Annotated in this window: 104 protein-coding genes and 1 pseudogene (2 of these 105 cut by a window edge); 65 read left to right on the forward strand and 40 right to left on the reverse strand. The window is 48.9% G+C overall.

Going from position 1 to position 115,343, the window contains the following annotated elements; translation table 11 throughout:
* The 12 genes from AC50X8_RS18550 to AC50X8_RS18605 all read left to right on the forward strand — a co-directional run.
* A protein-coding gene (locus tag AC50X8_RS18550) for a response regulator (RefSeq protein WP_056036313.1) crosses the window boundary here: on the forward strand, positions 1-910 show its 3' portion. The gene continues 227 nt to the left of window position 1, outside the view; 910 of the gene's 1,137 nt are visible here — the last part of the coding sequence; its start codon lies off the left edge, out of view; it ends in the stop codon at positions 908-910.
* A 138-nt stretch (positions 911-1,048) separates the two neighbouring features.
* Positions 1,049-1,948, forward strand: a complete 900-nt coding sequence (gene pyrF, locus AC50X8_RS18555; protein WP_056036314.1) for an orotidine-5'-phosphate decarboxylase — start codon at positions 1,049-1,051, stop codon at positions 1,946-1,948.
* 252 nt (positions 1,949-2,200) lie between these two features.
* Positions 2,201-2,854 carry a GTP cyclohydrolase II gene (locus tag AC50X8_RS18560; protein ID WP_494880819.1) on the forward strand — a complete coding sequence of 218 codons (654 nt, stop codon included), beginning with the start codon at positions 2,201-2,203 and terminating at the stop codon, positions 2,852-2,854.
* Complete coding sequence (locus tag AC50X8_RS18565) at positions 2,847-3,554, forward strand: SDR family NAD(P)-dependent oxidoreductase (protein ID WP_056036318.1); 708 nt, start codon at positions 2,847-2,849, stop codon at positions 3,552-3,554. The genes AC50X8_RS18560 and AC50X8_RS18565 overlap by 8 nt, the downstream gene beginning before the upstream one ends.
* A complete protein-coding gene (gene tmk / locus AC50X8_RS18570; RefSeq protein ID WP_056036321.1) occupies positions 3,551-4,174 on the forward strand; it encodes a dTMP kinase in 624 nt (207 codons plus the stop codon). The genes AC50X8_RS18565 and tmk overlap by 4 nt, the downstream gene beginning before the upstream one ends.
* Positions 4,161-4,784 (forward strand): hypothetical protein, encoded by a 624-nt coding sequence (locus AC50X8_RS18575; protein ID WP_494880823.1) that lies wholly within the window; start codon positions 4,161-4,163, stop codon positions 4,782-4,784. The genes tmk and AC50X8_RS18575 overlap by 14 nt, the downstream gene beginning before the upstream one ends.
* A 10-nt stretch (positions 4,785-4,794) precedes the next feature.
* Positions 4,795-6,378 carry a nucleotidyltransferase family protein gene (locus tag AC50X8_RS18580; protein ID WP_494880825.1) on the forward strand — a complete coding sequence of 528 codons (1,584 nt, stop codon included), beginning with the start codon at positions 4,795-4,797 and terminating at the stop codon, positions 6,376-6,378.
* A 26-nt stretch (positions 6,379-6,404) separates the two neighbouring features.
* A complete protein-coding gene (locus tag AC50X8_RS18585) occupies positions 6,405-7,412 on the forward strand; it encodes an ABC transporter ATP-binding protein (RefSeq protein ID WP_494880828.1) in 1,008 nt (335 codons plus the stop codon).
* 12 nt (positions 7,413-7,424) lie between these two features.
* Positions 7,425-8,213 (forward strand): ABC transporter permease, encoded by a 789-nt coding sequence (locus tag AC50X8_RS18590; RefSeq protein WP_494880831.1) that lies wholly within the window; start codon positions 7,425-7,427, stop codon positions 8,211-8,213.
* Positions 8,214-8,231: 18 nt separating this feature from the next.
* A complete protein-coding gene (locus AC50X8_RS18595) occupies positions 8,232-9,026 on the forward strand; it encodes an ABC transporter permease (RefSeq protein ID WP_494880833.1) in 795 nt (264 codons plus the stop codon).
* 247 nt (positions 9,027-9,273) lie between these two features.
* Entirely contained in the window at positions 9,274-12,672 is a 3,399-nt protein-coding gene (locus tag AC50X8_RS18600) for an RCC1 domain-containing protein (RefSeq protein WP_494880835.1), read from the forward strand.
* Between the two features lie 318 nt (positions 12,673-12,990).
* Entirely contained in the window at positions 12,991-16,158 is a 3,168-nt protein-coding gene (locus tag AC50X8_RS18605) for a hypothetical protein (RefSeq protein ID WP_056036333.1), read from the forward strand.
* Positions 16,159-16,266: 108 nt separating this feature from the next.
* On the opposite strand, the gene AC50X8_RS18610 is transcribed toward AC50X8_RS18605, so the two are convergent.
* Positions 16,267-17,010 carry a hypothetical protein gene (locus AC50X8_RS18610; RefSeq protein WP_494861333.1) on the reverse strand — a complete coding sequence of 248 codons (744 nt, stop codon included), beginning with the start codon at positions 17,008-17,010 and terminating at the stop codon, positions 16,267-16,269.
* 289 nt (positions 17,011-17,299) lie between these two features.
* On the opposite strand from AC50X8_RS18610, the pseudogene AC50X8_RS18615 reads away from it, so the two are divergent.
* From AC50X8_RS18615 to AC50X8_RS18640, 6 genes and pseudogenes are all read left to right on the forward strand, one after another.
* A pseudogene (locus AC50X8_RS18615) lies at positions 17,300-17,873 on the forward strand (alpha/beta fold hydrolase).
* A gap of 257 nt (positions 17,874-18,130) precedes the next feature.
* Positions 18,131-18,691 carry a signal peptidase I gene (gene lepB, locus AC50X8_RS18620; protein ID WP_056036337.1) on the forward strand — a complete coding sequence of 187 codons (561 nt, stop codon included), beginning with the start codon at positions 18,131-18,133 and terminating at the stop codon, positions 18,689-18,691.
* 171 nt (positions 18,692-18,862) lie between these two features.
* On the forward strand, positions 18,863-20,875 hold the full coding sequence (locus tag AC50X8_RS18625) for an S-layer homology domain-containing protein (RefSeq protein ID WP_494880837.1): 2,013 nt from the start codon (positions 18,863-18,865) through the stop codon (positions 20,873-20,875).
* A gap of 176 nt (positions 20,876-21,051) precedes the next feature.
* Positions 21,052-21,705, forward strand: coding sequence for an alpha/beta hydrolase (locus AC50X8_RS18630; RefSeq protein WP_494880839.1), 654 nt, complete (start codon positions 21,052-21,054; stop codon positions 21,703-21,705).
* The gene (locus AC50X8_RS18635) at positions 21,702-22,472 is read left to right on the forward strand and encodes a dioxygenase family protein (RefSeq protein ID WP_494880841.1); all 771 of its coding nucleotides are present in this window, start codon (positions 21,702-21,704) and stop codon (positions 22,470-22,472) included. Before AC50X8_RS18630 ends, AC50X8_RS18635 begins: the two co-directional genes overlap by 4 nt.
* Positions 22,473-22,502: 30 nt before the next feature.
* Complete coding sequence (locus AC50X8_RS18640; RefSeq protein WP_494880843.1) at positions 22,503-23,951, forward strand: hypothetical protein; 1,449 nt, start codon at positions 22,503-22,505, stop codon at positions 23,949-23,951.
* Between the two features lie 103 nt (positions 23,952-24,054).
* Here the strand turns inward: AC50X8_RS18640 and AC50X8_RS18645 are convergent, their stop codons facing one another.
* Complete coding sequence (locus tag AC50X8_RS18645) at positions 24,055-24,705, reverse strand: pentapeptide repeat-containing protein (RefSeq protein WP_494861324.1); 651 nt, start codon at positions 24,703-24,705, stop codon at positions 24,055-24,057.
* A gap of 49 nt (positions 24,706-24,754) precedes the next feature.
* The gene (locus AC50X8_RS18650) at positions 24,755-25,519 is read right to left on the reverse strand and encodes a helix-turn-helix transcriptional regulator (RefSeq protein WP_081418836.1); all 765 of its coding nucleotides are present in this window, start codon (positions 25,517-25,519) and stop codon (positions 24,755-24,757) included.
* A 133-nt stretch (positions 25,520-25,652) separates the two neighbouring features.
* Here AC50X8_RS18650 and AC50X8_RS18655 point away from each other — a divergent pair, with 133 nt between their 5' ends.
* Complete coding sequence (locus tag AC50X8_RS18655; RefSeq protein WP_494880845.1) at positions 25,653-27,959, forward strand: beta-L-arabinofuranosidase domain-containing protein; 2,307 nt, start codon at positions 25,653-25,655, stop codon at positions 27,957-27,959.
* Between the two features lie 419 nt (positions 27,960-28,378).
* On the forward strand, positions 28,379-29,392 hold the full coding sequence (locus tag AC50X8_RS18660) for an NADP-dependent oxidoreductase (protein WP_494880847.1): 1,014 nt from the start codon (positions 28,379-28,381) through the stop codon (positions 29,390-29,392).
* Positions 29,393-29,586: 194 nt separating this feature from the next.
* Here AC50X8_RS18660 and AC50X8_RS18665 read toward each other — a convergent pair whose 3' ends face one another.
* Positions 29,587-30,438: an aldo/keto reductase gene (locus AC50X8_RS18665; protein WP_056036353.1), complete on the reverse strand. Its 852-nt coding sequence runs from the start codon at positions 30,436-30,438 to the stop codon at positions 29,587-29,589.
* A gap of 172 nt (positions 30,439-30,610) precedes the next feature.
* Here AC50X8_RS18665 and AC50X8_RS18670 point away from each other — a divergent pair, with 172 nt between their 5' ends.
* Together AC50X8_RS18670 and AC50X8_RS18675 are read left to right on the forward strand one after the other, a co-directional pair.
* Positions 30,611-31,066 carry a MerR family transcriptional regulator gene (locus AC50X8_RS18670; RefSeq protein ID WP_056036355.1) on the forward strand — a complete coding sequence of 152 codons (456 nt, stop codon included), beginning with the start codon at positions 30,611-30,613 and terminating at the stop codon, positions 31,064-31,066.
* Between the two features lie 96 nt (positions 31,067-31,162).
* On the forward strand, positions 31,163-32,179 hold the full coding sequence (locus AC50X8_RS18675) for an SDR family oxidoreductase (protein WP_494880849.1): 1,017 nt from the start codon (positions 31,163-31,165) through the stop codon (positions 32,177-32,179).
* A 19-nt stretch (positions 32,180-32,198) separates the two neighbouring features.
* Here AC50X8_RS18675 and AC50X8_RS18680 read toward each other — a convergent pair whose 3' ends face one another.
* On the reverse strand, positions 32,199-33,248 hold the full coding sequence (locus AC50X8_RS18680) for a bifunctional transcriptional activator/DNA repair enzyme AdaA (RefSeq protein WP_494880854.1): 1,050 nt from the start codon (positions 33,246-33,248) through the stop codon (positions 32,199-32,201).
* A gap of 213 nt (positions 33,249-33,461) precedes the next feature.
* On the opposite strand from AC50X8_RS18680, the gene AC50X8_RS18685 reads away from it, so the two are divergent.
* Both AC50X8_RS18685 and AC50X8_RS18690 read left to right on the forward strand, forming a co-directional pair.
* Entirely contained in the window at positions 33,462-33,803 is a 342-nt protein-coding gene (locus tag AC50X8_RS18685) for a zinc ribbon domain-containing protein YjdM (RefSeq protein ID WP_056037031.1), read from the forward strand.
* Positions 33,804-33,827: 24 nt separating this feature from the next.
* Positions 33,828-34,892, forward strand: a complete 1,065-nt coding sequence (locus AC50X8_RS18690) for an LLM class flavin-dependent oxidoreductase (protein WP_056036360.1) — start codon at positions 33,828-33,830, stop codon at positions 34,890-34,892.
* A gap of 135 nt (positions 34,893-35,027) precedes the next feature.
* Here the strand turns inward: AC50X8_RS18690 and AC50X8_RS18695 are convergent, their stop codons facing one another.
* The gene (locus AC50X8_RS18695) at positions 35,028-36,101 is read right to left on the reverse strand and encodes an ABC transporter substrate-binding protein (RefSeq protein WP_056036362.1); all 1,074 of its coding nucleotides are present in this window, start codon (positions 36,099-36,101) and stop codon (positions 35,028-35,030) included.
* A 125-nt stretch (positions 36,102-36,226) separates the two neighbouring features.
* Here AC50X8_RS18695 and AC50X8_RS18700 point away from each other — a divergent pair, with 125 nt between their 5' ends.
* Together AC50X8_RS18700 and AC50X8_RS18705 are read left to right on the forward strand one after the other, a co-directional pair.
* A complete protein-coding gene (locus AC50X8_RS18700; RefSeq protein ID WP_056036364.1) occupies positions 36,227-37,330 on the forward strand; it encodes a FecCD family ABC transporter permease in 1,104 nt (367 codons plus the stop codon).
* Between the two features lie 2 nt (positions 37,331-37,332).
* Positions 37,333-38,097, forward strand: a complete 765-nt coding sequence (locus tag AC50X8_RS18705) for an ABC transporter ATP-binding protein (RefSeq protein WP_494880860.1) — start codon at positions 37,333-37,335, stop codon at positions 38,095-38,097.
* Positions 38,098-38,254: 157 nt separating this feature from the next.
* On the opposite strand, the gene AC50X8_RS18710 is transcribed toward AC50X8_RS18705, so the two are convergent.
* From AC50X8_RS18710 to AC50X8_RS18730, 5 genes are all read right to left on the reverse strand, one after another.
* Complete coding sequence (locus AC50X8_RS18710) at positions 38,255-39,118, reverse strand: hypothetical protein (RefSeq protein ID WP_494880862.1); 864 nt, start codon at positions 39,116-39,118, stop codon at positions 38,255-38,257.
* Positions 39,119-39,353: 235 nt separating this feature from the next.
* On the reverse strand, positions 39,354-41,018 hold the full coding sequence (locus AC50X8_RS18715; protein WP_494880867.1) for an MBOAT family O-acyltransferase: 1,665 nt from the start codon (positions 41,016-41,018) through the stop codon (positions 39,354-39,356).
* Positions 41,015-41,845, reverse strand: a complete 831-nt coding sequence (locus AC50X8_RS18720; protein ID WP_099517988.1) for a carbohydrate ABC transporter permease — start codon at positions 41,843-41,845, stop codon at positions 41,015-41,017. Before AC50X8_RS18720 ends, AC50X8_RS18715 begins: the two co-directional genes overlap by 4 nt.
* Positions 41,845-42,714: a carbohydrate ABC transporter permease gene (locus tag AC50X8_RS18725; RefSeq protein ID WP_056036369.1), complete on the reverse strand. Its 870-nt coding sequence runs from the start codon at positions 42,712-42,714 to the stop codon at positions 41,845-41,847. Before AC50X8_RS18725 ends, AC50X8_RS18720 begins: the two co-directional genes overlap by 1 nt.
* A 74-nt stretch (positions 42,715-42,788) precedes the next feature.
* Entirely contained in the window at positions 42,789-44,108 is a 1,320-nt protein-coding gene (locus AC50X8_RS18730) for an ABC transporter substrate-binding protein (protein ID WP_494880870.1), read from the reverse strand.
* A gap of 220 nt (positions 44,109-44,328) precedes the next feature.
* Here AC50X8_RS18730 and AC50X8_RS18735 point away from each other — a divergent pair, with 220 nt between their 5' ends.
* From AC50X8_RS18735 to AC50X8_RS18750, 4 genes are all read left to right on the forward strand, one after another.
* Positions 44,329-46,104 carry a sensor histidine kinase gene (locus tag AC50X8_RS18735; protein ID WP_056036373.1) on the forward strand — a complete coding sequence of 592 codons (1,776 nt, stop codon included), beginning with the start codon at positions 44,329-44,331 and terminating at the stop codon, positions 46,102-46,104.
* A gap of 16 nt (positions 46,105-46,120) precedes the next feature.
* Complete coding sequence (locus tag AC50X8_RS18740) at positions 46,121-47,629, forward strand: response regulator (protein ID WP_494880872.1); 1,509 nt, start codon at positions 46,121-46,123, stop codon at positions 47,627-47,629.
* A 97-nt stretch (positions 47,630-47,726) separates the two neighbouring features.
* Positions 47,727-48,674, forward strand: a complete 948-nt coding sequence (locus tag AC50X8_RS18745; protein ID WP_056036377.1) for a helix-turn-helix transcriptional regulator — start codon at positions 47,727-47,729, stop codon at positions 48,672-48,674.
* 77 nt (positions 48,675-48,751) lie between these two features.
* Positions 48,752-49,318, forward strand: coding sequence for a DinB family protein (locus tag AC50X8_RS18750; protein ID WP_056037032.1), 567 nt, complete (start codon positions 48,752-48,754; stop codon positions 49,316-49,318).
* A 3-nt stretch (positions 49,319-49,321) separates the two neighbouring features.
* Here AC50X8_RS18750 and AC50X8_RS18755 read toward each other — a convergent pair whose 3' ends face one another.
* Together AC50X8_RS18755 and AC50X8_RS18760 are read right to left on the reverse strand one after the other, a co-directional pair.
* Complete coding sequence (locus tag AC50X8_RS18755; protein ID WP_494861293.1) at positions 49,322-50,896, reverse strand: diguanylate cyclase domain-containing protein; 1,575 nt, start codon at positions 50,894-50,896, stop codon at positions 49,322-49,324.
* A 216-nt stretch (positions 50,897-51,112) separates the two neighbouring features.
* Complete coding sequence (locus AC50X8_RS18760; protein WP_056036381.1) at positions 51,113-51,958, reverse strand: aldo/keto reductase; 846 nt, start codon at positions 51,956-51,958, stop codon at positions 51,113-51,115.
* 278 nt (positions 51,959-52,236) lie between these two features.
* Here AC50X8_RS18760 and rlmN point away from each other — a divergent pair, with 278 nt between their 5' ends.
* From rlmN to speD, 6 genes are all read left to right on the forward strand, one after another.
* Entirely contained in the window at positions 52,237-53,328 is a 1,092-nt protein-coding gene (gene rlmN / locus AC50X8_RS18765) for a dual-specificity RNA methyltransferase RlmN (RefSeq protein ID WP_494861289.1), read from the forward strand.
* 257 nt (positions 53,329-53,585) lie between these two features.
* Entirely contained in the window at positions 53,586-54,068 is a 483-nt protein-coding gene (greA, locus tag AC50X8_RS18770) for a transcription elongation factor GreA (RefSeq protein WP_046232757.1), read from the forward strand.
* A 41-nt stretch (positions 54,069-54,109) separates the two neighbouring features.
* Positions 54,110-54,385 carry a hypothetical protein gene (locus AC50X8_RS18775; protein ID WP_099517995.1) on the forward strand — a complete coding sequence of 92 codons (276 nt, stop codon included), beginning with the start codon at positions 54,110-54,112 and terminating at the stop codon, positions 54,383-54,385.
* A gap of 282 nt (positions 54,386-54,667) precedes the next feature.
* The gene (locus tag AC50X8_RS18780; RefSeq protein WP_056036386.1) at positions 54,668-56,206 is read left to right on the forward strand and encodes a bifunctional GNAT family N-acetyltransferase/carbon-nitrogen hydrolase family protein; all 1,539 of its coding nucleotides are present in this window, start codon (positions 54,668-54,670) and stop codon (positions 56,204-56,206) included.
* 14 nt (positions 56,207-56,220) lie between these two features.
* The gene (locus tag AC50X8_RS18785) at positions 56,221-57,105 is read left to right on the forward strand and encodes a carbon-nitrogen hydrolase family protein (protein ID WP_494880876.1); all 885 of its coding nucleotides are present in this window, start codon (positions 56,221-56,223) and stop codon (positions 57,103-57,105) included.
* 2 nt (positions 57,106-57,107) lie between these two features.
* Positions 57,108-57,566 (forward strand): adenosylmethionine decarboxylase, encoded by a 459-nt coding sequence (gene speD / locus AC50X8_RS18790; RefSeq protein ID WP_494880878.1) that lies wholly within the window; start codon positions 57,108-57,110, stop codon positions 57,564-57,566.
* Between the two features lie 439 nt (positions 57,567-58,005).
* On the opposite strand, the gene AC50X8_RS18795 is transcribed toward speD, so the two are convergent.
* The gene (locus tag AC50X8_RS18795; RefSeq protein WP_494881094.1) at positions 58,006-59,994 is read right to left on the reverse strand and encodes a DUF2157 domain-containing protein; all 1,989 of its coding nucleotides are present in this window, start codon (positions 59,992-59,994) and stop codon (positions 58,006-58,008) included.
* A 176-nt stretch (positions 59,995-60,170) separates the two neighbouring features.
* Between AC50X8_RS18795 and AC50X8_RS18800 the strand changes: the two genes are divergently transcribed.
* Positions 60,171-60,749, forward strand: a complete 579-nt coding sequence (locus AC50X8_RS18800) for a prolipoprotein diacylglyceryl transferase (RefSeq protein ID WP_056036392.1) — start codon at positions 60,171-60,173, stop codon at positions 60,747-60,749.
* A gap of 121 nt (positions 60,750-60,870) precedes the next feature.
* Positions 60,871-62,592 (forward strand): family 10 glycosylhydrolase, encoded by a 1,722-nt coding sequence (locus AC50X8_RS18805; RefSeq protein WP_494861277.1) that lies wholly within the window; start codon positions 60,871-60,873, stop codon positions 62,590-62,592.
* A gap of 133 nt (positions 62,593-62,725) precedes the next feature.
* On the opposite strand, the gene AC50X8_RS18810 is transcribed toward AC50X8_RS18805, so the two are convergent.
* A complete protein-coding gene (locus AC50X8_RS18810) occupies positions 62,726-63,241 on the reverse strand; it encodes a nucleoside 2-deoxyribosyltransferase (RefSeq protein ID WP_494880880.1) in 516 nt (171 codons plus the stop codon).
* Positions 63,242-63,739: 498 nt separating this feature from the next.
* Here AC50X8_RS18810 and rsgA point away from each other — a divergent pair, with 498 nt between their 5' ends.
* Positions 63,740-64,939 carry a ribosome small subunit-dependent GTPase A gene (rsgA, locus tag AC50X8_RS18815; RefSeq protein ID WP_494881096.1) on the forward strand — a complete coding sequence of 400 codons (1,200 nt, stop codon included), beginning with the start codon at positions 63,740-63,742 and terminating at the stop codon, positions 64,937-64,939.
* A 172-nt stretch (positions 64,940-65,111) separates the two neighbouring features.
* On the opposite strand, the gene AC50X8_RS18820 is transcribed toward rsgA, so the two are convergent.
* The 5 genes from AC50X8_RS18820 to AC50X8_RS18840 form a co-directional block, all read right to left on the reverse strand.
* On the reverse strand, positions 65,112-66,650 hold the full coding sequence (locus AC50X8_RS18820) for a hypothetical protein (protein ID WP_494880882.1): 1,539 nt from the start codon (positions 66,648-66,650) through the stop codon (positions 65,112-65,114).
* 157 nt (positions 66,651-66,807) lie between these two features.
* On the reverse strand, positions 66,808-67,488 hold the full coding sequence (locus AC50X8_RS18825; RefSeq protein ID WP_056036399.1) for an ABC transporter ATP-binding protein: 681 nt from the start codon (positions 67,486-67,488) through the stop codon (positions 66,808-66,810).
* Entirely contained in the window at positions 67,485-68,609 is a 1,125-nt protein-coding gene (locus tag AC50X8_RS18830; RefSeq protein WP_494880884.1) for an ABC transporter permease, read from the reverse strand. The genes AC50X8_RS18825 and AC50X8_RS18830 overlap by 4 nt, the downstream gene beginning before the upstream one ends.
* Before the next feature lie 98 nt (positions 68,610-68,707).
* On the reverse strand, positions 68,708-70,135 hold the full coding sequence (locus tag AC50X8_RS18835; RefSeq protein WP_056036403.1) for a sensor histidine kinase: 1,428 nt from the start codon (positions 70,133-70,135) through the stop codon (positions 68,708-68,710).
* Entirely contained in the window at positions 70,132-70,809 is a 678-nt protein-coding gene (locus tag AC50X8_RS18840; protein WP_494861268.1) for a response regulator transcription factor, read from the reverse strand. Before AC50X8_RS18840 ends, AC50X8_RS18835 begins: the two co-directional genes overlap by 4 nt.
* A gap of 115 nt (positions 70,810-70,924) precedes the next feature.
* On the opposite strand from AC50X8_RS18840, the gene AC50X8_RS18845 reads away from it, so the two are divergent.
* The 3 genes from AC50X8_RS18845 (at position 70,925) to AC50X8_RS18855 (ending at position 73,197) form a co-directional block, all read left to right on the forward strand.
* The gene (locus AC50X8_RS18845; RefSeq protein WP_494880886.1) at positions 70,925-71,809 is read left to right on the forward strand and encodes an NAD-dependent epimerase/dehydratase family protein; all 885 of its coding nucleotides are present in this window, start codon (positions 70,925-70,927) and stop codon (positions 71,807-71,809) included.
* Positions 71,810-71,838: 29 nt separating this feature from the next.
* Positions 71,839-72,654: a GNAT family N-acetyltransferase gene (locus AC50X8_RS18850; protein WP_056036410.1), complete on the forward strand. Its 816-nt coding sequence runs from the start codon at positions 71,839-71,841 to the stop codon at positions 72,652-72,654.
* Between the two features lie 96 nt (positions 72,655-72,750).
* Positions 72,751-73,197, forward strand: coding sequence for a DUF1284 domain-containing protein (locus AC50X8_RS18855; protein ID WP_056036412.1), 447 nt, complete (start codon positions 72,751-72,753; stop codon positions 73,195-73,197).
* Positions 73,198-73,584: 387 nt separating this feature from the next.
* On the opposite strand, the gene AC50X8_RS18860 is transcribed toward AC50X8_RS18855, so the two are convergent.
* Positions 73,585-74,319 (reverse strand): MgtC/SapB family protein, encoded by a 735-nt coding sequence (locus AC50X8_RS18860; protein WP_056036414.1) that lies wholly within the window; start codon positions 74,317-74,319, stop codon positions 73,585-73,587.
* A 453-nt stretch (positions 74,320-74,772) separates the two neighbouring features.
* Here AC50X8_RS18860 and AC50X8_RS18865 point away from each other — a divergent pair, with 453 nt between their 5' ends.
* From AC50X8_RS18865 to AC50X8_RS18875, 3 genes are all read left to right on the forward strand, one after another.
* A complete protein-coding gene (locus tag AC50X8_RS18865; RefSeq protein WP_494880889.1) occupies positions 74,773-75,324 on the forward strand; it encodes an MOSC domain-containing protein in 552 nt (183 codons plus the stop codon).
* Positions 75,325-75,389: 65 nt separating this feature from the next.
* The gene (locus AC50X8_RS18870) at positions 75,390-75,653 is read left to right on the forward strand and encodes a DUF7667 family protein (RefSeq protein ID WP_235533177.1); all 264 of its coding nucleotides are present in this window, start codon (positions 75,390-75,392) and stop codon (positions 75,651-75,653) included.
* A gap of 274 nt (positions 75,654-75,927) precedes the next feature.
* On the forward strand, positions 75,928-76,899 hold the full coding sequence (locus tag AC50X8_RS18875) for an ankyrin repeat domain-containing protein (protein ID WP_494880891.1): 972 nt from the start codon (positions 75,928-75,930) through the stop codon (positions 76,897-76,899).
* Between the two features lie 132 nt (positions 76,900-77,031).
* On the opposite strand, the gene AC50X8_RS18880 is transcribed toward AC50X8_RS18875, so the two are convergent.
* Both AC50X8_RS18880 and AC50X8_RS18885 read right to left on the reverse strand, forming a co-directional pair.
* Positions 77,032-77,784: a CPBP family intramembrane glutamic endopeptidase gene (locus AC50X8_RS18880; protein ID WP_494880893.1), complete on the reverse strand. Its 753-nt coding sequence runs from the start codon at positions 77,782-77,784 to the stop codon at positions 77,032-77,034.
* Complete coding sequence (locus AC50X8_RS18885; RefSeq protein WP_494880895.1) at positions 77,750-78,310, reverse strand: helix-turn-helix transcriptional regulator; 561 nt, start codon at positions 78,308-78,310, stop codon at positions 77,750-77,752. The genes AC50X8_RS18880 and AC50X8_RS18885 overlap by 35 nt, the downstream gene beginning before the upstream one ends.
* 233 nt (positions 78,311-78,543) lie before the next feature.
* Between AC50X8_RS18885 and AC50X8_RS18890 the strand changes: the two genes are divergently transcribed.
* Both AC50X8_RS18890 and AC50X8_RS18895 read left to right on the forward strand, forming a co-directional pair.
* A complete protein-coding gene (locus AC50X8_RS18890; protein ID WP_056036420.1) occupies positions 78,544-78,762 on the forward strand; it encodes a helix-turn-helix transcriptional regulator in 219 nt (72 codons plus the stop codon).
* Positions 78,759-79,472: a DUF3169 family protein gene (locus AC50X8_RS18895; protein WP_056036422.1), complete on the forward strand. Its 714-nt coding sequence runs from the start codon at positions 78,759-78,761 to the stop codon at positions 79,470-79,472. The genes AC50X8_RS18890 and AC50X8_RS18895 overlap by 4 nt, the downstream gene beginning before the upstream one ends.
* On the opposite strand, the gene AC50X8_RS18900 is transcribed toward AC50X8_RS18895, so the two are convergent.
* Both AC50X8_RS18900 and AC50X8_RS18905 read right to left on the reverse strand, forming a co-directional pair.
* A complete protein-coding gene (locus tag AC50X8_RS18900) occupies positions 79,447-80,130 on the reverse strand; it encodes a hypothetical protein (protein ID WP_056036424.1) in 684 nt (227 codons plus the stop codon). The genes AC50X8_RS18895 and AC50X8_RS18900 overlap by 26 nt on opposite strands.
* A 16-nt stretch (positions 80,131-80,146) precedes the next feature.
* On the reverse strand, positions 80,147-80,566 hold the full coding sequence (locus AC50X8_RS18905) for a hypothetical protein (RefSeq protein WP_494861250.1): 420 nt from the start codon (positions 80,564-80,566) through the stop codon (positions 80,147-80,149).
* Positions 80,567-80,800: 234 nt separating this feature from the next.
* Here AC50X8_RS18905 and AC50X8_RS18910 point away from each other — a divergent pair, with 234 nt between their 5' ends.
* Together AC50X8_RS18910 and AC50X8_RS18915 are read left to right on the forward strand one after the other, a co-directional pair.
* Positions 80,801-81,142, forward strand: a complete 342-nt coding sequence (locus tag AC50X8_RS18910) for a sigma-70 RNA polymerase sigma factor region 4 domain-containing protein (protein WP_056036428.1) — start codon at positions 80,801-80,803, stop codon at positions 81,140-81,142.
* Positions 81,121-81,318, forward strand: coding sequence for a hypothetical protein (locus AC50X8_RS18915; protein ID WP_056036431.1), 198 nt, complete (start codon positions 81,121-81,123; stop codon positions 81,316-81,318). The genes AC50X8_RS18910 and AC50X8_RS18915 overlap by 22 nt, the downstream gene beginning before the upstream one ends.
* 51 nt (positions 81,319-81,369) lie before the next feature.
* On the opposite strand, the gene AC50X8_RS18920 is transcribed toward AC50X8_RS18915, so the two are convergent.
* Entirely contained in the window at positions 81,370-82,080 is a 711-nt protein-coding gene (locus AC50X8_RS18920; RefSeq protein WP_494880898.1) for a DUF1361 domain-containing protein, read from the reverse strand.
* 746 nt (positions 82,081-82,826) lie between these two features.
* Here AC50X8_RS18920 and AC50X8_RS18925 point away from each other — a divergent pair.
* Both AC50X8_RS18925 and AC50X8_RS18930 read left to right on the forward strand, forming a co-directional pair.
* Positions 82,827-83,114, forward strand: coding sequence for a putative quinol monooxygenase (locus tag AC50X8_RS18925; protein ID WP_494861241.1), 288 nt, complete (start codon positions 82,827-82,829; stop codon positions 83,112-83,114).
* Between the two features lie 14 nt (positions 83,115-83,128).
* The gene (locus AC50X8_RS18930; RefSeq protein ID WP_099518023.1) at positions 83,129-83,542 is read left to right on the forward strand and encodes an organic hydroperoxide resistance protein; all 414 of its coding nucleotides are present in this window, start codon (positions 83,129-83,131) and stop codon (positions 83,540-83,542) included.
* Between the two features lie 98 nt (positions 83,543-83,640).
* Here AC50X8_RS18930 and AC50X8_RS18935 read toward each other — a convergent pair whose 3' ends face one another.
* Complete coding sequence (locus AC50X8_RS18935; RefSeq protein WP_056036439.1) at positions 83,641-84,075, reverse strand: Lrp/AsnC family transcriptional regulator; 435 nt, start codon at positions 84,073-84,075, stop codon at positions 83,641-83,643.
* A 160-nt stretch (positions 84,076-84,235) separates the two neighbouring features.
* On the opposite strand from AC50X8_RS18935, the gene AC50X8_RS18940 reads away from it, so the two are divergent.
* Complete coding sequence (locus tag AC50X8_RS18940) at positions 84,236-84,721, forward strand: VOC family protein (RefSeq protein WP_056036440.1); 486 nt, start codon at positions 84,236-84,238, stop codon at positions 84,719-84,721.
* A gap of 135 nt (positions 84,722-84,856) precedes the next feature.
* Here the strand turns inward: AC50X8_RS18940 and AC50X8_RS18945 are convergent, their stop codons facing one another.
* The 3 genes from AC50X8_RS18945 to AC50X8_RS18955 all read right to left on the reverse strand — a co-directional run bounded on the left by AC50X8_RS18945 (position 84,857) and on the right by AC50X8_RS18955 (position 86,667).
* Positions 84,857-85,333: a hypothetical protein gene (locus AC50X8_RS18945; protein ID WP_494880900.1), complete on the reverse strand. Its 477-nt coding sequence runs from the start codon at positions 85,331-85,333 to the stop codon at positions 84,857-84,859.
* The gene (locus tag AC50X8_RS18950) at positions 85,323-85,748 is read right to left on the reverse strand and encodes a YkvA family protein (protein ID WP_081418841.1); all 426 of its coding nucleotides are present in this window, start codon (positions 85,746-85,748) and stop codon (positions 85,323-85,325) included. The genes AC50X8_RS18945 and AC50X8_RS18950 overlap by 11 nt, the downstream gene beginning before the upstream one ends.
* A 298-nt stretch (positions 85,749-86,046) precedes the next feature.
* A complete protein-coding gene (locus AC50X8_RS18955) occupies positions 86,047-86,667 on the reverse strand; it encodes an acetate uptake transporter (protein WP_056036441.1) in 621 nt (206 codons plus the stop codon).
* Between the two features lie 215 nt (positions 86,668-86,882).
* Between AC50X8_RS18955 and AC50X8_RS18960 the strand changes: the two genes are divergently transcribed.
* The 5 genes from AC50X8_RS18960 (at position 86,883) to AC50X8_RS18980 (ending at position 93,974) form a co-directional block, all read left to right on the forward strand.
* Positions 86,883-88,583 carry a methyl-accepting chemotaxis protein gene (locus AC50X8_RS18960; RefSeq protein ID WP_494880902.1) on the forward strand — a complete coding sequence of 567 codons (1,701 nt, stop codon included), beginning with the start codon at positions 86,883-86,885 and terminating at the stop codon, positions 88,581-88,583.
* A gap of 85 nt (positions 88,584-88,668) precedes the next feature.
* The gene (locus AC50X8_RS18965) at positions 88,669-88,959 is read left to right on the forward strand and encodes a hypothetical protein (protein ID WP_056036444.1); all 291 of its coding nucleotides are present in this window, start codon (positions 88,669-88,671) and stop codon (positions 88,957-88,959) included.
* Positions 88,960-89,144: 185 nt separating this feature from the next.
* Positions 89,145-90,155, forward strand: coding sequence for a DUF3829 domain-containing protein (locus tag AC50X8_RS18970; RefSeq protein WP_056036446.1), 1,011 nt, complete (start codon positions 89,145-89,147; stop codon positions 90,153-90,155).
* 153 nt (positions 90,156-90,308) lie between these two features.
* The gene (locus AC50X8_RS18975; RefSeq protein ID WP_494880904.1) at positions 90,309-92,846 is read left to right on the forward strand and encodes a glycoside hydrolase family 3 N-terminal domain-containing protein; all 2,538 of its coding nucleotides are present in this window, start codon (positions 90,309-90,311) and stop codon (positions 92,844-92,846) included.
* Positions 92,847-93,188: 342 nt separating this feature from the next.
* Positions 93,189-93,974, forward strand: coding sequence for an ankyrin repeat domain-containing protein (locus tag AC50X8_RS18980; RefSeq protein WP_494861227.1), 786 nt, complete (start codon positions 93,189-93,191; stop codon positions 93,972-93,974).
* A 191-nt stretch (positions 93,975-94,165) separates the two neighbouring features.
* On the opposite strand, the gene AC50X8_RS18985 is transcribed toward AC50X8_RS18980, so the two are convergent.
* Complete coding sequence (locus AC50X8_RS18985) at positions 94,166-94,885, reverse strand: 3-ketoacyl-ACP reductase (protein ID WP_494861543.1); 720 nt, start codon at positions 94,883-94,885, stop codon at positions 94,166-94,168.
* A gap of 125 nt (positions 94,886-95,010) precedes the next feature.
* Here AC50X8_RS18985 and AC50X8_RS18990 point away from each other — a divergent pair, with 125 nt between their 5' ends.
* The 3 genes from AC50X8_RS18990 to AC50X8_RS19000 all read left to right on the forward strand — a co-directional run bounded on the left by AC50X8_RS18990 (position 95,011) and on the right by AC50X8_RS19000 (position 98,518).
* Positions 95,011-95,943 carry a helix-turn-helix transcriptional regulator gene (locus AC50X8_RS18990; protein ID WP_494880906.1) on the forward strand — a complete coding sequence of 311 codons (933 nt, stop codon included), beginning with the start codon at positions 95,011-95,013 and terminating at the stop codon, positions 95,941-95,943.
* A gap of 117 nt (positions 95,944-96,060) precedes the next feature.
* Positions 96,061-96,576 (forward strand): GyrI-like domain-containing protein, encoded by a 516-nt coding sequence (locus AC50X8_RS18995; protein ID WP_494880908.1) that lies wholly within the window; start codon positions 96,061-96,063, stop codon positions 96,574-96,576.
* Between the two features lie 160 nt (positions 96,577-96,736).
* A complete protein-coding gene (locus AC50X8_RS19000; protein WP_494880910.1) occupies positions 96,737-98,518 on the forward strand; it encodes a WD40 repeat domain-containing protein in 1,782 nt (593 codons plus the stop codon).
* Between the two features lie 15 nt (positions 98,519-98,533).
* Here the strand turns inward: AC50X8_RS19000 and AC50X8_RS19005 are convergent, their stop codons facing one another.
* The 9 genes from AC50X8_RS19005 to AC50X8_RS19045 form a co-directional block, all read right to left on the reverse strand.
* The gene (locus tag AC50X8_RS19005) at positions 98,534-98,959 is read right to left on the reverse strand and encodes a DUF1878 family protein (RefSeq protein WP_494880912.1); all 426 of its coding nucleotides are present in this window, start codon (positions 98,957-98,959) and stop codon (positions 98,534-98,536) included.
* Positions 98,960-99,216: 257 nt separating this feature from the next.
* Positions 99,217-100,050: a carbohydrate ABC transporter permease gene (locus AC50X8_RS19010; RefSeq protein WP_056036461.1), complete on the reverse strand. Its 834-nt coding sequence runs from the start codon at positions 100,048-100,050 to the stop codon at positions 99,217-99,219.
* A 26-nt stretch (positions 100,051-100,076) separates the two neighbouring features.
* Entirely contained in the window at positions 100,077-100,952 is an 876-nt protein-coding gene (locus tag AC50X8_RS19015) for a carbohydrate ABC transporter permease (protein ID WP_056036462.1), read from the reverse strand.
* Between the two features lie 93 nt (positions 100,953-101,045).
* Positions 101,046-102,335, reverse strand: coding sequence for an ABC transporter substrate-binding protein (locus AC50X8_RS19020; RefSeq protein ID WP_056036464.1), 1,290 nt, complete (start codon positions 102,333-102,335; stop codon positions 101,046-101,048).
* A gap of 101 nt (positions 102,336-102,436) precedes the next feature.
* Complete coding sequence (locus AC50X8_RS19025; protein ID WP_494861214.1) at positions 102,437-103,918, reverse strand: DUF5605 domain-containing protein; 1,482 nt, start codon at positions 103,916-103,918, stop codon at positions 102,437-102,439.
* Positions 103,919-104,237: 319 nt separating this feature from the next.
* On the reverse strand, positions 104,238-105,470 hold the full coding sequence (locus tag AC50X8_RS19030) for an AraC family transcriptional regulator (protein ID WP_056036468.1): 1,233 nt from the start codon (positions 105,468-105,470) through the stop codon (positions 104,238-104,240).
* Entirely contained in the window at positions 105,448-107,271 is a 1,824-nt protein-coding gene (locus AC50X8_RS19035; RefSeq protein WP_494861212.1) for a cache domain-containing sensor histidine kinase, read from the reverse strand. Before AC50X8_RS19035 ends, AC50X8_RS19030 begins: the two co-directional genes overlap by 23 nt.
* 168 nt (positions 107,272-107,439) lie before the next feature.
* On the reverse strand, positions 107,440-108,273 hold the full coding sequence (locus AC50X8_RS19040) for a carbohydrate ABC transporter permease (RefSeq protein WP_494880914.1): 834 nt from the start codon (positions 108,271-108,273) through the stop codon (positions 107,440-107,442).
* Positions 108,273-109,163 (reverse strand): carbohydrate ABC transporter permease, encoded by an 891-nt coding sequence (locus tag AC50X8_RS19045; protein ID WP_056036473.1) that lies wholly within the window; start codon positions 109,161-109,163, stop codon positions 108,273-108,275. Before AC50X8_RS19045 ends, AC50X8_RS19040 begins: the two co-directional genes overlap by 1 nt.
* 197 nt (positions 109,164-109,360) lie before the next feature.
* Here AC50X8_RS19045 and AC50X8_RS19050 point away from each other — a divergent pair, with 197 nt between their 5' ends.
* From AC50X8_RS19050 to AC50X8_RS19070, 5 genes are all read left to right on the forward strand, one after another.
* Positions 109,361-111,226: a sensor histidine kinase gene (locus AC50X8_RS19050; protein ID WP_494880917.1), complete on the forward strand. Its 1,866-nt coding sequence runs from the start codon at positions 109,361-109,363 to the stop codon at positions 111,224-111,226.
* Complete coding sequence (locus AC50X8_RS19055; protein ID WP_494880919.1) at positions 111,223-112,872, forward strand: response regulator; 1,650 nt, start codon at positions 111,223-111,225, stop codon at positions 112,870-112,872. The genes AC50X8_RS19050 and AC50X8_RS19055 overlap by 4 nt, the downstream gene beginning before the upstream one ends.
* A 132-nt stretch (positions 112,873-113,004) precedes the next feature.
* The gene (locus AC50X8_RS19060; protein ID WP_494880921.1) at positions 113,005-114,342 is read left to right on the forward strand and encodes a type 2 periplasmic-binding domain-containing protein; all 1,338 of its coding nucleotides are present in this window, start codon (positions 113,005-113,007) and stop codon (positions 114,340-114,342) included.
* A 371-nt stretch (positions 114,343-114,713) separates the two neighbouring features.
* Positions 114,714-115,004 carry a hypothetical protein gene (locus AC50X8_RS19065; protein ID WP_494880923.1) on the forward strand — a complete coding sequence of 97 codons (291 nt, stop codon included), beginning with the start codon at positions 114,714-114,716 and terminating at the stop codon, positions 115,002-115,004.
* A 5-nt stretch (positions 115,005-115,009) separates the two neighbouring features.
* A protein-coding gene (locus AC50X8_RS19070) for a methyl-accepting chemotaxis protein (RefSeq protein WP_494880924.1) crosses the window boundary here: on the forward strand, positions 115,010-115,343 show its 5' end (the start). The gene runs 653 nt beyond the window's last position; only the first 334 of its 987 coding nucleotides appear in the window; its start codon is at positions 115,010-115,012; the stop codon falls past the right edge of the window.

The following is a 115,343-nucleotide window of genomic DNA, read 5'->3' on the forward strand; positions in this document are numbered from 1 at the left end:
GCTGGTGTTTGTAACCTCGCATAAGGAATATGCGCTGCCTGCGTTCGGCGTCTACGCTTACGACTATATGGTAAAGCCCGTCGTACAGGAAAGGCTTAGACAGACTATTCTCAAAGCGTTATCCGAAGGTACTCCCGCTATGCCGGCGGAGGAACAGAAGGCTGCCCCGACCAAAGTGCTGTTCAATTGTCTCGGTAGAATGGAAATCCGCAGTGCCCGTGATGAAATTATAAAATGGAAGACGAGCAAAAGCGCCGAGCTATTCGCCTATTTATCGCTGCAAAAAGGCCGTCTCGTTTCAAGGGCGCGGCTGATTGAGGATATTTTTGGCGGCATGCCCCGAAAAAATGCGGAAAGCTATTTAAACACAACTGCTTACCAGCTGCGCAAGCTTCTTGAAGCTAATGGACTTAAGGGCAGCCTGCACTCCGACGGTATTCATTATGGCCTGAATTTGAATGAGGCGCGCTTCGATATGTTCAGCTTTGAAGAGGGCTGCAAGCAAATGGCACTCGTTCTTGACGAGAATATCGGGCGGGCGCTTGAGCTGGAGCAGCTTTATGTCGGGGATTTGTTTGGAGATCGCGCCTATCCGTGGGCATGGAGCGAGATCGAACGGTTCTCGCAAATGTATATCGCTCTCTCCCAGAGGCTGTGCAGCGCCTTGCTGCTTAGAGGAGATACAGCAACAGCAATTCGACTGCTCGCTAAGCAGTCTGCTATAAACGAGCTGGATGAAGAGACCATAAAGCTGCTGATGCGCGCCCACGCTCTCCAGAAAAACAAAGAAGCGTTAGTCCAGCAATACATGAAATTTGTAGACATGCTGCATCATGAGATGGGTGTCGGTCCATCGCTTGAGATAACCGTACTCTATGAGCAGCTGCTGCGGGAACTGAATACTTACTGAAAGTAGAGCACAAAGAGGATATATAAAGATATAGATGAATTTTTGTATAGATTTGGAAGACAGTGTATTCATTGTGTGATACAATAAATCACTGAGCCGGCCAAATCTAACGGATTACTTATAAGAGGAGCATAGAATATGAAGAATTTCGCTGATGTGCTTATTGAAGAGATCCTACATAAAAACTCTGTATTAGTCGTAGGGTTAGATCCCGATTTACAATACTTCCCGGATTTTTTAGTGGATAACGATGAGATTAGCAACCAACAAGCTAGTGAAGCCATTTATCATTATAATCGAATTGTAATTGATGCAGTAGCCGAGCATGCAGTAGCTGTAAAGCCACAGCTGGCTTATTATGAGGTTTATGGCAGCGAGGGAATTCATGCATTAGAGAAAACGATTGCCTACGCCAAATCAAAAAATTTAATCGTCATCAATGATGCAAAACGTGGAGACATAGGCTCTACTTCAAGTGCATATGCAAAGGCATTCCTTGGGAATGGCTCTCTTGCAGGAGACATGGTTACCGTTAACCCCTTTCTGGGCAGCGATGGTTACCTCCCTTTCATCGAGGAAGCTGGAAGAAACGGTAAAGGTTTATTTTTACTAGTGAAAACCTCTAATCCCTCTTCACATGAAGTACAAGATGTTAAGCTGGAAAACGGAGAATTGCTTTATATTAAAATGGCTGATGATATCAACAAACTGGCGCAGCAAACATTGGGGGAAAATAATTACTCCTTTATTGGCGCCGTTGTTGGGGCAACCTACCCAATGGAAGCTGAGAAGGTGCGGAAAGTATTGCCAAGCTCTATTTTTCTAGTTCCGGGATTCGGCGCACAAGGCGGAACGGCTAATGATTTAAAGCCATTTTTTGATGCAAAAGGATTAGGTGCCTTGGTTTCCTCATCCAGAGGCATCATCTATAACGGTGCAAAGGAAGAGAAGAAAACAGAAGCTATTCTATATGAATTTATTGCGAAGGCTGCTAGAGAGTCTAAAGAAAAAATCAACGAGGTACGGCTTAGTAATTAATTTTTTAGATGTTTAATACATTTTATTATGAAATATTATTATGAAACTCAAATAGAAGGGCTTTATCTCGGAAGCGGAGATGAAGCCCTTTATTTTTTTTATCACAATACTCCATGGGACATTCTAAATAAGTGATCACTAATAACCGCATGAAAAATTAACCGATTGTAAAGGTATCGATTGACATCTTTTACGTTCTATACTATTTATATCTAATTGTTGGAAATATTTAAATAGAAGGGGTGAAGTATCGTGGTCAGTAATATAGTAATCAATCATGTGGTTAAAGGAAAGATTCATACGATCTTTGGAACGATGGACTTATATCGTTTTAGTATGACAGATCTTTTGCAAGCGCCTTCAGAAGCCGTTGAACACTTAGCAGTAGTAAAACGCAATGGAGTAGATTGGGAAGGTCCAGTATTATGTCGTTTTAATTCGGCTTGTATAACAAGCGAAGTGTTTAATTGCACTCGATGTGACTGTAAATGGCAGCTGGACAAGGCTATGGAGTTAATTAGTGCAGAGGGACAAGGGATTATTACCTATCATGCCTCCCATGAAGGACGAGGTTTTGGCCTGGCCACGAAGCTTCTTTCTTACAATATGATGGATGAAGGGCTTGATACGGTTGAGTCGTATTCCCAATTGGGGACGGGGATGGAGGATGCTAGAAATTACAGAGCTTCTATCGCCATACTCAATCATTTTAACATAACTCAAGTTAGGCTTATAGGAAATAATAAAAAGAAATATGAGGCTACACGTAACGCAGGTATTCATGTCGTTGATAGATTTGCTTTAGTTTATGACGGGACGGATCAGAAGGTTCTGAAATACTTGAGCAATAAATCGAAAGAGCCTGAGCAAGATTTATTAAGAGATAGAATGAAAATGAATGTATAAGGGTGATATATTGGACAAAATTTTAATAACGGGTTCTGGAGGAGGCATAGCTTCAGAGCTAATCAGGCAGTTAAAGGAGCGGGACGTTCAGGTCATCGGTATGGATTTGAAGACTAGCTGTGCAGCGGTGGACATTCCTATACAGTGCGATCTAAGTGACGAGCATCAAATAAGGAAAGCATTCGACTTATATAAAGATGATTTGAAAAATATAACGGGTATTGTTCATTTGGCTGGAATATATCCGAACCTCAGTCTATCGCAATACGATTTATCATTATGGCAGAAGGTTCACGCTGTAAATGTAACTTCTTTATTTATTATCGTGCAATTATTGCTAGAACAAGGCTGTGATTCTTTAAGCAGTATTATTTGCACCTCAAGTACAGCTGCTAAAGTTGGAAGTCGAGACCCTGCATATGCATCATCGAAGGCGGCACTTCTTGGGCTTTCAAGAAGTCTTAGTCTTTCATTGGCTCCGAAGGGAATAAGAGTTAACTCCATACTGCCGGGAATTATAGATACGGACATGTCCAAGGTGCAATCCTCAGAGCGCCGTGACTATCATCGAAAAAAAACGCTGTCAAACACCATTGGCAAACCTGAGGAGGTCGCTAATGTAATTGCTTTCCTACTCGGAGACCACTCCTCATATATATGGGGAGCTTCAATAGACATTAATGGAGGAATGACATTTTGAGTGGACTTTTAATTGCAATGTGCGGGTTGGATGGAGCAGGGAAGACTACACAAATCGGAATGCTTACCAAATGGTTTGAGCTTAATAATGTGCAATTATACAACACCAAGCAGCCAACTGATCAATATAGAAATGATCCGAGGGTACGATCCTATCTTGATGATGGACATGCCCCTGACATGAGAGTCATTGCGATGCTGTCTGCTGCTGATCGAATAACCCATATGTATGATTTGGAGCAGCGCTTGGAGTCGGGCGTTAACATTATATCTGATCGATATATTTACAGTTCATATGCCTATTTTAAAGTTCGGGGAATGGATATCAATGATATTAAAAATCTTTATGGCTCCATACGCAAACCAGATTTAACTGTTTTTTTAGATATTAAGCCCGAAATAACCATTAAGAGAATACAGGCCCGGGATGGGCACCTAAAATATGAAGAAAAAGACCCGTCTATCTTTATTAATGTAAGGGAAGCTTTTCGAACGGTATTGCCTGAAGATGCCTTAATCATGGATGGGGAAAGAGACCCCCAAGCTATTCATTCTGAAATTATATTACATTTAGAAACGATTATGAGCACAAAGGGAGGATATTCGTATGGTATTAAATAAATTTGTTGAAGTTATAGATCGTACATTTACCTTAGAAAGCAAAAAGGAATTAGAGCTGATGTGCGGCTTGCTAAAGGAACAGGTGAATCTACAGAAAGTTACAGAATGGCTTTCAGAATTGCGTCAAGAATCTGAAGATCAATTAGGTAATTTAGCGTCACTCATGGAAATTCATCCTTTGGGATTTGAAAAATATGTACTGTGGACCGGCGAAAATTCGGGAATTCGTGGTCGCTTGCATTACTGGCCGCAAAATAAATGGCCTTTTGAAAGCATACATGACCATAGGTTTAATTTTGCAGTTATCATGTTATGCGGTGAATATACCCATGAGGAATATAATGTCACGGAACTTGAGATGGATAAAGTAGAGGTTGAATTAACCCGCAGCTCTAAGGTAGTAGAGGGCGATACTTATTTTTTTGAAGCGGGCAGCTTCCATCGAGTCATTCCAAGCAATAAAATGACGCTCTCCTTAATTGTTAGAAGCAGGGCCATATTGCCTTATTCAAGGGTGATAAATCCAGAAGATTTAAAGATGAGAAAGGCTTTTGGCAATGTGAAAAAGTTTAAAGATAAGCTTCTAACCCTTGAAAACGCATTAATATGATGGAGGATTTATGAAATTGACGAGAGAGCAAGCGGCATTATTGGAAGTGTCAAAAAGTGTAATAAATAATCATCCATTAACGGCTGATGGTTTTCAGGATGTGGATTGGTCCATTTTAATGAATTTGCTGCAGCAGCATAAAATTTTTGCCTTAACCTATCAAAATATATCTCCTGTCCTGCCGGATAGCTTAAAAAAATCGTGTGAAACCCTATACCAAAACCATGTGGAAATTATTGATGAGAGAATACAAGAAATTAAATTATTATTTAATAAAGCAAAAGAAATGAATATAAATATTGTTTTAAACAAGGGAATTGCCTTATCCATCCTCATATATGAGGATGCTTATAAGAGGGATTCTCGGGATATAGATTTGCTCATTAATGAACATGAGATGGATCAAATTAATGAGTTGCTGCGTGTATGCGGCTTTCATAGTGCCATAGGAAATAAAAACACGTATCACATAGACAGGAAGGACCCAAACGATTTCTTTTATTTGGATAAGCCAATATTGAAAGCTCCAGATAGCCATGAATTTTTCGAATACTGGAAACATACCCATTCTGGAAGATACGTTGTACTTGAGACGGGAAGGCATCTGCATCAATCCATTAAAGAGATTACTTCCTTTCTGGAATCCACGCAATATATGAATATTCAGGGCAATGAAAATGTGAAAACCTTAGATCTCGAGCATAGCTGTATCGCCTTGCTTGAAAATGCATTCAATGATGCCGAGGGCTTCGATGAGCGAATTCCAGCACTTAAAAACTATATGGATATAGTCATGTTTTTTAAAAAATATGAGCAAATGGTAAATTGGGATAACGTAAATAAATGGATAGCTAAGTATGAATTGAACAGAGAGTTTGCTCTAGTTATAAAGCAAATTAAAGAGATATTTGCCGGCGTCGATCTTTCATTTCTAGATTATATAAGAGCAGACGAAGCTTTAAATCATAATCAATCATTTTATGAATGGGATATCAGCATAACAGAGAGATTGTTTCTTGATGGTGAGCAGCGTAAGAAAATGATCGCTTTAATGAGTAAAAAAGCAGCGTTTAGCGATCATAATATCAATTATTGCGGGCCCATAAAAACAAACGATAAGCAGTGGCGGAAGTTGTTAGTAAACGATGATAAATTTGATCTGCGCTATAACTTTGAATATGAGGCAAACCGCCTTGTACTCCGTTTGAACCTTTCCGAACCAACTTTAAATAACCTTACTGAAAATCAGGAAATAATGATTTTTCTGGTCGATCCGGATCTGGATTGCCCAGACTATTTCACACATCAAGTCATTATTCGTAAAGAAAACAATAGGCTCCAGCCAGTTGAAAGATCTAAATTTGCCCATGTGAGAGAAGAAGATGTCCTGCGAGGCTGTTCTCATTTTCAAAACGATAATGGAAACTTGATTATTTATTTGCCTTATGAAAACCTTGGAAGTGGCGACTATATTGGATATTTTATAGGGGTCATAGATAATTTGCTGGGCAGAATTCCACATTGGCAAACGGCGCCGCCGTATCATAAGGATTTTTGGACCAGTATGCCCGTCGTAGAGGTTAGGGATCATTAAGTGAAAAATGGGGGCGTCATAGTAGTATGGCTATTATTTCTGTAAATGATATCACCAAAACTTATCGACAGTATAGAAGATTCCCGGGGCTCATTGGTTCCGTTAGGAGTTTATTTACGCGTGAGTATATAGAAGAAATGGCCGTTCGTCATCTTAGCTTTTCCATTAAAGAAGGCGAAGCGGTAGGTTATTTGGGCCCTAACGGTGCGGGGAAATCAACAATGATTAAGATGATGACCGGAATTTTGGTGCCTACTGCTGGAGAACTGCGAGTACTTGGAAGCGTGCCTCATCAAGCGCGTAAAGTTAACTCCCGGCAAATTGGAGTGGTCTTCGGGCAGCGAAGTCAGCTATGGTGGGACCTTCCGGTTAAGGACTCCTTTGATCTGCATAAGTACATTTATAAGATACCTGCGGCAACTTTCGAGAACAATCTGGAATTTTGCGTGGAATTGCTATCCATCAAGGATTTTATTCAAAAGCCAGTAAGACAGTTAAGTCTAGGGCAGCGGATGCGCGTTGAAATTGCAATGGCGCTCTTGCATGAACCCAAAATTCTTTTTCTCGACGAGCCTACAATTGGTCTCGATGTGATCGCCAAGGACCAAATCCGGCAGTTTTTGCGTACGGTAAATCGTGATAAAAGAGTAACCATCGTTTTAACGACACACGATATGAAAGATATAGAGGAAATATGTCCGAGAATGATTGTGGTGAATAAGGGGAGCGTCGTTTACGACGGGTCTGTTGCAGAGCTCCGCAACAGACTAGGTAATGAACGCCAAGTTGTCATTGATTTTCGGGAAGAGCCAGGTTTAATCGATATGCCGGGAATAACCTTGCTTCAAGAGGAAGGGCTAAGAAGAACCTATTCTTTTGCAAAAAGTGATGCCAGCGTATTTGATCTTGTGAGTCGAATTGCAGCGAAGTATCCCGTTGATGACGCTTCAATTGAAAGTGCGGATATCGATTCCGTTATCCGGCAGCTATATCATCAACTAGCTGAAGCCGATTTAAAACGCCAAATTGGTTAAGGTGGGTTAGTAATGAGAATGTATCTTATGTTCGCAATGAAAGCTTTTTCTAACCAGTTAGCTTACCGTTCGGAAGTTTGGCTCCGTTTACTGGGCAACTTTGTCACGATCCTGATCCAGGTTGAAATCTGGCGAGCCGTTATTGGTAGCGGCAGTGTAGCGGGTATTAAGGCCGAACAAATGATTACATACAGCATTATCAATACACTGCTTTTTGCCCTGTTATTAAATGGGGTAAGCAGTAAAGTGGATGGAAGCTTGAAATCGGGTGGAATCGCCTCTGAATTAATCAAGCCGCTATCGTACCCGTTATATTTGCTTTTTGACGGGCTAGGCAACTCCCTCTATCAACTAGCCTTCACTGTTGCGCCGTCTCTCCTTATAGCAGGGCTGTTTTTCGGAATACTCCCACCTGCGACCTTAACAAACTTTCTCGCTTTTTTATTGGCACTGATGCTAGCTCTTATTATTTCTTTTCTTCTAGGTTATCTAATCTCATTACTAGCATTTTGGTTTATGAATCATTTTGCTCTTAGTTGGATGATGGGAGGCCTAATCACTATCTTCTCTGGCTCTTTTTTGCCACTTTGGTTTTTCCCCCCTTCATGGGCTTCTGTAGCGAAAATGCTGCCATTTCAATATATGGGTTATGTCCCGGCGGCCATATATCTAGGCAATATAACGGAAACTGAACTATGGCAGGTGCTTGCCATGGGGGTAGGGTGGATCGTGGGATTACTTGTCCTCGTTCAATGGCTTTGGACTAGAGCCGTGCGTCGCTTAGTTGTGCAGGGCGGATAAAGAGGAAGGCGGAAATTCATGACACTGCAGTTGTTTGGCAAGCTAGTTCGTTTATTATTAAAAGAAAGAATGGAGTATCGGGCTGATTTCATCCTTTCCGCTTTTGCTCAAATCATCGCATATGCCGGGGACTATATTATAATCTGGTTATTTATCCAAAGGTTTAACACGATAGCTGGTTGGACTTGGCCGGAAATAGCCCTTTTGTATAGCATCGGTCTCTTTACGTATGCACTAGGGGCATCCTTTTCTTTTGTACAGATGCGTGAATTGGAAAGCCAGGTTAAACAGGGCACGTTTGATATTTTGCTTATAAAGCCTGTAAATCCCTATTTATACTTAGTAAGCAGGGGCTTCAACTTAGGGTACATCGCCCATATTTTAATCTCTGGTTCTGTACTTATTTGGGCCATCTCGAAGCTGAATATGCAATGGAAGCTGAGCGAGTACATCTACTTAATCCTAGTCGTTGTCAGCGGTGCTATGATTTATGCCGGAATCCTCACCATTATCGGTGCTGTTTCTTTTATATGGATTAGAACTAATTTTATGTTTACCCTATTTTTCAGATTAAAGGATTTTATTGCGTACCCTTTGCCGATATTCGGAACGTTTATTCAGTTGTTGCTTACGGTTGCTGTACCACTCGCCTTTGTTAGTTTTTATCCAGCGGCATTCCTTTTATCTAATGATGCAACGCTTTTACCGCAGTGGGCAATGTGGATGGTGCCACTTGTCGGCCCTCTTTGTTATTGGGCAGGCTATAGGTTCTGGATGTATGGTGCGAACAAGTATCAAGGTGCTGGTGGCTGAGTTAATGAGAAGATAGACCTCATACGGGTCAAGCTATATCAATATATATCAAGAAGTATAGGAGCAGCTGTCCTCAACCGAGGAGGCTGCTTTTTCTCTTGCTACAAAAACGATCCGTATTTCTTCCAGAGTTTCATGCTCCTTGTCGGAGTTTGTCATTTTGCTGTCATTGAGTAGGGCTATACTTATTTAATTAGTAGGAATAAAGAACCAACTATAAAAAGCAATAATCATTAGGAGGACTATCGTGAAAAACAAACTGGTTAAAAAGCTCGTATCGTCAGCTGTTGCAGCATGTTTATTGTTGTCATCGTTTGGCATGGCATTTGGTGCCACTACGGCAGCAGCTGCTCCGGCGGATATTGAAGGGCATTGGGCACAAAGCCAAGTTTCGGAGTGGATCAGCAAGGGGCTGATTACGGGTTATGAGGACGGCAGCTTTAAGCCGGAAAATCAAATTACAAGAGCTGAATTTATAACACTGGTCAATCGTGCATTCGGCTTTACCGAGCAAACGGAAATTACGTTTAGCGATGTACCTTCTACAAACTGGGCTTATGCAGATATCGCGAAGGCGGTAAAAGCAGGCTACATTTCAGGCTATGCGGATGGAACAATCGGAGCCTTTAAGCCGATTAGCCGTCAAGAGGCTGCGGTCATTGTCATCCGTCTGCTGAAAATCAATCCGGCAGCCAGCACTACGGCAGCAGCCTTCGCAGATGCGAAGCAGTTTGCCAGCTGGAGCAAGGGCGCGATTGGCGCAGTTGTAGCTAAGGAAATTATGAAGGGCTACAGCGCAGATAATACGTTTAAACCGGCAGCCTTTATTACTCGCGCAGAAGCGGTAGTAACGCTGAACCGTGCAATGGAGTCGCAAGCGATCGTTTATGACGCGGCGGGAACTTATGGTCCAGCTGCTGGAGTTGAGACGGTTAATAAGAACGTCGTTGTTAGCGCAGCTGGCGTAACGCTGAAAAACATGGTCATTAATGGCGATCTGTTATTGGGCGAAGGCATCGGCAATGGCGATGCGTTCTTGAACAACGTCAAAGTAACGGGAACCGTAACCGTTCAAGGCGGCGGCGAGAACAGTATCCATTTTAACGACTCGGTGCTTATTGATATTGTGATCGACAAAAAATCAGGTACAGGAACTGTGCGTATCGTGTCGGAAGGCACAACAACGATTGCGCTTGTTATGGTTAACTCTCCTGCGATTATTCAAGAATCAGGCTCAGGAGCAGGCTTTGGCAATGTAAACTTAAATGCAGTACTGCCAGCAGGTGCGAAAGTAACCCTGCAAGGCTCATTCAACACGGTCAATGTCAGCGCTCAGCAAATTCAGGTTGACCTGCCGACAGGTACTGTCCAGCAGTTGAATGTCAACTCAGGGGCAACTGGCTCGACGGTGAATCTCAGCCAAGGCAGCAGAGTCAACACGCTTGTCCTAGATACGGTTGTGAAAATGTTAGGCCAAGGTACAATTGTACTGGCTACCATTAATACTGGAGGAGTGGGTACGACTTTTGAAAATCCGCCAGCTACTCCAGCTCCAACAGCAACTGTAACAACGGGATCATCAACACCAGCGCCGTCGACAGCAACGCCGACGCCAAGCGCAACGCCAACTGCAACACCAGAACCAACAGCAACGCCAGAGCCAAGCGCGACGGCAACGCCTGAACCGACGGTAACGCCGGAGCCAAGCGCAACAGCAACGCCGGAACCAACGCCAACACCAGTGCCACAGGCTCCAACGGCGTTTGATGTTTTTATTAGCGGGACAGCAACTGTTGGGGAAACGCTAACGGGCAACTACACCTACCAAGATGCAGATGGCGACTTGGAAGATGGAACAGCTTACGAATGGTATCGTTCGGATGATGAGAATGGATCAAACTATACGCAAATTGACGGAGCAAATGACTCAACCTATGTGCTCAGCGAGGAAGATGCGGGGTATTATATCACCTTCGAAGTTACACCTGTGAATGCGGCAGAGCCAACAATTGGAGATACTGTTAAAAGTGCAATTACGGGCGCAGTGAAAAACGCTCCGGTTGCTCCATACGTAGAAGGAGTTCAAGTGACAGGTGTACCTGCAGTAGGCCAAACGTTAACAGGGGATTATTACTATTGGGATACCGATGGGGATGCAGAAGAGGGAACAACCTATCAGTGGTATCGCTCGGATGACTACGAACAGACCATTAATTATACGGCAATTGATGGAGCGACAAGCCTAACTTATGTGCTTGGCAGCGAAGATGCTGGCAAATATATGACGTTTGAAGTGACACCGAAAAATACAGCGGCTCCTACAACAGGGCAGTCAGCGAAAGCGGTAAGTCAAGAAAGCGTCATGGGGCAGCCTGTCATTTCAGTAGACGGCTCGTATTCGAACCACTTGCCAATGATTACGATTGGCGAACTGACTGCTGGCAGCATGGTAACGGTTTACGACACAGATGGGACGACAATCTTGGCCTCAGGCACGGCAACAACGGATACTCTGACGCTTGCACTGAATGCTTTAGCATCGGGAACACATACGATAACCGCTCATGCAGCAGATTCCATGCGGGGGGCGAGTCTGGACTCTGAGGAACTGGAGTATGAAGTGAATGAAATTGCTATTTTGCCGCAAAATCATTTCTCATTAGGATCGAACCATGCTATAGTGCTGGACGCGATGGGCCAAGTGCTCACATGGGGTGCTAACTGGAATGCGCAAATTGGCGATGGGACGACGACAGCTTCCCCTAACCGATTTACAGTGCCTAACTTGCCAAGCGATATTATTGCGGTACAAGCTGGCTTTGGCCATTCCCTGATTCTGACCTCGAAAGGCGACGTATGGCAATGGGGCAGGGGTTCAAGCAATACGCCAGTTAAAGTGAACGGAATTGATCATGCGATTGCTATTTCAGCAGAAGGCGGCACGAACTCACTTGTGTTGAAAAGTGATGGAACGGTATGGACATGGGGAGATTATTCACCGCTTGTTCAAGTACCGGGCTTGGATCATGTGCTCGAAATCCAAGCTAGATACGCTTCCTCCTACGTTTTAAAAGCTGACGGAACCGTATGGGCTTGGGGCGACAATACAAATGGACAGCTTGGCAACGGGACGACAACAAGCAGCAATGTTCCGGTTCAAGTATCGGGACTAACTAATATCGTGTCCATGAAGATGGGCAACCAGCACGCTCTTGCTTTAAGCGTGACCGGAAGCGTATATGCTTGGGGCTTTAACCAAATGGGCCAAGTCGGCAATGGGACGAATGTTAATCAATTGCTTCCAGTTGAACTTGAAGATCTACCCAAAATCACGCTGCTTGGTGCAGGGAATTATCAATCTTTTGCACAGGATGAAGATGGAAATGTATTTGCTTGGGGCAGTAACCAGAGCGGCAAGTTAGGTTTCGGCCATACCAATGATACAAACACGCCAGGGATCATCAATGGTATATCTGATGTCCTCGTGATTAACGGGGGCGGCAGCAATACCACTTATGCTCTAAAAGCTGATGGCAGCTTATGGGCTTGGGGCGACGGTGCCGACGGCATGCTTGGTGAAGGCGGCAGCGGTGAGCGCTATACACCTGGAATCGTCAATAATTTGAATTTGCTGTTCACACCATAAAAAGTAAAAAGAAGATAAACAGCAGGCTGCCCCGTGGCAGCCTGTTTTGTTTTTTTATATCCTGTGATGGCCTTCGATACAAGCGTTATCATAGCAGTTCCCTCTTCGGCTTATGCTCGCCTTCATCTGGTGCGTTTGAAGTATTATCTTTCAGCAGATGGCTGACAGGGAGAATATGGTTCAATATCCGTTCAGAACGATTTGATATGATGAATTTAGTGAAAGCTTACAAGCTTTTACAGGAATATAGCCGATAGAAGAATGGAAGTAATCTGGTTTTTCGCTATTTAATGAGGAAAATACAGGGAGGCGAAGGGAATGCCAACGAAAGAAAATATGGTTGGTGACAATAGGCCTGCACAGCAGAATATGGAGCAGGAGTGGCTGGCTAATCAATTAAAGTATTCGAATGTTCAGCGAGGTAAGAAGGGCAATACGATTTATTTAACAGCTGCTGATTTGACTTTGACATATGAGGATTTAAGGGATACCACATGCAATTATGTCATTCATGCGGATACCGTTTGTCTAGCAGGCAAGCTTGAAACAAAGGGAAGAGATATAACAATTAATGCGCGTATTATCTCTTCAGAAGCAGAGGCTGTTATCGATGCGTCAGGTCCAACAGCTAATATCAATTTCACTACGGAAAATCGTGCTAAAACGGGTGTTGCGGGAGCCAAGCCGGGCGATAAGGGATTATCCGGTGCAAATGGGGAACGTGGTTCAAACGGCTATAATGGCGGCGCTATTACTTTGGCAGCGGAGCGTTTTGAGCTGAAAGGCGAGTTGAAGCTAATCGCTAACGGCGGACAAGGCGGGCGTGGACAGGAGGGCGGAGACGGGGGCAAAGGCGCGAACGGCATTGATGGAGTAGACTACAAATTCAACATTTTCTTTCCCGACGATCCAACGCCAGGCACCGACGGCGGCAATGGCGGAAACGGTGGAAATGCCGGAGAATCGGGAGATGGCGGCAACGGAGGGGATATCATTGTCGGATACGTAGTATCGGCCAATGAGCACTACATTAAGATGGAGAGCCGGGCGGGCAGGGCCGGTGAACAGGCAAAGCCGGGCAAGGGAGCAAGCGGCGGAACAGGCGGCAAAGGCGGCCGTTTTTATGATAAAGAGCCTGCACCGGCATGGATGGACAAAAATTATATTTATATTATTAGTGAGACAAACAGAGCGAAAAGCGGGACAGACGGAACAAATGGCAAGAATGGCGACTCTAAAGCTCCCGCAGCAGATGGCAGGCCGGGGCGTTGTGGAATTAATAGCGAGGGTAAACCTGCTCTTATTGAATATACCGATTTCTTCGGTAGCTTTGAAGTGATCCATAGGCAGGATGCTCCCAAGCTGCTTTACTTTGATCAGCGGTTAATGGGGTCTCTGGAACAGAAAAGCCTTACGCTGCATAAGGCCGGCATCGCTTATCTGGCCTCCAGCGAGGAGCGTCTGAATGAAGCGGCGATTTTGCTCGAATGGATGCTTAAAACAATGCCGGATGCAGATTGGTTTGAAGAGCTTCGCTACGCTGCGCTTCATGAGGTGCATGAGGATGAGGCGCATCGGTTTGAAGAATTCAAAAGCCGCATGCTGGAGGTTTCGCTTCAATGGCTTGCCCTGCGAAACAAAGCCGCCATTCTGATTGCCCAACTCAGCCAAGGACTTGATTATTTCGGGCATCCATGGAACTGGGTTCCGCTTATGCCGTTCGACCGCTATTTGGAGCTTGGCGGCAGCTTAATAACGGCCGCCCAGCAAGCGGAGGACTTATATAAAGATTATTTAAGCGTGCAGGCCAATCAGGACAGCCGGGTCGGGGTAATCAAGGAGGCCATGTCTCAATCTGCGGACAAAGCCGCAGAAATTACTAAACGCAGGGAATGGCTCATTAAAGAAAGAGACGAGCTTAAGCATAATATCGATGCGATGCTGAAGGATGTCCAAAGCAAAGGTGAGGAGCTGCAAAAGAAAGCGACCGCTTTTGTCGAGGCACTGAAAAACGAGCTTCGCATGGAATCGTTGAAAATAACGGTTGATTTAATTGTCACGGGCGTTTCATTGGCTACGGGTGTGGCTCCTGTAGTAGGAGCACTCAAAGTGGGCGGCGCTTTGCGATCGGCTATTAGCAATTTCACGTCTGAAGGCAAGACGATTATCATTGACGAAGCCTTCAAAAGCGATAAGTCGATTAAAAAGGAAAAGAAGGAGAAGGAGAAGGAGCTATCCAAATCACTGGATTCGGTCAAGAAGACCGCTGCTGCTGGCCGCGCGCTATGGGAGCAGGGCGGAGGCTTGGTTGACCTGACGAAGCAGATGAACAGGGCACAAGAACGGTTCGGTTATGGTTCGACGCTGATGACGATGACTAGGGAGGAATTTGAGGAGCTGCTGAAGCCGGTTTACAGCAAGGTTCCCGAAAAAGCGGGGGAATACCGCACGGTATTTTATGAATTCCTGAATGTTGTCGAGGATTATCAAAATAAGGCGTCGGCCTACAGCGCCTATTTTCTGGAGGATGAGAAGCTGGCGGCCGAGCTGATCGAGCTGCAAGCCAATGACGATCGTTTGCGCCAAAACCTGGGAGACGGTATGGATGCTAGCTTGCCGTTGTTCCATACTTATATTTTCGAACGCTTCAGTCAGGCTAGACTTGCCTTGATTGACTTCCTCTATCAGGAATATCAGGCATTCCGCTATATGACATTGGGCAATGAGCGTTTCCCAAAAATCAAAGACAGCCATGTCGCAGAGCTGAGCGGGATTCATGCCGATGTAATCGTCAAGCTGAAAAATATGCTTAATGCTTCGGATAGCGCTATTCAGCCGTTTGAAAATATCAAATTTATTTTTAAGGAGGAGACATTCCCAGAGCAGTTTGCAGCGATGCGCGCAGGCGACGCGGCTGTATTCTCTCTATCGCTTGACAACCTTCTCATCCGGAGCAAAATCGCCGGAAAAGCACATATGATGGTGAGCGGCTGCCGGGTTGTGCTGCCTGGAGCGCGTGAGACGGACGGGGAAGTGCATGTAGATTTTGCGCATTCCGGGTCTTCTACCTTCCTTGACCGAGAAGCGAAGCGCCATGATTTTATTCATAAAAGCAGCTTAGGCTTGTATCAATATGAAGTGAACCTTCAGCCTGATGGAGAGAAGCTCAGCTTTAAGGCAGGCGGCGTAGTAGGTGATGGTCGTACCCGAATTATGCCAGGATTGTTATCCGTCTGGTCCATTAAGGTTCCTACCGTTGATTTGGCGGGCATGTCCATTAACGAAGGTGTCGATTTGAACAACGTCAACAGAATAGAGATGATGGTTGAAGGCAAGGCAGAGGCTTACGCCGTGCGGCGGACAAATGAGAACTTGCAAAGCTATAAAGTGCCTGTCAAGCCTATTTGGGAGTCACCGGATCACGAGCTGCATGCGATGGCGCCAAATTCAGAGCAGGAAATTAAATATACGGTAATTGAGCTGTAAGCGGCATTTTCGAATGAAATACTGGAATAGATGACTTATAACTTATGATTTATAGTTGGAGCCAGCTCAGTAATGAGCGGGCTCTTTTTTTTCCTGTAAGGGACATACTCAAAAAAAGGGTAGCTCTAATATATTTCCCGTCAATCTGTTCACCGTGAATCGTTTTGTAATTTCTCCCTTGTCATCTAAACCGACTATAACCTTCAGCTCATCAGTGCCATACAGTTCTTCATTCCATTCCGCTGAATTATCATAAATGTAATTCAAGCGGTTAAGCCCATCTTTGTCTTTAACGTAGTCTGTCATTAGAGCGAGAGGGTCCAGATAAGTCAGTCCTTTATAGGGGTCTCTTACAAAGGTTCGCTCATCACTATAGGCCTCTAGAACGCCTTCTATATCGGTATCCATTTTTAAAGTTATAATAACGCGATCAGGTTCCAGCTTTATCGTGCCGGTTCCTTTTCCTGCATAATCTTCCAATAGAAAAGAGCCCTCATTGTCTGTAAGCTTGATTTCTGTGGACGAGTCCATCACACGATCAGGATTATATAAATAGAAAGACAAGCTGCCTGTATCGCTGTCTGTACTATAAATATCAATTCCACTAAAGCAATTATTACAGAGATACTGATTAAATACTGCATCTGTCCAACTGCCAGAGTAGTCGCTTAAAGAATGGTGATAAGTACTAGCTGTAGGGCTTATTGTGGAACTAATAAGAGGCTCGGCAATTGGGATTGCGCTGGGACGCTGCTCTTGCGGATTTTCCTGCTTGATTGAGCAGGCGCTAAGCAAAATGGACAGGATGATAAGACAACAAGAACACAACTTTACTGCTAGACTTTTATTCAATAATTAACCCCCATATACTTCTTGGTTACAAAAAGAACTAGTCTATTTTACTATAGGTTTGTAAAAATTTCACTTTTAATAATGGAGCAGTATGAAGAGGTTGTTTAAAAAGCTAACGCTTGCAGGACCCTCCTATTCCGCCTCTTCAATGTTTGGGAGGTCCTCTATCAGGGGAATAATATTGCAGCAATGGCTCGCAGCGTATGAAATCTGTCCTTTCTTCACCCGGTGTCAGGATGAATAGAGCTGCTTGCAAGGCTGTAACCCAAACTTGGAAGGGGTGCTTCACATGACAAAATTAACGGTTGGATCGGAAAATAATGCTCCTATTGAGCTTTTTTATGAGGATCGGGGTACAGGAAAACCGGTGGTGCTCATTCACGGCCGTCTTGGCGGCAGCTGTCCCGCCATACCTATATAAAACCGAGGGCAATCCTGATGGCGGCGTTGATGATGCCCTGATCAAGGAGTTCGAGGACGGGGTAAAGAAGGATCGTCTGGCCTTTCTTGATGGATTTACTAAGAACTTTTTTGCCGCTGGGGAAAAGTCGGATTTGGTAAGCGAGCCGGCTCGCTTGTATAACCGCGATATTGCCGCTTTTGCTTCACCGAAGGGGACGCTGGATTGCATCAAGGCGTTTGGGCGCACCGATTTTCGCGATGATTTAACAAAAATAAATGTACCGACGCTCATTATCCACGGCGATTCCGATGCTATTGTGCCATTCGAAGTAAGTGGAAAACGTTCGCACGAAGCCATTGCAGGCAGCAGGCTTGCTTTAATTAAAGGCGGTCCGCATGGCGTTAATGCGACGCATCCCGAGTCATTTAATAAAGCCTTAATTGCGTTTCTAAACGGGTAGAAAACGGTCTAACAAACAAGAACCGCTGAATGACCAAATTTGCAGCACATTAGCGTCTCCTGAGTCCGCAGCCTATTCCATAACCCGTCAATCTGTTGAAATAGAGTCTGCTGTGTCCGCCAAATCTATCTTTGTACAGGGAGCAGATTCACGAAACGAAAAGCATGAAGCTGCCCTGCCTGGCTTCAGGTTTTCATGTAGTAGAGTAAATGGTATAATTTAGGGAGTCTTTGAAAGAGGAGGATGACGTTATTAAGATGAAAGCCTTGAAGGAGATTGGCAGCTGGGTCAGCACTTTCGGCATTGCAGTTGTACTTTCATTAATTATTGGTGTATTTGTTATTCAGCCCTATAAGGTTGACGGTCATTCAATGGACCCGACTTTGCAGGATAAGGAACGAATTTACGTTTCGAAAATCTCGCACACGTTGTCCAAGCTTCCGGAATATGGCGATGTGGTCGTGATCGACAGCCGGGTGAGCAGAGAACGGGATTTGACAGATGATCTTTTGGAGCACCCGCTGCTTCAGCTTTTTATGAAAAATAATACGAATGACAACGCCGTGTTTTATGTGAAAAGAGTGCTAGGCAAACCTGGCGATGTGCTGGAGTTTAAGGATCATAAAACCTATCGCAACGGTGTGGCGCTGGACGAGCCTTATCTGAATGAAACGATGAATTTTGTTTCGGATCAGCAATGGAACGTTCCTGAAGGGCATATTTTCGTCATGGGCGACAATCGCAATCATAGCTCGGACAGCAGGGAAATCGGATATATTCCGCTCGATCATGTGATGGGCGTTAAAAAGTTTCCTTAACTTTTGGTTTAGCTCCTCTTCCTCATCGTATAGCATCCGTAACATAACCTAAGGGCCCTCAAAGTGAGGGTTCTTTGCGTTGTCCAAGACTTTGTCATTTTCCTGTCATTGGCAAGGGCTATACTAGTGCTAACGGGCATTTATTAAGACGATAAGGAATGAGGGAAAGCAATGAAAAAAAGTTCAACAATGAAATTGGGTTTGGTTTTAATTTTGACTCTCGCTTTGTTAAGCGGTTGTATCTCCTCGGGCAGCCTTGTAACAGTCTATTATAATGGTGGGTTGCCAGACGCTTCAGAACATGCATTTATACGGTATTCCGATGGAACGGTCACACAGGTTCCGGATGTTAACGCAGGGGAAACATCGGTAACCGTAAATACCTATGCTGATAAAACGATGATGGGCGGGTATGTAACGGATGGTCAGGTCAGCTGGATTCCCGGACGTTCTTATGGCGGCCAATCCGTATCATTATCCAACATTCAAACGTACAAACCGACAGAGGCTGTAGATTATGTTGCTTTGGCCGAGCTGCCACATACGGATGTCAATCATCCGGATTATACAAGTGTCACTTTTTCTGTTTATGATGCGGATGACGAGCTCGTGACGGGACGAACAGAAATATTTATTCATACGAGTAATCCGAATTTACTCTTTTATGATATGGATCCTGATTATATTTCGAATGCTTCAATATTCGGGGGGATGTCCTCCTATACGAATAGCGGACTCGTGACGTTTTTAATTAAAAATAACGATGTTAATGTTCCTGTGACTTTGGCACAATTAGCTGTATACTCTGGTCCGAAATTGATTACGGATAACTTTTTTCATGTCGTAACAGATATTCAGGTCAGTGGGTCTGGCGGTATCGATACGGTCGATGTAGGTCAATCTTTAGCGTTAAATGCAGCAGTGCTTCCAATCGATGCGGCTAATCCAGCGGTTGTCTGGTCTGTTGTGGACGGTACAGGCTCAGCGACGATTGATGCAAACGGGCTGTTGACGGCCGTATCGGCCGGAACAGTTACAGCGAAAGCAACTGCCGTTGACGGCACTGGTATTGTAGGGAGCAAGGACATAACGATAAATGTGCCTGCAACGCCAACACCAACACCAACACCAACACCAACACCAACACAAGAGCCGACGCCAACAGCGACACCTGTGTTGGTAAACTCCGTCTTGGTATCGGGGCAAGCCGCTGTTCAGACTGGCGGTACCATCCAATTGGCAGCAGAAATTGCACCTGTGGATGCAGCGGACAAATCGATCGTTTGGTCGGTTGAAAATGGTACAGGTGCCGCCTCCATTAATGCCAGCGGCTTATTGACGGGCGTGTCCGCAGGTACGGTTACTGTGAAAGCAACGGCGGCCGATGGTTCGGCTGTGTTTGCCTCCCATAGCGTTGTTGTTCAAGCGCCAGCTAGTGGTGGAAGCAATGGAGGCGGCTCTTCGACTACGCCTGTAGCGACAGCAACGCCTACAGCAACGCCAGCGCCGACACCGACATCGGTGCCAGCGCCCCAAATAAAGTTCAATGATAAAGTCGTCAAGATTGATGATGTGATCACAGGACTTGCGAAGCAAGTAGATGAAGCTAAAGCTAATCCAACAATCATCCCATTTACGGATACCGGCTCCCACTGGGCAAATAAGACGGTTGACGTCTTTGCTAAGCTCGGCATCGTTAATGGATATGAGAACAATGCCTTCCGTCCGAATGCAAGCATTACCCGCGCTGAATTCTCGGCCATCATTTCCAAGTTATTTGGCATATCCAGCCCTGCTGCAGGCGGCAGCGTGCTAAGTGATGTTTCGGGCCACTGGGCGGAAGCGGCGATTGGAAGCCTGCATGCAGCAGGCGTAATTTCAGGCTATAAGGACGGCACATTTAAGCCGAATCAGGAAATTAGCCGTACTGAAATAATCGCAATCCTTGCTAAAATTATTGATCTTGATAGTGTGAATGCAGCGAGTGTGCCTGCTTTCACCGACATTAATCAAGTGTGGAACAAGGGGCAAATTGAGAAAGCCGCGGCAGCTGGCATCGTCAGCGGAGCTGGCGACGGAACGTTCCAGCCGAATAACCAAGCGTCCCGTGCGGAGGCTTTAACAATGGTGCTGCATGTTCTGCAATTGAATCCTGAGCTTAAAGCGCTGCTGGAAACATTGTAGTTCGTTTATTAAATAAAGAAACCAAGCAGCGCGTGCCGATCCCCGATCAGCACGCGCTATTTGCATGTGTCAGAAGCGGGCGCAGCGATTTTCATGTTGACCAAAGCTATAGCTTCACTATATATTTGTAATACAGAACTTTAATTCTTATTACTAATATTTTGAGGAGGGCCACTATGAACCCCGCTTATCATTATGATGTTCACCTGCCAGCGCATGCGGAGGCAGGCCAAACCTATCCTGTTATTTTCACCCTTCATGGGAAAGGCTCGAATGAGGCAAATATGCATGGGCTTGTAGCGCCTTTAGAGGACAAGTTCATCATCATTAACATCCGAGGCGACCTTAGGCTGGGCGCCGGTTACCAATATTATGAGCTGAAGAGCCTCGGCAACCCGATTCGGGACATTTTTGACCGGGCTGTGCAGCAGCTTGAAGGTTTTATTGCTTATGCAACGGAAAAATACCCGATTGATGCGAGCCAGCGTTATTTGCTTGGCTTCAGCCAAGGTGCGATTTTATCGATGACGCTTGCCCTTACGATGGGGGACCAGTTGAAAGGCATTGTTGCGTTGAACGGCTATGTGCCAGAGTTCGTCAAACACGAATATGTTTTGCAATCACTGGAGAACGTATCCGTGTTTGTCTCGCATGGTGAATTTGATTCCGTATTTCCGATTCGAATTGGACACGAGACAGCGGATTATTTTCAAGCGCTGACGCCGCAATTGACCTTTAAGATTTATCCGACCGACCATGGCGTGTCCGAAGAAAATCAACGGGATTTTCTTGCATGGCTACTTGAGAACAAGGGGGAACAAGCACAATGATGCCAGCATACTTTTTTGCCCATGGCGCGCCGTCCATTGTATTGGAGAATAATGGTTATACGGCTCTATTGAAAAGCTTTAAGGAGCAGACGCCAAAGCCGAAAGCGATTGTCCTTTTTTCCGCCCATTGGGAGCAGACGGTTCAGACAGTGGGCGCTGCTCCAGCGTACAGCACGATTTATGATTTTTCGGGCTTTCAGGATGAGCTGTACCAGATGACGTATCCGGCGGAAGGCAAACGCCAGCTCAGTGAAGACATTCAAGCCTTGTTCGCTGAACATGGCATTCCAAGTGTGCTGGATGAGGAGAGAGGACTTGATCACGGCGCTTGGGCCGTACTCAAGCTGATTTATCCGGATGCGGATATTCCCGTCGTCGCGCTTTCGGTTAACCGTTATTTGACCAATGAGCAGCAGTATGAGATCGGCAAGGCATTAGCTGCGCTTAGGGAGCAGGATGTGCTGATTATTGGAAGCGGCGGAACCGTCCATAATCTCAGAAAGCTGAATTGGCAGTCTGAAGGCATTGACGAATGGGCGGAATCATTCGATAATTGGCTGCAGAGCAAGCTTGAGGCATGGGATCTCCCGGCACTATTCAATTATAGGGAGCTGGCTCCCTTTGCGCAGGAGGCAGTGCCGACGAGCGAGCATTTTATCCCGCTCCTGCTGGCTATGGGCTCGGGTGATAAGAACCGTCAAGCAACGTTGCTTCACCGCAGCTACCAGTACGGCAATTTAAGCTTAAGCTGTTGGAAGTTCAACTAGAGAGCGGAAGCAGAAGAGAAGGCGAAGGTCATGACAGTTGGGACAAAGGCAGTGATCGATAGAGCAGTTATTTTCGCTCTCGCTGCCGTTTTTATTTTACAGCAGTTTACGCAGTGGGGGCCGCTTGTTTATGTGCTGGGCGGACTTTCCTTTATGGCGGTGCTCCTGCTGCTGCCTAAGCTCAAAGGAATCGCGCTGTGGCTGAGTCTTTTTTTTATAGCTGGCGGGGTCGTCCTGATGCTGGCACAGCAAGCGGATGCCGCATATTGGTTTAAAGCCGCGAGTATGAATGCGACGTTGGTTACCTTATTCGTATTTGCTCCCTTGTTCGGCATTCCGGTACGGCTGCCGGATTATGTTGCTGCTCTGAAGCGGTTCTATGAAACGCGTATACGCAGCACGACAGCCCTGTTCATCGGTACGCAGCTTATGACGCATATAATGGGCGGGTTTATAAACGTCGGGTCTATTCCCGTCGTTTATCATTTGGTATTCGTTAAGCCCCGCTCCGGGCGCTTATCCGGGCTGCTGGCGAACGCCTTGAATCGCGGCTTTGGAGGCGCGATTTGCTGGTCGCCTTATTTTGCAGCAATGGCGCTTGTCACCTCGGCGCTTAAGCTGAATTGGTCAGCGCTGCTGCCCTATTTGATCGGGCTGTCGCTGATCAGCCTGTTGGTAAGCTTGGCTGTGGACTTTAAGCAGCTGCGTGCTAAGGATGAGGCAAGTGAGCTTGCAGCAGCGCAGACAGATGAGCTGGGCCAGGAAGCCATGGAAGTCACGACAGTCACGCGATCCACGAAAGCGATCGAGAATCAGCGAGGCCAAGGCATGGAGAAGGAACACGGAAGACGGGCCTCCTTTCCGATGGGACTCGCTATTTATTTGCTGTGTGCGACGGCGGCCATTTTGCTGCTGGAGCAGCTGATTGAGCTTCCGATGGTGCTGATTACTTGCATGGGGGCGGTTGTTTTTCCGCTGCTGTGGTGCCTTGCGAAGGGAGCACTCCCGACATTCCGGCAGGGACTGACGAATCATTTGACCGTTACGCTGCCCGCTTTGCAAAAGGAGATTACGCTGTTTTTAGCCGCAGGCTTTTTCAGCGGATCGATTAGCGCTACAGGTTTTGGGCACGTCATTCCCTCCCTGCTCGGGCACATACCTCTGCCTATTGCATTATCGTTTTCTATTTTCACAATCGTTATGATTGCTGCTACCTCATTAATTGGCCTTCATCCAATTGTATGGGTGACGATTCTCGCGACCAGCATTGATCCGGACGTCGTGCAGATCAGCCCGATTTATTTCGCCGTTTTGCTGCTCGGAAGCTGGGGGCTGTCCAACCCGATTTCTCCCGCTTCGGCGGTGAACAATTTGCTGGCGGGATTATTCAACAAGTCGGTTTTCGAGCTGGCAAGGCCGAATTATAGGTTTGCTGCCGTTATGGGACTGGCGCTCTTATTGTATTTAATGATGGTCTGAATGGAGAAAGGGCACCCTTCGGGGATGCCCTTTTTGATTTTATAATGGCAATCATAGTTAAAACCATGTTCAAAATAACGCTTCAAATAGCCTAGCAGAGCTGCTACTCCTTCAAAATCAACCCAAACAGCGCCACAAACACATACGCCTGCTCTCGCGAAATGACGCAATCCTTCAAATCCTCGGGGGCTACGGCAATCCCATTAAATTCGCAGGTGCTTAAATCAAGGCCAGCGAGCTTCGTATTTGAAAATTGGGCTTGGTCAATTTGGCATTGGAAAAGCTCGAGTTTTTGCAGCTTTGCAAAGCTGAAATCAACTTTGCCCATCGAGTTGTCCTGGAAGGATACCTGCTTCATATCAGACATTCTAAAATTGGCGTAATCGGCCAAATTGTCCTTCCAAACCATGTTTCGCAGCGTGGCTCCGGTCAAATTCATGCCAATCATTTTGCAGTTTTTGAACACAGTCCGGTGGATAATGGCATCGCTAAAATCGGCATTCGATAAATCACATTTGTCGAAAATCACATCCGTCAATTCGACCTCGTTCAGCGCAGTCTCGGTAAACGTGACATTTCTGAAAATAATTTTGTCGAAAATCACCTTGCGAGCCTGCTGTCCATCCCATACGCAATCCTGGATAATGCCCATTTCAAAAAAAGCATGAGATTGCAGCTCGGTCTGCTCCAGCACAGGAAGCTCAATCGGCAGGATCGGTGCCTCAATCGCCATCGTTTTCTTCTTTTTATTCAATACGATCATCTCCCAAACTTCTTCCAGCTCATTTGTCCGTATGCAACCTTTAAATATTGAGCGGTGTCGAGTATAAAATATTGCGATAATCACTCGGCGTCATGCCCTCATAATGCTTGAATGTTCGCAGAAACAGCTTATAATCGGAAAAACCGCATTCGCCAGCAATTTCCTTTACGCTCAAATTCGTGTTCAGAAGCTTCAGCTTCGCCCGGCTGATCCGCTGCGTCAAAATATAAGCTTTAATGCCCATCCCTTTCTCCCGCTTCACAACCTTCGAAATATAATCCTTATTAAAGTTGAACACCTCTGCAATTTTACGGACATTAATGTCCAGATGCAAATGGGCATCAATCCACCTGCAAATGTTGTCGACGATGGCGTGCGGGGCATGATTTTGCTGGTCAATCGTCCGCGTAAGCTCATTCAATAATAACAATAGAGCGGCATTTGCCTCCTCCGCCGAAAAAGAAGAAACATGCAGCAGCTGCTTAAACAGCTGATTAATCGTCGACGGACCATCAATCGGCACATGGGTCGGATAGCTCCGATATGGCTCCGCCTTCGTACCGTAATGTACCCAATAAAAGCTGACGGGCGACTCGCTATTCCGATAACCAAAATGAGTCATGCCGGGCTGCAGCAGCAGCATATCACCTGGGCGGACGACATATTCCCGCTCTTCCTCAGCGATATACATCTGTCCTTCCAGCATCATAATGATTTCATAATGCAGCGCATTTCGTTTCATGTGCGACCAGTTGCCTTCGGATATGAATTTACCGCATAAGTAATGGCTCAGCTTTTCATTCATGTAGACTGATTTATCCACCTTTTCTTTGATTATGAGTCTGATTATTTCAAATTTGATTTGATAAGATACTATCATGAATGGTAGCCACTGAATAGCAAATAGCTGATTTTAGGTCTAGGGAGGACTCATAAATATGGAAAAAATAAATCAAGGCTTCGTCAGCCAAAGCGACGTATTGCTACTGGACGGCCTCTTTAAAACGTCACAGGAAGTTGGCGAGCGTTATCTGCACGCGCTTGATATCGACCGTTTTCTTGCACCATGTTATGAGGCGCATGGCTTGGCTCCCAAGCAGCCGCGGTACGAAGGCTGGGAAGCCAGAACGATTAGCGGGCATTCGCTCGGGCATTATATGTCGGCACTTGCCGTCACCTATCAGGCAACGGGCCATGAGGCGCTAAAAGCGAAGCTGGATTATGCCGTATCGGAGCTTGCAGGCATTCAAGCAGCGACCGGCAGCGGATACGTTGGAGGCTTGGTCGAAACTCCTTTTATCGAAGCGTTTAAAGGCACGGACATTGGCGGTTTTAGCATGAACGGGTATTGGGTTCCGTGGTACAGCGTGCATAAAATTTATCAAGGCTTAATTGATGCTTACACGCTGACGGGAAATGAGGAGGCACTGCACGTTGTCAAAGCCTTTGCCGATTGGGCAGTAGATGGACTCTCGCAAATGTCGGAGGAGCAGACGCAGCATATGCTGGAATGCGAGCATGGCGGCATGAATGAAGTGTTTGCGCAGCTGTATGGCCTCACGGGACAAGCTGTCTATATGGAAGCAGCGGTTCAATTTACGCATAAAGCCATCATTTCGCCGCTGGAGCAGGAGCGGGATGAACTGCAGGGCAAGCATGCCAATACGCAAATACCGAAGGTCATTGGTGTGGCCGAAATGTATGAGCAGAACAAGGATTTTACAACCTATCGCACAGCTGCCGAGTTTTTCTGGCATACGGTGGTCGGCAGACGCTCTTATGTTTTTGGCGGAAGCAGCCTCTCGGAGCATTTTGAAGCGATGGATATGGAAAGCTTGGGCATTAAATCGGCAGAGTCGTGTTTTACACATAACATGCTTGTGCTGACCCAATATTTGTTTAGCTGGGAGCAAAACAGCGCGTATATGGATTATTATGAAAACGCCTTATACAATCACATCCTCGGTACACAGGACCCGCATACGGGCAATAAAACTTATTTTGCCTCGACGCTGCCGGGCCATTTCAAAATTTACGGCACCCGCGATTCCGCTTGGTGGTGCTGTACCGGAACGGGCATGGAAAACCCGGGCAAATATGCCGAGGCGATTTATTTTGAAAAGCAGGATGATCTGTATGTGAATTTATATATGGCCTCCGAGCTGGAATGGAAAGCCAAGGGGCTGGTCATCAGGCAGGAAACAAGCTTTCCGTATTCGGACACCGTGAAGCTTGTTATTGCCGAGGGAACGGCAGAGGCTAATCTTAAGCTGCGCGTCCCATCCTGGCTGCCTTGTGAGCTAGTGGCGGTCGTCAACGGCGAGCGCAAATATGTTGAAAAACAAGCCGGATACTTGACCATCAGCGGGATATGGAGCAAGGGTGATCATATTATTGTCACGCTGCCGCTGGCACTGAGAAAGTACACCGCCAAAGATAGCGCAAGCAAAATCGCCTTTCTTTATGGCCCAATCGTGCTTGCGGGAAGGTTTGGGGCTGATGGCCTTCCGGAGGATACGATCGTCGATGAGACCGCACTAAGCATGAAGACGGCGGATGTGCCTGTGCTTTGGACGGAAAGTGAGAACCTGTCTGACTTCATCAGGCTGAAGGACGCCGAAACGCTGACATTTGAAATAGCGAAGGAAGTGACCTCCGATGGGAAGGGGGCAGCACTCGTGCCTTTCTACGCGCTGCATCATGAGTTTTATACGCTGTATTGGAATTTGAATGACGAAGGCGATGCTTTTGAGAAGAAGCTGAATAAGGTGACCATCGATAGCGTACAGCCGGACGGGCAGCAGGATGAAATCGGTCATCAGCTTCAAGGCAACTGCTTAGCGAGTTTATATAACGGGTCGTTCACGGACAACCAGAACAAGCTGCATATGTGGAGAGAAGCATTTGGTGTCAGCGATGCATACTTCAGCTACCGGCTTGCAGTTGATGGATCAAGCAAAAATAATCTTTGCGTAGCTTATTGGGGTGGCGATCATTTCCGCTTCGAGCATGAAGGTACGGCATATAACCGAGAGTTTGAGGTGCTGGTCGATGACGAGCTCGTCGGAGAGCAGACGATTCATTGCAACAAAATCGGCCATATTTTTTATGTGACCTATGAGATAGCAGAGCCGCTCACACGAGGGAAGGATAGTGTCATTGTTAGCTTTAAGGCCAAGTCTCCTGCGAGCTGTGCGGGGCGTGTTGCGGGCGTTAGAACGACAAGTGCGATAGTCAGCCCATAGGGCTGCGGTACAAAAGAGCGACACAAAACCATGGTACAAAAGACCATGGTACAAAAAGATCAAAGTACAAAATCAAGCGAAGCGACCGGGGCCATAAGAGGCTCCGGTTGTTTTGGCATTTTCACCGATTGAATCACAGTTGCGAGCAAACAGTGAAAACGGTTCGATGAAAATCGAACATTGAAACTTCATCCCCAGTATGTTATTTTCTTAAAATATAGGAAAGACATGATTTCGCCAACCTTTCTCTATATTTCTCGGACTGAAACGCGCTGCGCCGCCAGAGGACGACGAATTCGTTTTTGCTTGAATACAACGATAGCTGTACTTTGAAAAATCTTTATTGTGGCTCGGGCCCCAGAATGCCGCCCGGTAAAATGGATATATTAGTTTAAAACAAGGAAGAAGGTTTTGGAATCATGAACGAAACTTTAAATAATCGGATGATTGTGTTGGCAGCACGGCCTGAGGGCATGCCGACAGAGCAGCATTTCGCGATGAAGGACGCTAAGGTAGAGCAACCGGCGGAAGGGCAGGTAGTCGTCCGCAGCCTGTATTTATCGGTTGATCCATATATGCGGGGACGGATGAATGACAGCAAGTCATATATTCCTCCATTTGCTTTAGACGAGCCGATTGTCGGCGGTGTTGTTGGCGAGATTGTCGAATCGAAATCCGAGCAGTTTGCAGTTGGAGACAAGGTGCTCGGCATGCTGGGCTGGAAGCTGTACAATGTCGTGGATGCTGCCAGCGTTCGCAAGGTAGATGATCAAATGGCGCCATTGCCCGCTTATTTGAGCGTTTTGGGCCTTACAGGGCTGACTGCTTATTTCGGCTTGCTGGATATTGGACAGCCTAAGGCAGGGGAAACCGTCGTCGTATCTGGCGCAGCAGGCGCGGTCGGCATGATTGTCGGGCAAATTGCGAAGCTCAAGGGCGCTCGAGTCGTTGGCATCGCAGGAACGGATGAGAAAACCAGCTATTTGAAGCAGGAGCTCGGCTTCGATGAGACGATTAACTACAAGACGGTCGGTGATCTGGGCAAAGCGCTGGAAGCGGCATGTCCGAATGGAGTCGACGTTTATTTCGACAATGTCGGCGGCGACATTTCCGATCAGGTGATGCAACTGCTGAACACGCATGCGCGCATTCCGCTATGTGGAGCTATTTCCTCATACAATAGCAAATCAGGCGACATCGGTCCCCGGATACAGACTCAGCTGATCAAGACGCGTTCGCTTATTAAAGGCTTTGTGCTGGGCGACTATGCCGACCGTACGGCTGAAGGCATTCAGGCGCTAGGACAGTGGCTCGGAGAAGGCAAGCTGAAATACGAGGAGACGATTGTCGAAGGCTTCGACAAAGTGCCTCAAGCGTTCCTGCAGCTGTTTGAAGGCAAAAATATGGGGAAAATGCTGGTTAAGATTCCTTAGAAAAAGGCATCGACAGAAATGTCGGTGCCTTTTTCTAAGTTTTTTTCTTCGTTACGGTCTCTTAAAGGTAAGGCTGGTATGATTATTGTAAGTATAAATTGACACAAAGAAAGGACAGGTGCGCTGCCCTGTCCTTTCTTAATAGATATGAGGATAAATGCGTGATGAGTTTACGGTTCGAGCAAGGTTACAGGCTACAGATCGACTCTCAAGGTGCCCAGCATCTTGGCGAATTTCGGATCGTGGTACGATAAAAAAAGACTTTCCCGCGTATCGAGGGCGGAAATTTGCTCGATATCGTCAGCGCTCAACTCAAAATCGAAAATGTCGAAGTTTTCGACGATCCGCTCTTTGCGCACCGATTTTGGAATAGCTACGATTTCACGCTGAACAAGCCAGCGCAACACAACCTGGGCGACGGACTTGTTGTGTTGCGCTGCAATCGAGGTCAGCACTTCGTTGCCGAACATGTTGCCCAGTCCTTCAGCGAACGGCGCCCACGACTGGTGCTGTACTCCCTGCTCTTTCATAAAAGCGGCGCTCTCGAGCTGCTGGTAGAACGGATGCGTTTCAACCTGGTTGACAGCAGGCACGATTTCGTTATGCACGATGAGGTCCATTAGACGGTCGGGCAGGAAGTTGCTGACACCAATCGCCTTGATTTTGCCTTCGCGGTACAGGTCTTCCATCGCGCGCCAAGCGCCGTAGTAATCGCCGAACGGCTGGTGAATAAGGTACAGATCAAGATAGTCGAGCTGAAGCTTATTCAAGGATTTGGAAAACGCCAGCTTGGCACTCTCGTAGCCGGCATCTTGAATCCAGAGCTTGGTCGTGATGAACAGCTCTTCACGCGGAACGCCGCTGCGCTTGATCGCGCGTCCGACCGCTTCCTCATTCAGATAACCGGCGGCGGTGTCGATCAGGCGGTAACCGGCTAGCAGCGCTTCATATACCGCGTTCTCGCATTCTTCAGCATCGGGAATTTGGTAGACACCGAAGCCGATGATTGGCATTTTCACACCGTTGTTCAAGGTTACAGTTTGCATTGTAATTCCTCCTATTGTTCAAATGTAATAGGGCAAACGGCCGTGAATCCCGGGAATCGTGCACCGCAGCGGCTGATTTCGTGAACGGCCGATTTGCATTATAATAAGCTTATCGCCTTCGTGTTACACGAAGTCAAGTGGTCTTATCATTTTTTTCCAAGGAGGATTACTCATGCATACGGTCAAAGAAGCCGCCCTGTTAACGGGACTTACCGAGCACGCTGTACGCTTTTACACCGATAAAGGGTTGGTGCCAAGCCTACAGCGCAATGAGAATAATATCCGGCTGTTCGACGCAGAATCCATCAACTGGCTGTATGGCGTCAAATGCCTCAAGCAATCAGGGATGCCGATTGAAATCATCAAAATGTACGTCGATCTCTGTATCGAAGGGGATTCGACCATTCCGCAACGCTGCGAAATCATGATGGAGCATAGAGAAGCGGCGCTCGTTCAGCTCGAAGAAGCCAAACAGCGCGTCGCCCATTTGGAAGAGAAAACCGCCCTATATCAGGCCATTATGGAACATCGTACTCCAGACACGACCAATCCCGGCAACTGGGAAAAATTCCGGCATATCCATGCTGACGTATTTTATTCGCCCTCTGTTCCACGAGGAGGCGAATAATGAACGCTTAGTCGTAGTATTCACACGAGCCCCATGCTATCATTAAGAAGAAAAGAAGCAGCTTTTACAGCAATACCATACTAACGGAGGTGTTTTATGAAAGCGCTATTTATTGGAGGAACGGGAACGATTAGTTCTGCCATTACGAAGCAGTTAGTAGAGAGTGGATGCGAGCTTTATCTTTTGAACCGGGGAACTAGAAATGCTGATTTGCCAGCAGGTGTACATAGCATTAAAGCCGATATTAATAATGAGGAGCAGGTGGCGGCGCTTATCGCCGATCTGTCATTTAATGTAGTAGCGGATTTTATCGCCTTCAAGCCAGAGCAGCTCGAGCGCGATTACCGCTTATTCAAGGGGAAAACCAAGCAGTTTATGTTCATCAGCTCGGCCTCAGCCTACCAGACGCCGCTGTCGGATTATCGCATTACCGAAGGAACGCCATTATCCAATCCATATTGGGAATATTCCCGCAACAAAATTGCTTGTGAAGAGTATTTGACTAAGCAGTATCGCGAGCAAGGCTTCCCCATCACGATTGTAAGGCCAAGCCATACGTATGACGAGCGCTCGATTCCGCTGGGCGTGCACGGCAATAACGGAAGCTGGCAGGTAGCAAGGCGTATGCTTGAAAATAAACCGGTCATCATCCATGGCGACGGCACGTCCCTCTGGACGATGACGCATAACAGCGATTTTGCCAAAGGCTTCATCGGCCTAATGGGCAACATCCATGCGATTGGCGAATCCGTGCATATCACGTCGGATGAGTCGGTGACCTGGAATCAGATTTATGAAATTATTGCGGATGCGCTTGGCGTAAAGCTGAATGCGGTGCATGTATCCTCTGATTTTCTCGCTGCGGGCAGCAAATATGATTTCCGGGGCGGCTTGCTGGGCGACAAGGCGAACTCCGTCGTCTTTGACAATGCGAAGCTGAAAAAGCTTGTTCCTGAGTTTGTAGCTACGACGCGGCTTGATCAAGGCATCAAGCAGACGGTTGCCCACATTTTGGCCAATCCTGAGCATCAGAAGGAAGACGAGGAATTCGATCTCTGGTGCGATAAAGTAGTGAATGCTCTGGCTGCTGCCGAAAAAGCTTTAGCCGAATAGCTCGTTTGAAGCGGCTGCTTCAGCATGATGCTTGTCTCTCATGCCGGAGCAGCCAATTTTTTCGGGATAATCCGCCTCCATAGCCGCCCAATTCGCCGTTTGAATTAATAACGCGATGGCAGGGGATGATGATAGCCAGCTGATTGGCTCCATTGGCCTGGGCGACTGCGCGAAAGGCTGTAGGCTTTCCAAGTGCTGCCGCAATGTCGGAATAAGAACGAGTTTCGCCCGGCGGTATTTTCACCAGCTGTGCCCACACGCTTTGCTGAAACGACGAGCCTAATAAAAATAGCGGCGTCTTAAATTCCGTCAATTTCCCGTCAAAATAAAGCGCCAGCTCCCGTTCAATGGACTGAATGGATGCTGTTGTGCCGGGAATGATCGCGGATTTGGTCCTTTTGCGCAGCCGCTCGACCTCGCGCTCCAGACCCCTCCGATCTACAAACTCCAACAAATACAAGTGCTGCTCATTGCCAATCGCCATCATCGGCCCAAGCCGAGTATCAATCCATGACGCCTTCAGCACTTTGTCATCTTCCAATAGAGTAGGAGCCGCCCCCATAATACGGGAGAAAGCATCGCGAAACCCGCTGCTGGATTCATAGCCGGTTGTGAGCTGTGTATCCATAACCGATTGGCCAGCTCTAATGTTTTTCAAGGCGATGCCCATACGGCGGGCACGGGCATATTCGACGAAGGTCATGCCGAAGCGCTGCTTAAATTGGCGGCGAGCCGTTGATTCATCGACGGATAGATTTTTGAAATCCTGGCCCTTCCAGCGTTTTTCCGGGTTTTGCTCTACCGCTTCGACGAGCAGGCGAACGACCTCTGACACTTGATTGGGATGGGAAAGCGGCTGGCAGCGCTGGCAAGGGCGGAAAGACGCAAGCAAAGCCTGCTGCGCCGTTTCATAAAACTCGCAGTTTTCAAATTTGGGCTTGCGAGCGGGGCAGGTTGGCCGGCAAAATACGCCCGTCGTTTTGACTCCAACGTAAAAAACGCCCTCATATTCGGTATTTTTCTCTACTAAGGCCTTATAGCATTCGGGATAACGTTCGGCAGGTATCATGGCGTGCGCCCCTTACTTTTTCTGATGGATTTTATTATATCGATTCCTGCCTGCCGTTGCAGCCGAAAATCAGGCATTGATTTTTCCGCGAAACGGCAGCTTTACCGCCGGAGGACGGCTTCAGCCGTTTACGCTTGCTATTTTACCGTTTATAATGAAACTTCCAAGCAAAGTCGTAACGATTATAGTAACAGGAATGGAGGGCATGAATACATGTCTAGCTTGCCAAATTGTCCACAGTGCCAGTCGCCATATACATACGAGGATGGGCTGATGCTTGTTTGCCCGGAGTGCGCGCATGAATGGAATGCAAATGCACAGGATAATGCCAATGAAGATGAGAAGGTTGTAAAGGATTCGAACGGCAATGTGCTGAGCGACGGTGATTCCGTCACGGTCATTAAAGATTTGAAGGTCAAAGGCAGCTCGCTCGTCGTCAAAATTGGCACCAAGGTCAAAAACATCCGGCTCGTCGATGGCGATCATGATATTGATTGCAAAATTGACGGTTTTGGCGCTATGAAGCTGAAATCGGAGTTTGTTAAAAAAATATAGAGTGGAAGCAGGAGGGATTGTACGGTGGAAATAGGAATTAGTACGTTTGTCGAAACCTCGCCCGATGTAGAAACAGGAGAGGTTATGAGCCATGCCCAGCGTATTCGCGAAGTCGTTGAAGAAATTGTGCTTGCGGATCAGGTCGGGCTGGACGTTTATGGAGTAGGCGAGCATCATCGCGAGGATTATGCGGCCTCCTCTCCAGTCGTTATTTTGGCGGCTGCTGCCGCACAAACGAAGCAGATTCGATTGACGAGCGCTGTTACGGTGCTGTCCTCGGCTGATCCTGTGCGCGTGTTTCAGGATTTTGCTACGCTGGATGGCATCTCAAACGGGCGTGCGGAAATTATGGCAGGGCGGGGCTCCTTCATTGAATCGTTTCCGCTGTTCGGCTATGATCTGGACCACTATAATGAGCTGTTTGATGAAAAGCTGGCGCTGCTGTTGAAAATTCGCGAATCTGAAAAAGTAACGTGGGCAGGCGGCCATCGCCCAGCCATTAACAATCTGGGCGTTTATCCACGCCCTGTTCAGAACCCTTTGCCGGTATGGATCGGCAGCGGCGGCAACCAAGAATCGGTTGTCCGCGCGGGCCTGCTCGGCCTGCCGCTTGTGCTCGCCATTATCGGGGGCAGTCCGATGAATTTTGCACCGCTGGTGCAGCTGTACAAGAGAGCCGCAGCCCATGCGGGGCATGATGCCTCGAAGCTGCCCATCGCTTCGCACTCGCACGGTTTTATTGCAGAGACGACGCAGCTCGCAGCAGACAAGTTTTTCCCTTCGACGCAAGCGGTTATGAATGTGCTCGGCAAAGAGCGGGGCTGGGGGCATTATGACCGTTCCAGCTTTGACGCTGCCCGCAGCATTGAAGGTGCGCTTTATGTCGGCGATCCCGAAACGGTTGCCCGTAAAATCATTAACCTGCGCAAGCATGTCGGCATTACGAGATTTTTGCTCCATACGCCGCTCGGCACGATGCCGCATGAGGACGTAATGAACGCAATCAAGCTGCTTGGCACGGAGGTTGCACCGCGAGTGCGCGAGGAAATTGCCAAGTGGGAAGCGGAAAACGAAGGAAAGACGAACTAAAATAGTGTGATGCCATAAAAAAGCGCCTCTTGCTTGCGGACCAGCTCTGATAATGAACTGGACCCGTAAAGGAAGAGGCGCTTTGTCGTTTCTGTTGGTGCATGGCTGAAGACGGCCAATAGATAGCTGCAAGATTTAAGAGGTTTTGGACAAGTTGTCTCCCAGCTTCTCGACACCGTCAAAGATGTGGTAGCCGTAGCCCCAGAAATCATTGAAATCGATAATGAATACTTTTTTGTTTTGGATAGCGGACATGCTTTGCAGAGCTGGATTTTCATAAATATTTTTCACGGATTCATTGATGTCCGGTCCGCCTTTATAATCCGAGATGACAAGGAAATCAGGGTTTTTCGCAACGAGCTGCTCCGCGCTGATTTCACCGGAAACGTCGGCGAAGCTGTTGGTCACCTTCAACAGGCTAAGCGCCTCGGCTTGGAAGGTATCATTATTTGCGCTGTAGACGGCAATGGAATCCGGCGTGCTGCTTCCAATAAAAGCAAAGCTCTGCTCCTGATTGCCGGCAAACCGAGTCTCGATATCCTTGGCGCGCTGCTGCAAGCTTTGGACAAGCTCCTGCGCCTTATCCTGTACGTCGAAAATTTGGCCCATTTGCTCAATGTCTTTATAAAGATCACTGAGTACAGCACCCGGACGGGAGTTGTTTTGAATAAAAGTAGCAATATTAAGCTCGTTCAGCGAGTCAACCGTTCCGACGCCCCAATCTGCATCTGCAAACAGGTCGCCACGGCCGAGGACGATATCCGGCTTCGCTCCGACGACAAGCTCCTTGCCGACATATGTCTCGGATAAGACAGGGATTTTGGCGAATGGCTCGGCAATGTCAGCCTCCACATCGCCGTAAAGGGCGGCGACGCCAACGACTTTATCCGTCAAACCAAGTCGGATCAAAATTTCCGCAGCGGACTGCGTATTGGCGACGATGCGCTCCGGTGCTTTCTCGAACGTTTGCGTTTTCGGCTGGAAGGAGCCGCTTTCTGCCGACAAATTGAAATTTTCAAGGGTGAGCGGATAAGCGGTTTTGCCGCCGGGGCTCGGAGAAGCCTCTACTACTGCTGCTGAAGCCGTCGCTTCGGCGGAAGGGCTCGGGGAACTGCTTGGCGAATTGGTCGAAGCGGAAGAACAGCCAGCGGTTACTGCCAGAGCAAGGGGAAGTGCAAAAAACGTCATTTTACGCAAAAAACGAAACATATCCTACTAACCTCATTTCATATATTGTCTTTAATTGACGAAGAGAATCATTATCAATTATACTTAAAAACAGTCAGTTGTAAACTAAAATCGGAACAATGAATGAAAAGGCAGGGTAAATCGGGATGGCAGAGGTTAGTGTAAGCAGGCAGGAAGAGAAAGAAGCTCTCATTCGAAAAAAGTCGCTGTTTTTAACTTTAATGCTCGTACTCGCGGCTGTTATCGTGGTGTCGATTGGCGTTGCCGTATCAATCGGGCAGGTAAAGATTCCGTTAGGGGATTCTTATCGGATTTTGCTCTACAAGTTATTAGGAATCCAGCTAGGCGACGGGAGCGCGATGGAGACAAGCTCGTTTGTCGATATTTTATGGCAAATTCGGTTTCCACGTGTATTAATGGCATTGTTTATCGGGGCCGGGCTTACGATGTGCGGCACGGTCATGCAGGCGGCGGTGCAAAATCCGCTGGCAGACCCGTATATTTTGGGCATTTCCTCGGGCGCATCGCTCGGTGCGACGTTTGCAATTTTAATTGGCTTTGGCGCGGGCGGTCTGCTCGGGCAGACGGGGGTTGCCTTCTGGGCATTTACAGGCGCTTTGGGCGCATCGCTGCTCGTCTTTATATTAGCAGGCATTGGTGGCAAAATGACGTCGGTTAAGCTGGTTTTGTCGGGGATGGTCATCAATGCTTTATGTACGGCTTTCGCCAATTTTATTATTTATATCGCAAACAATGCCGTTGGCATTAAGACCGTCACGTTCTGGACAATGGGCAGCCTGGCTTCGGCAAAATGGGACAAGCTCCCGCTCATATCGCTCGTCGTTGTTGGGGCTGCGCTGTTCTTCCTTTTTCAGTCGCGGATATTAAATACCATGCTGCTTGGCGATGATACGGCGGTGACGCTGGGCGTTGATCTGGCGGTGTTCCGCAAAATTTATTTGCTGCTGGCTGCGCTTATTACAGGCGTCATTGTGGCGAGCTGCGGTATGATCGGGTTCGTCGGGCTTATTATTCCTCACATGGTGAGGGGACTGGTCGGCTCGGATCATAGAAGGCTGATGCCGGCCTCCATTTTGGTTGGCGCCATTTTTCTCATCTGGACCGACGTCATTGCCCGGACGATCATTCCAAGCGTGGAGCTGCCCATCGGCATAATTACGGCGATGATTGGCGCGCCGCTGTTCATGTACATGCTGGTCAAAAAAGGCTACGCCTTTGGAGGGAAATAACGATGAAGCTGACGGTGGATCATATTTCGGTATCGTTTGCGAGTACGGATATTGTGAAGGATATATCGCTCAAGGTAGACAACAAGCAATTTGTAGGCCTTATTGGCCCTAATGGCTGCGGCAAATCAACCTTGCTCAAAAGCATTTATAAAGTCATTAAGCCCAAGCAGGGACAGGTATTTCTAAGCAGCACCGATGTATTAAAATCCAAGCCAAAGGTGGTATCACAGCAGCTTGGCGTTGTCGGACAGTTCAATGAAATGAGCTTTGATTTCAATGTGCGGGAGATGGTCATGATGGGCCGGACACCCCATAAGGGAATGCTGGAGACGGACAATCAGCGGGATGAGGAGATTGTGGAAGAGGCGCTGAGCAAGGTGAATTTGTCCCATTATGCGGAACGAAGCTACATGTCGCTCTCAGGCGGGGAAAAACAGCGCGTCGTGCTGGCGAGGGTGCTTGCACAGCAGCCAAAGTTTATGATTTTGGATGAGCCGACGAATCATTTGGACATTAAATACCAGCTGCAAATTTTGAGCATCGTCAAAGGGCTGGGCATCGGCATTTTAGCCGCCCTTCATGATTTGACGCTGGCAGCAGAGTATTGCGATTATTTGTATATCATTAAGCAGGGGCAAATTTACGCGAGCGGAACGCCAGAAGAAGTACTGACGAAAGAGATGATCGGCGACGTATACGACGTCAATTGCGAAATTTATAAAAATCCGGTAACGGGCGGACTTGGCATTGCATACTTGAATTTGTAGGAAATAATTGGAAGTGCCCGGGTCGCATAACGCAGAGAGAAGGAATTCAGGGAAGCCTGGGTTTCTTTTTTCTGCCTTATGATTTTGTCGGGTAAGGTGGCAGGCGCTGCTATCCTCTTGATGGGGCTGGAATCATCGGGATAGGTGTCTACGCTTATTAATAACTGACCACTACGTCAGCCATGTTTTTTTCTTTCTCCGGCCAGCGTTCTCTGTTTTGCCGCAGCTTCGTTAAATGTTCTTCTACATTATCTGGGGCAAGAAGAACTCCGAAATAGGAGGGTACCTGCTCGTCATGAAGGTTCAGCATGCGTTCCAACATGAGGTTGCCTATTTTTTTTGAATAATGAGAAAGGTCATTGTAGTTTTCCCCTGTTTGCAGCGAGCTGGTCGAAATATTGTGATAGCCAGAGAAATCCCATATGGGGGCGATTTGGACCAGTTGTCGTTTCCACTCCTCATATTGTGGCCACAGGCCATTTTGCCAATAGGTTTCTAAAACAATCGCATGAACCGGGCTGATGTACAGGAAGAGCTGCAAGTGATTTTGCTCGCACAGTTGGACTATTTGTTTTATATCATTCAGGCTGTTTGCTGTCAGCTCCAGTGTAGTAGGGAGGATTTTTAATGTGCCTTCATTGATATGCTCAGGATAAACATATTCCTCATCAAAGCTGCCATCCTTCAAATAGCGGGTTTCCGTATAGACGGAGGTGTTATTATGGTTATCTGACCATATTTTCCAACTCTCTTTAAGAGCCGGCTCGGTTAGTAAGGTAGAGAAGTAGTCCTTTAAATAAAAGGGGCTAGTTAAGCGCTCCTCGACGTAGCTGGCATGATTGGATAGCTGAGGATCAAAGACTTCAAAATCTAAGCCAAAGTAAACGGTGTTTAGCTGTGGGTCAACCTTAAGCATAAAGTTAAGATATTGATAGCTTGTATAAGAAGTGGCAGCAGGCAGGCCTAAGTTATAGGTACGCTCTCCAGTGAGCGATTGAATGAAAGTAGGGTCGAGCCTCATTGCTCTTGACGTTCCTAGAACAATAGCCTGAGGCTGCATTCGCTTGCTGAGATAGGTTTTAAATTGATAGGGGTCCCGATTTATGCTTTTGCGGTAATTATAGCTTTCCCCTGTAAAATGGTATAGCCCATACGGATCAATCCAATAATTGATGAAGGCTGCTAGAAGCAGCAGCAGGGCGGTTGCGGTCAAAGTGGATAACGTCCATCGTCTATTATTTTTCATAGCATTCACCTTAAAATTTGAAGTATAGGAATTCAGATATTTTGGTTAGATTTAATAGAGCATATACGAGAATTAGGATGAAGAAGAGAGCATGAAAAAAATTAGGCTTAAAGGCTGCCATTTTCTCTGAGCTATTTTTAAAGCATAATACAATTATAAAGCCTGCCCCGATCAAGGCTGCATATTTCCAATCCTGATTGATAGGGGTAGGAACAAACCGAATCCCGTAGGAAGCAAGAGGAGATAGCAGATCTGGCAGTTTAATCGGTAACGTGAAGCCCTGAAAACCAAATAAGGCTTTGAAGAGCTGCCGGGCTTGCTGAAAGTTCTCCAGTTTAAAGAAAACTAAAGTCAGGTTTAAATAGCCGAAGGTAAGCAGCCAAGCGAGAAAAGTTGGAAGTTTAATCTTAAATTTGCTCCATGTTCGATAGATGACGATTCCAAGTCCTACAAGCAGCCCCCATACGACGAAGTTCCAACCCGCCCCATGCCAAATGCCGCTCAACAAGAACAAAATCAATAAGCTAAGATTGACTTGCGTAGTCGAGGAGAGCCGAATCCCCCATCTAGGTATTACTTTTCTAGTAAAGTAACGGTTCATTGGAGAGTACACATATTCATAAAGAAAACGGGTTAAGGTAATATGCCAGCGAGAGGCCATGTCTTGAAATTGGGTCGCTTTATATGGCGAATCGAAATTGATGGGCAGCTTAATGTTGAAAAGCAGGGCCAACCCAATTGCCATATCCGAATAGCCGCTAAAGTCAAAGTACAGCTGGAACGTGAAGGATAAAATGAAGGCCCACGCATCGAAAAAGTCAATGGTATCGAGGTAGCCCATGCCGCTGCCTACCGTTGTTGCAAATTGATCCGCTAATATGACCTTTTTGAATAAGCCAATAGAGAAGATAAACAGACCTCGGGAAATATTTTCGTAATTTATTTTGTGATTGTGTTCGTTTTGGAACTGGGGCATCATGATTTTATGATGGACGATGGGACCCGCAATTAGATGCGGAAAAAACGTGACGAATAAAGCGTAATTCATAATGCTGTAATTTTTCACCTTGTTTTTATAACAATCAACAATAAAGGTGATTTGCTGAAAGGTGAAGAAGCTGATAGCCAGAGGCAAAGCGACATCAAGCAGCGTTAAATTGGAAGAGAAGGCGAGATTAATATTGGAAAGTAGAAAATTGGCGTATTTGAAATAGGCTAGCAAGCCTAGATTAAAGAGAATACCAAGGATGAGGACGGGCTTGCTTTTATGAGTAGTTAAAAATTTACCTAGAAAAAAATTGACCAGCATCGAGAGAAATAGAATAGGCAGGTATCCAGGATTCCACCAGCCGTAGAAGAAGATCGAGCAGACTGCTAACCATGACCTTGAGATGGAGGGGGAAGCAATCGATGAGAAAAAGAAGTAGCTTCCAAACACGAGAGGCAAAAAACCGAAAATAAAAACGGGTGAATTAAAAAGCATGAGGTGCACATCCTGTTGCAATCTATTTGGGGTCAATAGAACGTGGAGAGACGCAATATTGTTTCCCAAATTATAAGTTAAATCAATTAAGTAAGATAGTATTATTATTGTATTATTATTTTTTAGTGAAAAAAGCCCCCGCGCAGGAGATGGCAATCCGGCGCGAGGGCTTGGGGGGAGTGTGGCGGTCAACCTTTGACCGCGCCAGCTGTAAGGCCGCTGACGATGTATTTCTGTGCGAACAGGTAAAGCACAAGCACAGGGAGCGAAGTCATAACGAGATCGGCGAAGATCAGGTTCCAGTCCCGGCTGTATTTGCCGTAGAAATTGTAAACGGATAGCGGCATCGTCCAGTCGGAGCTGTCGGTGAGGAAATAAAGCGGAATCGTAATATCATTCCATACCGACATAAACACCATAATCGCCACAGTCGCGTTCACCGGAACGATGAGGGGTGTAATAATGCGGAAGAATACAGCAAGCATGCTCGCGCCTTCCAGGAAAGCTACTTCATCGAGAGCTCTCGGTATCGATTTGATAAAGCCGCTATACAGGAACACGCTGAACGCGACGTTCAAAGCGGCGTAAATGAAAATAACACTCGTAATGCTGCCATAGAAGCCCAGCCATTGTACGACACGAATCGTCGTAATAATCGACATCGGAGCAATAAGTCCCATAAAGAAAAACATATACAGGAAGCTCGACAGCTTTGATTCTCTTCGCACCAGAATGAAAGCAGCGGCTGAAGAGGTAATAATGTTGACGATGGAAGATACGCCAGTAATCAGCAGGCCATTCAGGAAGGCACGGCCGAGGCCGCCTTCTTTAAAAACCTGCGTATAGTTGGAGAACATCCACTTGTCCGGAAGCGCGAGCTTAAAGCGCAGCACCTCGGAGCTGGTCATGAAGGAACCGAAAATCATCATGAGCAACGGCACAATAATGATCAGGGAAGCGATCAGCAGAAAAATTTCGACAATATAGTTGCGAAGCGCAAGTTTGCGTGTGTAGCTCATTATTCAGCAACCTCCTTACGACGCATGAAGATCAGCAGTGGAATGGAAATAACGGTAACCGCCGCGAACAGCAGCGTATTGATCGCTGTACCCATGCCCCAGTTGCCTTCTCCGAAGGCGCGGAGAATAATCGTTCCGACAACCTGGGAAGCGTTCCCCGGTCCGCCGCCTGTAAGGACGAATACTTCAGAAAATACCTTCAAGCCGCCAATGAGCGTCAGCATGAGATTGATATTGATAGCGGGCAGCAATAACGGGAGCGTAATTTTGCTGAACGTGCTCCACACGCCTGCTCCGTCAATCGTCGCTGCTTCATAATATTCTTTGGAAATAGACTGGAGTCCGGCCAAATAAATCGCCATCTGGAAGCCGGTATGCTGCCAGATCGACACCAGGGCAACGGTCCAGATTACAATGGATGGATTGGTCAGCCACGATTGGCCAAAGACACCTAGGCCGATGGCTTCCAGAAATTTATTGATGGTGCCATCTGTACGCAGCATTGGCGTGAACACAATACTGATAACGAGAACGCTCAAAATCGACGGCGAATAAAAAATCGCGCGCAGCAGATTTTTGGATTTCAGTCGCATGTTGAGGCCAATGGCTAAGGCGATACCAAGCACGTTTTTTCCGATAACCGTAACAATCGCGAAAATAAAAGTATTTTTCAGGGCTAAAATAAGCGTCTTGTCGGAAAAAATCTGTTTGAAATTGTCCCAACCGATAAATTTAAGCGTTTCGCGGTCAAGCCGCCAGTCCGTAAAGGAGTAAAACAAGCCGATGAGGGCAGGCAATACGAAAAATACACAATAAACGAGCAGGGCCGGCCATATTAGATAATAAGGATACAAGCTTTTTGTCTTCATCTGTAATCACGCTCCATAACAGCTTGGGCAGAATAAAGCCCTGAAGGACCTTATTCTGCCTAGTGTTCTATCAATTAAAATCCGGCAACGCCTTTATCTTTCATCAATTGTGCAAACTTGTCGTTCCAAGCAGACAATACTTCTTCCGGTGTTTTGGCACCAGCAAACTGATCCTGCAGGTTTCTGTACAGCTCACTGCGGTCTACCAGCATATGCGCATCTGTAGTCAGAACGGTTTTCTTCGGTGTAATGTAGTTATCTACGATTTCCTGCTTGTAGTCAGGCAGCTTAGGAGTCGTCACATCGTTGAAGTTGGAAACATAGCCCTGTGAATCAACAATTTTTTGTGCCTGCTCTTTGGAAGCGATGAACTCAAGGAATTTTTTAGCTTCAGCCATATGCTTCGCTTTTTTAGGAATGAACAGCTGTCCACCAAGCGGGCTTGCGCCAAGGCTTGCATCTTTGGAAGAAGGAATCGCGAACAGTCCAAGGTGGATGCTAGGATCTTTTTCCGCTACGTTCTCGATCAGCCAGTCGCCCATGAACATCATAGCCACTTCTTTGTCCAGAAATTTACCAACGGCCATATCGTAGCTGTCGCTCAAAATATCAGGATTCGTGTAGCCTTTTTTGAATACTTGGTACTGCTGGTCCAGCAAAGTTGCGAACTCAGGGATGTCTGTCCATTTTTTCTTATTGCTGTTCAGATCATCGAACAACGTTGGGTCATTTTTCGCTGCATAATCTGCGAATGCGGCTGCTGGCCAGATGTTGGCTGCCCAATTATCCTTGAACGGCATGAATACCGGTGTTACGCCGCTTGCTTTAATCGCTTCGCATACCGCAAGGAATTCCTCGAAGGTTGTCGGAATCGACAGGTTCAGCTCCTTGAACATATCCTTGTTGTACACAACGCCTTGCATGCCTGTGTCTTGGCTGACATGGAAGCTGTATACATGATCATTAGCGGACAGCACATCTTTGTTCAACAGACGGCCAACCCATGGCTCGCTATCCAAAATTTCAAAGTTGCGCTCCAAGTTCAGGTCGGTTACGGCGCTTGCCAGGTTGTACTGGATAATATCTGGAGTTTCATCAACCGCCAGCTTCGTTTGCAGCACGGTTGCTGTCTGCTCAGCTGGAAGCAGTTGAAGATTAACTTTAATGTTTGTCTCTTTTTCAAAAGCATCAAGAAGGTCTTGCGCTACAAAAGCGGAGTCCTGCGAGCTCTTGGAGATGGCTAGCTCCAGCGTTACTTTACCGCCGCTGCTGCCGCTTCCTCCGTTGGTTGCTGTACCTGCTGGGCTATTGCTGTTTGATCCGCATGCCGCCAGTGACAAAGCCAGTAAGCTTGCGATGACGCCCGTTGCAGCTTTTTTCATCTTGTGATTCATTTTTATATCCCCCCGTATTGAAATGTATGTGAATCATTCTGAATGCGGTTACAGGTTCGATTATAGACTTTAGAGCCAGATAGGTACATGTTTGGCATTTACCTTTCATGTGTAATATTCTGAACCGTCCACTCTGAGCCATTCACCGCTTGTCCGTCGATATCTGCAAATGGTACAGTAGGAGCATTAAAAGGTTCAAGGAGGAATAGGGCTGGCTATCATGAATCGCAAGTTCGGTAAAAACCAATTCCAGGCGAGTCTACAGACCAAGTTTTTTCTAACGTTCGTTGTGCTGCTGCTTATCGTGCTTGGCAGCTTTCTGGTCTATGTCAACCTCGTCGTTATACAACCGCTTAAAGAGAAGACCGAAAATGAAAAGCTGATGTCAGCAGAGAAGGTCAGCGATCAGCTCGATATTTATATCGATAGCCAAAATCAGCTATCCCAACGTATTTTGTCCAATAAAGATGTTTATATTTTGCTGGCCGATGACGCCGCTTCCCAAACGTTTGAAGGATTGTCCCGCAGCCGCAAGCTGAAGGATATTATGTTTCAGGCGATTGGGCCAAGCTTGAACATTCAGGATATGATTATTTACAACCTCGAAGGCTCTGCATTGGTCTCCTATATAGGCTACGACCGAACGCCGCCTTCTTTAAAGCCGCTGCTGGCAGACAGCGAAACTTCAGCGATTTGGAGCAGAAGCGGCTATTTGCTCAATCGGGAGGAGGCAGGAAAAGTCTCGTTTATTCGCCCGATTATCAATCAAAATGGTGAAATTTTCGGTTATTTGTCGATCCAGCTGGATCAAGCTTATTTGCAAATGCCGGCGGAGGGGCTGGCAGACAGCGAGGTATTTGTTTTGGCGCAGGACGGTCAGCTCATCTCAAGCTCGCAAAATGCAGAGGTCGACAAACTGCTGTCTACGCTGGAGCCGCGGTCGGGAGCAAGCGGCATGTATATGGATCATCAACAAAACTACATTACGTATTACAAATCCAGCAGCTCCGATTGGACGACCTATATTGTCACGCCAAAACAAGCGGTGCTCGGCCCCGTCAGCTCGATCAGCAACATTTCCATCCTGCTCATTACTTCGCTGATGCTGTTTTCCTTTTTTTACATTTATTTTTCCGCCAAAAATTTATTGCTGCCGATTCGCAAGCTGCGCAATCAAATTTTGCGTGTCAATTACAGCAATATGAATGTGAAGGTGGACAGCCGCTCGCATAATAATGAGCTGATTTTGCTCAATGAGTCGTTTCAGGAGCTGCTGGAGCGGCTGCAGCAATCGATTGAGCGCGAGAAGCTGGCGCTGCATGAGGAAATTAAAGCGCGCAATTCCGCGCTGCAAGCGCAAATCGCGCCTCATTTTATCCATAATGTGCTGTATTTGATTAGTATTGCTGCCCAGGAGGGCAAGGATCAGGTCGTTCAGGATATGTGCAAGCAGCTGTCGGACAGCCTGCGTTATGTTGTATCCTCTCCCTATCAGCATGTATCGCTGTCGGACGAGCTGGCATATACGCGCAATTATTTATCGCTCGTCCAGCAGAAATACGAGGATGATTTGGAGTGGGACATTGAAGCTGATGATGATTTGACGGGCTTGATCCAGCTTCCGCGGCTCGTCATTCAGCCGTTTGTTGAAAACTGCATTGAGCATGCATTCGAAAATACAGACCCGCCTTGGCGAATATCGATTCGCTTCAAGCTGTATAACGGATTGTGGGCGATTGAGATTAGCGATAATGGCGAAGGGCTCGCCGACGATAAAATCAAAGAAATACTCGGGAACATTGATGATTCCGATTCGGGAGCGCTTGAGCTGAAAATGAACAGCACGGGCATTGGCAATATGGGCATGGTGAATACGGTCAACCGGCTCAAGCTGATGTACAAAAACCGCCTTTTTTTCAATGTTTACAACAATGCAGAAACGGGCAAAGGCGCAACGATTCAAATTATTGCATCACTGACGAAGGATTTTTACTGATGAGGAGGGATAAGCGATGTACCAGGCTTTAATTGCAGAAGACAGCAAGCCGATCCTTCGCAATATTAAAGCGCTGCTGCAAGCAACCGAGCTGCCCATTCATATTGCCGCAACAGCGGCGAATGGCGAGGAAGCGCTGGCAGCTATGCGGCAGCATCGCATCGACATATTGCTTACGGACATTCGGATGCCGAAAATGGATGGGCTGGCGCTTATCGAGCAGGCGAAGCTGCTTCATCCGCAGCTCAAGGTTGTGCTGATCAGCGGCTACAACGATTTTGAATATACGCGCAAAGCGCTGAATTTGCAGGTGTTCGACTACTTGCTCAAGCCTGTTGAGCGCCATCAGCTGCAAGAGGTTATGGAGCGGATCATTGTCCAACTGAAAGAGCAGCAATCGGGGGAGGCCGGGAGCTTCAAAGATATCGTTGATCCCGATTTTCATGCAGAGCTTAGGCTGGGTCCGGAATTTCGGGAACAGACGAAAGCGCCTTTTCTCATCCATAAGCAGCCCTTCTCGCCGAATAAGGAGCAATGGAAGCTGAGCGTGCTGCAAGCCGGCTTGACGGAGGTTTTTGCTCCGCATGACTGTTGGGTTTTTCCAACGCAGCAGCCCTATCAGTTTTTTGTCCTCGTTAATCTTTCGGTAAAGGATAAATACCCTTCCGCTTATGAATGCATGGAGGCGGCGCGCAGCGGCTTGCTGAAGGAAGGCTTATATGCCTCGCTATGCGGCCAACTGCAAGCAATCCCAGACGGCCGCTTGGCGGAGTTTTATCAGCAAATGTCGCGGCTTATGAAGGAACAGCTATCTATCACGGGCCCGCTGCTGCTGGATAAAGGCTATTCGGCGCTGCCGCTTGGCGCTGATTCTGCGATGACGGAGCTGCTCTCGAACAGCTTCGTGGACATGATTCGCCAGCGCCAGAAGGAGCGCTTCGCCTTAAAGCTGGCAGAGCAGCTGCAAAAGTGGCAGAGCAGCAACGTTCGGCTGGCTGAGCTGGAGCGCTTTCTGGTGCTGCTGACCGAGGCTTTCGGCAGCTCCCTCTCTGAGCAGGACCCGTGGAATAGGCTCAAGCTGACGGAACAGGCGAATAAGCTGCTGGAGTTGGACAGCTTTGCACACTTTACCGAGCAGCTGCTGCTCTGGACCGAGCAATGCTTTGAGCAGCTGCAAAATCAAAATCGCAAAAGCGGCTCCGAGCTGTTTCAGCAAATTGACGAGTACGTGCAGATGAACATGTATTCGCATGTGTCCATTGCCGATCTTGCGCAGCGATTTCATGTCAGTCCCTCCTATATCAGCCGAATTATGAAGAAATATGCGGAGAAAACCTTCGTCCACTACTACTTGAATTTGAAAATCAAGGAGGCGTGCCGGCTGCTGGAAACGAAGCCGGAGATGAAAATTAAAGAGCTGTCCGATGTGCTATCGTTCAGCGACCAGCACTATTTTTCCAAAGTGTTCAAGGAATATGCAGGATGCAGCCCGACGGAGTATAAAGAGCAGCTCAAGAGCTTATAAAGAGCTTTTAATAGACTTGTAAAGAGCGTATAAAATCGGCAACTGGTTTCGTCCAATATGAAAATAGGAGGGTCTACGATGAGGACAAGCTGGCTTTATGAATAAAACAGAGCGATTGTTAGCGATTTTACTGGAGCTCCAGCGTAAAGGCATGATGCGCGCCGAGGATTTGGCTGCGGTATTTGAGACGAGCGTTCGCACGATTTATCGAGATATGCAGGCGCTCAGTGAATCCGGTGTCCCGATTATCGGAGAGCCGGGTGTCGGCTATTCGCTCATGGAGGGTTATTTTCTGCCGCCTATTAGCTTTACCGTGGAGGAAGCCGTGACCTTATTGATTGGTACGGTTTTTGTCGAGCAGCAGTTCGATGAGGGATATACGTCGAAGGCGAGAGTCGCTCGCGGGAAGATCGAGGCTATATTGCCGGAGCGTGTCCGTGAGGAAGCGGACCGCACCAGTGCAGCCATCAAGCTGCTGGCACCCTATGATCCGCTTGCGGGCGGATTGGATAAACAGAAAATCAATCTTTTGCGCACCGCAATACTAGAACAGCGTAAAATACGTCTCCATTATAAGAAAATATATGCTGATGAGGACGGAACCCGGCATAGCACTCGGACAGTCTCGCCATATGGACTCGTGCTTTCGCAGGGCAATTGGCTGCTGCTGGCCCATTGCGAGCTAAGGGCATCGCTGCGCCATTTCCGCTTGTCGCGCATGGAGCAGCTTGCTTTGCTGGATGAGCGCTTCAGACGGCCACAGGACTTTGATCTGCATGCTTATGTACCCGAAAATGACCGCAAGCTGCCTGTGCGTATACGGGTAAATCCCTCTATAGCGGATAAAGTGAAGGAACAAAATAACTTTTATATGGAATCATTTGAGGAGAACGAGGACGGCTTGTACGTGAATTTTCTTGTTCGTGTGCAGGAGGAGCTGCTGCATTGGATACTTGGCTGGGGTTCAGGCGTCGTTGTGCTGGAGCCGGAATCACTGCGCCATCAGGTTCGGGAGGAAGCTGCTAAAATCTTGGAAAGCTACTGAAAAAGCTACTGACATACTGATGTCAGTAGCTTTTTCTTATACTGGGGCTATCTTACTTAAAGGGGCTGTGCAAATTGATAAATACGCTGCAATCTTTGAAGCAATTTGAACCATTGAAGGAGCAATATGAACGGGAGCTGGACTTGTTCACGCTCGAACAGCTGCAGAAAAAGCCGGCTGAAGCTGAATGGTCGATCGGTCAAGTTTATGTCCATCTAATCAACAGTGCGCTATACATGCAGCTTAGTTCTGCTGAGCAATGCTTGAGCGGGGAGTCGCCAGCTTCCGATAGCCCTGGTGATTCAACTAGTGAAATGAAGGAAATAAAGGAAATGAAGGAAAGGAAAAACGCCATTTATGCCGAAGGCAGCTTGCCGCCAATTCGCGTTCACGTTGATCCTTTTCCGGGATATACACCCATTCAGCCTAGCAGCAAAGAAGAGCTGATCCAAGGAATGGCAGAGGTGCTTCACCGCATGAAGGAGCTGGAGCCAGCGGTTGCACAGGCACCTGAGCATCAGACGGTTCCGCATCCGGGTTTTGGCGAGATGAACGCTAAGGAATGGTTCTTGCTCGTAGAAATGCATTTCCGCCATCATCTGCGCCAGCTGGAGCGCTTGAAGCCCTTCGTTGCTTCGATTTAACAGCTAAAGAGTCGACTGCGACTGCGGGAGCTGGTCCATATTGTGCTTCCGCAGCTTGCGTTCGCGCTTAAGCTTGTACATTGCTTTATCTGCACGGTTCAGCAAGGAATCCCCATCTAGTCCGTCCTGCGGATAAATACTGATCCCCATACTGAGCTTCGCGAACAACTGCTCATTGCCATAGCTCAGCGCTCGGCTTGCAAAACGTTCCTCTATTTCAGGAATAATCTCGTGGACGCAATCGGTGGCAGGGAGCGGGCTGATAAATAGGACGAATTCGTCGCCTCCCAGCCTAGCTGCCATGCCTTGACCACCGACACTTTCTTTAATGAGCCCAGCCGTATGCCGCAGCAAAGCATCGCCTGCATCATGCCCGAAGCGGTCATTCGTTTCTTTAAATTCATCCAGGTCAATCAGCACGACAGCGAGCTGATGCTCCTTCCGCGCAGCTTCCGCAATAGCTGCCGCCAGCCTTTCATAGAAGAAGCGGCGGTTTGGCAATTCGGTCAGCGCATCATGGTAGGCGAGAAAGGCAATCTGCTCCTGATGCTCCTTGATCAGCGTAATATTGCGGAAAATAAGAATGACATGCGGTTCATTATCTACCGTTATATAATCCCCATCAATCAGCACCGTGAGTTCTCTTTCTCCATTATGAATTTTCGTCTCCAGCTCTTTAATTTCCAGCTGGCTTCTGAGCCGTTTTTTCAGCTCGGCACTAGCTAGCGCATCCAGTCCAGTATGCTCCAGCTGCAAATGGTCAAACAGCTGCTTTGCACTTGGATTGGCTTCCTTAATGTTACCGGAGCTCTCAACGAGCAAAATCGCGGCTGGATTTAAATTGAATAGTCGCTCATATCGCTGTTTATTGCAATTGAGAAACTCAAACCTCTGCATAGCGAGCCGCAGCATAAAGCACCAGACAAGACCGCCGTATAAATAAGAGTAAGGGGGCAGTGTATTTTCGAATTGGAAATAGCCAAAGAAACCAACCCAAAGCATCGTAATAATGGTGCCGGCAATCATAAGCCGATAAATAGGCTCACGTTCGCGATCCTGAGAAGCTCTAACCCGGGCTTGACCAAGCAATAGAAAAACCAGATAGACAATGGCAATCAGAATGCTGCCCGTCATGGCGGCGAAATAAGGGAAATTGTATACGGGATATTTCCAAATGCCAACTTGAACGAAATCTTGGGAGGAAATGTATTTTTGGCTACTAAAAATGTTGAAGGGAATAATCAGCAGTGGGATGTAGAAAATATAGGGATAAATCCAACGCGGAAGCCGCTTGTCCATGCCGGAAAATTTGGAGATGAAATGTACGCCAATTCCAGGTATGGCGATGCCAACGTTAGAAAACCACAACGCTGTAAGAGCTGGGCTGTATTCAATGGGAAGCAGAAACCGAACATACTCCTCCATAAACAAAATAAAATAACAAGCGATAATAAGGCTGACGAGCTGATGCTCGATCTTCTTCGGGTTGCGGTACAGCACATCCAGACCCATATAGAAAAATAAAAGCATCGGGAGCAAGTAAGCACCCAGTGAAACTAATACTTCCGACAGACTCAAGGCCTCTCTGCCCCTTCCGGATTCATCTGATCTGCATGCGCTGCAAACATCTAACCTCATTTTAGACAGTTCGTCGCTATTTGTCGATTTGAAATATATTTTCGTTTTCATTGGAAAATAGGGGCAGCAAAAAAGGAGGGGACTATTCCCCTCCTTAATGGCCCAAAGGCAGCTCGCACCGCCTCGCGCGGTCATCTATACCATTTTTTAAGTAGATTAGAAATTGAAGTTGTCTGGATCTGAACCTACGCGCACATTTTGATTCAAGCCGTCGATTTGTGCCATTTCTTCTGCGGAAAGCTCGAAGTCGAAGATGGCGGCATTTTCGATAATCCGATTTTCTTTAATCGATTTAGGGATGGTGATGATGCCATTTTGTAAATCCCAACGCAAAATGACTTGAGCCGTCGATTTGCCATGCTTGTCCGCAATGGCTTTCAGCACAGGCTCATCGAGCAATTTTCCCTGCATGAGCGGTGACCAAGCTTCAATAACGATACCGTGCTCGCTTGCGAAGCTTCTGATCTCTTGCTGCGTCAGGCGGGGGTGAAGCTCAATCTGATTGACCATCGGCACAATTTCTGCGCCATCCAGCACATCTTGCAGATGATGGACATGGAAGTTGCTGACGCCGATTGCTTTCACGCGGCCTTCTTTATACAAGGTTTCGAGCGCACGCCAAGCTTCCTTATATCTGCCCGGCTTAGGCCAGTGGATTAAATAAAGGTCCAAATACGCTAGTCCAAGCTTTGCAAGGCTAGTCTCATATGCGGCAATTGCCGTCTCATAGCCAAGATCGGAATTCCATACTTTGGAAGTAATGAATAGTTCCTCACGGGCAACCCCGTACTGTTCCATCGCTTCTTTGATTGCTTGGCCCACGCCTTCCTCGTTCTGATATACGGCTGCGGTATCGATGCTGCGGTAGCCATTTTTGATCGCGGCTTTAACCGAACTGACGACTTCCTCGCCGTCTTCTACTTTAAATACGCCAAGTCCGAACCAAGGCATTTTGACGCCGTTATGAAGCGTGACCGTATCCTGCAAATGTTGTGCTGTCATGAATGAACTCTCCTCCTGAAAAATAAAATGTATACTTGAGCCGCAATGTCATTTGCAGCGTTTAGCTCGTTGCTGGCTGACAACTGTAATTATGCACCCTTACACCCGAAATAAACAGTACGTACTTTAAAGTACCCATATTACTATAAAGTAATCTTTACCTACGGCCGCCACGGAGCCATTTTCTCCATGCCCCTTGTGTTCGGGTAGTATTTTTGGGACAATAATGATAAAGAAGAACGGATCGGTCGTTCAATGCAGTGGAAAGAGGAACAATCATGATGAAACCATCCATTTATGGATTAACCTTTGAGCAGCTAACCGCCTGGCTGCTGGAGTTTGGACATAAGAAGTTCCGCACGACGCAGGTGTGGGAATATTTGTACCGGAAACGGGTCACGTCCTTCGAGGAAATGACGGACGTAAATCCGGAATGCTTGAAGGTGCTCGAAGAGCATTTTGCAATCCAGACGCTGGCAGAGCACACGCTTCAGGAGTCGGCTGATGGAACGCGCAAATTTCTGTTCAAGCTTAGCGACGGCAATCTGATTGAGACGGTGCTGATGCGGCATAAGTTTGGCTTATCCGTCTGTGTGACGACGCAGGTAGGCTGCAACATCGGCTGCAGCTTCTGTGCGAGCGGACTGCTGGCGAAGAGCCGCGACCTGACGAGCGGAGAAATCGTTGAGCAGGTGATGAAGGCGCAGCTGTATCTGGATAAGGAGCAGCAGGGCGACCGCGTCAGCCATCTGGTCGTAATGGGCATTGGCGAACCGTTCGACAACTATACGAATTTAGTCGATTTTCTGCAAGTGATCAAGGATCATAAGGGGCTGGCGATTGGCCCGCGGCATATTACCGTGTCGACAAGCGGTTTGACGAAGAAGATTATGGATTTCGCCGACAACGATCTTGGCGTTAATCTGGCGATTTCGCTGCATGCGCCGAATAATGAGCTGCGCACGCGCATTATGAAGATCAATCGCGCATTGCCGATTGAGAAGCTGATGGAAGCGATCGATTATTATTTGGCGAAGACGAAGCGGAGAATTACGCTCGAATATATTTTGCTCAAGGATATGAATGATCAGGTGGAGCATGCGCTTGAATTGGTCGAGCTGATTGCAGATAGAGGGTCACTTGTGAATGTAAACCTCATTCCGTACAATCCAGTCGATGAGCATAGCCAATATCAGCGCAGCGAGCCGGAGTCGATCCGGGCGTTCTATGATACGATTAAGAAAAATGGCCTTAGCTGCAGCGTGCGTCTGGAGCATGGCACGGATATTGACGCAGCCTGCGGACAGCTTCGCAGCAAGCAGATCAAGGCGTCCAAGGATCAAGTACCGCAGGAAAGCGCGGCGAGATAGAGCATAGCAGGCATACAGCAGCAAGGCATACGGGCATTTCCGACTGCTTTTTTACAGGCGGCAGGAAGTGCTTTTTCTAAAATATAGGCATTTATAAGTTTCACACTTATTCTAGGCTTATATTTCTCGGACTGAAACGCACCGCGCCACCAAAGGCTGGCGACAGCCGGAACCAGCGATAAATGAAAGGCAGTCTTCGCAACTTGACGCAAATTAGGTTAGAATGAACAATAGAATGCTGGACAGGAGCTGTTATGATGTCGAAAGATAGAGAAGAAATTATATTAACGCAAGAGGGGCTTGCCCAGTTGGAAGCGGAGCTTGACGATCTCAAATATGTGAAGCGCAAGGAGCTCGCAGCCCGGATCAAGCTGGCAATCAGCTACGGCGATTTGAAGGAAAACAGCGAATACCATTCAGCTAAAAACGACCAGTCTTTCATGGAAACCCGGATTATTATTTTGGAAAAAATGCTCAAGAAGGCCCGCGTCATTGATGTGGAAGCATTGGATACGAGCCGGGTCAACATTGGCTTCACCGTGATTTTGAACGATGTGGAGTTCGCGGAAAAGCTGGAATACAAAATCGTCGGCACAGAAGAGGCTGATGTTGCAAGCAATAAAATATCCTACGAAAGCCCGCTCGGCAAAGAGCTGATGGGCAAAGAAGTAGGCAGCATTATTAGCGTGAACGCGCCAATGGGCATCATTAAATACGAACTGCTCGAAATTAAGGCGTAACGCACCAACTTATTCGTGGTCAAATAGAGGAGAAATGAACAATGGCTAGAAAAAAAATCGTTCATACGACGGTAGAAGACAAGCTGAATCATAAACTAACGGTGCTGCTCAAGGAGTGGGCGGGACAGAGCGGCTTTTTTGGCTACAAGGATATGGATTTCGAGCAGGTGCTGGCTTTGGTGAACACAGCTGGCTGGAAGACGGAGCTGGATCATTCCGATCCGGCGGTGCGTTCCGTACGCATGGTCAAAGAGGATACAGTCAGAAAAGCGAAGTTTATTGTGGATGACAAGGGTCGCGTTATTAAAATCGACTAAGGGGTAAGGCGGCCGGACTGGAATCGACTGCCTAGCCTTCCATTACACCATACCGAGTTGCCGTGGCGAAAGCCCGGCGCGCAGAAAGCGTTCCCTTGTGGGGAAAGCAGCCTGTGCGTCGGGCTTTTTCTCATTTCACGGCCGATATTGAAACCAAGCTCCATATTTTCGAAAAAAACGGCAATGCTAATATTACGAAGTTTACAAAGCATTTACCGTACTCTAATACAGCTATAAACTTTCAAACGTATACTAAGGACAAATAATGAAATGAGGCGTTCTATGACAGCCGATCCGATTGCTCAATTTGAGAAGAAGATGATCATCCGCAATATAGAAACGGCAGATATCGACCAGATTATTGCTCTGCAGCTCATTTGCTTTCCTAATATGGCCCCATGGAAAAAAGTTCAGCTTGAAAGCCATCTTCGCATTTTTCCAGAAGGGCAAATTTGCGTGGAGCTGGATGGCGAAATTATTGGCTCCTGCTCCAGCCTCATCGTCAACTTTGATGACTATTTGGAGCAGCATACGTATTCGGAAATTACGGATAAAGGCTTTATCCGCAACCATAACGCGCGTGGCGAGAGCCTGTATGGGATGGAGGTTATGGTGCACCCCGAGTACCGGAGGATGAAAATCGGCAGACGGCTGTATGAAGCGCGCAAGCGGCTGGCCGAGAAGCTTAATTTAAAAAGCATTATCGTCGGGGGGCGTATTCCCGGCTATCACAAATACAGCGACAAGCTGACGCCGCGGGAATATGCGGAGGAAGTGCTGCAGCAGAACATTTATGATTCGGTGCTGACGTTCCAAATGATGAACGGCTTTACGCTCAAGCGGATTTTGACGAACTATTTGCCCGATGATGACGATTCGATGAGCTATGCCTCCTTGCTGGAATGGAACAATATCGACTACAAGCCGAGCAGCAGCAAAATCCATTATAAGCTCTCGTTTCCGGTGCGCATTTGCGTCGTGCAATATATGATGAAAAAAATCGACTCCTTCGAGGAGTTTGCGACACAGTGCGAGCATTACGTCGATGTAGCGGCCGATTACAAATCAGATTTTGTCGTGTTTCCTGAAAATGTGACGATGCAGCTGCTCTCTTTCCTCGATGATCGGTCGCCCAGCCTTGCGGTGCGCAAGCTGACGACATTCACAGCGGAATACGTGGAGCTGTTTACGGAGCTTGCCGTTAAATACAATGTAAATATTATCGGCGGCTCGCATTTTGTGGAGCGAAATAATCGCATATACAATGTGGGGCATTTATTCCGCCGCGATGGGACGATCGAGCAGCAGTACAAGCTGCATATTTCGCCAAATGAGCGCAAATGGTGGGGCATTAACGGCGGAGACCGGCTGGAGGTATTCGATACCGACTGCGGCAAAATTTCCATTCAGCTGAGCAGCGACATTGAATATCCCGAGCTGTCGCGCGCAGTGGCGGAAGCCGGTGCGCAGCTGATTTTTATCCCTTTCTGTGCGGAGGATCGCCAGACTTTCCTACGGGTTAAATATTGCGCGCAGGCGCGGGCGATCGAAAATCAGGTGTTTACAGTCACCTCGGGAACGGTCGGCAATTTGACGCATGTGGACAATGTCGATATTCAATATGCGCAGTCTGGTGTATATACGCCAGCTGATTCCTCATTCCCGCGCGACGGCATTGCCGGAGAGTGCAGTGAAAATACAGAGACGATTATCATGGTCGAAGTCGACATGGAAATTTTGCAGCGCTACCGCAAGTCCAAGGATGTGCTGACGTTCCGCGATCGCAGGACGGATATCTATTCCTTGCAAATTCATTCGTAGCATAGGAGGCGCTTATGAGGCCATTTTTGGTTGCAGCTGTGCAATATAGCTTGACGGGCATTACGGCCGAGGAAGCATTTTGGCAAAAAATCACGGCTACCATCCAAGAGGCCGCAGGACGGGGCGCGGATCTTATCGTGTTTCCCGAATACATGACCGCACATTTGCTGGGCTTTACGGAGGAAATGGATCATGAGGCAGCCTGCCGTTACTTAGACAGCTATACCGAGGATTATATGGCCTTGATGCAAAAAAACAGCCGCGAGCAGGGCTTGATGATTTTGGGCGGCACCCATATTTGCAAGGAAGACGGGAAGTTTTACAATAAAGCCTTCCTGTTCTTCCCGGATGGACGGATAGAGACGCAATGCAAGCTGCATCTCACGCCTGAGGAGCAGACACGCTGGCCGCTGGCGGCAGGGAACAGCCTCAATATTGTGGAAACAAGCTGGGGCAAGCTGGCGATGCTGACCTGCTACGATATCGAGTTTCCCGAGCTGGCTAGGCTTGCTGCCGATCAAGGCGCGGAGCTGCTGTTATGTCCGTCTTATACGGACACCTCCTTCGGCTATTACAGGGTGCGCCTTTGCGCGCAGGCGCGGGCGATTGAAAACCAGCTGTTCGTTGTGCTCAGCGGTATCGTTGGGGAGCTGGGCGAGGATCGTCCGCAGGTCGACCGCGGCTATTGCCAGGCGGGGCTGTTCACGCCCTGCGATGTTCCTTTTGCCGAGGATGGCATATTGGAGACGGGCGAGCTGAATCAGGACATGTTCGTGATGGCCGAGTTGGATTTTTCCATGCTGCGCACAAACCGGGAGCAGGGTATGGTCGCTCCTTTTTATGACCGACGTCCTGACCTTTATAAACACCAAGAAAATAGGCTGCTGAGGGAGTGCTGAAGATGGAATATTCAACGTATGGCCGCCATGTCGCAATGGACGCTTGGGGCATTGCATTCGAGCATTTGAACGCCGCTGATCTTTTGAGTCAGCAGATGGTACAAGCAGCAGAGGCGAGTGGCGCGACGATTTTATCCGTACAAGCGGAGCAGTTCGAGCCGCAGGGGGCGACAGTGCTCGTCATGCTGTCGGAAAGCCATATGTCGATCCATACGTATCCCGAGAAGGGCTTTGCTGCGCTTGACTGCTACACCTGTGGCGATACCGTCGATCCTCATGTTGCGATTCAGGCGATGCTCGTGTTTCTTCAACCAGAGGAAACCGCTGAGGTGAAAATAACGCGGGGCATGGGCGAGCTCGTTATTAACCGTTTCCCGCTTGCGAATCGCGTGGAGTGCGACGCATCCATGCCAGCTTCAGTCCTTGGGAGCGAGCAAGAGGAAGGGAAAATGAAGCCGTAGCCGAGCGGAGTCGCGGTACCAGTGTGCCACGAATGCGAATCCGAATGCGAATGCGAATCTGAATACGAATCCGAATGATTCTGTCGTATTCCCGCTGCTGGCGGACACCAGAGCCGTTATTTTCGGGAAAATAACGATTTTGGGATTTTCACGGACACCAATGACCTTATTTTGTTGTTTTCCTCTTCTTTATACGCCGTTTCGGTGAAATAACTGATTTGTAGTCCTCTCAAGCAGATTTTGTTCCACTTTTCTTCAAATAGTGGATCTCGTGTCCGATAGAATGAACAAGCGCCGGGTGTTCCGCCCTGTCTCCAGATAACCACGATCGCGTGGCAAATAAAGAAATAGCGCCAAGCCGGCAGGCTTGGCGCTATTTGTAATCGCATAGGCATAGAATTAAACTGCTTGCTGGAATTGCTAGCCGATGCGGCTATGATCAGCCAGCGTTGCTATCACTAGACCGTGCGGCGGAAATAGTGGCGGTGCCAACCGCATCGTTGGCCGGAGCGGCAAGGGCTGTCGCATCGTTATCAGCGCTAGGTATCCGCTCATTGGCAGCTGTCTCATAGCCGATGAAGCCTAGCTGTAGCAGCACGACTATGGCGATGAGCCAAACCCTTTTTCCAATGAAAAATCCGGGTTTATCGCTTCCCTCATAGTGGCCCCCACTCTTCAACAGGCGGCTGGCGAACCAATAGGACAGTCCGAGTGCGACAATGCCAAGCAGCGCAAGCGTGACCGATTTGTTCAGCAGCGTCCACAAATAATCGTAATATTTGATTGTGAGAAAGAGGAGCCAGAAGAAGAAGCTTCCCGCTGTTTCCAGCGTTTGCTCACGCTTGATGAACAGGAATACCGCAGCCGTCAGCAGAATGAAGGCCAACACATTGAACAGGACTACTGAATAAGCAAATACCGGGTCCAGCGATGTCATCCATAAGAGAAAAATATAGCTGAACAGCAGGCTGCCCTCCCTCATATGGGCGCGCCGCTCGCCACTCAAACCAGCGAATGAGCTGCCGTATACCACTGCATTTAGCACGGTCAAGGAAATGATAATGATCGAATAAGCATCGTGCATGTTTTGGAATAGCTGATAAAGCACAATCGCAGCGGCAATATTCATCAGCATATAGGTGATCAAATGCTGCATCCGTCCTTGGAGGCGAAGCCAGCTGATGACGGCAATAGCCAAGAAAATGACGCTCAGCGGCGCTTTCTCGATCCAGGCGATGGACACGAGTCCCATGGCGAAGCCAACCGTAAACACCGTGTAGCGAACGACCGCATTTACGCGTGGCAGCAATAGCATCGGTACGATGAACAGCAGCGATAAGGCATATAGGGCATATTGCGTCTTCAGCGGCCCGTTCTCATCCGTTAGCAGCACGACAAGGCCAATAACAGAAATGCTGCCGATGATGATGCCCACAATCGTAATAACTGTTGAGACGATGCTGCCCAGCAGATGGTGGTCAGTGGTCTTTTCTGCTGTAGTATTCACGGGCTGCTGAGCAGCTTCCGAAGCAGACTCTTTAACCCCCTCTGTCGTTCTCTCGGCAGTGGTTTTATTGCCTAACTTGTTCATATAGCGGAAAAACAGCACATTTGCCGTAAGCAGCACGATAACGAACAAGATGCCTAGCACGAAACGGAAGACGGACTCGGTTTCCAGCGAGAAACGGATGAATTTTGCTACCGTATAAGCGGATGCAGCGAGTGCGGTAAGAGTCAGCATCGTTTTATCAAGCCGTATGCGCATGAAGTAATAGAAGCAGGTCGCAATGACGGCGATATCCAAAACATTCATGAAGAGCGATAGGCCGGCATGGTCAAAGGCGCCAGCGAGGTTGAGCAGCGAAATATGCAGCATTACAAAGCTTGCCAGACGAACGATTTCAGAAGCAAGCCGCTTAGTCTGTGCCAGCAGGAACAGAGCTAGATTGAACGCCACAAAAGTGGAATCGGCCAGCAGGGTGTTCATCTCCACATTAGGAGTAAACAAACGATAATCGAATAAAAAATACAGCGTGAAATGCGCCAGTATATAAGTCAGCACATATAGCGGCTTGTATCGCGTTATCCAAGCGAGCAGCAGGCTCGGCAGAGTTGAAATGAGACAAATGACGTAAGGAGGCTGATGCAGATTATATATTTGGTCAGCAAGCGCTGCGGCTGCTCCAAAGGCGATGCAGCCTGCGATGAGGAGGATGCCGCTTAGAAAAGCGGACAAGCCAAGCGGAAGCTTGCTCCGGGAGAAGCCGAAAGACAGCACATAGAAAAATAAAACGAATCCGCCGGAGGTCAGCATTTTGTGAGAGCTGCTGAGTCCGCTCCAATTCGCAGCGAATAAATAGAAAATAGCCGCAAGCAGCAATGCAATGCCCATCAGGAAGCCCATTCTTATCATGTTTATACGCAGCATAGCGTTCACTTGCCTTTCTCTGGAAGTATACGCCTCATTATATTCTCCTATTTGCCAGCGAACTAGTACTCACTTTTTATAGTACCGAATCGCCTAACAGCAGCTCGAAACTATTTTCCTGATTTTGGCGTTTAGATCATAGGAGTAGATGGAATGAGAGAAGGGGTTGGTTTCTAATGGTTCTGAAAATAGTGCAGGCAGCAGCTGTTTGTATTCTGCTGCTCACAGGCTGCTCCGCAGCCGAGAATGCGCCGCAGTCCGATACAGCGGCATCCGCCAACACGGCATCACCTGAAGCTGAAGCGACGCAAGTGCCGGAAGCTGGTTCGGCGCTGGAGCCAGAGTCTTCCGCGGGTTCAAGCCCGAGTGAAACGGCTGATGCATCCGCCAACACGCTCGCCGATTTTGAACCGGGGATGGACATTGATTGGGAAGCGGCTCAATCCGAGCTGAAGGAGCAAGGGATGGCGGAAGCGCTGCACGCGAATTTGGAGGCGCTGCTGAAGCAGGATCAGAAGGCATTTAACAGCACCTTTCTTGATCAGGCGCATGCGGAGCCGTTTCAGTTTTATTTGAGCTATTACCAATATTATTTTACGGGAATCGGAGATGTCACTTACTTTGACTCTGGCAATATCAATGTAGTTGTAAAGGTCAATTTATGGTCGGAGGCAGGTTTCGAAGAGAACAGCGCAATGACCTACACCTTCCAAAAAAACAAAGAAGGCGGCTACAAAATCGCCGTTATCGATTAAGCGGTCTATACCGTCGGCTTGCTTTTTTACCGTAAAACGCAACTTCATCTTAGTAGGAAGCGTCTATATTTTCAGCATATCAGAGGAAAAAATGACTAAAAAATCTGGAGGTTTTAAGGAAATGAGATTCAAACGGGCGCTTCTGCTCCTCTTATTATTTATATTGATGATCCCGGCAGGCGTAGCGCCAGCTTCTGTACAAGCTGCGGCAGCGCCGACGATTCAAATTGTACTGGATGGCAAAGTGGTAAGCAGCGATGTCCCGCCGTATTTGCGGGAGGATTTGAACGTAACGATGGTGCCGCTGCGCGTCATTAGCGAAAGTCTGGGCGCACAGGTGAGATGGTCGCAGGCGGCTAAGCAAGTAACGATTAGTCAGGATGATACGATTATTACGATGGTTTCGGGGCAAAATAGCGCATTCGTGAACGGCAGCGTCATTACGCTCGATGCGACGGTTCAGACCGTGAGCGGCCGTGTCATGGTACCGCTTCGTTTTGTCAGCAATCAGCTGGGCGTTGCTGTGAGATGGGATAATGAAGCCAAGGTCGTTAATTTGTACAAGGATACCGTTAGTCCGGTACCAAGCACGCCAGCGAGCCCGGCCGCAACGCCTGCTCCAACACCCTCGGCTACCGCGAAGCCGAGTCCAACGGCGACTCCGATACCAACTTCTACACCGGCCCCAACTCCTGCTGCTACAACAGAGCCGATGCCGCCGGTAGTCGTACCGACTCCCGCTGCGGGCACCGAGCTAAGAGGAGTTTGGGTATCGACGATCTACAATTTGGACTTTCCTTCAACGGCTTCCTATGGAAAACAGGCTGTGCAAGAGAAGGAATTTAAAGCATTGCTCGATGATGTGCAGGCGATGGGGATGAATGCCGTATTCGTACAGGTTCGTCCATCGGCTGATGCGCTTTACCCATCATCGCTTGTCCCTTGGTCGAAGGTGCTTACGGGCAAGCAAGGAGTAGCGCCTACCTACGATCCGCTGCAATTTATGCTGGATGAGACGCATCGCCGCGGCATGACGTTCCATGCCTGGTTCAATCCATTCCGGGCGAATACGGATACAGATACGAGCAAGCTCGCTTCCAATCATGTAGCGGTGGAGCATCCCGACTGGGTGCTGACCTCCGGCTCGCAGCTGCTCATTAATCCGGGCGTTCCGGCCGCACGCCAGCATGTGATTGATGTCATTATGGAAGTTGTGAACAATTACGATATCGATGGCGTGCATTTGGACGATTATTTTTATCCGTCCAACATTACGCTGAGCGATGATGCCACATTCAAGGCCTATAACAGCAAGAAGCTGGCGACCAAGGCGGAATGGAGACGCAGCAACATTGATGAATTCGTAAGGCAGCTCGACGAGTCGATTCATAGCGTCAGGCCGACGGTTGATTTTGGCATCAGCCCATTCGGTGTATGGCGCAACAAATCGCAGGATGCGAACGGCTCCGATACGAATGCTGGAGTCACTGCCTACGACAGCATGTCGGCTGATGTGCGCAAATGGGTCAAGCAGGGCTGGATCGATTATGTCGCTCCTCAAGTGTATTGGAGCATGTCCCTCTCCGCAGCGCGTTACGATAAAGTGGTAGATTGGTGGGCAGCCCAAGTGGCGAACACGGGTGTCGATCTTTATATCGGCCATGCCGCCTACAAGCTGGGAACGAAAGAAACAGGGTGGCAAACCTCGGAGGAACTGATCAAGCAGCTGAAATACAATACGAAGCATCCTGAGGTGAAGGGCGATATTTATTTCAGTGCCAAAGACCTGCGCAAAAACCCGCTCGGCATAATTGAAGCTTTGAAAAGCTACTACGGGAAGTAAGATCGAACAGCGTCCAAACGCACTTCTATATTTATAAAATAAAGCCAAAACAGCCGCTGTCCCCTTTTTAAGGAAGGGAACAGCGGCTGTTTTTTATTAGCCTCCAAGCAGCAGCGTGCCTGAGCCGTTTGATTTACAAAAGGTCCTGACGTGCCTGCTTCAACGCATCCTCAAGCCCGCCTTCAACAATCGTAAGCGGGACGGACAGCATGAGGTTGGTTGGCAGCTCGAAGTTTTCTACCTGCATGCCATCCTGATACAGTCCGGTTTGCGAATTGATGCCCGGCAGCAGCTTCTCTGCCTGTGTGCGCTTATCGCTGACGAAGCCGTACAGCTTCTTATTCATCGCGTAGCCAAGCCCGCACTCAAATACAGTGCCGGAATCCGGCTCATGCCCGCGAAAAGGGTTCAAGTTGGCGATGATGACATCAGCCTTCTGCACAAGCTTGACGTTGCCAGCGAATATCGCCTGCGCCGTCTCCCATTTTGTCGGTGAAGGCTTAATATCTTTATCCAGTGGGAAAATGCCTTCAAAGCCGTATGCTTCGCACAGCTCCTTCATTTGCTTGCCCAGCTCCACAGCATCGGTGCGGAACACCTCAAAGCCCGCCATGTATACTTTTAGTTTCCCAGTTGTCGTCAAGTCCATTCCCATTCTCCTTCGTGCCTAAGGCACGTTTTTAAGCTTTATTCTACTACGTCTCTAATTAAAGTAGCAATAAAAAGGCAGCTGCCCGGCTTGACTGGCTGGTCATCCAAGTCTATACTGGAACTAATTTGAAGAAGGAGGCTGATGTTATATGAGCACAATGAGCAGAGGATTGGTTGTTATGGCGTCGGTCTCTACGGACTTAAGCTAAGAAGACGGATAGAGCATTAGGCTTATGCTGGGCAAGGCGCAGCAGGGCTGCTTTTGAAGCTTTTTTGTGTCCGCAGGAGACCAGGTTGGTGTCTTGCGGACTTTTTTTCATGCGAAAGGGGCTCTGGCCGCCGAAAGGTGGAGACAGACAGCCCTTTGCGCTTGTGCATACGGATGCTGCTCCCCAGCATCGCTGTGCGAGAAAAAGACCGCAGGATCATGCTGTGGTCTTTTTTTGTTGTACCTAAATAAATAATCATTCGACAAACGGAGGAATACGATTTGACATTGAAACCAGAAAATCAAGAAATCAAGCAACAACCGGATACACAGAAACAAAAAACGCTGCTGCAAGCCTATGGCTGGAATGAGCATTGGGAAGCGGAGCTGCAGCGTGCAAGAGCAAGGGCAGGAGCAGGAGCAGGAGCAGGAGCAGGGGCAGGAGCAGGAGGTGTACCGCTGGTGGCAGCACGTGTAGTAGCACAATTTTCGCATCAGTACCGAATTGTGACGGAGGCAGGCGAGCAGGCGGCCGTTGTCACCGGAAAGTTCGAGTTTGAAGCGGTCAATCGCGGTGATTTTCCAGCGGTAGGGGATTGGGTGCTGGTGCAGCCGCTTCCCGGTGAAGCGAGGGCCGTTATTCATGCGCTGCTGCCTCGCCGCTCAGCGATGGTGCGCAAGGAGGCGGGACAGCGGGTCGATGTGCAGGTGATCAGCGCCAATCTGGATTATGTTTTTATAACGAACGCCTTGAATCAGGATTTTAATTTGCGGAAAATAGAGCGTTACTTGCTCGCTGTCTGGGAAAGCGGGGCGAGGCCGGTTGTGCTGTTGACCAAGGCCGATCTTTGCGATGACCCGGATCATTATGCTGCACTGGTGGAGGGGGTAGCTCCCGGCGTTCCCGTCCATGCCGTGAGTGCTTTTGAAAATCAGGGGCGGGAGGCGCTATCCGAGTACTTGCTCCCCGGGCAGACGATTGCGATAACCGGCTCCTCCGGTGTTGGCAAATCAACGCTGCTTAACTGGCTGGCAGATGCCGAGAAGCAGCGCGTCCAGGACATTCGCGAAAGCGACGCCAGAGGGCGGCATACGACGACGCACCGCGAAATGTTTGTGACGCCGAGCGGCGCGATTATCGTTGACACGCCAGGTATGCGGGAGCTGCAATTATGGGAGTCGGATGAGGGGATGGATACTACCTTTTCCGATATTGGAGAGCTGGCTGCCAGCTGTCGTTTTCAAGATTGCCGTCATGAAAGGGAAGAGGGCTGTGCGGTCAAGCAGGCGATTGCGGATGGAACGCTGGAGCAGCGCCGCTTCGCCAACTTCAAGAAAATGGAGAAGGAGCTCGCTCATATGGCACGTAAAGAGGAATCTGTGAATAGGCGCACGAAAAAACAGGCCGAGAAGCGCGTATCCGCCAAATCGCGGGTAGGCAGACGAGCGGCTTCGGTCTATGCGGGCGATATAGGCGATGATGAATAAATAACTCAACAGCGACTTGAAATTTGCTGAAAACAGACTAAATACAGACTGAAAACAGACTAAATACTGGCTAAATACAGGCTCTGAAAATGCGAATAATGAAAAACCGCCCGCTCCCCGGAATCCCGGAGGCAGGCGGTTTTTCGTGTCCAGCATACGCTGGATCTGCGATTTAAAAATCCCGCTCAGCGTCAAAAATGTCGATCAGCTTGTCCAAATCCACCTTGATGCCGGATTCGGCGAGGTTCAGCTTCGTATTTTTCAACAGATCGTGCAGCACCTCGTAAATTTCCTCGCGCTCAATCGTCTCAATGAAGCCGCTGCGGCTGCCCATTTTATTGAGCGTAGCTGTAAAATCCGTCACGAGCGCCGCCAGAGCAGCGTGCACTTCCGCGGCATTCATGCCGGCAGCGGCTTGCTTCTCCAGCGTCCCAAGCTCGCCCAGCATTTTTTTATAGAGATTCATCGCTTTTTTGGCGTTGGTGCTCGTAATATGCTCGCGGCCGTCCCAGTCGCGAAACGGATTGGTCAAATTTTCAGCCATCCATTCGGGCTTGCGGGGCTTGGTGACGGATAGATCAAGACCATTGGCAGCCGCTTTTTTGTAGCGGGCTTTGATCGTCTTGGCGGCATCAGCCGGAAGACTGTCCAGCCATAGCATGCTGAGCTGCGGCAGCGTATCTGGCAGCGGAAACTCCTCGCCGGTGAAGCCGAATAGATCATAGGTTGTAAAGGTGTGCAGGCCTATCAGCTTGACGATTTTGCCCATGTTGGCAGCGTACCCTGGCGCTCCCCAAATCCGCAGCTCGTGCAAATGAGGAAACTGCCCGGCGAGCTCGGCCAAATCGATGTCCGCCACTCCGCGAATATTCAGTGCCCCTAACTGGCTCAGTCCGTAATGGCTTGTCGCTTGTTTATCCACCATGAGCAGAAGCTCCTTGCCATCATGCTCCGCGTAAATACGCAGCTTCTCGGAAACGGTGCCGACCAAGGAAAGCTGGCTCAGCCCTTTAGGAAGCGTTAGCGATTCTACATCATCAGCCTTTAAAATAAGGCGGTTTAAGCTCGTGCCTGTGAAATCCAGCTCTGTAGCGCGGGGATCGTCCAAGCTCAGCTCAGTTATAAACGGTGTGTCTCGCAAATAGTCGATCAGTTCCGGCTTATACGGGTGCGAGGTATGAATCGCAGTTAAGCAGGGCAGCTTATGCAGCTCCGACCAATCCTCCAGCTGCTCCAGCGCTCCTTGGCGTATCGTGCTTGTTGACAGCTTTGCCGGAAATCCGGCAATGTTCACCTGTTCGTCGGAGCCCGCTGCTGCTTTAAAACGGGCGCGAAGCTCAGCTGGAATCGCCTCCCACTGGAGCTGGCGATATAAGCTGCCTCCCGTCCTCCAGCTGGCATAGCTATTGCATTCCGCTTCAATAAGCGGAGGAATATTGCCGACCAAGCGATAATGCTTGGGCACATTGGCGTCCACAAAGCTGTAATCCCAGCGGTCGTTCCAAAAATAATAATTGCATACGAGTGGCTTTATATGCTGAAGCTCGTCCTCAGTCGGCAGCTGGTCGCTGTGCCAATCCAGTTCCAGGACGGCGGCCAAAACTTTGTGACGGCTCGAAGCTTGCTCTTTTATCCTAATAACCTGACAGGCGGCATATTGCTGAAGCCGCTCTTCATATACAACATAAATATCTCCAATCTTGGCGATCATCTTATCATCCTTTCGGTACGAAGCACAGCTATAAGAAAATTATACCAAAAAGGATAGGAGCAGCCGTCCGCCGGAGGGGCTGTTCTTGGGCAGGGCGGTTAGGGCTGCGGGCTTAAATCCAGCTCATACAGCGGTCATATGGTCATTATGCCACAGCTTAAGCGGTGACTAATACGCCATTTTTCAAATGTAAAATGCGGTCACATAAATGCAGTACACGCTCATCATGGGTAACCATAACGGCGGCTTTTCCATGTGTTTTCACCTCACGGGCGAGCATCGCCACAACATCTTGTCCACGGCTCGCATCCAGGCTCGCCGTCGGCTCATCGGCAAATAAAATAGCCGGGTCATTCATCCAGGCACGCGCAATGGCAACACGCTGTTTTTCTCCGCCAGAGAGCTGATTCGGATAGGCTGACCGCCGATGCAGCAATCCCAGACGCTCCAGCAGTATCGCTGATCGTACCTGAGCCCCTCGTTTATCCCTATCAGCCAGCTTGGCGACGAGCATAAGCTGCTCCTCCACCTTCAAATATGGAAGCAAATTAGCGCTTTGAAAAATAAAACCGATGTTATGCAGCCGCAGCTTGCTGAGCTGCTGCCCGTTTTTGCCGGCAAGCGATTCGCCGTCGATGAGCACCTCGCCGCTTGTCGGCGTCAGAAGCGCCCCTGCGATGGATAGAAAGGTGCTTTTGCCTGAGCCGGAAGGCCCCATAACCGCGACGAGCTCTCCCGCCTTTACTTCAAGCGATAGCTTATCCAGCACGGTCAGCTCGGTATCGCCATCATGATAAACCCGTGTAATTTCATTCAGCATAAGCTTTGTCGTTGTCATCCTGCAGCCCTCCCTATCGCATCAAGCGCATCGGTTCGCGTCACTTGAAGGACTGAAACAAGCGAGCCAAGCAGCGACATGGCGATAAACAGCAGGCAAGTATAGCCGATTGTCACTGGCGATAGCTGAAATGGCATGGAAGCAGGCAGCGCCGCCTGCATGACCGCGACCAGCATGCAGCTTACGGCTAAGCTTGCGACAGCGAGGACAAGTGCTTGAGTCACAACGCTGCGGGCTAAATAGATGGTTTTGGTGCCAATTGCTTTAAGGATGCCGAATTGGCCTGTCTTCTGAATGGTAATGACGTAGAAGAAGACGGCAAGCACGAAAGCGGAAATGACGAACAGGAAGCCGATCATCATCATTAGCGAGCCTTGCTCTTCCTTGTAGCCGGGAATGCTGGCTACCGCTTGTTTATTCGTAATCATTTCCGTACCTTCAAGCTGCTGTGAAAGCAGCTCCGCTTCTGCATCCGTTGCTTGAATGGCGATGGCGTTGAAGGGAGCGGCAAATGAGGGATCAGCCGCAGCCCGGCCTGCCATTTGCTGCTTCAGCTGCTGCCAGTCGCGCAGGTTCATAAATACGGCAGGCGTATGGCTGAACGACTGATTTTCCGTAAAGCCGCTAACGGTCCACGTGAGTCCCGTCGTTTGGTCATGCAGCAAGCTGCCGACGGTAATGCCTTCCTCCGCCAGCTTGCGGTCTACGACAACTTCCCCGGCTCCCGTGTTTGTGACGGCTGAGCCGGAGACGACCGTCGGAGCGAGCCAGCTGCCCATGTCCACACCAAATAACGTAATGTCTGTTTTCATCCCGTCTGTTCCGCCGGTTACCGTCGTCATCTGCACGCCAAGCCGCTGGGCATTCGCGTCGCCAACGACCGAACGGGCGGTGTTAAGCTCCTTCTCCCCAACGATGGAGCGGGCGAAGCGCTGGCTCGCGTCCTGCTGCATAAGGAAATGGGTAGCAGGCATATTTTCAACCGCAGAGGCATTCGCATAAGCGAGCCCGCCCGCAAGTCCGGTTACGAACAGGACCAGAAAGGAAACGAGCAGCATAATCGCCATAATGAGCAAATAACGGGTTTTGGCAAAACGCATTTCTCTAAGAGCCAAATACATTCTCATCCCTCCTACTTGTGATGCCACAAGTGTAGAAAGTGAAAATGAACGGCGTATGAACGGCAAATTACAAATGAGGATAACCATAAAACGATAAGTTAGGGTTGGGGAAGTGTCACGGTGAAGGTCGTGCCTAGACCGGGCTCGCTTGCAGCCTCAATCGTCCCGTTATGCAGGTGGACGATCTTTTGGGTAATGGCGAGCCCTAGCCCAGAGCCGCCCGAGTCGACCGAGTAATCTGGACGGTCGTGCGGGCCAGAGTCTCCACCGATCCCTCGTTCTCTGGCCCGATCGGCGCGGTAGAAGCGATCGAACAAAAACGGCAGCTGCTCCTTGCTGATGCCATCTCCCGTGTCGGTGACCCGAATGACACAGCATCCTCGCTCAAGCTTGGCTTCAATCTCAATCGCCCTTCCTGCCGGCGTGTATTTTACAGCATTGGACAGCAGATTCATCCACACCTGATTAAGCAGCATTTCATCGCCATCGAGCATGAGAGAGCTGGGGACAGCGATCTTGAGCGCAAGCTCCTTCTCCGTCAGCTGCCACTCCATCACTTGCGCAACCTGTCGCAGCTGAGTACGCAGAATGAAGGGCTTGCGCTGAAGCACATCCGCTGCCTGGTCCAGCGAGGAGAGCAGCAGCAGCTCCTTGGTGAGTGCCGCAAGGCGGCGGCTTTCCTCGCCAATGATAGCGGCGTAATGGGTGCGTTCCCCAGCTGGCACATCCTTCTCCGCCAAAGCTTGGGCAAAGCCTTGTATGGAGGTAAGCGGCGACTGGATTTCGTGCGAGACGTTGGCGACGAACTCCTGCCGCGCTTGCTCTACCCGCTCCAGCTCCTGGCTCATGGTTGTAAAATGGGCGGCGAGCTGCCCGATTTCATCCCGCCGATTCGTATTTAGGGACAAGGCATAGTGTCCTTGGGCAATTCGCTTCGTTGCTTCCGTCAGCCTCGTGACGGGCTTGACCAAATAGCGGGTGCTGAGCAGGAAGCAGAGCAGGCTGAAGGCGACGGTCAGCAGTCCGATCATCGCGAAGAAGCTGCGCAGCTCGCCAAATTGCAAAATGACATCCGGGCGTATGAACAGGGCGTACTGCTTGCCGTCCAATTGCAGCGGAACGCCAACCGTATTGCTGAGCGTGTTATCGAAAAAGCCCGTAATGAAAGGCTGATTGGGAAACTCTGCGATGCCGTGGTATTGCCCGCCGGCAAGTACGCTGCTCAGCACGTCATCCGCCAGCTCTTTTTCACGAAAGGCACGCCCGAAAAAAAGCTCCTCTTCCTGACCGTCCGCCAGCAATATCTCATAGCCGAGCTCGGCTGCATTGGCAAAGTAAGCGGTGGCCAGCTCCGGCTGGGCTTCAGCGAACTGCTGCATTTGCAGGGCGATGCTCGTCAGCTTGGCATCGTTATAGGGCTTGAGCTTGTTATGATAATAAAGATTGGAGACCAGAAACCCGAGCAGGCTGCTGCCAATAATCGCCGCCATTGCCACTAGAAATACTCTGGAGTATAGCGACTTCATGGCGCTGCCGCCTCGATCTTATAACCGATGCCCCGCACGGTCGTAATGCGAAAATCTTGATCATGAGCGGCAAAACGCTGCCGCAGCCGTTTTATATGCACATCCACCGTCCGTTCATCCCCTTCATAATCCGCCGCCCATACGAGCCGTATAAGCTCCTCGCGGGAAAACAGCCGTCCTGGGTATTCGGCAAGCTGCGCCAGCAGCTCAAACTCCTTAAGCGGCAGCAGCAGCATCGCATCGCCATCGGCAATCTCGTAGTTTCTACGGTCAATGGTGAGGCGGCCGAGCTGGATTTTGTCACTGGAGGAAATGGAATAACGGCGAAACAGCGCCTTGATGCGAAACAGCAGCTCCTCTGGTTCAAACGGCTTGGTGACATAATCGTCAGTGCCGCGCAAATAACCCTGCTCCTTATCGGTCAGCTGTTCCCGCGCCGTCAGCAAAATAATAGGAATATCATAATTCGTCCGAATGTACCCGCACAGCTCTAGTCCATCCATCCGCGGCATCATGACATCTAGTATCGCAAGATCTACCGAATGCTCCTTTAGCTTATGCAAAGCATCCTCTCCCTCTTTTGCCTCAACGACGCGATAGCCTTCTTTCGTCATAAAGTGCCTCAGCAGCGTGCGAATATGGGGATCGTCGTCGACTACAAGCAGCGTTTTCATCGTAACCTCCTGAATAAAGCGAATGAATTAGAATTTCCTTATATTTCTAACTGTAGCATTTGCGATAATGTTACAATACAGGAACTATACAAAAATTCAAAGCGTGGAGGTACGGATGGTGAAGGTATTGATTCTGGGAGGAACGCAGTTTTTCGGAAAAAAGCTTGTGCAGCGGCTTATTGATCAGCAGGCGGAAGTGACGATCGTTACTCGCGGCATTAAGCCTGACCCTTTTGGCGACATGGTAAAACGCATATGTGTCGACCGAACTGACGCGGCCGCATTAGCTGAAGCTGTTGGCGGGTCAAGCTTCGACGTCATCTACGACAATATTTGCTTCTCGCCTAAGGAAGCGCGGGAGGCCGTTCACCTATTTAGTGGTCGCACGAGCAAATATATCGTCACTTCTTCGATGAGCGTATATCCATTCGGTGAGGAACCGCTCACGGAGCAGGTTTTTGATCCTTATACTTGCGAGTTGCCCGAGCCAGATACATTCTCCTCCCTCAGTTATGCCGACGGAAAACGGCTAGTTGAGGCGGTTTTTATGCAAGAGGCGCCGTTTCCGGTAGCAGCGGTTCGCTTTCCGATCGTCCTCGGGCCGGATGATTACACCCGCCGGCTGCACTTCCATATTGAACATGTGCAAAAAGAAATAGCGATTGGCATGCCTGCTCCCGCAGCGAAGCTTTCGTTCATTCACTCAAATGAAGCGGCTGAATTCCTTGATTGGCTTGGTAAATCTGAGCTTATAGGGCCGATTAATGCTTGCTCTCAAGGAAAAGTCGGCTTGAATCAAATCATGTCGCTTATTGAAATAAATGTGGGTAAACGTGCAAAAATTGTTGAAAAAGCATCCGAACAACATCAGTCGCCATTTGGAGTGCCGGCTTCATGGTATATGGATACAAGCAAGGCGGAATCGGCAGGATTTGCATTTAAGCACATAGATGGTTGGCTGCCAGAATTGATTGATTTGCTGGCAAAAACGAAGCAATAAAGTGATTTTATAAAGAGGAGAAGAGGCTGATGCTGGAAAGGTTTGAAGGCGATGATACGGTGCTGGAGCAGGCTTCATTCCTCGCCGATGAAGTCGCCTATAATATCATTTACCGAGTTTGTGATTCGGAGACGAAGCTCTGCTGGAAGACGGCGGATGATACGTTGATTTTTGCAAAAACACCCGGCAATAGCGGCTGGCTGTGGATGGCGCCCGGGCTGCCGGACGCGGTTCGTGAGAAAATGGCTCGAAATCTGGCGGGGCAGCTGTATAGAGAAGGCATCGAGGTGACGGGGATATCGGGCAGCCCAGAGCTGGCCGGACTTTTCGCCAGAGTGTATCCGCCGTTAACAGGGCAGAGCCAGCGTCTGCATATAAAGCTGGAGGCTTATCGGTGCCCAGTTGTACGGCAGCCTTCAGGCATCGCGGGGGCCATAAGGAAAGCGAGAGCGGAAGATATTAAGACGGTGGCTGGCTTCATCGCTGCGTTCACACAGGAGGCATACGGCCAGCAGGTGGAGGTAGCTAGCCAAATTCCGGCTGCTGCGGAAATGGTAGAATCGGGTGAATTATATGTGTGGGTGGAGGCGGAGAAGCTTGTATCCATGGCAGCGATAGCCCATCGGACGGCAAGGCATGCTAGAATTAATGCGGTTTATACGGAGCCGGATGCGAGAAATCACGGATTTGCCAGTGCATTGGTTGCAGAGGTGAGCGCCATTATTGTGGCAGGGGGGCTAGAGCCGATGCTGTATGCGGAAGTGCAAAATCCTGCCGCAAATAAAGCGTATCGCAATATTGGGTTTCGCCCCAGCGGACAAATTTTTGAATACCGCTTCACCTAGTACGTCCTGTACACTCGCCGCTTGTTGCTCGCAAGTATGTTAACCTTCGTGATATAATTTGGTTAACAGTGAAAGCGAGAAGCGGGAGGAAGTGTCATGAACATTCGTTTGCGGGGCCATCATTTATTTTGTCTGCTCGGTTATCGAGGCAAGGGCTACTCGGAGGGCTTCTGCGTCAATATGACAGCCGTTTATGAGCAGCTGCGTCAGCAGCCGGATACGGTCATCGAAATTATTGACGGGCCTGACGATATTTGCAAGGCGTTCCCGACGGATAAGCCGTCCCATTGCCAGAATACGAGCGTCTACCAGAAGGACCAAGCCATTTTGAAGGAAGTTGGTTTAACGATAGGCAGTGTGGCAAAATGGTCCGATGTGTGCGAGTCAGTCGCAAGCCGCATTGTGCCTGACGATATTAACCGCCTATGCTCGGACTGCCCATGGCAGCCGTACGGCATGTGCCAGGAGGGCATCAGCCATATCCGCGAATCTCGAGAGCTAAGGGCGCTCCCGGTCCCTTACTTTGAATCTACGTCTAACTAGAAAGTTGCGTGATATATGATATTGGGCAATATTCTAATTTATGGGTTCCTCTTCTTTTATGTTGTTATATTTCTTTTGATCACATTCATAATAAGGAAAAAGTCAAAAAGTAAGATAACACATACGGGTTATTGGATTTTAGCAGTTTTATTCCTATTGTTAGGTATTAGTACTTGGTTACTGTTGGATGGTGCTAATAAGGCTGTAGCTGTTCTCATTCCCGTTATCATGCTGTCAATGATCACTGTCATTAAAATGATGAGGACGCAATAAAAGAAGAAGCAATCCCGAGAGGTTAATACTCGGAATTGCTTCTTTTTGGTTAATGATCATAATTGTAAAGAAATTTAGCTTAAGCTTGGTTTATAACGGGCTTGCCAACTATAATTAAAGCGGTTCACCGCTAATTTCCATGCCCCGAACGCCATCCATGGAGGCCATGACGAGCGTTAGATCGCTGAAAAGGCTTGTTCCTTTGAATTTCACCTGAATAATAACATTCATCGTCTTCGAACCGCCCATTTGCTCGGAGGAGTCATCGTCATCATCCAGTATGGTCAGCTTATGAATTTTCATGCCGTGCTCATGGAAGGTGGCGACTATGTCCTGCAAGCCGGAAGAGTGCTTCGCCAGCTTAAATCTAATTTCATGAATGCGTTTTGCCCGTGAAAATGTTTTTTCCAGTTTGTTGAACACAAACAAAGATATCACCGCCAATGTAGTAGAGATAGCTGCTGCAACATAAAATCCAGCTCCAACCGATAGACCGATGGCTGCTACAACCCACAAAGAAGCTGCCGTTGTCAGGCCCGAAATGCCATTGCCCTTGCGGAGAATGGTGCCGGCTCCCAGGAAGCCGATGCCGCTGATGACCTGCGCCGCGAGCCTTGCCGGATCGAGACTAACACGAGGCTCGTTCGCGAATGCAGCGAATCCGTACATGGATAGCAATACGACGGTAGAAGAGCCTAGAGATACGAGAATATGCGTACGGAAGCCTGCGGAATGGCCCCCGAATTCGCGCTCCAGGCCGACAAGCCCGCCAAGCACGACTGCGAGCAGCAGGCGAATGGTCAGCTCATAATAGCTGATTTCCCATACGGAAGAAACGGCGTTCGTCATGTTAATCTCCTTTCCCGAAGAGTGGCGTCAGCGGCTGCAGACGGGTAAACGAATCAGGTTTATTTTTCAAGCAAAAATGAAAATCTACACGCAAGTACGCTTCCTCCCCATCTTATGCAAATAATGATGCCGTCAACACTTCTGCGGTTTATCAACGATAATACGATCGAATGACCGCTTAGTCAATAGCTGGAAATTCCGGAAAGTAAGTAAAATGAAAGCGCTATACCTAATATTAGTTTAGCAGAAAGCACGTACCCGCGCAGTACAATGGCGCAAAACGGCTGAAATAAAAAGACGAAAAAATGAAATATAATAACTTTATAATGATTGATTTGATCAAATAGAACTGTGGAAACCGCTCCTTTACAAGCCCGGCCTGCTAATGAACCCACACGGTGATTAATTCGAGCGAAACATATAAATACTAATTGGTGAAAAGGGGGAGTGCATATGGGTGCTGGCGTTGTGGTGAAGCAGGTTTTGCTAGCGGAGGAGAAGGGGAGCTTCGTAACCCGCGAGGTGCCAAGCATTGAAGTGCAGCTAGGCGGGATTCCGGGCGACCGTCATTATGGACTGCTTCGCCCAGCGGACTCACGGCAAAAAATTTATTCTCGCGGTACAATGATTGCAAACCGCAGGCAGATCAGTATTGTGTCGGCAGAAGAGTGTGCGATTATCGCGGAAAATATGGGCTTGCCGCTTATTAAACCGCAGTGGCTAGGGGCTAACCTGCTTATTAGCGGCATCGAGAAGCTGACGGAGCTTCCGGTAGGGACGAGACTGCTGTTTCCAGATGGTACAGGCTTAATTTGTGAAGGTGAAAATCTGCCGTGCATCGCCCCCGGCAAGGTCATCGAGGAGGCAATTGGACATGCAGGGCTGCGCAGCAAATTCGTTCCAGCCGCCCGCAAGCGCAGGGGAATTGTCTGTTCCGTTGAATGCGAAGGCAGCATTAAAACGGGTGACAGCGTACGCGTCATGAGGGTTAAGGCTGAAGGATAGAAACGTGCAAAGCATATTTTGCGGCTGAAAAGGGTACGCTGGCTCGTATAGGGTGGTGGTCGCAAGTGGTAACCCCGTTTCATCAGCGAATGGCGGAGCTATGGCTGCAAAGCAAAAAAAGACCGCTTTCGCCAAGCGAAGCTGCAGAGCTGGAGCAATGCCAGCAGCTCAACGTGAATTATGTCAGCGAAGCCGCTTATTTGGCGAATATGTCGCTGCTTGCTTCAATGAGCAAGGATGTAGATTGGCAGCATGAAATATGCAAGGAAATCGAGCAATTCCAGCTGACGGGCAAGCGGAAAAAATCCGGCACGGCAGGTGCGGAATAAATGCTGAATTCAATAAGCAGCGCAAAATACCGTTTCTTCTAGCGATAGTCTGGAGAAACGGTATTTTTCTGTTTCGGATGTTTCGGCAGTGTAAAACGGTCATTAACACCAAAGGGCAGCGGCGTCATATTCACTTGTAGGGGCGTTTAAGGGTAAAATAGAGAGAGGAGTAATGAATTTTTTATCCATTTTCTATATTTCATCGCGAAACGGTAGCTTTGCCGCCAGAGGACGGCTTTCGGCCGTTTACGCTTGGGAAATCGGGGGAGTTTTGATGGAAACGGAATGGGAAGAGCGTATGGTGCAAGCTAGCAAGAGTGGAAATATTGCAGCGATTGAAACGCTTATTTCCGAAGGCATGGATTTGAATGATTCAAACAATCCAGCTATCGTTACAGCTTCAAAACAGGGCAAGCGCCCCGTATTCGAGTTTTTGCTGGAGCAGGGCGCGGATATTAATGCGGTGAATCATCTGGGCAGCTCGGCCTTGTCTCATGCCGTCAGCTGGGAAAATGCTAAGGCGGTAGAAGCGCTGCTGGCACTTGGCATTGATGTCGCCTTACATGGCGGCCTTGCTTTGCGCGGTGCGGCGGGCGGGCGTCTGGATTTGGTCAAGATGCTGGTAGAGGCAGGAGCGCCTGTTAATTTTAATGAGCCGGACATGGTGCGCCCGTATGGCGGAACACCGCTGCAAGCAGCTGCCGGCATCGGGCATTTGCCAATCGTTCGTTATTTGCTGGAGGCAGGTGCTGATCCGGCGATTAAGGACAGCTATGGAGAGCGGGCTTACACCGATGCGAAGCGCTATAAGCATAAAGAAGTGATGGAACTCATCTATTCATACGAGCCGAAGGAGCTGCATGATTTCGATAACCGAGCGGCTCAATTGAAAAAAGCAGGCCTTCCCGCCGCCATTATACGCGACCTGGGAGAGACGAGCAGCCGGGTTGAAATGCCGGATTGTGAGCAGGTATCCTATATTGAATTTGGTTCGGTATTGGACGTCTCGGAACTGGAATATGGGGGGCTCAAGCTGCTTAATTTACTTGTTGATATGGACAATTATTCGTCGCTAGGCATGTTCGTCTGGGTGCCGGCACATAAGAAATTCGCCAGCTACGATGTGGAGCATCAGGAGCTGATGCTGCTGCCGGACGCGACATGGGCGAAGCTGCGGAAAAAGCCGGGAGCGTTCATCGACCGCATATTAAACGGCGAGTATGAGCCGGAGGCGCGGGCGGACTGACTCGGGAACACAGTCGGTCCGGTTGCATACAAATCAATAAAGAGACTTCTGTTCAAGCAGCTGCTGCTTACGGAAGTCTCTTTATTTTTGCAAGCTCATGGAGAGAACTAGCTATATCAAAAAGGTGTTGCGTTAAGCTGCTGCTTTCCCTTTTCTGAGGCTCATGCCTACCCATATGCAGTGCGCCGCGAGGATTGCAATAATAAGCAGATCCGGACCGATGGCGCTGCGATCGTTGCCCAGAAACTGAATCAGGTTATGGACAAAATGGAATAGAATCAGCGGCACAATATTGCGATTTTTCACCATTAATAACGCAAGGGAAAGGCCGACTGCCAAGGAGTAAACGATTTGAATCGTCGTATCTACCGCATTTTGCCCCGATAAAGCGTTCAAAATATGAGTGACACCAAACAGCAGGCTGGACACAATGACCGCGGTGGAAGCCGATTTGCGCAGCAGGATGTTCAGAATAAGGCCGCGGTAAACCGTCTCCTCTACAAAGCCGACAAGCAAGGTGAAAAAGATGAAGAAATAAATTTCGCCCGGTGTAAGCGCCTTGAGCCCATTCGTGCCAATTACGACCAGCACAGCTACGAGCGGAAGGTAATACTTCCAGCCGCCTTGCGGAATGGCAGACAGCGGGCGAAAGCCGGCAAAGCCCCATTTTTTTCGCAAAGTTAAGTAGATGATCAAGGCAAGCGCAATAGGGATGAAAGAGAGCAGCACAGGTGCGGTATAAGCCAGTTCTTTAATGGTGGCGTAGGCTCCGGCAGCAGAGACAGCAAACAGCAGCAGCAGCTGGATAATAAGGATTGCGAGCACAGGTCTCTTTTCAGAAAAAGCGGGTTTATTTAGGGGATTGGTGTTCGTTGCGGTCATCATTTAAATCCTTCCTCTCTTTAATCGCTTGAATCCACTTCTGCTCCATTAGAAAATAGTCGAGTCCGTAGGACAGCACGGACACTCGGTAATAGTAGTTCTCCGGATTAGGAACTTCCTTCAACTCTCCAGCAACAATGCCGGAGGTGGCCTTCAGCCTGCCAATTTCCTGACCTAAACGCATCTGGTATTCACTAAGGCGCTGCTGGCGGGTGTCTTCATCCAAATAGTCGAAAAAGAAAACCTTGAGCAGCAGCTCGCTTCGCGACAGCTGAATCGGTTCCGCCAGCCAGGCGAGAAAGGTCGCTTTGCCTTCTGGCAGCAGTGTGTAGAGCTTTTTATTTTTGCTATGATCAAGCTCCGCCGATACGCTAACCCAGCGCTTAGTCTCCAAACGCTTTAAGGCGGGATACAAGCTTCCAAAGCTCGCCCGATAGAAAATGCCGACGGAATGGTCAATCGTCTTCTTCATGTCATAGCCGCTCATTGGCTGCTCCATCAACAGCCCCAATATTATGTTTTCTAGCATCGTGATTCACTTCCATTCAGGTATTTGAATTTGTTTATAATGTATCTAATCGATATATCTATTTGATATATATGAGTATACCTCGTTTTGGGAATTCGTCAACCATTTTTTGGAGAGGAGGCAGGCCCGCATGTTCAAAAGTTGAAGGGTGTGTAAGTTTTATTTATTATTTTGACAACTTTAGTTTACATTATGTCATGAATCCTGTATATTAAACGCATGGAGGTGGCCGTATGAAGCTCGATAATCGGGTTCGCGAATTACGGGCTCGTTTTCGAATGAGCCAGACGGAGCTGGCGGAAGCCATCGATGTCTCTCGGCAAACGATCAGCTTAATTGAACGGGGCGACTATTCCCCGTCAGTGGTTCTAGCGTTAAAGATGGCGAAGCTGTTTAAGGAGCCTGTGGAATTTATTTTCATATTGAATGATGAGGAGGAGGAACTTCAATGAGCAAGGGGAAATCACGGAAGCTGCAGTGGGTGCTTATTTTTGTCCTTAGTGGACTATTAGGATTTGGAGTTAGTTATTTTGGCATGTCGAATGCAGGGAAGTTGAATTTCGAAGGGATATCGGTGGGACTTTTTCGCCTTGATATCATCCATATGCTGTTTCTGGTCGCTTCTGTAGGAACTTGGGCTGCGAGCGTAAGGTACTGCCTGAAGTTTAACCAGGAGGAGGATAAGGAAGCGGGAGAGAAACTGCTTAGCTCCAGCATGATGCTGAACACGTTCGGTACGTATACGGCAATCGTTGGAAGCATGACGCTGCTTTCACAGATGATCATTGAGGACTTGCACGGCAAGCCAGTGCTCGCCCTTTTGATTATTTCGATATTGCTGGTGCTGGCGCATATTCGGCTGCAATCGCTGTTGTTTAAAGTGTTTAACCGCAATTTTCCGAAGCGGGTTTTTGATACCGGACGTCCTTTTGGAGCGAAGCAGGCCTATATGGACAAGCTGGATGAGGCGGAGAAATTCATTGTGTATAAAGCGTCATATCGCGCCTTCAACATGATCAACAATACGCTGTATGCGCTCGTATTTGTCACCTTTGCCTACTCCGCGTTAAGCAGCTTTCAATTGTTTCCGTTCCTCATCCTGTTAGTTTTGTTTATCGTGAACAATTTGGCGTATTTCAAGGAGACGAAGAAGTACCAGTAGCAAGCTGGCGCTTAGTGGCTGAACGGGCTTTAACCAGTAAAATCACGCCTATTAACATTTGAATACAGCCAATAAGGACGAAAAACCAAGGAAACACATATCCGAGAATGTTAGCGGTAACGGGAACGACGGCTAATTTATAACCCATTTCATAGTAACCGCTTCGTTTGATCAGGGTGATATCCAGATAATTATCTGTATGCTTGTCTATATCAACCGAACTAGCGGTTACTTGCTGGTCGGGGGAGATATAGACAAGATGGAATGATTTTTTCTCAGGCATCGTTTGTACGATAGCTATTTGATCCTGCTTATGTCCACGCTCATCATTGTTATGAAGGCGAAACACATCAATCCAAGCTCCCTCATAAAATTTTCCATTCTCATGGACAGGAACGTTCATCGGCCCAATAAGAGGAGCATCGTTCAGCAGCACCTGCAGCTCGTATCGATTTCCGCGTGGCTTCGTTACAATTTCAACCTCGTTTCCATTCAACTGACCATGGTTTCCGATCATATCGAGCTGATCAATTGTATATTGCCTGGATATTGACTTGGCTATTCTGCCTTCTCTATTCAACAAATAAATCGGGTTCAGCGAGGCGACGGCGACCCAGAGGCCTAATAATAGGAAAAATATACCGAATATTTTTTTCATGGCGAAAGTTCACAACTCATTTCAGTAATGTAGGGTAATGCCTTAATATTTTTATTCCTAAGGAAAAGGAGACGGCTGTCCCCGTGAAAAAGGCATAGAGCAGAATAGCCATCTCAGAAATATAGTAGCCGGGCGTTAGAAAAATAAAGCCGAACCCGCCCATGAAAGGGACGAGCATGGAGGGGATGAACCCGAAAATGGTCAATAATAAGGCGTAAACCGCAGTAGACTGGATATTCACAGACTTTAGGATGAGAACGATTAAAAAATAAGCAGGAACGACACAGAAAATAAAAAATAAGTTGATTCCCGTATAGAGTAGATCATATTCGCTACGTTCAGAAATTGAAAGCACAGTATAAGCTGCTTTATAAGAAAACACTCCACATAAATAACTGAAGCTAACAACTAGAAAATATATACCTAAACGCTTCATAATTTTTATTCCACCTAATTATTCATCAACCTTCAAATGGCTTCTCTAGCGTAAATATAACCTTTATTTAAACATTCCCACAGTTCTAACTTTCGTAGTACTTATTTTTATGATCCATGTTGGTCCGTTCGCTGTCCCCAATTTGTCCGGTAGATGTCCGCTGAAAAAGCTCTAAAATTGTTATAATTATCCTAACAAATGAGATGATTATGGCGATAGAGGAGGCTTAAGCAGATGGATGAGGCGAGGACGGTTATTGATTTTTATAAAAAAGAACTCTACCGCATCGGCTGGCGCATCCAGTACCAGGCGAAAAAGCAGCGCAAGCATGAATGCTCGCTCACCTATGATCCCGTACGGCCATATAGCGGTTCCGACCAGATGGAGCAGAAAATACTTGTGAAGCAGCTGCTTGCTGCGCTCCCCTCACCGCTGGGCCGAACGGTTATTCGTGAGCTGTATTTGCAGGACAAGACGGAAGCGCAGGTAGCCAAGGCGCTGAACATGAGCCAGCAGGCGGTGAATAAATGGAAGCAAAAGACGCTAAAGCAGCTATGTCAGATGATGAGTTCCTGAGGCTGCTCGACTTGGTTCGGCAAAATGACGAGCAGGCCACGCTTGCGCTGATCCGATTTTTCGAGCCGGAAATGAAGCGGATCAGCCGTTTTATCCGCATGCCCCAAGAGGATGCTGTGCAGAGCATGACTGCGGAGCTGCTTGCTTTTTTCAAGGAAGGACAAGAAGCCCCCTAGCCCAAATCGGACAGGGGGTTATAGGCAGCTAGGCATGCGGATAATTGCTCTTTACCGCCTCATCCAAGTAAATGCATAAAGCACCACATAAAAAAATAAAGTGAAAGCAAAGATCAACGACGTGAAGGGGATAAGCAGCACCTCTGCCTTCGCATTCGTTACAATCTCATAAAGCTGGCCGAATATGACATGCGGTCTTGTCCATACATCCCAAGTGTTCCAGCGGACAAACCGGCCGATATAGATGCCGAAGCTGCTGAGCAGCAAAATGCCAACAGTGAACAGCCAGCCAGCAACAGCGCCAAAGGCTTGCCTGACAAGCTGATGCAGCGAATATAACGAGACGACGCTTAGCAGCACGCCAACCGAAGCCGCTGTCAGAAAAATAAAAAGATGCTTCCAAAATTCCATCGTCTGCACAAAATGCCCGCCCCCATCGGCCTGAACCCGCATAAAGGGATGCAGCATGTCCGTAATCAAATAAGCGGAATTTGGGTAGAAGAGCAGCCATACCAGTCCTAGAGGCAGTATGATTAGTGTCTTCAACGCTGTATGCTTCTTTTTCAAATAAAAAGCTGCCAGCTCAATGATTAAGGAGAGCGCCAGTGGAACCCACGCCAGAAACACATCCCAATCCAAAAATAAATAAATTTCTCGGCCTGTTACCGCCCTTAAGTGATCCGCCAAAGTGAGGCTTGCTATAGTAGCCGCCAATAAGACGGCAATAATAACGGCTTTACTGCGCAGCTGCGTATTTTCCAAAAAATTCAGTGTAAACCCTCCCTATTCGTTTGCCTATATATGTATAACGTTTGTTTTGAGATTTTGTTGCTAGGACGTGGATGCTAACGTAAGCGTAATCGTAAGCGTAAGTGAGCCAGATCCTGATCGATGCCCACGTCAACCGTAGTTCCTCTCCTGCTGGGAATGTCACCACTCATGGATGTGAATATTTGTGAATATGAACATACGTATATGTGAACGTACTTACTGAAAAGCAGCCAGCCTCCTGCGCTTTGCTTCATGGGTCTGCTCCTAGCGAAGAAAGCTAGGCTTGGCGGACACAGCAGCAGCTATTTCAACCGAATCAAGGGTTAAGGCATAGGTCGCGGACTCAGGAGCCGCTAATTCGCTGCAAATGGCCATTTTTCAGAGATAATGTGGGCAATAACGGATTTCCTGTCCGCTTACGGCCCGAAATCGATTCAAAAGCCAAAATAGCGGAATCTCAGTCCTTGAAAAGAAGTGGGCGTCCGAACTAAGTGCAAGCTGCTGAAGCCCAACTGCTGAAGCCCAGCAATCGTGTTCCTTGCAGCATTTTTTGTTTAAGGCAGTTGACAGCGGCACAGCGATGCGTTAATATTGGTTTTATCAAATTAAATTTTATACAATTTATTAGCGATCCCATCTCATATCTACTTGCATTTCCAATTTATTGGGATAGCAATTAGCATTTTGGGTAATAAGAAAGTAGGGTGTCGCAGCACACAGCATGGAGGTAGGCACAGATGATTATTGTACAAGCATTTTTGAAGGTACAAGCAGATGCACGTGAGGCTTTTATCGAGCAGGCGAAGATTCTGATCGCCGCGACGCAGCAGGAGCCGGGCAATATAAGCTACAAGCTGTATGAGGATGCAGAGCAGCGGGGCCATTTTGTCATGCTGGAGGAATGGCGGGATCAGCAGGCGATTGACGAGCATAATGAATCGGCGCATTACACAGCATTTGCTGGCTTTGCCCGCGGCGTATTGGCGGCACCGCCAGAACTTAAGCTTTCTACACCAAAACAATAACGGAGGCTATTGATATGCAAAATTTATACACAGCAACAGTAACAGCAGTAGGCGGAAGAGACGGTCAGCTTAAATCCGAGGACGGCATTTTGGAATTAGCGATTCGCGCACCTAAGGAGCTGGGCGGCCCAGGCGGCGCAACGAATCCAGAGCAGCTTTTTGCTGGCGGCTATGCGGCTTGCTTTGAAAGTGCGTTGAACGTTGTAGCTAGAATGAAAAAGATCAAGGTTGAGAAGACGCAGGTTACAGCGCATGTCACGCTCGGCAAAGAAGACGATGGCGGCTACGGCCTGGAGGCGAAGCTGGACATTTCCGTAGTCGGAGTAGATGCGGATGTGGCGAAGGAGCTTGTTGAAGCAGCGCATCAGGTTTGCCCGTATTCGAGAGCAACAAGAGGAAACATTAAAGTGGAACTGAACATCGTTTAATCGCAAATCGAGCCATCCTTAGCGGGATGGCTTTTTTTCGTAAACAGGCATGTAGTATACTCATCGAACAGCCAGCAGCTAGCAGCCAACAGCAAGCGTTAGAGCAAAACCCTGTTCTCAATTATATTTTTCATACTAATATGGGATTTGGATGCTCCAAGCTGGGCCAGTGTGTCTTGAAATGCGGCAACCTCTCCGATAGAGGCGGTCTGTATTTTAATTAAATAATTATATTCCCCGCTAATTCGAAATAAATCCGTTACTTCGCCAGCGTTGTGGCAAAAATCGACCAGCTCTTGGCATTGCTCTGTTTTCACCAGAATAAAGGTGGTCATTCCGCGATCCAGCTCCTGCAAGCGAAACACGGTTGTGTACGAAGCGATAATATTTTTCTCTTCCAGCTTCATTATTCTTTCTTTAACGGAAGGAGAAGACATGGCGATTTGTTTGCTGATCTGTGAGATGGGCATTCTTGCATTTTGCTGAAGCAGCTGCATAATCTTTTTATCAATTTCATCAAGTTGATGATCCATTATAAGCACCCCCCAAGCTGTACTTTAAAAAATAAGTTCATTTCGCTTAATTAACTGCGATACATAAACCATTTTACCCGAAAATCCTCTTCTATCCTATGTATTTATTGCTATATTCCCCGTAAAATAAACGGCATATTCGAAACGGGAGCGATGGCAGATGACTATAAAAGGACTTGCCCATGTAGCAATTCAAGCTAAAAATTATCAAGAAACGATTGCTTTTTACACGCTCGCTTTAGGTTTTAAGGTGGGGCATCATTGGAGCTTGCCATCCTTTCAGATTGAAGAAGCTTCGATGCTGATCTCGCCTGATGGACGGACTTGTCTGGAAATTTTCGATAATGAGGCCGTCATTCCAGCACAAGGGAAAAAAGCAGCTTCTGACGAGGAAATAGCTCATGGGGCGCTGCTGCATCTGGCCTTTTATGTCGAGCAAGTCGATGTCATCTATGAGAAGTCGCTTGCCCACGGTGCCACGGCGTATATCGAACCGAGCGAGCTTTCCCTTGGGGAACCGCCGCTGCTCGTACGAAATGCACTCGTCTATAGCCCAAATGGCGAGGTTATTGAGTTTATTGAGGATGTGGATTTTGATCGCTCGGGGCTTTCGCATAATGAGCGGGCACTGAAAGAAATGAAGTAGGCATAGGCAATTGTAAATTGTAGCGTCTTTATATTTTCAGGGTGCTTATAAAATAACGAAGAAATGCGGCCCATGAGGCCGCATTTTTGATGTGTACGGAATACAGATTGACAACTTTAGGTACTGGTATTAGTACTAGTAACTGCGTGTACGCTTGAGAAGTCCCAGCAGCTCCCCCAGCACCCAGCCATAAACGGCATGGCCAACGAGCCACCAAGTCCACGCGGCACCGCTTCCGATGGACGGTGTGCGATCCGCCAGAAGCGTAGTCGGAAAAAGCACCAATCCGATCAACAGGCTGACTGCCATAGCGAAATAGGTTTGCCGAACCGCAGACCAGCGAACGCTCCTAAAGAAGAGAGCTAGTCCGATGCCGACGAGCGCAGATACAACCAAGTGCAAGGCGAACTCCCCTAGCTCGGATAGCGCCAGCTCGTTCAGCAGCGGAATATAATCGATATTGAGCAGCAGCGTATAGACAGTCTCCCCAGTCAACTGCTGAACCGCCTTCATATACAATCCAAGCAGCACGCCAGCCCCTGCGCCAATGGCAGCAGCGAGGGCAAGCGCCCGGGCTAAGCCGCCATTGTCCGGTTTGCGTTTATTTCGCAAACCATTGCTCCGCCATCTCGCTATGCGCGTCTGTCACATGCATGCTGATGCTGCGGTAAGCCGCCCAGAAAGCTGCTGCATCATCGGTGTAGCCGATGCCGAGCACGAAATCCGGGATCAAGTCAATCGGCATCAAAATATAAGCGAGCGCGCCAACGGCAATGACTTTAGCCGAAGTAGGCGTATTGGCGTCAATAGCGCAGTAGTACATGGCGACGGCATGCTTCGCAAATGGGATTTTTTTGGCATGCTTTTTAATTTTCCGCAGAAAGCCTTGCTTCACATACTTTTCTTGTTTGGTGGAATCGCCAATTTTGGACGTCCATTCATTGACATTCGGCGTATCCTCGGGTGCTGTCTGCTGCTCCTGTTCATCCTTAAAGCGGTAAGGCTGGCCTGTAATCAAGTTATCCATTATCATTTGCCCCTTTCATCGTTAAAATCCATCTATTGCTTAACAGCTTCATAGCCTCAACCATCCAGACTTTAATCCCGCAAATGCAGGCTGTAATGCTTATACGTAGTTATACCCAAGTTTGATTCGTTTTGAAAATAAATCAAAAAAACCGCCCCTCGCGAATCGGCGCGGGAGGCGGTTTAATGAAAATATAAGAAAGTATAAGATTCCCCCCCTTATACTCCGCTTATATTTCTCGGACTGAAACGCGCCGAGCCGCCAAAGGACGGCGACAGCCGTTTCACCTTTAGCGCAGCTAAGCGCGCGGCTTGAAAATGCCGAACGGCTTGCCAATCGGCAGGAAGCTTCGGCCGAAATGAGCGTTCAGCACGGAAGCGCCGCAGCCGTAAAGCGATACGATGCCAATCGCGAGCTCGGAGTAGGCAGCCAGCGTATGAAAAATTTCAGGTGCAACGCCGAAAGCATCGAGCGTAAGTCCTAGGAACAATAGATCAATCAGGCAGAAAATGATCAGCAGCACACGATTCGTTTCCACCGCGCCAATCGTCATAAACAGCGTAAATACGAGATACCCGGCGAATGCGAAGCCGAGCTGCTTGCCATCGACATCGCCTGCGAGTGCGGTGCCGAAGACACCCATTTTAAACATCCAGCTTGTGGCGACTGCGAACCAGAAAAAGGCGTAAGCGCCGAAAGCGGTCGTACCAAATGTATTGTTCCGCTTGGAATCTTGAATGCAAGCGAATAACTGGGCGAATGCGCCCAGGAAGATGGCCCATGGGATGACGAAGCTGTAGCCCGTCGTAATTCCAAGCTTTTGAGATGATGCAACCAAGGTGACAATTGCTAGTCCGAATAAGCCTAGGGCACTCGGATCAGCATTCATAATTTTGACGTTCGATGATTCCTTTTGCATATAAGCCTCCAATAATCCTGCGATTTCCTTTGTTTCATGCGTATTCGCCGACTTCTAACGCACATTGAAACATTCTAACTGAATTCGAAACAAGAAGAAAGGGTATAATTCGTGTCCAAAAGTCGAACTTTGTTGAATTTAGGTGTTTCGGCATGTATTAAGTGGTTTAATAGGTATAGAGAACTAATACATATGATAAAGGGGAGCGCTTTCTTGTGAACATTCGAAAAAAGCTAATTACAGGTTTTGCAGCAGTATTATTGCTTACTTTGGCAGTCGGAATGATTAGCTGGTTTCAGTTTACGGCACTGGATAAGGCTTACCAGAATTTGCTGAGTGATCATGTGCAGAAAATATTGTGGGTCAACGAGCTCAAGCAGCATTCAACGGATCAATCCAATCGTGTAAGGGGTTATATCATTACTAGAAACTCCATGCAATTAGATAAATATGACGAAGATCGAGTGCTGTTTGCTGAAACGATGAAGTTATTGGAAGCCTCCATCGAAAATCCCGTCTCGATAGAGCTGGCAGCGAAGCTCAAGCAGCTGGAGGCGGAATACAAGACGGTATCAGAGGAAATGATTGCGGCCAAGGAACAGGATAATATGGATGAGGTCGTAACGCTGGTAGAGACGAAAGGCTCGCCCATTGCGGAGCAATTGATAGAGGCAGCGGATCAACTGGTGGATTTTCAACAGTCAGAGCTGAGTGAAGGCCAAGCAGCCTTAACGAAGGAAGTAGGGGAAGTGCAATCGATCATTATGACGACAATTGTCGTTGCCATGGTCCTTGGTATCGCCTTGGCGGTGCTCATTGGACAAATGATTGCCCGTCCTGTCCAGAAGGTAGCCCAGGCAGCGCGGCAAATCGCAGATGGCGACCTGACGGGAGCGGATATTGTGCTGCGCCAGAAGGATGAAATCGGGGCGATGGCTCTGGATTTTAATAAAATGAAGCATCATTTGCGGCAGCTGATGCTGACCATCAATCATAACGCGATGGAGGTTGAAGCGGCATCGAAGGAGCTGTCCGGCGGGGCGGAGCAGGCGGTAATGGCTTCCAACCATATAGCAGAGTCCGTGCAGCAGGTATCGGAAGCATCGGATCAGCAGTCAACCAGCATTAATGAGAATAAGCAGGCGATTGAAGAGAGCGCCATCAGCATTCAGCGTATTGCCGATTCGGCTGCGGTTACTTCGGAATCGTCCGAGCTTGCCTTGCAGCAGGCAGAACGCGGCAGTGCGCTGCTCGGCGAGACGATTGGCCAAATGAAGCAGCTCCACCTGACGATTGATCAATCCGCTGCTGTCATTTACGAGCTTGGCGAGCAATCGCGGGCGATCGAGGGAATTACACAGTTTATTCGCGAGATTGCCAATCAGACAAACCTGCTGTCGCTGAATGCTTCCATCGAGGCGGCACGGGCAGGGGAAGGCGGCAGAGGCTTTGCCGTCGTTGCAGGCGAGGTGAAAAAGCTGGCTGAGCAGACAGGCGAAGCATCCGATAAAATCGCGGTTTCTGTTCGTGCTATCGTGGACAAGGTGAACGGCGCAGTTGTTTCCATGCAGAAGGGATCTGGAGAGGTTGAGTCCAGCACTGCTTATATGAATCAGACCGGCGAAGCTTTTGAGCAGGTATATGCGGCTATTCGTACGGTAACCAGCCAAGTGCAGGAAGTATCGGCATCGGCGGAGCAACTGGCCGCTTCGACAGAGCAGCAGCTTGCAACCGAGGAGCAACTGGTCGTGCTTGCGAATAACATATCGGACAACTCCCAAAGCGTGGCGGCCGTCTGCGAGGAGCAGCTGGCATCGATGGAGGAAATTTCAGCTTCGGCCGAAGCGCTGAGCCATATGGCGAATGTGCTGCGGGGCGAGATTCAGAAGTTTACTTTTGAGAAGGAGCAGGCTTAAGTTGTGTATCTGCTGAGCATGCTTAGATACGAAGGGGCCATTGTGATACAATGGCATTAGACAGCCCATGAGGAGATGATGACAGATGAGCGAGCAAGAAAATGACCAAATCGACGAGCAGCAGCTGATCGCCTACATAACGAGTAAAGCGAAGGCGTCCGAAGCGGATGTGAAGCTGGTGCTTAAGCATGAAATGACCTTCATTAACAACGCGCAGGAGAACGCTTCTGGCGAGGTCGAAGTTGACAGCGATGAGCTGGTCGATTATATCCTGAAGCAGCGTGATGTGAAGCTGGACGAGCTTGCGGTTGAGACGATTCTTGATCTGGAAATGGAATATTTGATGGATCAAGGCGTAGCCGGTTATGTTGATTAAGCAGTATAAGGAAATGAAGCTTTCGAAGCGCCATTTTGGCGACTTCGGAAGCTTTTTTTATATAAAGCAATGAAATCTCATTTAATATAAATATGCATTTTTTATGAATGAATAAACAAATGAATATCCCCAACCGATACATAATAATGTATTTAAAAGATGATAATGAGGGGATTATTGGAATTATGAAAAAGATAATGGTTTTATTTCTAGGTATTACGCTATTCACATTAACGGCCTGCGGAGTTTCTGTAACCACTGGGGGTAAAGGAAGTGCCGGGCAAGCAGCCGCCGATGCACAGGAGACGAAGAAACATAATGCCTACATCGATCTTGCCAATGAAGTGAATGGCGGTATTTTTGCCTTATCACTCAAGCAATATTTCAACACTTTCGGTACGGGGCAGCAGCTGGATACGAAAAATTATCTCGACGACTACAAAAATATGCCGTATCCCCCTTCCTCTATTGAAGCGAAAAAGGCAACTCTGGAGCTCGCTTCTGCCGAACCCTCCTTTGGAGCGGCGGACGAATCACTCAAGGAGCTGATTCCACATATGATCGAAATGATGAATACGTTGAATGAGATCAGCGATTATTATGATGCTGGAACGTACAAGCAGGACAGCTTTAAGCAGGGGGGAGAGCTGCATGCTCGGCTACTTGAGCAGAATGAGCAGTTTGAGCTGCTTGTGGAAAGCTTTTTAACCGACTTGGAAGAGGTCACGGGTCAGAGCAAGCAGGAAAGCTTGGAGGCGTTGAAAGAGGCGGACAGCCTGATCCGTTATTATGCAATGAGTACCCTGATACGCGCACAGGACATTCAGGATGCTTTTTATAAGCAAAATATAGATATGGATCATATTCTCGATTTTGATTTAAAGGCCTACGAGGAGCTGCATAAGCAGCTGATTGAGGATATGGACCATTTTTACGAATATGCGAAGGATGATGAGCGCCGGAAGAAGGAGGCGTGGACAACGGTTGAGGTGTTTGATTACAGCTTGCAAAATGTCAAAACCGCATCCGCACATATTTTAGAAACGCTCAAGAAGGGCAATACGGAAATCGACAGCTTGAGCAAAGGCTCTGTGAAAGCACGCGGCCAAAACGATATTCTTGCCACTTATGACAGACAAGTCTCTGCTTTGGTGGACAGCTATAATACCAATATTCAATTGAAAATATATAATTAGCTGCATTCTATCTGGGCAGGCGGTGCGGCGGCTTGCTTATGCCGCATTGTAGTCGCAATTGTGCTAGCAAAAAGTCGTCTCATCGGTAGTGAGTGCGCAGGCATACGGGTTATAGTCAAACTAATCTAATGCAGCACTTTCAATGAAGAGAGGATGATAGCGATGAAGGGCGTATGGCATGGGCATGTGAAAATGGGGGAAGCTTCCACGCTGTTTATTTTTACGGTAGAGGAGTGGGCTGGCGACTACAGGCTTGCGGTGCATTCGGTACCGGGCATATACAGCTTTGAGGCTGGCGGCCTGAAAGCGGAGGGAAGCAGCGGTAATGAGCTTAAGGCAGCCGGATATCTGGGGATGTTTGGAGCAGATATGACGGTTCAGCTTATATTTGGAGAAACATTGCTCACAGGCACGGTGACTTTGCCGTTTGGCGGTCCATTTCCGCTTGAAGGCAGGAAGGGACATCCGTCCTTCCGCAATGCATCACTTCTAGCGAAAGCTGCTGAGGTACAGGGCGGGGCAGTCATTGAGCGAACGGATGCGGAAATTCGCGAGCAGGTAGAGCTGCTGCTGGGCCGAATGAGCGTGGAGGAGAAAATCGGGCAAATGAGCCAGGTCGGCGCGTCCAACTTTTCGTTCGGCGGAGATGTGGAGAGCGAGCCGGTTGAGGTGCTGATCGCAAAAGGGAAGATTGGCTCCATTTTGGGCGCATTCGATATGAACCAGGTGCTGGAGCTGCAAAAAATTGCGGTCGAGCAGTCGCCGCTCCGTATTCCGCTGCTGTTTAATGCCGACGTGATCCACGGTTATCAGACGATTTTTCCAGTGCCGCTAGCTTGGTCGTGCAGCTGGGATATGGAGGCGATTCGCAAAGCCTGCGCCATTGCGGCCAAAGAAGCCGCCGCTTCCGGCATTACGTACAATCATGCACCGATGGTCGATGTTACACGCGATGCCAGATGGGGCAGGGTAGTCGAGGGAGCGGGCGAGGACCCGTATCTGGGCGCTGCTATAGCCAAAGCGCAGGTAGAGGGATTTCAGGGCGAAAGCCTGCTGGATCAGGACACGCTGATTGCCTGCTTGAAGCATTTTATTGCTTATGGAGCAGCGGAGGCAGGCCGTGATTACAATACGGTCGATATATCCGAGCGTACGCTGCGTGACGTGTTTTTGCCGCCATTCCGTGCGGGCATTGAGGCGGGAGCCGGATCGGTCATGAATGCTTTTAATTTGTATGACGGCATCCCGATTGCTGGAAATGCCCGCATTTTGCGCGATCTGCTGCGCGAGGAGCTTGGGTTTGAGGGCATGCTGATCTCTGATTATGCGGCCATTGATGAGCTGGTCATTCATGGCGCTGCTGAGGATGGCAAAGAGGCTGCTGCGCAAGCGCTGCATGCGACGATGGATATTGAAATGGTGACCAGACTGTATGAGGAGCATCTTCCAGCGCTGCTGGCAGAAGGGAAAGTGACGGAAGAGCAGCTGAATGCGGCGGTGCGCCGGATTTTGACCTATAAATTTAAAATCGGCATTATGGATGCCCCTTACCGTTATGTGAGGCCGGCAGAAGCTTACGAGCATTATTTGTCGCCCGAGCATCTGGAGGCTAGCCGTGACGTAGCCCGCAAATCCATCGTGCTGCTGAAAAATAACGGCGTGCTGCCGCTTGCCCCAGATCGCAAGCTGGCGGTTATCGGGCCGTTCGCGGCAAGCCGGGATTTGCTCGGGCCGTGGCAGTTTTCCAATTACGCGAGTGAAACGGCGACGCTGCTGCAAGGCTTGGCAGCGAAGGGCTTCGCGCAGGAGCAGTTGCTCTATGCGGAGGGCTGCGGCGTGCATGAGCCGCTTGCCGGAGGCATCGAGCACGCAGTGGAGCAGGCGCGCAAAGCAGATATCGTGCTGCTGGCGCTGGGCGAGAGCAGCGACATGTCTGGCGAGGCGGCATCGCGTATGGATGTGACGCTGCCGGAAGCCCAATTGGAGCTGGCTAAGGCCATAGCGCAGACAGGCAAGCCTGTCGTGCTGCTTTTGACCAATGGCCGTCCATTGGTGCTGGAGTGGTTTGATAACCACATGGCTGCGATAGTGGAAAGCTGGTTCCTCGGCTCGCAAGCTGGACATGCTTTAGCGGATGTTCTTCTCGGCGATTACAATCCATCGGGCAAGCTGACGATGAGCTTTCCATATAAGACGGGGCAAGTACCCGTGTATTACAATCATTACCGAACCGGCCGTCCGCTTACGGAGAGCAATAGCGGCCAGAAGTTTATTTCTAAATATATCGATGGCCCGAATGAGCCCTTGTATCCATTTGGCTACGGCCTCAGCTATACGACATTTGCTTATTCAGAGCTTGCGCTTAGCCGTTCTGAGCTGCGGGCAGGTGATACGCTGGAGGTCGCCGTCACGGTGACGAATACAGGCAGCAGGGCTGGGGAAGAAATCGTACAGCTGTACGTTCAGGACGTTCACGGCAGCGTCGTTCGTCCGGTGAAGGAGCTGAAAGGGTTCCAGAAGCTGGCGCTGGAGGCGGGAGAAAGTCGTAAGGTGGTTTTCACCCTTTCGGAAGAGCATTTGAAATTTACGACCGCCGCCATGCGTCACGAGGTGGAGGCCGGGCAGTTTAAGGTGTACGTAGGCGGAAGCTCAAGAGCGGCACTGGCAGCGGGTTTTGAATGGCTGGAGTAGCTTCATGCTCAAGAGCGCTTTAAGCCTAAAGGAAGTGGAAGCATAACATTTAGAGCAAGAGGAACCATCAGCCTAAGATAGCTATGAAAAAGACAAGGAGAAGGGTGAATCCCTCGCTCCTTGTCTTTTTTTGCGTCGTTATACGATTGTTAGCCCACAATTGTGCGAATGGAGCCATGCCGCGGCTGCGAATATCCGCATGAACACACGCATGTCAAAAGAAAGTAAAGAATTCGACTGGATATGGGCGTTAAGCCAATGGGCAGGACATTATTATCATTCCACGAATACTTCAAATATGGCGAATTTACGAGGCTTAAATTTGTGTGAGGAGATTTGGATATGGCATTTATTTACGAAGATGAAACGCTGGCAGTAACTGTTGTTAAAGCGATCCACACTGGCGATACCCCATCGTTGAAACGACTTCTTGAAGAGAACCCGGGCTTGGCTGCGGCAAGAATTATCGGTAGAGACAATAACAACGAAGACAATAGTTGTAGAACGTCTCGAACACTTTTGCATGTCGTGACCGACTGGCCCGGTCACTTTCCTAACGGTGCGGCTACTGTAAGTACGTTAGTCGAGTTCGGCGCGGAGGTGAACGCTCGGTTCACTGGATCGCACACCGAGACACCGCTTCATTGGGCTGCGAGTTGCGATGACATTAAAGTGCTTGACGCGCTTCTTGATGCTGGTGCCGATATCGAAGCGCCAGGTGCAGTGATCGCAGGCGGTACACCACTAGACGACGCAGTAGCATTCGCACAGTGGCGGGCAGCGCATAGGTTGGTTGAACGTGGAGCGCAAATCGCACTCTGGCATGCGGCTGCGCTAGGACAATTGGCTGCAATTGAGGCTTACTTCGCCGGTTCCGCACTTTCAGAGCGATACCCTTGGGGAGCAAGTCGCTCTTCACCACCAGGCAAGATTACCGTAGCCTTCTGGTGCGCTTGCCACGGCGGACAACAGCGCCCTGCAGAGTACCTTCTCGGCCGAGGTGCTGAACTGAACTGGATTTCGGTTTGGGATGGATTGACCCCGCTGGACGCAGCGCAACGTAGTTCTGCTACTGATCTGGTTCAATGGCTGCATAGTCAAGGCGCCAAATCTGCCAGCGAATTGTGAAGGATCAATAGGGTTGCAGAGCCTCAAGCTAGTGTTCCATAGGATTAAGCTGACGAATATGTGAATTCAATAAAAACAGCGGTAGTCTAAGACTTTATTTTTCAGTCTTAGTCCGCCGCTGTTTCATTTTTATGGTCTGTCTAAAGCTTTATTTTCATTGGACAACGCCAATCAATCCTGCTGAAACAGCTTTATTGCGGGTTCGTCGTCCAAATACCCGCTGTTTTAATGAAGACGCGTGGCGGAAGCGAAATAGCCGCGAGCGCCAGAGCTGCAACATCCTCAGGCTGCATCATGCGATCCTCATCACCGATTTTGAGGCCAGCTTTCGTAGCCAGCTCGGTATTGACCGTGCTTGGCGTAAGAGCCGTTACGCGAATATTATGCTTGCGCACCTCTTGCAGCAGCGATTCGGTAAAGCCCAGCACCGCAAACTTGGAAGCGCAATAAGCCGAGCCCGTTGCGAAGCCGCGCTCTCCCGCTGTGGAAGCCACATTAATGATTTCGCCGCTGTTTCTGGCAACCATCGCTGGCAGTACAGCGCGAGTCACATTGTAGGTGCCGTATAAATTGACATCCATCATGCTCTTCCATTCTTCCGGGTCCATATCCAGCACGGTGCCGAATTTGGCAATGCCTGCATTATTGATTAGAATATCAATAGGGCCAAGCTGCTCTGTAATCGAGGCAACAGCTGCTTGTACTTCTTGATTAACCGATACATCGGCAGCCGCAAGGCTGACCTGTATAGAATAGCTGGCTTTCAGCGTATCGGCGAGCGTCTCCAAATCGGATACGGTTCGGGAAATAAGTCCAAGGCTTACGCCCTCCTTCGCGAATGCATGGGCAATAGCAAGCCCGATGCCTTTGCCCGCGCCGGTAATGATCGCTGTTTTTCCGCTTAGTGTCATCATTAATCTCTCCATTCTTTAGGGGAATTGCTTCTCATTTCTCCTCTCCATTATAAAGCTGTCAATAACCGGAATACAAATAAGCCCTAATAAGCGGGCGAATGCAATAAGTCAGGTGGGTACATATGAAAATAGATCGATTGCTCGGCATCGTCGTCCTGCTGCTTGGCAGGAAGCGGTGGAATGCGACCGAGCTTGCTGAGCGTTTTGAGGTATCTGTAAAAACGATTTACCGGGATATGGAGACGCTCGGTTTAGCTGGCATTCCTGTGGCCTCGCATCACGGCGCAGCCGGCGGCTATGAAATTATGGAGCAATACACGCTGAATCGGCAGCTTGCGAGCGCGAAGGAATGGAAGGCGCTGCTTGCTGCAGTGAAGGGAATTGCTTCGGCACTAGATGATCAAGCTTATCATGAGCTGCTCGCCAAGGTGAATGCCCTGCTGCCGCAAGCTGCGCATGAAGAGCATGCCAGACAGGGCGAGGAACTCGTATTCGATTTGCAGTCGTGGGGATCGGGACTGGAATTGAAGCCCAAGCTGGCCTTGCTCCAACAAGCGATTACAGAGAGCAAGGTGGCTCGCCTGCGTTATGCCAGCTCGGCGGGGACAGAAAGCGAGCGGGAGGTTGAGCCGGCAGCCCTTATCATGAAAGGCTCGATTTGGTATTTGCAGGCGTATTGCCGCAGGAAGCAGGGCTTTCGCATGTTTCGTTTGACGCGAATACTGAGCCTGTCGCTCCTGCTGGAGGGCTTTGAGCCGCGGCAGTCGCCGCAGCTGGAAGGGCTGATCTGGCGCAGCGACTGGGGGGCAGACCAGGAGACGCCGATGCTTATGCACTTTCAGCCGCAGGTCAAGCATCGCGTATATGATGCTTTTCCAAACGTGTTTATTACCGAGCTGGCAGATGGCAGCTTGCAGGTGACGGGCTCTTTTTCACTGGATGAGTGGTTTTACGGCTTGCTGCTGAGCTTCTGTCAACATGTTAAGGTGCTGGAGCCCTCTTGGGCTGCTGAAGAGATAAAGCGCAGAGCGCAGCTTATATTTGAATTATATTAATTTATAATCCGGACATATAGCTGTCTGATAAGATGCGATAAGCTTTGGGTAAATCTAGGTAAGCATGGTGAACGGCGCACGCCTTAGCCGCCTTGCTTACGGAAAAGAGGAAATGACATGATGAAATCGATATTGGAGCAGCAAGAGGCCTTGAAGCTGGCGGGCATTGGCGTTCGGACAACGAATCAGGAGGAAGCGGGGCCGAATGGGCGCATTCCTGCGCTCTGGACACAATATTTTCAGCTGGAAGGCGCATACGCCAATAAGGCCCAAGCTCAAGATGATTTTATTTATGGGGTATATACGGATTATGAAACGGATGCAAGCGGCGCTTACACGGCTTTCATCGGACATACCTATGATTTAGACCTGCCAATAGCAACAGAAACAGCAGGGGCATCTGCCGCTGCAAACATGCAGCAAATCGTTGTGCCGAGCTCCCTGTACCGGGTTTTCGAGACGAGAAGAGGGCCTATGCCGCAGGTTGTCATTGAAGCTTGGCAGGAAATTTGGGCTTATTATGAGACAGCTGCCGAGCAGCGGGCGTATACGGGCGATTTTGAGCGGTATGATCAAAAAGATTATCAGGACGGGGAAGCAGTCGTTCGTATTTATATCGCCATCAAAAGCTGAATGCTGTGAAGCGTTACGTTAGACGCGAATGCGTCATGTAATTGCCGTATGCCCCGCCACTGGATGAATCGCCTTTCCTTGTTGCTCGGCAAGCTTGGCTGTGTGCAGGTGTGCCTATGCAGGATGAGAGGATAACGGATAGATTGGAAGGGGAAGGCGAATGGTCAACAGAAGCGAGCTGGAACAAATAAAAAAATGGAACAGGACCGGTGAATTTCATCGGTCCATTCAAGCGCTGCAGGAGGCCGCAGCCATTCCCGCTGATATTAGAAGTGAAGCGGGCTGCCAGGAAGGCTTTGATACGCTTTACTTATATGTGGAAGCGCAGCTTTACAGCGGGCATGCGGAGGAAGCAGAGGCGCATTACCCAGCGCTTCAATCACTGCTGTATACGTGGAATGGCATTTATAGTCACAGCTATACCGCCAATTATCAGCTGAATTTCATCCGTTCAGCGCTGGATTATGCGCTGGGCAGCAGGCTGGCAGCCGTGCGCGGCTTCGCTAGGCTAATGGAATATGGCGCACAGCTTGATGCGCAGCTGCGGGCGGCGATTTATTATTATTTTTCACTGATGGATTATGAGGATTACAACGTGGTGGATGCGGGAGAGAAGCTGCACTTAGCCAAGCGCGAGGAAGGCTGTACGCCTTTCATTGCAAAGCGGTTAGACGAATTGGAGCAGTGGATTGCCATTCGCGAAGCCCGGATGGAGTGGGAGCAGCTTGATCGCAGCAGCTCAACCTTCCAGCAATTCGGGGAGCTTGCAGGCGGGCAAGAAAGCGGCATCTGCGAGCTGGCGCTGAATGCCGAGGGCAGCTTGGCAGCCGTCCTCTATGAAGACGGCATCGTCCGCGTGTGGCATACAGCGGATGGTCAGCTTCAAGCCGTAATCAATAGGGAAAATGGCGAAGCTGTAGGCGAGCGTCCAGAAAGCAAAGTGGGAGTAGCTAGAGCGGCATTGTGCTTTAGTCCAGACTCCAGCTTGCTGGCGGTTGGCAGTAGAATTGGTGTCGTAGATCTTTTTCATGTGCATAGCGGTGAGCTGGAGCAGCACTGGGAGCTCTGTACGGACATTCAATCCCCGCATGTTGACGGGCATGTTCATGGCTTGTATTCGCATGTCAGCTTTAGCAGCAATGGACGTTATGCCGTCGTTATTCCGGTAGCAGAGGGCGATGTGACTCCGTATGCAGATGGGGCGGATATGTCGTGCTTCCATACTATATTTGTAATAGAGATAAACGGCGGAAGATGTGTGCTGCAGCACACGTTTCGCGAAGGGCGAATCGGTGCGGTTGCCTTCAGCGAGGATGAGCGGAGGCTGGCGGTTGGCGTTATTGGCCAGGAGGTTGCTGTATGGGAGCTGAGGAGCGGCAGCATCGTTTATTTCGATCATGATTTTGTAACGGTGCAAGACCATGGGCGCATGGCTTTGGCGAATACGATTGCTTTTGCCCATGGAAGCTCCATGCTTGCTTATCCGGCAAGCGATCATACGATTAAATTAATCAGCATGAGTGAATGGGGCGGCGTCTATACGATTCAGCGGCGGGCGATTGTGCTGGAGGAGGGCGTTACGGTCAGTGCCATAACGTTCAGTGAAGATGGAGGAACGCTCATTTCGGCAGAGGATCATAGCCGCTGGAAACAGGGCCTGCTCAGCGTTTGGGATGTGGAGCGGGCACAGCAGCTGCATACGGCCGCTATTGAGCGCTCTGTCGCTTCCAAGCTTGCTATTCACGAACAAAACGATGAGCTATGGGTGCTTACCGGCCCGGTCTTGGAAATCCGCAGGCTGAGTACGCTGGAGCAGCTAAAAAGGCTGGACCCTTACCAATGGCACAATTCCACAGCTATTTTGCAAAATCCGAGCGCGCTAGCTGACGATAGAGCCGCTGGCGCCATTGCTTTTAAAGGCAAGGTGCGGTTTTTCGGCTAATTGCTGAGAAAGGCACTATTTATCACTTAATAGCAGCTGGCATAGCTCGGGATAAACGACCTGATTGTTCAGAGCCATCAGCAAATAATCGGGGTTTACATCCTGCGGCACAACAGCCGAAGCGTAGGCAGCAAACTCACGATAGGATGGTGGAGCGTCGGAAAACAAAGGGTGGTTTGGACTGGAAAATAACGAGTTACGCTGCTTTATGTCGGCAACCTTTGCGTTATAAAAGCTGATGCTATGCTCATCCCTAGCGGCGGCAGGACCCTTCATGCGATGATTCAATATATACAGCACATCATGCAGGGCTCTTGTCTGCTGCTCCGTAAAATCATGATCCAATAGAAAAAGGTAGAAGGGAAACTCATCTTTGGAAATAATCGTCCTCATGAGCTTCATCTGATATTTCAACCGTTCTATTTCTTCATGCACATTCATCGAATTCTCCGTTCCTTATTTTTTTCACAGCCGGGTCTTTTCTCCAGTATACTCCAAAAATGATTGCGTCGGTTTTAATGGCGATGAAAAAGTCGCAGCGGAGTGAAAAGGGGGAGTAGTAAAAGCGTGAGCACGCGCTTTTATCTCTGCGTTTCGACGGCTTATCCGTTTAGGCTCGAGGAAACGCAGCGATAATGGCGATTGGAAGCAATCCCTTTTCGCGCAGCGAAGACTTTTTCTCCCCGCATAGGGCAGTTCTAGCCTTTGACCGATCCAGCAAGGCCGGATACGAAGTATTTCTGAAACGCGACATAGACGATGAGTACGGGCACGACCGAAATAAGCACGCCTGCGTTCATCAGCGGGTAGTTCGCCGAATATTGGCCGCGGAATGCCAGCAGCCCTGTCGTAATGGTGCGCATCGAATCCTTTGTAATAAAAATTTGGGCCAGCAAAAATTCATTCCACGTTGCCATAAAATCAAAGATAAACAGCGTTGCAATGGCGGGCATTGATAGTGGAATAATGATTTTGAAAAATTTTCCCATGACCCCGCAGCCGTCAATCAGGGCAGCCTCGTCAATTTCCTTGGGGATCGTGCGGAAAAATCCGCGCAAAATCAAAATGCCAAACGGGATGCCGAAGCCCAAATAAATAAGAATGATGCCGGGATACGTATCGACAAGCCCAAGCTTGTTGAGAATCATATTGAGCGGCACGAGGGTAGCCTGCATCGGAACCATCATGCCGATGAGAAACAAGGCGAAGAGCCACTCGCTCCCCTTGAAAGCCAGCCGCGTCAGAGCAAAGGCGGCGAGCGCTTCGATTAAAATGCCAAGGGGAACCTTTATTAAGGCGATAAACGCTGTATTTTTCATATACATGCTCATGCGCCCTTGCTCCCAAGCTTGTACAAAATTGTGCCACTGCAGCTTTTCGGGGAACATATAAAAAGGACGTGTCAGCAAGTCGCTGCTCGACTTTAGCGCCGTAAAGGCAATGAATAAAACGGGCAGCAGAAAGATGGCTGCTAATACTGCGATTAGGGCATATTTAAGTGCCTTACTGACGGGATGAACGCGCTGTTCCATCGGTTGGACACCATCCTTCCTCTATATTACAAATGCGATTTTTTAGTCGTGTAATAAACATACGGAATAATAATGATCAGCGAAATGAGAACTAAAAACATGGAAATGGCTGAGCCTGTGCCGATATTGGCAAATTTGAACGTCTGAATATACATCCACGAAGCCAGCACATGGGTGCTTTCCGCCGGGCCTCCGCCCGTCATCGCATAAATCAAATCGTATACCTTCATGGACGATACCATCGTGATGGCGATGACAATAACAAACGTTTCCCGCAGCAGGGGAACGGTAATAAACCAGAACATTTGCCGCGGCTTGGCACCATCAATCGTCGCCGCTTCATAGGGGTCCTGGGGAATCGTCTGCAGTCCAGCGAGAAACAGCACCATCGGCTGCCCAACGCCATTCCAGACAGCAGCAACGAACACGGCATAGAGGGCGAATTTCGGCTCCGCCAGCCAAGCCTGCGCCCAGCTGCCGAGCCCGATCAGCTCCAGCGCTTTATTGAATAATCCCTGCATGGGATTGTACATCCAGGTCCAGATCGTCGCGACGATGACCCCGGATAATACGTAAGGGAAATAAAAAATGCCCCGAAACACAATGCGTCCCTTCAGCTTCTGATTCAATAAAATCGCCAGCATCAGGCCGATGCCCATAATGATTGTCAAAGAGCCGAGCGTCCATAACAGATTGTTGGCGACCGCTCTTGGAAAGACGGAATCGTGCAGCAAAAGATCAGTATAATTGCTTAAGCCGACAAAGGTTTTCACTGGCGCAACGCCGTTCCAGTTAAAGAAGCTGAGATACAGCGTGTAGAGCGTCGGGATAAAGATAATCGCTATATAAATGAAAAGAGCGGGAAACACGAACAGCCAGGGCTTTAATACGCCGATTTTCAAGCTTCATTCCTCCTTGCGAATCAAGATGGAGCGGGCGGGCAAAGCGGCCGCGCCCCATCTCTCTTCTCTTTTGCAGCGCTTCATGGATGCTTCTTAGCTTGTTTTATTTTTAGCCTTATAGTCAGCAGCGGCCTTCTCCATTCCTTCCGCAGCCTGCTCAGGCGTCCATTCTTTTAGAGCGACCTTATCCTGCGCCTCAAACAGCTTCTGTACCACTTCCTGCGGTAGCGCTTGGTCGGTAATGAGGAAGCTGCCTTTCGTCGCCATATCGAGCAGCGGCTTCAGGTGGGGCGTGTTTTCCGAATAAGTGACATTAAGAGCAGCAGGGGTGCCGTAAGAATCGATATATTTATTGACCACTTCAGCGCTAGTCAAATATTCCCCTACTTTAATGGTAGCCTCAAGCGTTGCTTGATCAAGATCGGCGCTTACTTGGAACATTTCGGCAAATACGGATGAACGGCCGGTCGGGAACTTGAATACGCCAAAATCATTGACATTAAATCCGGCTGCTGCAATATTGCCATCCAGCCATGTTCCATCAATATCTAATCCCGACGTTCCCGGATAGAAGAGATTGACGGCCTCTGTCGGATCAAGGGCGACATAACCTTTAGGGAAATAGCCTTTATCGTTGTATTCCTTAAGCTTTGCGAACGTTTGAACAACGGCTGGGTCGTTCCACGAGGCAGTCAGGCTGTTCAGCTTGTCATGCAGCTCGGGTCCTGCGAAATGCTCCAGCAGCTGCTCCGTCAGACGCATGACGTGCCAGCCGTTTTTGCCGCCGAGCGATAGCGGTGTAATACCGCCATCCTTCATCGCCTGCAGCTGTGCTTCAAACTCTTCAAAGGAAGTAGGAGCGGTAAGCTTGAGCTTGTCATAGGCTATTTTGGAGTACCACGTATCGACGGCGTTTAAGTGATAGGGTATGCCGGATACTTTCCCGTTGTAGGTTCCCATATCAATGGCCGCTTGATTGTAAAGCGAAGGCCAATTATGATCCTTGGCAATCTGGGTCAGATCAGCTGTAAGCCCATTATCGGCATAAAAGGAACCTAGGGAACCGCCCCATGTAGACCACATATTAGGCAGCGTTCCTGAATTTGCGGCTACCTTTAACGCTTCTTTCATCGGATCAACGGCATATTTGCTAACCTCGATTTGAATATCGGGGTTAGCTGCATTAAAGTCAGCAGCAGCTCCGTCAATCCATGTATGCTCCTGCAAAGCCCACACGGAAACGACGGTTTTCTTTGTGCTGCCTGTACTGCTTGTACCGCTCGTACTGCCAGCCTCTGAATTTGTGCCGCTGCTGGATGAGCAGCCGGCAGCAATAAGTGCGATTATCAATAAGCCAACAAAGGCTTGCCATCTTTTTGTCATGAGAATCCCCCTCTAGTGGTCAATCAAATAATTATCAATCAACTAATGTTCATTCAAACAGTGGTTAGTCAAATTTTGGCCCATCAAAATAGCTGCTAAGCTTAAATTTTGCTGATCCGCAGCGCTTGATAAGGAATGCCTGGAAGCGGGACTTTGCATTCTCCTGTAAATTCTCCATCTAGCGGCGATATCGACATCGCCCAAGTATCAATTAAATCGATGCGGAATGCTGCGCCTTCCGGAAGCGATAGGCTGCGGAAGGCAGGGCGGCTGGCGCCAAAATAAATCAAATAATATTCGCCCTCCACGCCTCCGGCAGAAGCATCCCATTTGAAATTAATGGCGCTCGTATCGAGTCTTGGCCCTTCTTCCATGATGCTGCGCAGAAACGCAATCCGCTCCGCGCTGCTGCCATGCAGCTCGCCTCCGTGCGACCACCAAATGATATCGTCGGGGTGTACATACGTCTCTCCATGCGTGACATAGCCGCCTTGGGCCATCCCTTCCCAGAAGCATTCTACCATTCGCTCTGTGGTAAGATTGCCCCAGCCATGATTCAGGTTGCCTTCATAGCGGCATTCATCCACGACGATCGGCTTGCGGTAAAGCTCGCGCCATTCTGTTACGAAATTCAAGTCAGCATGCTGGATGCTGGCATGTGTCACCCAAGGCTTACCATGATCATACCAATGCAGATTGCTTCTATAATGGATCTCGGGATTATGCCAATTATGAATGGAGCGAAGATGCTGGTAAGGGTCATGCTCCTGAATGATGCGGAAAAACCGATCCCAGTCCGTCATCTTCTTCTCGAACATCAGATCATATTCATTGGCAAGCGACCACCATAGGTTTCGGAAGGAGGCCAGCCTTGCCAGCGCGTACCGCAAATAATAATCGTCCGATTCAGCAGTCATGCGCGAGAAGCCCCAGCGGTCATAGGGATGGAATAAAATCAGATCTGCTTCAATGCCGAGAAGCTGCAATTGCTCCAGCTGCGATTCCAGGCGGCGCCAAAAATCAGGATTGAACGCCTCCCAATTAAAGCCTTGCTGCAAGGAGCCTGCGAAAGCAAAATGTTCCGGCTCGGCGGCGTTATAATCATAATGCTTGGGAAACACGCACATTCTAATTTTGTTGAACGGTGCTTTGCTCAGCGAGCGCAGCGTTTGCTGTTCAAGCTGCTCCCCCTGATGGTTCCAGACATAAGCCGTTGTTCCAACCGGATAGAAGGGTGTTCCATCGGCATAGCTGAAATGAAAAATTTGATCAACCTTCACAGGTCCATGATTTTCGGCCGACGTGGGGGCGATGCAGATGAGCGTTCCTTGCAGGCCATCCAACTGCGCCGTGCTGCTGCTCGTAGTGAAGGACCATGTGCCCGTGCAATCCGGCATGAAGCGAATGACGTATTGTCCATCGCCATCATAGAAGCCGTCAACCTTAATGCTCCGATGCCCGAATTGAAATTCGGCGCCGAGTACAACTTCCTTATAGGGATTTCCTTCCTGCGGCCCTTCTATGCGAAGCTCAAAACGATTCCACTGCTCAGCCTCGAAAGGCTCTGACCATATGCGAGTCATGCTGTTCCTCCTTCTCTGATCATAAAAGTACATGGTATCTGGTGAATGGCTTCATTTTATAGGATGCTGTCCCCCATTCGTAGCTGTCCCAAGTATCCTTTTGTGCATTAATATGACTCTTTGCATGTGCTAAGCTTGCCAATAAGTATCTGTAAGTAGACGAACGATGCTTTTTCCTATGCTTTTATGCCCATATGCTGCAATAGGGACAAACGGAGAGCCGAATGCAAGGCAAAAAAGCCCCCTGTGTTCTTCTCTTGGAGGGAAGAGTCAGGAGGCGAAAAGCAGAAGGCAGAAGGCAGAAGGCTTTAGAAAAAGCTTATTGATTGCGATATTCTAATGGAGAAACGCCGGTGCGCTCTTTGAACAGCTTGCTAAAATAATGCGGGTTCATATAACCGATAGCAGCGGATATTTCATAAACTTTGCAATTTGTCGTGCGCAGAAGCTGCTGCGCATGCTCGATTTTGTGGCGAATGACATATTCGCTGAAGCTTTCCCCAATCTCCTTTTGAAAAATGCGGCTTAAATAGCTTGGGCTGACATGGATAGAAGCCGCTACTTTTACGAGTGATAAGTCCTCCAGCAAATGCTGGTCGATAAAAGCCTTCGACTTTCGAACGATAAAATTATCGCTTTGTTCGTTTAAAGGCAGCTGCAGCAGCGTTTCCATATATGCTTTTGGCAGCTCTTGAAGGGAGCTGTAGCTCGAGCTGACCGAGCAGATAATGGCAACGTTCAGCAGCTCCAGCGTTTTCTGCCGTACCATATCGAGCAGCTTATTTAATTCGGCGGGGCTTTTTATGCCCTCTTTGCCAGTATCGCCGTGTTCACCATGCCCCCGAGCCTGGGCAGCATCGGTTGAGCCCGCATATTGCGGACAAAGCCAGATCACTTCGCGGTAATTGCGATGAAAGACAAGCCCGCCCCATTCCTTCGTAACAAATTCGGCAATGAGATGCTGGAGGGAACGGAAGCGCAAATGCCGGGCATCCTGCATAGGTGCGGCATCATCACGTTTACGGAAGACGGTTAGCCGAAAGCCTGTCTCAAAAGCAGACTGCTCCAGCTCTGCCAGCAGCGGCTGCTCAGGAAACGTATGCTCATCGAGCAGCGACAGCAGATATTGATTTTTCTCCTCCTCTGTATAGGAGGGCTGGGGAGCGGAAGTGAGCGCAAGCTTCGCCGCAGCTTTAAGCAGGGAAGCGCCAATTTCCTCTTCATCCATCGTGGGCTTGTGCAAATAGTTGACGGCACCGAGGCGAATCGCCTCTTTGGCATAGGTGAAATTATCATAGCTGCTGATGAAAATGATTTGTACGCCCGGATAGCGCTCCAGCGCCTTCTTGGCAAAAGCGAGCCCGTCCATGCCGGGCATTCGGATATCCGTAAGGATAATATGGATAGGCTGCTGGGTGTCCATAGCAAGCAGCGCTTCTTCCCCATTTGAGGCTTCGGCTTTCCAATGAACGCCGTATTTTTCCCAATCTACCATATGGCGCAGTCCTAGTCTTGCAATCGATTCATCTTCAACGACGAGCAGATTCCACATCCGCATTCTCCTCCTTCTCTAATACCTTATAAGGCATTCTAACCGTCACGATCGTATGTGTCGCTGAACGCTCAAAGGATAAGCCGTATTCCTCGCCAAAACGCAGCCGGATGCGGTCCTGCACATTGCGCAGTCCAATATTTTGGGTGCCGGTATCGCTTTGCGGCCGCTTCAGCAGCTCCAAGGCTTGCTGATCGAAGCCGCTTCCATCATCCCGCAGCTCAATGACCAGCAGACGGTTATCCTTCCCTTCGAGCCGGGCTTCCAGCGTAATATGCAGCTTTCTTTCCAGCCCCTTGGCCCCGTGAAAAATCGCATTTTCCAGCAGCGGCTGCAGCAGCATGGGCGGTATGGACGCTTGATTCAGCTCGGGCGGAATATGCCACTCCATATCAAATACATTCGTATAGCGTAAATCCATTAACGTCGCATAGTCGCGCAGCAGCCGAATTTCTTCCTCAAACGTAACGAGCTCGCTGTCGAGCTTCATATTCGCATGGAGCAGCTTATTCAGCGATTGAATCAGCTTGGCGATTTGCCCAGCTTGCTGGAGCACAGCCAGCATGCGAATAGAATTGAGCGTATTGTATAAAAAATGGGGTTGAATACGGGCCCGCAGCGCGTAAAGCTCGGCATGCCGTTTTTGCCGCTCCTTCTCTTCGATCGATTGAATGAGCTCTTGCAGTCGAATGACCATTCGGCCGTAGCTGCTTTCCAGCTGGCCGATTTCGTCGGCGCGGCCATGCGCCTCGGGCGTGAAAAACTGCCCTTTTTCTACTTTGCGCATCGAGCGTATAAGTCTGGAGATGGGCTGGGAAAATCCGCGCGCGATTAAGAGGGAGGCAACGGCCGCCAGCACAGCAACGCAAATAATAATCACGATCGTAAAGCTCTGAATGGAACGGCTGCTTTGCAGTATAGCGTCCTTATCTACGCCCATGTAAATTTGCCACTCCAGATAATCGCTTTTCAAGGAAACACCGCTAAAGGTTTTGCTTCCGGCCTGTTCTTCAATGGCAACTTCCCACTCGTCATGCGGTACATTCTGGCTTGCGTGTTTCTGGAGTTCAGCTGCCAGCGCTGCATTCGAGGCATAAATCAAATGGCCGTCCCGGTCGACGACGATGACCTGCGCATTTGGCAGCTCGAGCGAATCGACAAGATTCGAAATAAAGCGCGGGGAGATAAACATCGTCGTGACGGCCAGCGGCTTATAGTCCTCGTCCATCAATAGCCGGGCACCAATAATAGCGTCAAAGGAATTGGTTTTGAACTGCTGAATGTTCTGAATGCCCGTCACGGAAAAATGGCCCTTGCCCGCCATTACCTCTTGATACCAATCCTCGTCCTTGGCGTCATAATTCCCATTAATGGTGCTGTCCCCATCTAGCCGATAACCATTAATCGACCCGTTCATGCCATAAATCATGAGCCCTTTAATGGATGAATTAATGGATGGATAGGCACTCATGAGCCGGGCCATCGTTTTTTGGGCATTGATTTCTTCGGTCCCCCACCGTTCAGGCGAGAGTGCAGGCTTGTTCAGAAAGGAAAACACCTCCGGCATAAAATAAGGCAGCATGCTGAAGCGGTCAAAGTCGCTAATTTGCCGTTCGATCGAAGCATTGAACTGCGCCAAAATGACCTTCAAGTCCTGCGTCGTCTGCGCTTCCAATGTACCCGATGACTTCGTCGAGCCGATAGCTCCTATAATGAATGCGGGAATACTGCTGAGCAGAAAAAATAAAATGAGCAGCTTTGTCTGATAGCGTGCGTTTCTCCAGCGTCCCAATTTGCCCACCCTTTCCTGAATGCGAGGGAGTAGTTGCCGATTATAGCGCTTTCATTCCGCGCAGTGTTCAAGCATTTTAACATGATTGCTTCCGGAAGACAAAACTTAATCACTAAACAGAAAAATAAGGAAAAAGCCCATCCTCCGTAAAGGACAGGCTTTCTCCCTATGCATATACTAGCCTTTCACCGCTCCGGCAACGACGCCTTTGACGATGTATTTTTGCAGAAAGATAAATACGATAATTGAAGGCAGCACCGCCATGACCATGGCCGTCATCGCATATTGCCAGTCGGATGTATATTGGCCGACGAATGTATACGCGGCAAGCGTCAGCGTCTTCGTATCCGGCGAGCCGTTCACCATGAGCAGCGGCAGCAGGAAGTCATTCCAGATCCACATCACATCGATAATAATGATAGTGGTCGTGACCGATTGCAGCAGCGGAAAAATAACGAGGAAAAACAGCCGAAAGCCAGATGCGCCATCCATCGTCGCGCTTTCGTCGATTTCCTGCGGGATGCCTTTCACGAAGCCGTGATAAATAAAGACGGCAAGCGGAGCGCCAAAGCCCCAATACAGCACGCCAAGTCCCCAGGTGCTCTCCGACAAATGCAGCTGTTTGGCGAACTGGAGCACCGTCAGCATAATCGACTGGAACGGTATGAGCATCGGCATAATGCAGAGCAGATAGATCAGGCCGCTCATCCGCGTTTTTGTACGCGCCAGCTTATAGGCAGCGATAGATGAGACGAGAATAATGCCCGCGAGGCCGACGACCGTAATGACCAGATTATTCATGAACAGCTTCGGATAATTGATAAACTGCCACACATAAGCGTAGTTTTCAAAAATTATTTTCTCAGGCAGCGCGATCACATCGCTCATCACTTCTCCAAAGCTTTTGAACGAGTTGTTAATGGCCAGAAACAGCGGGTATAGAAACAGCAGCGAGAGCAGAACCATTACGGCTTCCAGCGCATAGCGCCCTGCCGGACGTTTTTTTCTCATTAGGCCTCTACCTCCCGGCGCTTGAACAGCGTTAATTGAATGATCGTAATGAACAGCACGGCAACGAACAAAATGAGCGCTTTCGCTGTACCGTAGCCATACAGATTGTTCTGGAACGTATCGCGGTAAATGTCATAGGCGATGCTGTAGGTCGAGCCGCCCGGCCCGCCGCCGGTCAGCGACAAAATGACATCAAACACTTTAATCGAATTCGTCAGCGCCATAAAGACGGCAATCGTAATCGATGGGGCAAGCAGGGGCAGCGTAATGTTGAAAAAGGTGCGCAACGGCCCCGCGCCGTCTACCGTTGCCGCCTCCTTCAAATCTCCCGGTACCGATTGCAGTCCCGCGATATAGATAACGAGGTAGAAGCCAATCGATTGCCAGATCGATACGAGCAAAATCGAAACAAAGGCAAGCCCGGGCGTGCCGAGCCAGCTTAAGTCGAAAATTGCCCAGCCCGTACTTTCGCCCAGCGATTCAAAGCCCTGCATGAAAATAAACTTCCAGATAAAGCCGACGATGACGAGGCTCAAAATGTACGGAATAAAGAAGGCAGCCCGCAGCCAAGTCGTCGTGCGCAGCTTCATATCGAGCAGAACCGCAAGCCCTATCGCCAGCACATTGACTAGCACGATGTACAGCACCGCGTATTTGATCGTAAACCATGCCGAGCTGGTGAAATTCGCATCATTCATAAAAATCTGCTTGAAATTATCGAGCCCAATAAATTTCGGGTGCTTGGAAATGCCGTTCCATTTGGTCAAGGAATAACGGATGGTCATGGCAAATGGAATATAAAAGGCAACGGCAATACAAATCAGAACAGGCAGGCTGAACAAGGTGAATTCCAGCTTCCCGCCCCACTTTTTACCTAATGCTTTGAACATATGATGCACCCCAATTCGTCTATTGTATCCATGCCAGCGAGCTTTGCAGCCAGAGGATGGCGCCAGCCGCTTACGCTGGAAAAAGCATTTTCCAATTTAGCTTTAATGTGTATTATAGAGCAGACGGTTGCCCGTCAAAATGGATTATAGAAAACAGTTAGGGGTAAAAAGGTGAACTGTATGCGGAGCGTGAAACGATGATGAAAGCGATTGCGGGCAAGGTGTGGGAGCTGCTTTCGTTTTGGCGGGAGCTGGTTGCCCGGAGACTGGTCAATAAGCTGATTTTGCTGTTTACGGGCGTCATTGTGCTCGTTGTGGCTTCGCTGAACTTTATCTCCTACCAGATGCTTGAGAAGGAGTCGGTCGGCAACAGCATTGATAGTACGACGAACAACTTGCTGCTTGTTGGCCGCAATTTGGAGGATTATTTGAAGGGCATCGAGCAAATATCATTGCCGCAAATCGGCTACGATGAAATTACCTATGCCATTATGCATGAATCGGAGGACTATTCTTCCAAGATGTATGTTGAAAATTATTTGCGCAATTTGTTTTATTCCCGCAGCGACTTGGAAGCGATCTACTTGTATGTCGTTGAGAAGCAGAAGTATTATGCGATTACGAGAGAAAATTACAATATAACGGTTCGGACGGGGACGAACACCATCATTGCAGAGCAGCCCTGGTACGCGAAGGCGATGGCCGACCCGAGCAATCAAGCCTATCAATCGCTGTCGGGACCTGATGTGGAGGCGGATTCCGGTTATTCGGCTGAAATACAACGGGCCAGCTTTATGGCGTACCACCGGGTAATGCGTTCGATTAAGACGCGCAAGCCGCAGGCGGTGCTCTCTTTTTATTACAACGCTTCAGTCAAGGACGAGATTGTGAAGGATATTCCGTTTAGCGAAGGCCAGCATTTGCTGTATGTCAGCCCGGATAATGAGCCGTTCGAGCTGGATGATGAAGCGTTCTACACCGAGCTTCAAGGCGCAGGTGTGCTGCAAAAGCTGGGTGGAGGAGATGGGCTGGCGGGGGCCTCCAGTGGGCCGTTTACTTGGGTGCAGGGGGAGCAGAAATATTTAATTATTTACAATGTGGCGGAGAAAAGCGGCTGGAAGCTGATCAAGCCGATTCCTTATTCGCAAATTTACGAGGCCGCGACGAAGACGCGCAATCTGAACTATGCTATCGGCGTGCTGTTCTTGCTGCTCGCCGTCATTCTCGTCAGCTTGATGTCGAGTGCGATCACGAAGCCGCTCAAGAAGCTGTCCCGCCAAATGAGCCGGTTCAGCGCAGGCAGCTTTGATGCGGAGGCGGAGGTGAAGGGCCGCGACGAAATTGCTTATTTATCCCGCCATTTCAATTTGATGGTCAGGCGGACAAATGAGCTGATTAACGAGCGTTACAAAATGAAGCTGGCGGAAAATCATGCGATTTTAAAGGCGCTGGAGGCGGAGATCAATCCGCATTTTCTGTACAATGCGCTGCAAGCGATTTCCACGAAAGCGCTCAAGCATCAAACGTACGACGTCGCGGATATGATCGATGCGCTGGCGCTGACGTTCCGCTACTGCATCAGCGGGAAGGATATTGTGTTTGCGCGCGAGGAGCTGAAGCATATCGAGCGTTATATGGCGCTGCAAACGGCGCGGTTCGGCGCCAGATTGCAGGTCGTCTATGAGTGGGAGGAAGCGCTAATGGAGCTTGAGATTCCGAAGCTGTCGGTGCAGACGCTGGTTGAGAATGCGATTAAGCATGGACTGGAGAAGGTGACGAGCACCGTCACCATCGGCATTAAGGCATGCCTGCAGGAGGATGGAACAGCGCTGATCACGGTGCAGGATGATGGGCCGGGCTTTACGCAAGAAAGGCTTGGGCAGGTGGAGGCTTCGCTGCGGCGCGAATGGGGCCAGCGGGAAAGCGACAACATTGGGCTCGTCAACCTGTACACGAGGCTGAAGCTGTTATACGGAGAAGAGGCGCAGCTGCTTATCAAGAGCGATCATGCGGGGACGGAGCTGGCGATGCGGCTGCCCCGCCGAGGAGGGAACGGTTCATGAAGCATACGGTGCTGATCATTGACGATGAAGAGCCGCTGCGCGAGGCCATTCGGCTGCTTGGCGACTGGGAGGGACTTGGCGTAGGGCAGGTGCTGGAGGCGGCAGATGGGTTAAGCGGACTGCGCATGCTAGCGGAGCAGAAGGTAGATCTCGCTATCGTCGATATGAAAATGCCTGGCCTAAACGGGACTGAGCTGCTGCAAACTGTCCAGCAGCAGTATCCCGGGCTGCTGACCATTGTCGTCAGCGGCTACAATGACTTTGAATATACGCGGCAGGCGATTCGCTCCAAAGTCGTCGATTATTTGCTTAAGCCTGTCAATCGAATCGAGCTGAATCAGGCTCTGCGCAAGGCGATGGACGTGCTGGAGGCGAAGCGCAGGCAGGAGAGCGATTTTATTACGCAAAATATTACCCTCAACCTTTCGCTGCCCGGGCTTAAGGAGAAGATGTATTTGTCCATTCTCGAACGCAGCTTTAAGCAGCAGGCGAATGAAGCGTTTCTGCCGCTGATTGGCGCCGACGACAAGGCCAATCGCTTCGTCGTTGTGCTGCTGCGCATTCTCAATCTGGACCAGATCAGGCGCAGCCGCTTCCACGGCGATACGGAGCTGCTGCATTTCGCCGCCAGCAACGTCGTCAATGAGGTGGCGGGCGCGCACTTCCAAGCGTTCAGCTTCGCAAATCCGAAGCAGGAGCGCGAGCTGTTCGCCATTCTGACGATGAATGGCGGGGGCGCTGCCGATGCAGCCTATCGGGCGCTGCATCAGGTGAATGCCATAGCCGCTACGCTTCAGCGGCTATTCGGCATTAGGGTCGCCGCAGGCATCGGCGGCCCGGTGAAGGCGGCGCTGGACATGGCCGCCTCCTTCGAAGAAGCGCGCTCAGCGCTGGGCGAGATGGACCTGCTGCGTTTGAATGGAGCAGCAGCCGTTAGAGCCGCCGCAGCCGCAGAGAAGAGGCAGCAGAAGGAAGGGCTGTCGCTGCCTGGGCGGATGGCGGCCATTCGCCAGGCGCTGGCGGGCGACAACCTCCAGCAGGCGAGCAGCATCATCAGCGAGCTGGCCCGCAGCTGGCAGGAGGCGGACAGGCTGAGCTTGGGCGAGGCCGATCGCATCATTCGCGAGGGCATCGTGCTGCTCGGCGACCTTGCGCTTGAGCTTGGCGTTCCGCAGGAGCGGCTGCCGGCCGGCAGCGAGGAAAGCTTGCGCAGCTGGGGGCTTTCGCTCGATTTTGCCACTTTCGAGCAGTTCGCCGCCCTGCTTCAGCGGCTGCTGGGCTTTTACCATGAGCAGCTGCGGGCAGCGCAGGCTGTGCAGAAGCCGTTCGATATTGCCGATATTAAAGCCCATATCGACCGTTATTATTTTGAGGATATTAAAATCTCGCTGTATACCGATAAATATTTTCTTAGCCGCGAGTATTTGATGAAGCTGTTCAAGCAGCAGTTTGGCTGCGGCATTCATGAATATGTACAGAAGGTGCGGATGGATAAAGCGCGGGAGCTGCTGGACGATTCGGCGCTCAAAATTCAAGATATTTCCGAGCTGCTAGGCTACAAGGACAAAAACTATTTCAGCAAGGCGTTCCGCAATTATTACAGCCTGTCGCCTTCCGAATATCGAAGCAGCAAGGGGAGTGGTTAGGGGAGCCCCATCGTCATACACCACTTTTTTACCCTTAATACACCACTTATCTGCATTTTTATCTCCTATCCTTTTCTTTAGAATAAGCAGCGAAGACTTGTATTCCAAGCGAAAAGAAATGGGGGCCCTACCATGTTCAAAAAAATCATGTCCATGTCCACCAGTATCGTTCTGGCTTCGGTCATGCTGGCTGCTTGCGGCAGCGGCAATGGCAGCACTACCAGCACTAACAGCACTACGCCAGAAGCGAGCAGCACAGCTGATGCTGGCGGCGCTGCGAATGAGGCTAAACCGGTTACGATCAACATGTTCACCGCTTCTCCCGAATATACCGATGCGTTTAATGCTTACATTGCCGAATACAAAAAAGTGAAGCCGAACGTCACAATCAATCTGGAAATTATGCAAGCCGACTACAATACGGTGCTGAAGTCGAAAATCGCTGCCGGCAGCACGCCGGATGTATTCCAGACGACGGCGGGCGGCGACATTGACACCTTTGCCGAATACAGCGCTGATTTGACGAATGAGCCGCTTGCGGCAGCCATGATGGATGCGGTCCGTGTGAATATGACGTCGAGCGATGGCAAGGTGCTGGGGCTTCCGGTCAAGGGCAACTTAATGATGATGATTTATAATAAAAAGCTTTTGGCGGACGCCGGCATTGCTGCCGCTCCGAAGACGACTGCGGAGCTTGAGGATGCAATTGCCAAGCTGGAAGCGAAGGGCATCACGCCATTTGCCAATGCCTACAAAGAGTGGTGGGTATGGAAGCATATTTTCCAAAACTTCGTCAACGCTGCGGCGGAAGATGCAGGCACAACGCCGAAAGCGCTGGTTGACCAGTTCATCGCGGGTGAAACGACATTTAAAGACCATCCCGTGCTCAGCGACAATTTCTTTAATTTCATCGATCTGACTGTGAAGCATGGAACAGACAAGCCGCTGGAGCGTGACAGCAACGCCGAAGTAAGTGACTTTGCTTCAGGCAAAGCGGCCTTCATGACCGGCAAGGGCGCATGGGACGAGGAAGCGATCAAGAAAATTACGCCTGACATCGAGATTGGCATTGCAGGCTACCCGGTAAGCGATAAGCCGGAGCAAGCGCTGCTTGTAACGGGAGCAGACCAAGCGCTGCGCATTAACAAGGATTCCGCTGTTGCGGCAGAAACCATTGAATTTTTCAACTGGCTGTACACGTCCGACTACGGTAAAAAATGGTTCTCGGAAGTCGCGAAGGTCATTCCGCCGATTAAAGATGCAGCGCTGCCGGATCTGGATATGCCGAAGCAGATGGAAGAGATTTTAAAGACGGAGAAATCAGGTGACCTTTCGGTCAACTATTCCCTCGACACGTTCCATCAAAAATTTGGCGAGCTGATGCAGAGCTACATTAGTGGCGGGAAAACGAAGGAGCAGACGATTACCGAAATCCAGCAAGCGTGGATTCAATTCGGCTCCTCGATGTAGAAGGGGAAACGCTCTATAGATGCTGCCAAGCAGCATTCGATAAACAAGGCATGGGGACGAGAAAAGTCCTTATGCCTTGTTTTTCCATGTTCGATATTCTCAATTAAGGGTAAATATCCCAGAACTATTCTACAATAAAATTTGCAAAACCTATATACTTGCTACTTATAAACTTGATTCCGTTAACCGATATAACAAGTAATATAGGTTAACTTTAAAAGTAAGAGGGGTATGACGAGATAAATCGAGCCAATCCAAAGCAATTTTTTACAAAAATGTCTTTCCGAATTAAGCTTCCCGTCATGATCTGTTTACTAGTCAGCATTGTACTCGCAGGCACATGTATATTAAGCTATCGCATTGCTGCAATTATGACTTTGGAAAACAGCAAGCATGAAATCCGTTCGACCTCGGACCGAATTGGAGAAGAGCTGTATTCAAATATGGAGTTGGCTCAGCAGTCGGTATACTTGCTCTCTGTACAAAAAACGATTTTAGATGTCGTTAATTTGCATAATGGCAATTCCATGACAGAGGAACGGTTTTTCTCAGCTGACAATGAATGGATGAATAGCGTTAATGAGCAATTAACAACGAGCATCAAGGGGATGCAGGGTACAGAAACGATACTCGTCATGGTTCAATCGCGGCCGGCATCTTGATTTCCATGCTCGTTACGCGGCCAATCGGCCGTCTGACGAGGCTGTTCAAAACGATGGCCACGGACGATTTGACGGTAACAGCTACAGGGAAATACAGCGGTGAATTCAAGGTGCTGGCGGACAGCTTCGACGTCATGGCCTTGCGCAATAAACAGCTGATCACGAGCATAAATAGCTCGATTGCCGTACTGAAGACCAGCATGTCAGAGCTGGATGAAACGTCGAAGAAAACGAATCTTTCAATCGCTGAGACTTCCACAACGACGCAGGAAATTGCCAAGGCGATGGAATTGCAGGCCAATGATACGGAATCGATTGTAGACAAGTTTCTGGAGGTCG

The sequence above is a fragment of the Paenibacillus sp. JT22N15 genome, assembly GCF_059383755.1.

Coding starts and splice junctions, on each gene's coding strand:
- AC50X8_RS18590 (WP_494880831.1), top strand. CDS start 7,425: ATGAGAATGTATCTTATGTTCGCAATGAAAGCTTTTTCTAACCAGTTA.
- AC50X8_RS18935 (WP_056036439.1), bottom strand. CDS start 84,075: ATGGATCATCAACTTGATGAAATTGATAAAAAGATTATGCAGCTGCTT.
- AC50X8_RS18855 (WP_056036412.1), top strand. CDS start 72,751: ATGAACATTCGTTTGCGGGGCCATCATTTATTTTGTCTGCTCGGTTAT.
- AC50X8_RS18940 (WP_056036440.1), top strand. CDS start 84,236: ATGACTATAAAAGGACTTGCCCATGTAGCAATTCAAGCTAAAAATTAT.
- AC50X8_RS18915 (WP_056036431.1), top strand. CDS start 81,121: ATGTCAGATGATGAGTTCCTGAGGCTGCTCGACTTGGTTCGGCAAAAT.
- AC50X8_RS18630 (WP_494880839.1), top strand. CDS start 21,052: ATGAACCCCGCTTATCATTATGATGTTCACCTGCCAGCGCATGCGGAG.
- AC50X8_RS18925 (WP_494861241.1), top strand. CDS start 82,827: ATGATTATTGTACAAGCATTTTTGAAGGTACAAGCAGATGCACGTGAG.
- AC50X8_RS18735 (WP_056036373.1), top strand. CDS start 44,329: ATGAATCGCAAGTTCGGTAAAAACCAATTCCAGGCGAGTCTACAGACC.
- AC50X8_RS19000 (WP_494880910.1), top strand. CDS start 96,737: ATGGTCAACAGAAGCGAGCTGGAACAAATAAAAAAATGGAACAGGACC.
- AC50X8_RS18605 (WP_056036333.1), top strand. CDS start 12,991: ATGCCAACGAAAGAAAATATGGTTGGTGACAATAGGCCTGCACAGCAG.
- AC50X8_RS18975 (WP_494880904.1), top strand. CDS start 90,309: ATGATAGCGATGAAGGGCGTATGGCATGGGCATGTGAAAATGGGGGAA.
- AC50X8_RS18985 (WP_494861543.1), bottom strand. CDS start 94,885: ATGACACTAAGCGGAAAAACAGCGATCATTACCGGCGCGGGCAAAGGC.
- AC50X8_RS19030 (WP_056036468.1), bottom strand. CDS start 105,470: ATGTGGAATCTGCTCGTCGTTGAAGATGAATCGATTGCAAGACTAGGA.
- AC50X8_RS18720 (WP_099517988.1), bottom strand. CDS start 41,845: ATGAGCTACACACGCAAACTTGCGCTTCGCAACTATATTGTCGAAATT.
- AC50X8_RS18705 (WP_494880860.1), top strand. CDS start 37,333: ATGAAGCTGACGGTGGATCATATTTCGGTATCGTTTGCGAGTACGGAT.
- AC50X8_RS18845 (WP_494880886.1), top strand. CDS start 70,925: ATGGTGAAGGTATTGATTCTGGGAGGAACGCAGTTTTTCGGAAAAAAG.
- AC50X8_RS18740 (WP_494880872.1), top strand. CDS start 46,121: ATGTACCAGGCTTTAATTGCAGAAGACAGCAAGCCGATCCTTCGCAAT.
- AC50X8_RS18800 (WP_056036392.1), top strand. CDS start 60,171: ATGGTTCTGAAAATAGTGCAGGCAGCAGCTGTTTGTATTCTGCTGCTC.
- AC50X8_RS18700 (WP_056036364.1), top strand. CDS start 36,227: ATGGCAGAGGTTAGTGTAAGCAGGCAGGAAGAGAAAGAAGCTCTCATT.
- AC50X8_RS18850 (WP_056036410.1), top strand. CDS start 71,839: ATGCTGGAAAGGTTTGAAGGCGATGATACGGTGCTGGAGCAGGCTTCA.
- AC50X8_RS18680 (WP_494880854.1), bottom strand. CDS start 33,248: ATGATACCTGCCGAACGTTATCCCGAATGCTATAAGGCCTTAGTAGAG.
- AC50X8_RS19010 (WP_056036461.1), bottom strand. CDS start 100,050: ATGGAACAGCGCGTTCATCCCGTCAGTAAGGCACTTAAATATGCCCTA.
- AC50X8_RS18580 (WP_494880825.1), top strand. CDS start 4,795: ATGAAATTGACGAGAGAGCAAGCGGCATTATTGGAAGTGTCAAAAAGT.
- AC50X8_RS19050 (WP_494880917.1), top strand. CDS start 109,361: ATGATGAAAGCGATTGCGGGCAAGGTGTGGGAGCTGCTTTCGTTTTGG.
- AC50X8_RS18710 (WP_494880862.1), bottom strand. CDS start 39,118: ATGAGGCTCGACCCTACTTTCATTCAATCGCTCACTGGAGAGCGTACC.
- AC50X8_RS18665 (WP_056036353.1), bottom strand. CDS start 30,438: ATGCAAACTGTAACCTTGAACAACGGTGTGAAAATGCCAATCATCGGC.
- AC50X8_RS18565 (WP_056036318.1), top strand. CDS start 2,847: ATGTATAAGGGTGATATATTGGACAAAATTTTAATAACGGGTTCTGGA.
- AC50X8_RS19060 (WP_494880921.1), top strand. CDS start 113,005: ATGTTCAAAAAAATCATGTCCATGTCCACCAGTATCGTTCTGGCTTCG.
- AC50X8_RS18885 (WP_494880895.1), bottom strand. CDS start 78,310: ATGCTAGAAAACATAATATTGGGGCTGTTGATGGAGCAGCCAATGAGC.
- AC50X8_RS18675 (WP_494880849.1), top strand. CDS start 31,163: ATGAAAGCGCTATTTATTGGAGGAACGGGAACGATTAGTTCTGCCATT.
- AC50X8_RS18625 (WP_494880837.1), top strand. CDS start 18,863: ATGAAAAAAAGTTCAACAATGAAATTGGGTTTGGTTTTAATTTTGACT.
- AC50X8_RS18575 (WP_494880823.1), top strand. CDS start 4,161: ATGGTATTAAATAAATTTGTTGAAGTTATAGATCGTACATTTACCTTA.
- AC50X8_RS18895 (WP_056036422.1), top strand. CDS start 78,759: ATGAGCAAGGGGAAATCACGGAAGCTGCAGTGGGTGCTTATTTTTGTC.
- AC50X8_RS18990 (WP_494880906.1), top strand. CDS start 95,011: ATGAAAATAGATCGATTGCTCGGCATCGTCGTCCTGCTGCTTGGCAGG.
- AC50X8_RS19045 (WP_056036473.1), bottom strand. CDS start 109,163: ATGTTCAAAGCATTAGGTAAAAAGTGGGGCGGGAAGCTGGAATTCACC.
- AC50X8_RS18840 (WP_494861268.1), bottom strand. CDS start 70,809: ATGAAAACGCTGCTTGTAGTCGACGACGATCCCCATATTCGCACGCTG.
- AC50X8_RS18725 (WP_056036369.1), bottom strand. CDS start 42,714: ATGAAGACAAAAAGCTTGTATCCTTATTATCTAATATGGCCGGCCCTG.
- AC50X8_RS18745 (WP_056036377.1), top strand. CDS start 47,727: ATGAATAAAACAGAGCGATTGTTAGCGATTTTACTGGAGCTCCAGCGT.
- AC50X8_RS18890 (WP_056036420.1), top strand. CDS start 78,544: ATGAAGCTCGATAATCGGGTTCGCGAATTACGGGCTCGTTTTCGAATG.
- AC50X8_RS18730 (WP_494880870.1), bottom strand. CDS start 44,108: ATGAATCACAAGATGAAAAAAGCTGCAACGGGCGTCATCGCAAGCTTA.
- AC50X8_RS19025 (WP_494861214.1), bottom strand. CDS start 103,918: ATGACTCGCATATGGTCAGAGCCTTTCGAGGCTGAGCAGTGGAATCGT.
- AC50X8_RS18865 (WP_494880889.1), top strand. CDS start 74,773: ATGGGTGCTGGCGTTGTGGTGAAGCAGGTTTTGCTAGCGGAGGAGAAG.
- AC50X8_RS18670 (WP_056036355.1), top strand. CDS start 30,611: ATGCATACGGTCAAAGAAGCCGCCCTGTTAACGGGACTTACCGAGCAC.
- AC50X8_RS18930 (WP_099518023.1), top strand. CDS start 83,129: ATGCAAAATTTATACACAGCAACAGTAACAGCAGTAGGCGGAAGAGAC.
- greA (WP_046232757.1), top strand. CDS start 53,586: ATGTCGAAAGATAGAGAAGAAATTATATTAACGCAAGAGGGGCTTGCC.
- AC50X8_RS18810 (WP_494880880.1), bottom strand. CDS start 63,241: ATGGACTTGACGACAACTGGGAAACTAAAAGTATACATGGCGGGCTTT.
- AC50X8_RS18695 (WP_056036362.1), bottom strand. CDS start 36,101: ATGTTTCGTTTTTTGCGTAAAATGACGTTTTTTGCACTTCCCCTTGCT.
- AC50X8_RS18980 (WP_494861227.1), top strand. CDS start 93,189: ATGGCATTTATTTACGAAGATGAAACGCTGGCAGTAACTGTTGTTAAA.
- AC50X8_RS18880 (WP_494880893.1), bottom strand. CDS start 77,784: ATGATGACCGCAACGAACACCAATCCCCTAAATAAACCCGCTTTTTCT.
- speD (WP_494880878.1), top strand. CDS start 57,108: ATGGAATATTCAACGTATGGCCGCCATGTCGCAATGGACGCTTGGGGC.
- AC50X8_RS18650 (WP_081418836.1), bottom strand. CDS start 25,519: ATGAATGAAAAGCTGAGCCATTACTTATGCGGTAAATTCATATCCGAA.
- AC50X8_RS18950 (WP_081418841.1), bottom strand. CDS start 85,748: ATGGATAACTTGATTACAGGCCAGCCTTACCGCTTTAAGGATGAACAG.
- AC50X8_RS18795 (WP_494881094.1), bottom strand. CDS start 59,994: ATGCTGCGTATAAACATGATAAGAATGGGCTTCCTGATGGGCATTGCA.
- AC50X8_RS18860 (WP_056036414.1), bottom strand. CDS start 74,319: ATGACGAACGCCGTTTCTTCCGTATGGGAAATCAGCTATTATGAGCTG.
- AC50X8_RS18995 (WP_494880908.1), top strand. CDS start 96,061: ATGATGAAATCGATATTGGAGCAGCAAGAGGCCTTGAAGCTGGCGGGC.
- lepB (WP_056036337.1), top strand. CDS start 18,131: ATGAAAGCCTTGAAGGAGATTGGCAGCTGGGTCAGCACTTTCGGCATT.
- AC50X8_RS18910 (WP_056036428.1), top strand. CDS start 80,801: ATGGATGAGGCGAGGACGGTTATTGATTTTTATAAAAAAGAACTCTAC.
- AC50X8_RS18635 (WP_494880841.1), top strand. CDS start 21,702: ATGATGCCAGCATACTTTTTTGCCCATGGCGCGCCGTCCATTGTATTG.
- AC50X8_RS18660 (WP_494880847.1), top strand. CDS start 28,379: ATGAACGAAACTTTAAATAATCGGATGATTGTGTTGGCAGCACGGCCT.
- AC50X8_RS18640 (WP_494880843.1), top strand. CDS start 22,503: ATGACAGTTGGGACAAAGGCAGTGATCGATAGAGCAGTTATTTTCGCT.
- AC50X8_RS18965 (WP_056036444.1), top strand. CDS start 88,669: ATGAGCGAGCAAGAAAATGACCAAATCGACGAGCAGCAGCTGATCGCC.
- AC50X8_RS18805 (WP_494861277.1), top strand. CDS start 60,871: ATGAGATTCAAACGGGCGCTTCTGCTCCTCTTATTATTTATATTGATG.
- AC50X8_RS18780 (WP_056036386.1), top strand. CDS start 54,668: ATGACAGCCGATCCGATTGCTCAATTTGAGAAGAAGATGATCATCCGC.
- AC50X8_RS19055 (WP_494880919.1), top strand. CDS start 111,223: ATGAAGCATACGGTGCTGATCATTGACGATGAAGAGCCGCTGCGCGAG.
- AC50X8_RS18775 (WP_099517995.1), top strand. CDS start 54,110: ATGGCTAGAAAAAAAATCGTTCATACGACGGTAGAAGACAAGCTGAAT.
- AC50X8_RS19040 (WP_494880914.1), bottom strand. CDS start 108,273: ATGAGAAAAAAACGTCCGGCAGGGCGCTATGCGCTGGAAGCCGTAATG.
- AC50X8_RS18830 (WP_494880884.1), bottom strand. CDS start 68,609: ATGTATTTGGCTCTTAGAGAAATGCGTTTTGCCAAAACCCGTTATTTG.
- AC50X8_RS19020 (WP_056036464.1), bottom strand. CDS start 102,335: ATGACAAAAAGATGGCAAGCCTTTGTTGGCTTATTGATAATCGCACTT.
- AC50X8_RS18825 (WP_056036399.1), bottom strand. CDS start 67,488: ATGACAACGACAAAGCTTATGCTGAATGAAATTACACGGGTTTATCAT.
- AC50X8_RS18820 (WP_494880882.1), bottom strand. CDS start 66,650: ATGATCGCCAAGATTGGAGATATTTATGTTGTATATGAAGAGCGGCTT.
- AC50X8_RS18900 (WP_056036424.1), bottom strand. CDS start 80,130: ATGAAAAAAATATTCGGTATATTTTTCCTATTATTAGGCCTCTGGGTC.
- AC50X8_RS18785 (WP_494880876.1), top strand. CDS start 56,221: ATGAGGCCATTTTTGGTTGCAGCTGTGCAATATAGCTTGACGGGCATT.
- pyrF (WP_056036314.1), top strand. CDS start 1,049: ATGAAGAATTTCGCTGATGTGCTTATTGAAGAGATCCTACATAAAAAC.
- AC50X8_RS18970 (WP_056036446.1), top strand. CDS start 89,145: ATGAAAAAGATAATGGTTTTATTTCTAGGTATTACGCTATTCACATTA.
- AC50X8_RS18595 (WP_494880833.1), top strand. CDS start 8,232: ATGACACTGCAGTTGTTTGGCAAGCTAGTTCGTTTATTATTAAAAGAA.
- AC50X8_RS18655 (WP_494880845.1), top strand. CDS start 25,653: ATGGAAAAAATAAATCAAGGCTTCGTCAGCCAAAGCGACGTATTGCTA.
- rlmN (WP_494861289.1), top strand. CDS start 52,237: ATGATGAAACCATCCATTTATGGATTAACCTTTGAGCAGCTAACCGCC.
- AC50X8_RS18585 (WP_494880828.1), top strand. CDS start 6,405: ATGGCTATTATTTCTGTAAATGATATCACCAAAACTTATCGACAGTAT.
- AC50X8_RS18835 (WP_056036403.1), bottom strand. CDS start 70,135: ATGAAGTCGCTATACTCCAGAGTATTTCTAGTGGCAATGGCGGCGATT.
- AC50X8_RS18875 (WP_494880891.1), top strand. CDS start 75,928: ATGGAAACGGAATGGGAAGAGCGTATGGTGCAAGCTAGCAAGAGTGGA.
- AC50X8_RS18905 (WP_494861250.1), bottom strand. CDS start 80,566: ATGAAGCGTTTAGGTATATATTTTCTAGTTGTTAGCTTCAGTTATTTA.
- AC50X8_RS18685 (WP_056037031.1), top strand. CDS start 33,462: ATGTCTAGCTTGCCAAATTGTCCACAGTGCCAGTCGCCATATACATAC.
- AC50X8_RS19005 (WP_494880912.1), bottom strand. CDS start 98,959: ATGAATGTGCATGAAGAAATAGAACGGTTGAAATATCAGATGAAGCTC.
- AC50X8_RS19065 (WP_494880923.1), top strand. CDS start 114,714: ATGACTTTGGAAAACAGCAAGCATGAAATCCGTTCGACCTCGGACCGA.
- AC50X8_RS18760 (WP_056036381.1), bottom strand. CDS start 51,958: ATGACAGCACAACATTTGCAGGATACGGTCACGCTTCATAACGGCGTC.
- AC50X8_RS18955 (WP_056036441.1), bottom strand. CDS start 86,667: ATGCAAAAGGAATCATCGAACGTCAAAATTATGAATGCTGATCCGAGT.